The sequence below is a fragment of the Paraburkholderia sp. SG-MS1 genome (assembly GCF_012275575.1).
Lineage (GTDB): Bacteria > Pseudomonadota > Gammaproteobacteria > Burkholderiales > Burkholderiaceae > Paraburkholderia.
In genome coordinates, this window is sequence record NZ_NPIH01000230.1 from 1 (window position 1) to 104,361 (window position 104,361).

Here is a 104,361-nt window from a genome sequence, read left to right on the forward strand (position 1 = left end):
GCAAGATACAGATGTCGTGTTTCGCAGCGGATGTCATGCTGGGCGTTTCCGGTCGGACTGCGGGGCCCAGCATGCGTCAAGCCGAACTGGTGACACTGAACATGCGCGAACTCGACCGTTTGAAGGTGGTACAGGCCGTTTGCGAGCGGCGCCTGAAGCATGACCGGACCCTTCCCCCCCACACTCAAGGTCGCCAGCGTGTCCCTGCTAGAACTGGTCGCTGGAAAGATCCACGATCACATTCCACGCGGCCGGTGGCGTCTGCCCGAATATCAGCGCCCTTACCGCTGGAGCAGCGAACAGGTTGCACAGTTGGCGGATGACCTCGCCCCCCATCTCGAACGGGCATGGGGGCATGACTACTACCTCGGCAGTCTGATCCTGCACCAAAGCGACAACGGCTGGCTGAACATCATCGATGGGCTGCGGCGGCTAAAAACAATGAATGACAACAATCGACTACTGCTTGAATTTTGGTTCTTACTCGGTTCACGATGTCAGTGGACACCCTCACCATCCCTTTCACGAATGCGGCCGAGAAACGTCAGCGCAGGTGACCACAAGTTGATATGCCGCGACCATTGTCAAGAAGGATCAATCCAATCAAGCAGTCGCCTTTGTCCAGAAACGATCTCGCCTACGTAGTGCCCTGCCCGGCTATCCACCAGCCGATAGACGATTTGTCCACCCTGTGGAAATCAATCTGATTTAGTGAGGTCTAGGTGTTTATCCCAATGCGGATAACCCTTAGATTGATCTCATCGCTGCAAAGTTGATTTCGCGGCTAACAACGTTCCTGGAAGGCTCAACATGCAAACGCTCATCAACGCAATCCTCGTCATCGCTGCACTTGTCGCCCCTGCACTCGCACAGGCGCAATCGAACGCGCCCCAGCCCGTTACACGTGCTGAAGTTCATGCGAGCCTGGTGCAACTCGAGAAGGCCGGCTACAACCCCTACACGAATGAATCGCTCTATCCGATTACTCTGCAACGCGCGGAAGCCAAGATCGCACAGCAGCAGGCGGGTACAAGTACAGCGTATGGCCCGGCATCGAACGGTACGTTTGATGCCGGAAAGTGATGCGTACGGGCCAGACGCGCGACGCAAAATCTGAAGACGTGGAGCGCCGCCTCACATCACGAGTGAGGCAGCGCTCGGTCTTTCGTGACGCGCTATATGTCGTAGCGTGGTTTGCAAGCTAAGCAACCGCATCCAGCGATTTCGAAGGGGCATTCACCTCAGCATCTACAACACGCCAGAGTCCTAACGGAGCTGCCTCGTGCAGTACCTCCGGAAGCAACGAATCCGGCAAGTCCTGATAGCACACTGGCCGAATGAAGCGGTCGATCGCCGATGCGCCCACCCACGTGCACATCGAATTTGACGTTGAAGGGCCCCGAGAACCATCGCGTGACAGACTTCGACGCCGGTCGGGAAACCATTCACCCATATGCGCCCGGCTTTGCGTTCGAGTACCGCTAGCAGTCGCTGCGCATTACGATAAGCAACTGCGTCGATCTGCAGCATGACAGTAAGCTGTCACTCAACATGCTCAGCGACCTTCAGCATGTCATCAAAAATCACGCGCACGAACGACAATCGAAGCCGGGCCGAACATTTCATTCTGGAGATCCGGCGAAGCTAGCAAGCGCTGCCCACGGGTAACGTAGAGCACCGCCTCCCGAGCTCGGCTTTGCTCCAGCACTTTCGCCTTGCGCCACCGGGCCACGCCGACGCGAGTTAGCGCCAGCCCGCCTTGTCGGGAGCCGGTGAAGGCAACCGCATTGATGGCGCGATGTGATACCAGCGCTCCGCCCAATTGACGGCCAGTCCCAAACAAAAGCGAGAACACACCTTCCGGCAGTGACATCTCTCTGACTGCCGTCTGGATCGCGCGTCCGACGAGTTCCGATATTCCAAGATGCGCACTGTGTGCCTTCACGATCACGGGTGCGCCAGCCGCGAGTGCAGACGCCGTATCACAGCCTGCAACCGGAAATGCGAGTGCGAAGTTGCTTGCACCAAACACTGCGACGGGGCCAAGCGGCACTTTCGCCATGCGCAGGTCCACGCGCGGCATCGGTTGACGTTCGGGCTGGGCGTGATCGATCGCCGCGCTGAGAAACCTCCCGTCACGTACCACCTTGCCGAAGAGTCGCAACTGATCGACGGTTCCTCTACGCTCACCCTGCGGACGCTGTGTCGGCAAGGCGCTCTCCGCATGGGCCCGCTCGATGAGTTAATCACCAATCTGCACAATGTCGCTGGCAATGACTTCGAGGAACTCCGCACGCCTGGCAAGTGGAACGTACCTACAAATATCGAAGGCATCTCCGGCCAGTGACGCGGCGCGCTCCACTTCAACCGTGCCACCCAATCCGAAATCCGGTTCCGGTATTTTCATGTTCGCGGCTGGATTGAACGCGCGTTGTGAACGCTCGGTGCCGCGCACCGCAGCACCACCGATTAGCATTTGCCAGTAACAGGCATGAAGGTATCGTCCTTGCAGATCGCTCAAAGAACTCGATTGTGATGGCCACTCACGTAGGCATTTCGTCGTTGACCTTTGGAGCCCACTCGCGTCGCATCAGTCCGACGGCACTCACTGCCCCTAAAGCCAGGAACACGCAGACGGACAGCATCGGAAGCGTATAGCTCCCACCAATATGTAGCAGCCAACCACACAGGCTGGCGGACACGCCACCAGCCAGACTGGTGGAAACTGTCAACAGCCCGGTGTTCAGACCGATCGCGGGTTTCGGAATCAGCGTCAACTTCGACAGGGCCAGATTGTTTGCAGTGGTCAGCCCTACAAGCGACAGCGAAGCCACGTTCCAGAACAGAGCCATTTCCTGTGACTTCGCATATGCCCCGAACAGGATGGTCATCCCACCGATTGATCCCGCAACGATAAAAGTCTTGCGAACAACCAACGCATCTCGCCCTCGCGCAATGATGCGATCAGCAGCCCATCCTGCCGTTACCGCAACGAACGCAACACAGATAAAACTCGCAAATGTGTACAACCCCGACCTCATCAGCGTAAGCCCGCGTTGCTCCACCAGATACGACGGCATCCAGGTCGCGCAATAGAAAACGAAGTAGCTGTAGCTGAACGTCATGATGAATCCGCCCCACACCACCGGACTCACCAACAAATTACGCAGCGGAACGCTGAGCGCACGACGTTTTGCCGCAGCAAGTTGCTCGCGTGAAGGAAAATCGTTATTGACCATGATCAGCCAGGGAATGAGCCAGATCATGCCTACCATCCCCGTAATCACGAACATGGCTTTCCAGGAATAGGCGACGATCAACCAGGCTGCAGCAGCCGCGCCAATCGCTGGGCCAACTTTACCGCCCAGAGAAAAGATACCGGTTGCCGAGCCCTTGCGCGATTCATCGAAGTGGTTCGCAATGTAACGATAGCTCGCGGGAAGGACAATGGCTTCACTCGCACCGATGAGCAGACGCACAAGGATCAGCGATGTCAGGCTATTGGACAAGCCCGTGGCAGCTGCGGCCAGACACCAGAGTGAAAAGCAGATGGCATACGGCCATTTGACGCCATACCGATCGACAACCCATCCCATCGGTAGCTGCAACGCCGCATAGGACCAGAACACCGCGGAGCCCAGCCATCCTCGCTCAACACTCGTCAGCGCAAATTCGTGGACGAAGCTCTTGTCGGCCAGCGCCGACGACAGACTCGTGCGATCGATAAATGAGATCAACCAGCCTACGGTAAGCAAAGCAAGAATAGTCCAAGGTTTTTCCGCTGACGAACGGCTTAAGCCATTTGCTCCGGTCATCTCGATGTTCCTGTTCATACAAACTCCCGACTCAATGCAACGCTCTTCAATCTGCAAGTCAACACATCCACCTTTTGCATCCACGATTTTTTACGGCGTTGCAGGCGCTCAGAATGAGTGATTGATACCAACCGCTGCGCCGATCTGATGCGGGATTTTCTGGGTGTTCAACGATGCGTTGGTCACGTAGCTTCCTCTGTACTTGGTGTAATCGACTTCGGCGTAGAGCAAGGTCGCCTTGGACAACGCATAAGTAATGCTCCCGATCCCGATACTCCGCTTCCCACTCTGATTCGGCAAATCAGTAATGTAATATGCCGCACCCAGACGTACGCTCGGACCAAGGTCATAGGTAGCACCGCCCCAGTAGTTGAGCGTTCGGATATCGGCAATCGGTTGCGTCTGCACCTGGTTATCGTTCATGTATCCGCCAGCAAAACGCACTGGCCCGAACGTCAGTTCAGCACCCAACGTGTAATAGTTGTCCGGTTGATAAACTTTGGCCGCACCCACCTGAAGCGAACGGTACGCGTACGCGCCGCCCACTTTCAACCAGTTCCACTTGTACTGCAAACCCACGCTCCGCGCCGATGCATCGTTGAACTCCCCGGCGACTCCACCGAACGAGTTGTCTGCGCTAAACGTCAAGCCACCCACGCTGCCGACGTACTTAACGTCGTTGCTTACCCGAAACCCCGCGGACGCGCCCGACACCGGAATCAATGTCGGGTACAGAAGGTTAAAAGGATCGTAGTCGTATGTGACATCGTGCGCGATTGTAAATTGCCGACCAATGACGACCTTCCCATACGGGCCTCCAACGCCGATATAAGAAGCCCGGTTGAACAACTGGCTGGTTGTGTTGTCCAGCGCACCACTGGCAAGATAGAAGCCAGTTTCCAGTCTAAAAAAAGTAAACCAGCCCGCGCCCAACTGCTCCGAACCAGTGAAGACCACCCGGTTCGAGCTATACCACCCTCTGTTGTTCGTCGAATAAGTCGTGCCTGCGCTCGAATCGGTGTACCGGATACCGCCGTCAAGGACACCAGACAGAGTGACACTGCTCTGCGCGCGGGCGGCCCCGGCTATCGACCCCAACGCAGTCAGCAACAGAACTTTGCCGATCGTCTCCATACGCATCAACGTCTCCAATTTAAATTATATTTTGTAGTACACCTATATTTGATCGATGCCCGACCCTATCGGGTCAAGCGATCTTCACAAATATCGACGTCCGTCGCTCAACCAAGGCTTCCAGTCACATCATCGAACAGCTCTTCAACACTCAGCTTGTGAGGAATAATCTGCTGCTCGAAAGCCCAGTCGATGGCGAGTTGAAGGCCTTTCCGATTTGCTTCTAGCCCGATCGGTGGAAATAGGGCTGGCAAACCCTCCGCCTGCTCGCGGCTCTCGAGGATCATCCGGTAGATGTCCCGCACGATTTCCGGGTGCCGCTTCGAAAGATCCTGGTGCACGACGAACATATGGTTGATGGGCACCACATTCTCTCGCGCGAACCAGTCTTTGGCCGCGATCTGAGCATCTGGAATGAGCGTACGCACACGCGCATCCTTCGGCATGTCCGGTGCTCCGAGCAAAGCCGCAGCCAGTTCGCCGTCGAGCATCCGCTGAGCGATCGAAGTGCATCTGGGCAGACGTTCGCAAAACGGCGGATCGACGTACTCGGCGAGGTGTCCGTCTTCGAGCGTCGTCCACGTGACCTTGTCGAGATCCACACCGTATTCATGCCTCAGAATTCCGCGAACCCAGAGGCCAGTGGTCTGCGCGTACGAACGCACGCCAACCTTCTTGCCCTCGATATCCTTTGGAAGAAGTTCTCCAAACGCCGAGTTGTACACTGCGCAATGGTGCTGCAACCGACCGAGAATCGGTGCTGGTAGCAACACATAGGGCTTACCGAACGCCTTTGCCTGAAGGAAAGTCACGATCGCCAATTCACCGGCATTGAACGCGTTCTCACGCAACATCGCCTTGAAGCCGTTGTGCGCGGGTGACGGACCGCAATAATCCAGGTTGACGATATCCGAGATCACCCGGCCATCTCTCATCGCCCGTGTGATCGGATGATTGTCCAGATTCACCCGCAAGGTCGGCTTTTGGGTTTGAGTCGTCGACATATCAATAGCCAGCCATTTCGCGCGTTTCATTGACGATGCCATAACTACGCGACGGCGCCGACATCAGGAATCGATACCCTTCCTGCAGGACCCGCTGGTGATTCTTCGCCGTCACATGCGGATGCCCCACCACTACACCGTGTTTGCGGCAAGTCTCCACGATCTTGCCCATTGCGCCGAGCACTTCGGGATGCTCATACTGACGCGCATAGCCAAGCTGCTGGCTCAAGTCACCTTCACCGATCAGGATAAAGCCGATGCCAGGCACATTCGCAAGGATGTCGTCGAGATTTTCGATCGCCTCCACGCTTTCGCACATCAAGCCAACGAGAATCTCACCCTGCGGCGCCAGCGGCCATACGTCCGCCTTTGCGTAATAGTCAGCCATGCTCAAGCCCCAGTAGCGTGCGGCTGTGCCTGGGCCATCGCCCCTCACGCCCTTCGGTTCGTAAAGCGGCGCGTTCTTCGGCCTTGCATAACGGCACGATGCCACTGCGTTGTATGCTTGCTCGACGGTCGATACATGAGGCCACACCACACCATAACAGCCGCGATCGAGAACCTGCTTGGCGAATGCCTGGTTCATTTCAACGCCGTTAGAGGGAATCCGCGCGATCGGTGTCACACGTGGCGAAATAGATCCGGAAGCGGCAATCTCCTTCCGGTTCAACATGTATTGAAGCGCATCGCCGAGCGCCGACACATCATAGGGGTTGTGTTCCATCTCGAACACAATGCCGTCATAAGGCGCGTCGCTCATTTCAACGGCCGTTTGCTTGTCGAGTTTGGCGAAGGCCGTCAGTGCCGGCTTGCCCGATTCGAAAGCACGGATGATGCTGTTCAGGCGCGCATCACTCATAAAAGGTTCTCCTGATTATAGTTTCAGTCCAGGCGCGGGGCACACCACGTGACATGGCATCAAAGAAGTGTCGGGTACAGACGTTGTGCTGTTTTTCCGAGTATCCAATCCTGATCTTCGGCACTGAGACTTTCGAGGCTCGTGCGCATGACGCCGAGAATCTCGGCGAGCGTTCCAGGCGAGGTCGGAAAATTCGACCCCCATGCGAGCCGCTGCGCGCCAAATGTCTCCACGAGTGTCGGGAAGAACGTCTCCGGCGTAGCCAACCCGCTTCTCGCGTCTTCACAGTTTTTCGGCGTCAGCTTCAGATAGATGTTCCCGAACGACGCAAGCTCAAAAAAGCTCTCCGCCTTGCTGTACGGCGGACCTTCCTTGAGGTCGGGACGCGCCATGTGATCGATCACGATCGCAACGTCCGAAAAACGCTTCGCGAGCGCTTTGACCTGGGGCAGTCCGACAATGCCTGTGGTGATGCACATCGGCAACGTCAGTTCAGCACAGAGTTCCCAGGCAGGAAACGTGCGCGGATCTTCCAGAACACTGGGATCGAATGCTTTTGTGCTACCACCGGTGAATAGCCGCAAGCCGACAAGACCGCGCTCGATCCAACGGCGTATTGTTGCCGGCGCATCCGGTTGCAGAACATCGACAGAACCGACTGGCACGAGCCGCTCCGGATACTTCGCGCATCCCTCCACGACGTAGCGGTTGTCAAACCCGTAGGTTGTCGACGAGTGCACCACTGCGGCCTTCGCGATGCCCGCCTGATCCATCGCTTCTATCAGCGTCTCGACCGTAGTCGGGCGCTCCTTCGACCATTCAGAGCGCTTACCGAACAAAGGCGCCGGCGGGTAGCGGGTCTCGTCGTCGGAAATAATGTGCGGGTGAATATCTATAATTTGAGTCATGACACTTCCGTTTCATTTGCCTTGTGCCTTCAGGCGCTGATCCAGGCGCGGATAAACACGACGCACGTTCCCCTCGAAAATCTTGAAGCGATCGTCGTCGGTCAATGCCTCGCAAGCATCGAGATAGCGTTTCGTGTCGTCGAAGTACTGTCCTGTAGCCGGGTCTTTACCGCGCACCGCGCCGATCATTTCCGAGCCGAACAACACGTTGTCCGCCGGAATGACTTTGGTCAACAGTTCTACCCCCGGCTGGTGATACACGCAGGAGTCGAAGAAAATATTGTCGAGCAGCCCTTCCAGCGGGCGCTCCCGCATTTCGAGCGACATCCCCCGATAGCGGCCCCAGTGATAGGGGACCGCACCGCCGCCGTGCGGAATAACGAGGCGCAACGATGGGAAATCCGTGAACAGATCGGATTGCAGTATCTGCATGAACACTGAAGTATCGGCGTTCAGATAGTGCGCGCCTGTACCGTGAAAACAGGGATTGCATGACGCTGCCACGTGAATCATCGCTGGTACGTCGAGATCGACGAGCGCTTCGTAAAGCGGATACCACTCGCGATCGGTCACGGGCTTGCCGGTCCAGTAACCGCCGCTGGGATCGGGGTTCAGGTTACAACCGACGAAGCCAAGCTCCTCGACACATCGACGCAACTCCGTAACCGAATTGCCCGGCGCCACACCCGGCGATTGCGGCAACTGGCAAACCGGCGCGAAGTTGTCCGGATAGAGTTCCGTCACACGATGAACGAGATCGTTTGAGAGTTCGGCCCATTCGATGCTGGTGCGCTCGTTACCCAGATGATGGCTCATCAAACCCGCGATCGGCGAGAACAGCGTGAGGTCGCTGCCGCGCTCGCGTTGCAACTTAAGCTGACCATTGCCAATGGCCTCACGAATCTCGTCATCGCTAACAAAGGCGGCATCGCGCGACAGCGCGTTGGCCGGATCGTTCGCATGTTCGACCTGCTTCGCGCGCCAGTTCTTGAACGATGCAGGCACAGTCGTAAAGTGGCCGTGGCAATCGATGATCATGTTGTCTTCCTTGGTTCGCCCTGCGGGAACACTGGGCAAAAAATCTATCAGAACCCGAACAGTTCAGCGGGATTATCAACCAGCACGCGCTTCAGAATCGCCTCGTCAGGGATGTAGCGATAAAGCAATTCGAGCAGATCGGCATCGTTCGGCGGTTGTTTGGGCGACACCGGATGCGGCCAGTCCGTTCCATAGATGCATCGATGCGGGGCGGCTTCCACCAGTTTGTGCGCGATCGGCAGCACGTCGTCCCATGGACGGCCTGCCTTTGTGATCTTCTCGCCGAGTGAAAGCATCGTCCACGTGTTGCCCTCTGAGAGCATTTCGAGGACAACCTTGAGCGACGGATCAGCGTCACCGGCTTCCGGATTCGGGCGTCCCATGTGGTCGATCACGAGCGGAACGTCCAAGTGACGGAACGGCTCGATCGTCGATGCAATGCCGGCTGGTTCCGGCTGCACTTTCACATACCAGCCAAGTTCTTTCACACGTGCCAGGGCTCGTTCGATGTCTTCGGCATCCATCGCAGGCCCAAGTCCCGCGCGTGAGAAGCGCGCACCGCGCACCCCTGCGTCGTGCAGTTTGGCGATGTACGCGTCATCGCGCTCCTTCAGTACGACGGCATTCGCGCAGCCGCGATAGTTCGGGCCGGCCGCCGCGAGTCCGTCGAGCACGATCTGATGATCGGCGCCATACGTGGTCGCCTGCACGATCACACCGCGCGTAAAGCCAAGGATGGAATGGAGCCGCAGCGCCAGATCGATCGTCGCGTTCGGCATTTCGTACGCGGCGCCGGGCAGCACCGGATAGCGTTCGGCGGGACCGAATACATGGAACTGGCTGTCACACGCCAGAGGCGGCGGCATTTTCGACGGAGTGCGCGGGTTGGGATCGAACGGAAGGTAATCGGCCATGACAGGTGTTCCTGAGTCGTCCAGCTAAGTTATCGGGGCAATACGGCCGTCACATCGCATTGCACGAGCGACGGACCTTCCGCGGTCAACGGCAAGGCGTGGCGCGCGGGCCGATCGTCGTGGTCGGGGAAGAGCTTGAGCCATTCGTCATTCACAGGCTGGCGCTGCGAGGGATCGCGCAGCCAGACCGTCATCTTGATGATGTCGGCAGGCGTTCCGCCAGCCGCTTCGACGATCGCGCGCACGTGGTCGAACATATTCGCGCATTGCGCTTCGAGCGTGGCGGGCATATCACCCGTCGCCGGATCGACGCCGAGAACGACGCCCGACATCAGAAGTCCGTCGATTACGCACGCGTTCGGAATCGGATTCTTGTGTTTGAATCCGGCCAGATAAATGCTTTTACGGCAAGCCATTATTCTTCCCCTCATCAAACGAAGCGGCATGAGATCGAGCCGCATGGACCGTAGTCCGCGTGGATCACATCTCCCGCTGCCACATCGATCATTCGCGTGAACGAACCTGCGAGTACGATTTCGCCAGCAGCAAGACTTTCGCCATACCTGGAAAGGCGATTGGCGAGCCATGCCACGCCGAGCGCCGGATGGCCGAGTACACCGGCTGCAACACCGGTTTCCGTGATGCGCCCGTTGCAATACAACAGAGCGGAAATCCAGCGCAGATCGAAGTCGTGTACACGGAATGGGCGCGCCCCCAGCACGAGCGCTGCATTGGCAGCGTTATCGGAGATCGTGTCCATGACTTTCCGACCCTTGCCCGTTGCCGGATCGACGCGATGCAAGCGCGCATCGAGAATTTCCAGCGCCGGGACGACATATCGCGTGGCGTCGAGTACATCGAGCAACGTGCAGTCCGGACCGGACAGCGGCTTGCCGAGAATGAACGCCAGTTCGACTTCGATACGCGGTGAGCGAAAACGCGATGTATCGATCGAAGCGCCGTCGTACTCCACCATGTCGTCGAGCAGCACGCCAAAATCGGGCTCGTCGATGCCGACCGCGACCTGCATTGCTTTCGATGTGAGGCCAATCTTGTGGCCCACGACCTTCCGCCCGCTCTCGCGTTTGATGCGCATCCATTCGGCCTGAACGGCATACGCGTCTTCGATCGTGATGTCCGGATGCGCAATAGAGAAAATATCGACGGGTTGGCGACTACGCTCGCCGTCTTCGAGAGATTGCGCGAGACGATGGATCAGCTCGGGTGCGAACATGTCAGGCCTCCTGGGCAATGCCGTTGCGCAACGTGCCGATCGTTGGCGACTCGATTTCCACAATGTCGCCCGGCGCTAGCCATGCCGGCGGATTCTGACGCCATCCGGTGCCGGTCGGCGTGCCCGTCAGAATCATGTCGCCCGGCTTGAGCGTCGCAAACGTGCTGAGATATTCGATCAACGCATCGAACGGGAACATCAGGCGCGCGGTGGTATCTTCCTGACGCAGTTCGCCATTCACGCGCGTGCGAATGGTGTGTTCCGCGCCCGGATCGCATTCGTCGGCAGTCACGATCCACGGTCCGAGGCTCCCCGAGGAATCGAAGTTCTTGCCCTGCGTGACGTTGAATTTGCCGTGCTTGAGCCAGTCGCGCACCGAACCTTCGTTGGCGAGCGTCATGCCCGCAATGTGCTCGAACGCGCGCTCGCGCGGAATATGTCGCCCTGCCTTGCCGATCACAAGGACGAGTTCGCCTTCGTAATCGAGTTGTTCAGATACGCGCGGGCGAATCAGCGGCTGATCGTGGCCGACAAAAGAGCCAACGTTGCGCACGAAAAGACTCGGATAACGCGGCAAGTCGGAGTTGTCCTTGTACTCCTCGTTACGCTCTTTGTAGTTCACGCCAATGCACCAGATCTTTTCCGGCGCAGTGAGCGGCGTGAGCAGTTGAACATTGTTGAGCGACAGACGTACGGCCCCGGCTGCATCGATTTCGCGACGCGCAAGCACAAGCGCATCCGGCGCAGCAAGCAGGGCGTCGAGCGTAGAGATACCCTTCAGTTCAACGATACCGTCGTCGAGCAACACGCCGATACGAGGCGTGGCGTCGCCGGTGCGCAAGATGAAGCGAAGCAGTTTCATAAACAGTCCTGTGAGTCGAAGAAGTGAATAAGCGGTTCTAATGACCGTGGCCGATATGCGAAAGCGATCCGTCGTTCGCGATCGGCTTGCGGTTCGACGCCGCTGCATCTGCGCCGGTCGTAAGATGGCGTCCGCGCGTCTCGGGCAGGGCGAAAGACAAGATGAGGAAGACGGCGGCTGCCGGCAGCGCGACCAGCATTCCGCGCGGCAGGCTGTGGTCGAATAGGGTGGCAGCCACTGGCACGAGAATCGGTGCCAAACTGCCAGCAGCGCGCCCGAACATATAGATGGTCGATACCGCTGTAGCACGCACTTCGATTGGATACAGCTCGGAAAGCCATGCGCCGACCACGCCGAGCGCACTGCTACCCATCGCGAAGACGATCGGCAGCCAGAAGATAGGCCACTTCAGATATGAACCCGCATAGCGCGCGTCAGGCGCAACGAACAGAATGCCCAAGGCCGCCAGCCAGCACACACCCGGCACGATTGCGCCGAAGCGGCGGCCCAGCCGGTCGTTGAGCCAACCCATTGCGATGTAGCTAATGCTGCCGACAAATGCCGCCGTCACGGTCGCCGTACGCACTACGTCAGGCGGAGTGTCGAGTACCCTCAACATCAAGCTCGGCACGAAAATGACGATTGCGTAGTAGCAGAACATGTAGGCAGTGAGCCAAAGCGCAGCCGCGATCGAGATGAAGCGCAGGCGGCCGCTGAACATGCCAGCGAAAGTATTACCGCGCGGCTCCGACAAGCCCGCCCGTCTCGCGCGATCGTATTGCTGCCATGCACGCGACTCAGGCATACCAAATCGGATCAGCACGGCAAGAATGACCGGCGCGCCGCCGGTCAGCAGACCGATGCGCCAACCCCAGTCGACGCTGAAAGTGCCGACTGCCCAGAGCCCCACTATCGATGCGCCCGCTGCCGCGATCGTGGCCGACCCCTGGATGAGCGCCGTGCCCAAGCCGCGCCGTTGCGGATTCCATGTCTCGTTGAAGAGCACCATACCCGCGCCCCACTCGCCTCCCAGCCCGATCCCAACGATCAGTCGCAGGACGAGAAGCGAAAGGAAATTCCATGCAAACGCAGAACCGACCGAGGCGAGCGCGAAGACGACCAAAGTCCATTGCAGCGCAGATTTTCGGCCAATTCGATCACCGAACCAACCGAACACGCCACCGCCGATAACCGACCCGATGAGCGTCACAGTAGTGATGCTGGCGACTTCGCCGAGTTCGATATGCATCGAACGCTGGATCGACGGCATGAGGAACGGCATGATCAGCACGTCGTAGAGATCGAGTGCGAAGCCCAGCATGCAGGACACGATGATCGCCAGCCGTTGCGCAGGCGTATACGGGGCAGTGGCGGTGTCATTCATGCGGGTCTCCTCCGACGCAGCCGTGAATGTCGCGATAGCCCGCCCCTACGGCGGCTTGTCACGCTTCAACTTTGCTTTGCGTCAATCAATGTGACTTCATGATTCCACGGAGGGAAACCGTGAGCCACAACGAAACCGCTTGAATGTCCACCCTGTGGATTTTTTTGCGCCGAAGCGCGCACGCCCACTCCGTCCGTCGTTCGTCAGCGGGAGCGGGAGCGAGCCGGGCGTTGCATTTCCGTCAAACGCTTCGTGATGAGCGCGGCCTTGCTGCGCATCGCTTTGACGATGCGCGGCAATTCCGGCTCAGCGAGCCGCTCGGCCATTGCCGCGACGGCGATGACGGCGATCGCCTCACCGTCTGCATCGAACACTGGGATGGACAGTGCCCGGGTACCCTTCAGGACGCCGTCGTCTGAGTACGCATAGCCGTCACGCCGCGCGGCATCGATCCGCGCGCGGATTGTTTCCATGGGCGGCGCCTCGGCAGGCAAGCGCCCCGCATTCATATTGCAGATGTGGTCCGCCTCCTCGGGCGGCAGCGTCGCAAGCAGCATCACGCCTGCAATGCTCACGCCGAGCGGACGCCGCATGCCAACGTCGATTGCCAGCACCTTGATCGGATACGAGCCGGTCTTTCGATCGATGGCCACCGAATCCCAACCCGCGCGAATCGTGAGGAATGTCGTGTCGCCCAACTCATTCGCCAACTCCGTGAGGTAAGGATCGGCTGCAGTGCGCACTGGAAAATGCGCAGGCCGGCTCAACCCCAGCAGGCTGATTTCTGGCCCTACGCGATAGCGCCTTGTAGCGGGGTCCTGTTCGCCGACCCCCTCGGCAATCAACGTCTGCAAAATGCGATGCACAGTGGGGTGGCTCAGCCCCGAATAGGCGACGACGTCGGTGATTCGAACACCGTGTTCACCGCCTAGCGCAAGGATGCGTAACACCTGGAATGTGCGGGAAATCACGCGCACGCTGCCAGACTCTTCATCCGTTGTCTTTGCGTTGACGGAGGGGGCGTCGTTGTTGGTGGTTTGGCGCGATGCTCGCTTCAAGATTCGTGTCCGTCTGTTGATGGCAGTCGCACGACAGCATGACTTTGCCCTTGAACCCGGCAGGTCGCCAGGCGGGCTTTGCATGCTGCCGGACATATCAAAGAAATTTCCACAGGGTGGACATTATCGTGCGGAAAACTTCTTGGCAAGGCTCGTGTCGCGCTCACCGGGGGGCGAACACAAGATAATTGCGCTAGTACCCCCACGCTGTTTTGCGCTCTGTTTTGCGCCTGGAACGCGTCGGTCGCTGACACGTCTGGCTTACGAGGATGAGCATGAATCTCCCTACGAATACTTTTAAACGCGCCCTTGCAGAAGGCACACCGCAATTCGGTCTTTGGGCAGCATTTGCTGACCCATATGTCACGGAATCTCTGGCGGCAGTGGGCTTTGATTGGCTTCTGGTCGACAACGAGCACGCACCCAATGATCTGCGGAGCACTCTCGCGCAGTTGCAGGCGGTGGCACCATATCGCTCTCATCCCGTCGTGCGTCCAGTGCGCTGCGACACGGCCATCATCAAGCAGATGCTGGACATCGGCGCGCAGACCCTGCTGCTGCCAATGATCGATACGGTCGAGCAGGCGCGCGAGGCCGTTGCAGCCACACGCTACCCGCCACTCGGCGTGCGTGGCGTGGGAGCGGCGCTTGCTCGGGCGTCGCGCTGGAATCGCATTCCTGGCTATCTGGAACATGCTGCGGATGAACTTTGCGTGCTGGTTCAAGTAGAGACGGTCACTGGACTGAGTCATCTCGCCGCGATTGCGGACGTTGATGGTGTTGATGGTGTGTTTTTCGGTCCAGCGGACCTGAGTGCTTCTATGGGATTGTTAGGTAAAGGAGGTGCCGAACCAGTTCGAGAGGCGATTCGCAACGGCATCGATGCAGTCAGGCGAGCCGGCAAGGCGGCTGGCGTGCTCGCGCCTGACGAGGCCTATGCAAGGGAGTATCTGGCTGCCGGGGCAACGTTCGTCGCTGTGGGCACGGACGTTAGCCTCCTGAGCATGGCGGCGCACAAACTGCTGATGAGTTACAGCAGTAACGTCGACGAAACGAAGAAGAGCGGAACCGGCGGATACTAGTTGCCATCGGGGTGAGGAGGAAACCGCATGGTGTGCGAGCACCTGCACTGCGGCATTGATCAGGAGTCTGAGCAAACTCAAAGCGAGACCCTGCAGACTCTAAGGGATGCGCCGCGACAAATCACGGGCGCCAGCATTACCTGCGTCGACCAGACACGCGTGACCGTTTATGCGCGAGGTTTCCCGATCGAGACGGTGGATACACTGTTGCGCCTTTCAGGTCATCGCGGACTGAGCCCAAGGCGAGGGATCGGTGCAATCGTACTTTCCCGTCGCGCGTCAAATCACGGTGAGTCTTCCCAACGATTGTCTTTCTGTGGGCGATGTAGCCAAGGCGACGAAGTGATCAAGCGAATCGGGCAGAGTGGACACGACTCGAACCACCGCACGGCCCGCGCGAATAGCGAGGCCAATCACCTTCCCCTCACCCGAATCCGCTCGCGGAAGGGCGCCCCCCACTTGCTACAATCGACCGCTTCGCCATGATTGAGTCGCCATCGGTGCATCAACCGCCGACGCTCGTAACGCACAGCCATGAACTCAGACGATCTCGAACTGTTCGCGCGCGTCGCGAAATCCGGCAGCATCTCGCGCACCGCGTTGGATCTCGGCGCGAACCAGTCGACCGTAAGCCGGCGCATCGGTACGCTCGAGGCGGAACTCGGCGTGCGCCTGTTTCGCCGCAGCGGACGTGGTGTCGGGCTGACCGAGCACGGTGAGCAGCTGCTCGGCTATGCGCAAGCCATGGAGAAAACCCTCGACGAAGCGCGTATCGCGATGCAGGACGGCGGCAAGCGCGGACCCGCGACGCTCTCGATCGCCGCGCAGCCGACGATCGCCCGCGTGATGTTCGGGCGGCTCGGGCATCGGCTCAAGGCATGTTATCCGGCCACGCGGATCCGCTTTATCGAAGGCCTCGCGACGCATGTCCTCAGCTCGCTCAACGACGGCGCCGTCGATCTCGCCGTGATGTATGTGCCTGAGCATCCGGGCGCGAGCCATTTCGACAGGCTGCTATCCGAGCAGGTGTGCCTCGTCACGCCGTCCGACTCGCCTGTGCCGGACGGCCCGTTCCCCGTCAGCGGACTCGCGCAGGTGCCGCTGATCCTGCCGAGCACGCATCACGGCCTGCGCGTGCTGGTGGAATCGCTCGCGACACGGCACGGATTCACGCCGAACATCGCGCTCGAATGCGACGGCTCGATTTCGATCACGAAGCGCCTCGTCGTCGAGCGCTGCGGCGCGACCGTGTTGCCGGCCGCAGCGGTGATCGAAGAGGTGGCGGCGGGACGTGTGAAGTGCTTTCCACTCACCGGCCCCGTTGTGCAGCGCGAGGTGGCGATCGCGTGGCCGCAGCATCGCGCGAAGCCGGCGGGCGTCTGGAATGTCGCGCAAATAGTCCGCGAGGTCGCCGCCGAACTCGTCAACGACGGCGCATGGCCGAACACGCGCTTGCACGCTGCGCCGACGGCATAACTCACGCACACGCGAACGCATAAACTCGACACGGCCCGACCCGCAACAAGTCGGATCGGGCCGCGCACTGATCAAACGCAGCGAGGCCTGGTGCTATTACGCGCTCTGCTCGCGAGTCAGCTGTCCATCCACGAGCCGCCAGATCCCGCGCGGATTGTCCGACTGCAGCGCTTCGGGCAGCAGCGGATCGGGCACCGCCTGATAGCAGACCGGCCGCAGATAACGGTCGATCGCCGCTGCGCCGACCGAAGTCGTGCGGCTATCCGATGTCGACGGGAACGGTCCGCCATGCACCATCGCGTAGCTCACCTCGACACCCGTCGGGAAGCCGTTGAACAGCACGCGGCCGGCCTTGCGTTCGAGCGTCGGCAGCAGCCTGCGCGCGAGCGCGTGGTCGTCGTCGTCGAGTTGGACAGTCGCGGTCAGTTGTCCCGCCAGACGGCACAAGACGAGCTGCAACTCATCGAAGTCGCGGCACGCAACGACTAGCGAACTCGGTCCGAACACTTCGTCTTCAAGCGCTTCGTCGGCGAGGAAGCGTTGCGCGTCGGTGCGCAGCAACACCGCGACAGCTTCATTCGCGCCGCTCGCCGGCTTGCTCGCCGCCAGCTTCGTCACGCCGTCGCGCGCGCTCAATCGCTCGACGCCGCGACAGTACGCAGCGTGGATGTTCGGCGACAACATCGTCGTCGCGGCCTTTGCGCTCAGCGCTTCGGCGGCCGTCGCGCAGAACGCGTCGAGCGCCGGGCCTTCGAGCGCGAACACCAGACCGGGCTTCGTGCAGAACTGCCCTGCTCCGAGCGTCAGCGAGTCGACATACTCGCGCGCAATCGACTCACCGCGCGCGCCCAACGCGGCGGGCAACACCACCACCGGGTTGACGCTGCTCATTTCCGCGTAGACCGGCACTGGCTCGCGACGGCTCTGCGCGATCCGTTGCAGCGCGAGACCGCCTTGCCGCGAGCCGGTGAAGCCGACCGCCTGGATCGCCCGATGCCGCACCAGCGCCTCGCCGATCGCCACGCCGTCGCCGAGCACCATCGAGAACACGCCTTCGGGCATGCCCGTGTCCAGTGCGGCTTTCGCGATCGCCCGCGCCACCAGCTCGGACGTGCCGAGATGCGACGGATGCGCCTTCACGACGACAGGGCAGCCCGCCGCGAGCGCCGACGCGGTATCGCCGCCCGCGACCGAAAACGCCAGCGGGAAGTTGCTCGCGCCGAAGACCGCGACCGGGCCGAGCCCGATGCGCCGCAGCCGCAGATCGGGGCGCGGCAGCGGCGTGCGCTGCGGTTGCGCGCTGTCGATCACCGCGCCATGCCAGCGGCCGTCGCGCACGATGCTCGCGAACAGCTTGAGCTGGCCGACCGTACGCATGCGCTCGCCGTCCAGGCGCGCGAGCGGCAATCCAGTCTCCAGGTGTGCGCGCTCGGTCAGCGCCGTGCCAAGATCAACGATCTGCGCAGCTATCGCGTCGAGAAAGCTTGCGCGCTGCTCGTCAGGCAATTGCCGATAGGCGTCGAAGGCCTGTTCGGCAAGCCCGCAAGCCTGTTCGACATCGTCGTTCGTCGCCCCTCCGAAGGCGGGTTCGAGCCGCTCGCCCGAAGCCGCTGCGATTGCGTACACGTCGCCGCCGCGCGCCTTGAACGCACGCTGCCCAATGATCACTTCGCCGCGAATTTCCATCATAGACCTCGTCCGCTCATCAAGCGCTCAAACGGTTGGCCGGCGTGATCTGCCGTGGGTCGGTACGCAGTTCGATCAGCGCTGCCACGCCGGCCTTGCGCGCGCGCTCGAATGCAGCGGGGAAGTCCTCGGTGCGCTCCACTCGCTCCGCATACGCGCCGAACGACTTCGCGAAAGCGACGAAATCCGGATTCTCGAGCTTCGTCGCTGACACGCGGCCAGGGTACTCCCGCTCCTGATGCATGCGGATCGTACCGAGCATGCCGTTATTCACGACGATCACGACGAGCGGCGCGCCGAACTGCACGGCGGTCGCCAGCTCTTGTGGGTACATCATGAAACAACCGTCGCCGGCGAAGGCCACCACGCTGCGTTCGGGATCGCGCAACGACGCGGCGATCGCGGCAGGAAAGCCGTAGCCCATGGCGCCGTTGGTCGGCGCGAGTTCGGTGGCGGCCTGCCGGTAGCGGTAGTAGCGATGCACCCACACCGTGTAGTTGCCCGCGCCGTTCGCGATCACCGCATCATCGGGCAACACATCGCTCAGATGGCCGACCACTTGTGCGAGATCTACGCCGTCGATCTCAGCCGTGGGCGCGGGCGGCGTCGAATGCGCGACGTAGTCAGCGCGCGCGTCGGCCGTCCATTGTTGCCAGCGCGGCGAGGCCACGGGCTCGATGCCGTCGAGCGCCAAAGCGAACTCGCGCAGGCCGGCGTTGATCGGCAGGCGCGCCTGATAAACGCGACCGAGTTCTTCCGGGTCCGGATGAACGTGCACCATAGTCTGCTTCGGCGTCGGGCTTTCGAACAGCGTATAGCCCGACGACGTGCTTTCCGCGAGCCGCGAGCCGACCACGATCAGAAGATCGGCGTCGCGCGCTCGCTCCGCGAGCTTCGGCGACACGCCGAGTCCGAGTTGGCCGACGTAATGCGAGTCGCGGTTGTCGAAGAGGTCCTGGCGGCGAAACGAGGCCGCCACCGGCAGATCGTTCGCGGCGACGAAGCGCCTTAGCGCAGCGGTCGAATCCGGATCCCAGCCGGTGCCGCCGACGATCACCAGCGGCCGCATCGCGCCGTCCAGCAGTCCACGCAACTCGTCGAGCGAGTCGGCAGAAGGCGCCGCCTGCACACTGCGCGCGGTCGACGCATCGGCCACCGTCGCGGAACCGAACAGCACGTCTTCCGGCAGCGCGATCACCACCGGGCCGGGACGCCCCGACATCGCCACGCTGAACGCCTTCGCGATGATTTCCGGAATGCGCTCGATGCTGTCGATCTGCGTGACCCATTTGGCGATGCCGCCGAACATCTGACGGTAGTCGACTTCCTGGAACGCACCACGGCCGATGAATTCCTGCCCGACCTGGCCGACGAACAGGATCATCGGCGTCGAGTCTTCGCTCGCGGTGTGCACGCCGTTCGCGGCATGCGTGGCGCCGGGGCCGCGCGTCACGAAGCAGATGCCGGGGCGACCGGTCAGCTTGCCGTAGGCGTCGGCCATGTTCGACGCCGCGCCTTCGTGACGCGTCGTGATGGTACGAATGCCGTGCACATCGTAGAGCGCGTCGAGGGCGGGAAGATAGCTCTCGCCCGGCACGCAGTAGACGGTATCGACACCGTTGCCCACAAGCGCATCGACGAGAATGCGGCCGCCATTGCGCGCGAGTGCGTCGCTGCCCTGGTTATCAGACATGAAATTCAAGCTCCTTGTTACGGGTTTCCGGGAGGAACACGGCGACGATCAGAACGAGCATGTACGACAGCGCGGCCCACACGCCGATCGACTTCGCGAGGCCCACCGAGGCGCTCGTGATGCCGACCGCCGCCGGCACCATGGCGCCGATGCCCCGCCCGAAGTTGTACGAGAAACCGCCTGCCGACGCGCGAATCTCCGCCGGAAACAGTTCGGTGAAACAGGCGCCCATGCCGGAGACGATGCCCGACTGGAACAGTCCGAGCGGGAAGCCGAGGATCAGCAGCGTCGTCATCGGCAGTTGCAGGCGTGTGTAGACGAGCACCGTGAGCGTCGCGCCGAGCGCGGACAGCGCGAAGGTCCAGCGCCGGCCGATTGCGTCGCTCAGATACGCCATGCCGATGTAGCCGCAGAACGAACCGAAGATGTTCACGCCGAGGTACAGCGTCGTGAGATTGACGGTCAGGCTTTGCGTCTCGCGCAGGTAAGTGACGAGCCACGTGAGGATCGTATAGTTGCCGCCGAGCGCGCCCGCTGCCATCAGCGAAGCGAGCAGCGTGCGCGACAACACGTTCGGCGCGAACACGCGAGCAAAAGTGCCGAAGGTATTGCTCTTTTCGCGGAACGTCGCTGCGGACTTGAATGCATCTGATTCGCCGACGTTTCGACGCATCCATAGCACCAGCAAGCCCGGGAGCACCCCGATCAAAAATAGCGCGCGCCATGCCACATCCTCGGGCAACACGCCGAACAGTCCCCAGTATGCTAGCGCCGCGAGCGCATAACCGACCGGCCAGCCGCTTTGTACGGTACCGACGGCCCGGCCGCGAATGCGTTTGTCGACCACTTCGCCGATCAGGATCGCACCCGCCGCCCACTCTCCGCCGAAGCCGAGTCCTTGCAGGCTGCGCGTGATCAGCAGTTCATGGAAGCTGTTAGTGAAGGCGGACAGACCGGTGAATAGCGAGAACCAAAGGATCGCGAGCTTGAGCACCGCAACGCGGCCGATGCGATCGGCCAGCACTCCCGCAATCACCCCGCCGATCGCCGACGACACCAACGCGGACGTGCCGATCACGCCCGCCTGTGCCTTGGTCATGCTCCACGCCGTCAATAGCGTCGGAATGACGAACGCGAAGAACTGCACGTCCATCGCATCGAGAACCCATCCGAGAAAACATGCCCAAAAGGTGCGGCGCTGAGCGGGCGCCATCGTGCTATACCACGGTTGCATGTTTCTCATCTCCGTCAGGCGTCAAAGCCTGTCTTTCTTGTCGGCATCCGTTCGCGCGGCCGTTTCACCGTTTCCATCGATCCGGCCCGCGAGCGACGCACGCCTCATGGCGTCGACACATTATGCGGGTGCCAGTCTGCCTGCTCATTGCAGGCAGCGCATACCAGCTATGCGTCGCCGACGCGGATGCAAAAAAAAAGCGGCGCTCGCCGCTTTTCCGAAAGGGTCTACCGGTTGACCCGGAACACAGCCACCGTTTGGATATCGTTGTGGATGGTGCCGCTCAGTGCGTCGGCACAGACGCCGCTCTCCTCCGCCGCAACAATGAAAACAGCAAGCACCGGAAGCACGGCACCGTTCATCGTCATTGAAACCGACACCCGATCGAGCGGAATGCCTTCGAACAGCCGCACCATGTCTTCGACGGTATCGATTGCAACGCCCGCCATCCCGACATCCGCAAGCGCCTCGGCATCGGTCGAATCGTAGCCGCGTTGAGTCGGCAAATCGAACGCAGCCGACAAGCCTTGCGCGCCATTCTGCAACGCGGCGCGAAACGCCAGATTCGAATCCGCGGCGTCGCCATAGCCCGTGTATTGACGGATCGTCCACGGCTTGTGCGTGTACATGGACGACCAGTTTTATGCAGCAAGCGCTGCCGCGCGCACCGCATCAGTCGACAACGCGCGCGCCGTACAGATCGCATCGACAATGTATTGCGAATCACGAGCAATGCCCGAAAAGCGCCCGGAACCCCATGTGTACAGCCACGGCAGGCCGACGAAATAAAGCCCCGGCAGCGCAGTAATACCACGCGAGTGCGCCGGATAGCCCCGCCCGTTAAACACAGGTGCATCGAGCCACGCAAAGTCCGGCGTAAAGCCAATACACCAGATCACCGAAGTGATGCCGCTCGTCGCGAGATCGAGCGTCGTGCGTTCGCTGTGCGGTCGCCACACCGGTTCGTAGCGCGTACCGACGGGTGCCGTCATGCCGTTCCTTTCGATGTAGCTGTCGATACTTGCGTTAATGCGGTTATACGTATCGTCCGCATCGTCGAGATTCGCGCCAAGGTTCGGTGTGAAGCACAACTGGCCGTCGCGCAGATCTTCGAGACGGCCGTACAGTTCCATCCCGTCGGCGGCGAACTTCCGCAGGTCGATATCGCGTCCGCCGTCACGGCCTGTTACGTAGTGGTTGGTATTGTCGCGCACGCCTTCGCGCAACGGATGCTGATCGACGGGCATATCGTAGTAGCCCATGTCCGCGAGCCAGTCCACCACATCGCGGCCGCGATGGAAGCGCGCGCAACGGGGCGCTTCGCCCACTGCCAGCACCACCTTCTTCCCGGCAAGATGAAGGTCTTCCGCAATCTGCGCGCCCGATTGTCCCGAGCCGACGACCAGCACCGCGCCATCCGGCAACGCCTGCGGATTGCGATATTCGGACGACTGAAGCTGCACGATGCCAGCCGGCAGACGCTCTGCCATGCGCGGCACGATCGGCGTGTGATAGCCGCCCGATGCGACGACCACATGATCCGCCGTGAACGGGCCCGCCGACGTGTTCACCGTGTAGCGTCCGTCGACCCCACGCGCCACGCGTTGCACAGCAGTATGTTCGAGCACGGGAGCATCGAGCTTCGCAACGAACTCGTCAAGGTACGCGATGATCTCGTCCTTCTTCATGAACCCGTGCGGATCGTCGCCTTCATACGGATGTCCCGGCAACGCGCATTGCCAGTTCGGCGTGACGAGACAGAATGCGTCCCAGCGCTGATTGCGCCACGTATGCGTGACGGTGTTTTTTTCGAACACCAGGTGATCGATACCGGCTTGCTTCAGGTAATAGCTGATCGACAATCCTGCCTGACCGCCGCCGATCACCAGCACGCTGTAATGGCCGCTTTCGACGTTTCGTTGCTGCGGGATTGCTGTGCTCGACATGACGTGCTCCTCAAGAAAATGTCGATGAGTGATTGAGCGGTTGAGTGAACGCGACGCAACGTCAGCCGAGCGCGAGCACGGTCACCGTCGCATCCGGCTGCGCGGAGAAGCGCGCGGCGTCCGCTTCGATTTGCGCGAGCTGGTCCATCGCGGCAGAACAGGCGAAGCCGAATTTTTCACGTACTCGTTCAGAGCCGATATTCAGGGCTTCGCGCGAGCGCCGCAGGAAATCGTCGACGGGATACTGCGTGCCGGGCGTGAAAAACTCGCCGACGACTGTCGACGGCGAATAGCAATTTGCTTCGGTGCCGTCGGGCCATTGAATCCGGAAATGCATGACTGGCATCACAGGTCCTCGGTAGTGTTGCACGGCTGCTTCGCAAGCCAGTGCCGGTAAATGTCGAGATGACGGCGCGCGCTCGCCCGCCAACTGAACCGGCTGAGCAATACGGGCACCGCATGAACGAAGTCGGTTGCGTCAGGTCGATCCAGCGCATCGCGCAATGCGTATGCAATCGACGCGGCGTCGCGTGGATCGGCCCACCGGCACAGTGTGTCGTCCAGATACTCGGTAAACGGCGCGATGCGCGACACGACTACGGGCTTGCGCGATGCCAAAGCTTCCAGCACGACAAGGCCGAAGCCTTCGCGCAGTGACACCATGGCGACGGCATTGGCACAGCGGAATAGCGCGGGCATGAGCGCGTCGTCGAGCGGCCCGGTGACGACAACCGGTTCGCGGGCGCCTATCGCAAGACCCAGCGGCGCCGCCCGCACAAAAAATTCACGCGTGTACGCGTCGTGATCGAGCAAACTCGCGCCGCCTGCGATCACGAGTTGCGCATGGGGGTGCGTCGCACGCAGTCGTGCAAATGCATCGAGCAACATCATCGTATTCTTGCGAGCCTCGATACCGCCGACCGCCAGCACGACCGGCGCGCCGACGATGCCGAGCTTCTCGCGCAACGCCGCTGATTCACCTGGCGTCGCGGCGCTCGCGCTAAAACGCCGTACGTCCACGCCGTTTATTACCGGCAGTGCATCGATGCCGTAGACGTCGCGCATATGATGCGTCCACATATCGCTCACACAAAGCACGGCGTCCGCATCGCGCCACGCTCGCGTTTGCCACTGCGCGAGCTTCGGGTCCATGAAGTGGTCGAGATGATGGACCGTTCGCAAGAAGCCGTGAATGGCGCCTTCCTCCTTCAGCTCGGCCAGTGCGTTGCCGCTGATGCTGTCCTGCGCGTGCAGCACGTCGAATGTGTCTGAATCATGCAGCTGACGCGTTTGCGCGAAAGCAAGCTTCAACGCTTGAATCCGGGCGCTAACCATGCCGACGGTATTCGTTTCCGGTTCGGTCACCGACGCGAGCACAACCCTGCATGGAGATTCTCGAAACATGACGTCGCCGTCGGCGGCAGGCGCAAAGATCGTCACGTCATGGCCGCTTAGGTGCAGCGCCTGCGCCAGTTCAAGCGTATGCATGACGCCGCCGCGCGGATTGACCGAATGCGTGAATAGCGCGACGCGCAATGGGGTGGCATTCATGATGCGGTGTCTATTGCAGACGCTTGCTCAGTTGCATCCGCCGTTGCGCCTGCGTTTGCAGTCGCGTCTGCCGCTGCGCAAATGAACGGATCGTCGTTGAAGTCCCACAACAATGCGGACATATCGCGCTGGTGAAGCACGACTTTACGCGATGCATCGGCGACGCCGATTTCGGCGCACGCGAGCGAACGCACCGCAAAGCGCGCGATCACCTGCTCGACATTCGCCTCCCTTACGGAGAGTAAAAATCCGTAGCTTGGAAAAGCGCCGAGCCAGCGCTCGAAGTCGACGCCAGCAGGACGCGGAATCGCATCGAGGTCGATACGCGCGCCGACTTTCGAGCATTCCAGCAACATCAATGCGGTGCCGAGCGTGCCCGCCATGCTGATGTCTTTGGCCGCATCGCACAGACCGTCTTCCGCGAGCGACGGCAGCAATTCGAGGTCGGCGCGCAAGCGTTCGGCAGGCGAGTTCACCGACGCATTCCAGAACGGATGGGGATCTTCGAAACGCCCACGCAGATCGACCGCCATCAACAGACGATCTCCAGGACGGGCATGAAAGCTCGACAACAAAGCCTGCGCCCGGCCAACGATCGACACCGCGAGTTGCGACGTCGCGCTGCGCGTATTCGTATGTCCCCCGACCACCGGCACGCGATAAGCGAGCGATGCCGCCGCCATGCCCGCGAGGATCTGATCGGCTGAGTCGATGCCGTCGCTCCACAACGCGTCGACGACTGCGAGCGGACGGCCGCCCATCGCGTAGATATCGCTGACGTTGACCATCACGCTGCTATAGCCTGCAAACCATGGCATCGCCGCGACGAAGTCCGCGACCATGCCTTCGATTGCGAAGAGCAGGTAGCCGTCGCCATCGCGAATCGCCGCGCAATCGTCGCCTACGCCCACCGCCTGCGCGAGATTGTCGGTGCCGCGCGGCAGGCGGCTTGCCAGCGACGCCATCACCCCCGCGATATCCGTCTTGTGCTGGAAACCACGGCTTGCACGCAATCGTTCGACGAGGCGCCGCACGTCAATCGCGTTCGCACGGCTCATGACGCCCTCCGATACGGCACCACGAAGCCGCTCTCGGGCGTCGCGCACGGCGGATACGCGTCGAGTTGCGCCTGCATCAGATGATGCGAACGCCCGAACAACGTCTCTTCCTCGATCGTGTCCCATCGCAACCGCTTGAACAGCGGCACATTCTGGCTCTGCACATGCGCGAAAAACCTCTCGCATCCCAGTGCATGCGCGCTGCTCACTGCTAGCCGGATCAGTGAGGAGCCGATCTTGCCGTACGAGCGGAACGCGGCATGGACGGCCAACCGCGAACCGACCCACACGCCAGGCGCGCTCTCGTGAATGCGCACGGTGCCCACCACCTGTTCCGGCATCCCGGCGACGCAACTCGACGCGACGAGCAGATGTGCATGCGCGTCGATCCCGTCGTAATCGTCGTCGGCGAAAATGCCCTGCTCGAGGCAAAACACCGCACGACGAAGCTTGTACGCTTCGTCCGCTTCCCACGGCAGCGTCGCCCACTTGATGCGAAACTCACTCGGCGTGTAGACGGCGTCAAGCTTCAAGGTATCGGTTGCGTCGCAGAACACGGCTCACTCCTCGTACGACGACAGCGACGAACACGCGCCGCACTTGCCACAGCCGGCCTTGATATCCGCCGAACGCATCGCAGCCGCTCCGAGCATCGCGCCGATCGGCGCGAGGACCGAACGCATGAATTCGGGCGTCGGCGCCGGATGGTCTTCAAGCGGCGTGCCGCTGATCGGCACGAACGGCACGACGAACGGATACACGCCGAGGTCGATCAGTTCGCGCGCCATCGCGACGATCGCGTCGGCCGTATCGCCGAGACCCGCGAGTATGTAGGTGCTGACCTGGCCGCGTCCGAACACTGCCACCGCCGCCTTGAACGCTTCCATGTAGCGCGACAGCGGCACGCTCGCCTTGCCGGGCATCACACGCTCGCGCACCTCGGGCGTGACCACCTCGAGATGCATGCCGAGCGTATCGATACCGCTCGCTTTCATGCGCTCGAACCAACGGTCGTCATCAGGCGGCTCGCATTGCGCCTGGATCGGCAGATGGACCGCGGCCTTGATCGCGAAGGCGCTGTCGCACAGAAGCTGCGCGCCGCGATCCGAAGTCGGCGGCGTGCCGGTCGTCAGCACCATATGCTTGACGCCATCGAGCAGGACCGCGGCACGCGCGACTTCTGCGAGTTGCTCGGGCGTCTTGCGCGCAATCGTGCGACCCGCCGCGAGCGACTGGCCGATTGCGCAGAACTTGCATGTCTTGCGACGGCTTTCGTAACGGATGCAGGTTTGCAGCACCGTGGTCGCAAGCACGTCCTTGCTATGCAGCGTGGCGATGTGCGAATACGGCACGCCGTCGAAAGTCTGCAGCGCATAGAAGCGCGGCGGCTTTGGAAAGCTGATGTTCGCAATCGGAATCGCGCCGCGCAGCAGCGCGCTCATGCCGTTGATATCCGGTTGCGACGCGACGAACGGCGAATTCCACGCGGTACTGGTATGCACCGGCACCATGATCGTCACGCCGTCGACAGTGACCGCCTTGTGATCCGACGGACCCGCGCCGCCGCGCCGGCTCGCGGCGCCCGCATGCGGATCGACGAGACGCAGTCCCGTTGACTGCAATTCAGTCATCAATTGCCGGCTCGCTGCCGACAGATTCTCGCGTGCGCTCATGGAAGGCTCCTGAAATGGCGTTGGGGGCGTCGTCGGCGGAGCCCATCGACGTGACGGGCATCGCGGGCGAATCGTTGATCGCGAGACGTAGTAATTCAGGCCGCGCATAGTGGCCGACCGAATCCATCATGCGTTTGCGCTTCGTGATCAACGACATGTCAAGATCGGCGATCACCATGCCCTCGCCTTCGCGCAACGGCTCGCAGAGATGCTGACCTTCGGGCGACACGATCGCGCTCAGGCAGCCGCCGCGCAGCGCATTTTTCAGCTTCGGATCGCTCGTGACGGAGTCGATTTGCACATCGGTCAGCCAGCCCGTCGAGTTGACAACGAAGCAGCCGGACTCAAGCGCATGATGGCGGATCGTCACTTCGATCTGCTCGGCAAAAACCGGCCCCACCAGCGAGCCCGGGAATTGCGCGCAATGAATCTCTTCGTGCTGCGTCATCAATGCATAACGGGCAAGCGGGTTGTAGTGTTCCCAGCACGCGAGCGCGCCGACCCGTGCAATGCCCGTTTGCGCGACCTTGAGACCGGCCGCATCGCCCTGCCCCCAGATCATGCGTTCATGAAACGTGGGCGTGATCTTGCGGCGCTTCAGCACGAGCCGCCCGTCCACGTCGAAGATCAGTTGCGTGTTATACAGGCTGCCGTGATCGCGCTCGTTGACGCCGAGCACTACCACCATTCCGTGCATTCTCGCGCGCTCCGCGACCGTATGCGTGACCGGCCCCGGCACGGCGACCGCTTCTTCGTAGAGCCGCATATGATCCGCACCCGACGCAACCGGCGGCCGCACGAAAGAAAAGTACGGGTAGTACGGCACGAACGTCTCGGGAAAGACGATCAGCTGCACGCCTTGAGCGGCGGCTTCGTCGATGGCCGCGCAGACCTTGTCGAGCGTGCCGGCGCCACGTTCGAGGTCGGGCGCGATCTGAACCGCAGCGGCGCGAATGACGCGTTTATCGGACATGATGATGGGCTTCCCGTGACTCGGTCAGACGGTCCAGGTGTGGATGACCAGCGCGTTTTCCTTACGATGGAGCAGCTGAATGTCGAGTACGTCGAGCGGACTGATCGGACGGATGCCCTCGATCAGCGATGCTTCGCCATGGCCGTACAGCGCCTGCAACGCGAAGCGGCATGCATAGACCTTGCCGCCTTCTTCCATGAACTTGATCAGTTGCTTGTTGAAGTTCAGGTGCCCGGGGAAAGCTTCGTCGCCAAGCGTCGGGAAGCCGCGTTGCAGACCCAGTGTGACGCCTGGTCCATAGAGCAGCACCGACGTATCGAAACCCTTGCGCTTCAGACGCGTGGCCTGAAGCAGATTCACAAAGCCGATCGAGCCTTCGAACGCAACCGTATGGAAGGTCACGAGCGCTTTCTCCCCCGGCTCGGCCTTCACGTCTTCGAAGACTTTCTCCTCGTAGTCCACCAGATAATCGCCGCTCTTATGAAGGGGTTGATTGACTGCAGGCATGGCACGCTCCGCTTTATCGCATTAGTTGAAATGAACTCCGATCAATGGATGCATCGGTGATGTCATTCATGCAACGGCCATGCCAATCAGCGGCCCGGAAAATGCGATCATTCTCCGATCAATCAAACGGAAATTATCAGAGACGCCTCAAAAAATTTTGCGGACGGCGGCCCGGCAGGCGCTTAGGCGAACAACGAGAGTTCGGTAACGCGTTGATCCAGCACGTTATCCGAGCATTTTTCGCATCTTGGTAGTGCATGCACTACCGAAAGCGTGCACTGCTTCGATCAATGCGATCAACGAATGGGTTTGATGCGATCTTGATCACCTTTTGCAAATACAGCGTGGTACTGTGAATTAAGAAATTCGAATGGGCACGCCATCATGAATACGCTGATGCATCACTGGCTCAAACGGCTCGAAGAAAGCCGCAAACCGGCCTATCTGGTAATACCGGATCTGATCGAAGAAGACGTCGCGAGTGGCCGGCTGCGTCCGCGCGACCGTTTGCCCGGTCTGCGCGATCTCGCGGGCGCGCTGCAACTCAACTACACGACCGTCGCGCGCGCGTATGCGGAAGCGCGCAAGCGTGGCCTGCTCGACGCTCGCGCGGGGAGCGGCACATTCGTGCGAGGCCGCACGCCGAGCTTGCCGCTCACAGCGGGCGGCAGCGTCGAGATGTCCATGAACATGCCGCCCGAACCGCCCGAGCTCGCCGCGCGGCTGCGCGAGTCCACCGCGAAGTTGATGCTGAGCGCGGACCCGTATCGTCTGTTGCGCTATCAGGACTTCGGCGGCACGGCGGCGGATCGCGCAGCGGGCCGCAACTGGCTTCGGCAACGCGTGCCCGATTGTGAGGATGACCGAACGTTGGTGTGCCCCGGCATTCATAGCGTGCTGGTCGCACTGGTGTCGCAGCTGGCGCGCCCCGGAGAGACCATCTGTCTCGACTCGCTCGCGTATCCCGGCATCAAGGCGATTGCTTCGCAACTCGGCGTGCGTTTGCAGGCTTTGCCGCGGGACGACGAAGGGCCGTTGCCACATGCGCTCGAAGCGCTCTGCAAAGCGGAAACGCCTCGCGCGTTCTACTGCAACCCGACACTGCAAAACCCAAGCACGCTGACGCTTTCCGCGCAGCGTCGCGAAGCGCTTGCGGACGTCGCGTTGCGCTATAGCGTGCCGATCATCGAAGACGACGCCTACGCGATGCTCCCGCAAGACGCGCCGATGTCGCTTGCTTCGCTTGCGCCGGAGTTGACGTTCTACGTTACGGGCATGTCCAAGAGTTTTGGTGCGGGTTTGCGGGTGGCGTATCTGTACGCGCCGACCGTACGGCAGACGCAGCGGATTGCAGGCGCGTTGCGTGCGACGACCGTGATGCCGAACCCCTATACGATGCTACTCGCGACACAATGGATCAACGACGGCACCGCAACCGACATGCTGCGCGCGATCCGCGCCGAAGCCCATGCGCGGCAGGAGATGGCAGCGCAAGTGCTCGCGGACTGGAAGTACGACGCGCACCCGGACGGCTTCCATCTGTGGCTGCCGATTCCGACGCAATGCAGCTGGAGCGCGTCCGAACTCGCATTGCAGCTGCGCAATCAGGGCATCGGGGCAGTCGCGGGTGCGGCGTTTTCCACCGATGGCAATCCGCCGAATGCGATCCGCCTCTGCATTGGCGGGCCGCAGAATCGCGACGATTGTCGCGACGGGCTGCAACGGGTTGCCGACACGCTAGAAGACCCGCATCATCTGCACATGCCGATGATGTGATTCAAAGACATTCGAGTTAGCGGATACAGACTGAATCAGTACGCGGCGCATCTAGACCCTGGCATGGTCAAGTTGGTTATCGGTGGCGGCAATGGCGGTGTCGGTCCGGGCCGCCGGCAGGTTAAATTTCCGTTGACGGGGAGCCGCTCGATCTTTTAAGCGCCCTCTGCAGTCGGCCGTTGCGGGAACTCAGGCTGATGGCACGTTTTCGCGTATGTCTGGGGGTATGTATACAAGCGAACCCCTGTTGCTCCAATGGCATCCAAATTCCTGAATCCGAGCCGCGGAACCCGCGGGCTGGGCGAGCTGACCGCCGAGAGTCTGAATGCCTCTCTGGACACGCGGTGCGGCGGCTCTGTCACGTTCGCGAGGTGGCCACGTACCGGCGGCGGACGTGCGGGTCATCCACGCCGTCGGCCGGCTCCCGCCATGGTTGCGCGCACGAGGGACAGTCGAACGGCGACCTGAATACGTCTGCCCGAAGGCGATAGCCCCCGCAGCGCCCACAACACTCGCGTAGCGAAATCCCCTGGATGGGGCACATATCGGACGCACCGATACTGGAACGCGGTTAGGTGCGCGCGTTCCCGTGCGCACCTGAGACACCATCGGAGCGATCGAGACGCGACACTCTGCAGCGCAACGGACGGCATGACGAACGCCACAGCCAGATCCACGAGCGGCAGATGCAGGGCTCCATCATGCATGGCAGATCAAAGCGCCGTGCATCGCGTAGATCGAGGTCCACGGGTGCGCCGTCCTACCCTCGCGACAGGCGCTCCGTGGCTTGCTCTACGAGTCTGGCGTGATACTCCCGCAGGGTCGACGCGCATCCATAGAAGCCGCCAGGGTCGCACTGACTTCACTGGCTGAGCAGTTACCCGCCATGCTGGCAGACAGCCTGCAAGATCAGGTTTCGCGACTGCGGGAACTCGACGAGCAGATTGTGCGGATCGAACATCGCATTCTCGAATGGCGAGGGTAGGGAGATGCATGCAGACGCATCTCGGAGATACCCGGCGTTGGCGTACTCACCGCGACAGCAGCGGTCTCCGTGATCGGACAGGCAAGTACGCCCCAAGCCCATGTTCTCACCATCCACGAGACCTGCGGGTATCGCCCTAGGCGCCTGATTGCTCCACGCGACACATGTCTTCGCGGCCGTTCACCGCTCCTCCATCCCGATCGTCGCGAGCATTTGCGCGATTTCCGCAAGCTAAGTGTGCGCACCGCCCGCTTTTTCCCGCCCGACCCGGCCGGTACCATCGCTTCGAGCGTGTCAGCCACAGCGCTGTTCGCCGATGAACCATCGCCATCGCTATCGAGACAACGAACCCGACATAGGAAATCATCAAATGACAGCTTCACCCTCGGAAAGCCTGGAACTAGCGATTCAGCGCGCCGGCAACGCCGTCGACCTTTTGCGTGACAGCCAGCGTCGGGCTTTTTCGCACGGCACCGTGTCCGGCCAGTTCACCAACTGGCAAAGCGAAGTCAATTCCTGGCGACAGACCTGCGGGTTCATGGACCAGTCGCATCACATGGTCGATCACTACGTGAAAGGTCCCGGTGCGTTCGACCTGCTGTCGAGCCTCGCCGTGAACAGTTTCAAGAACTTCAGGCCCGGCATGGCGAAGCAGTTCGTTGCCACCACGCCCGACGGCTATTACCTCGGCGACTGCGTGCTGTTCTATCTCGAGGAGGAAGTGTTCAATCTGGTCGGGCGTCCGACGGCGCTCGACTGGGTGCAGTTTCACGTCGAATCGGGCAAGTGGGACGTCACGACCGAGCGAGACCCGCAGTCGATGGATCGCGGCGGACGCCCGCCGCTCGTGTACCGCTATGAACTTCAGGGCCCGCACGCCGGTCCGCTCGTCGAGAAGCTGACCGGCCAGCCCTTACCGGATGTGAAGTTCTTCGGCATGACGGACTTCAATATTGCCGGACATCGGGTCCGCGCTCTGCGTCATGGGATGGCCGGCGCGGTTGGCTTCGAAATGTTCGGACCGTGGGCCGAAGGCGATGCAGTGCGCGACGCGATTCTGTCGGCCGGTCAGGAATTCGGATTGCTGCGGGTCGGCTCGATCGCCTATTCGACAGCGAATCTCGAATCGGGCTGGATCCCGGGCCCGCTGCCCGCAATCTTCAGCCAGAACGAATTGAAGACCTATCGCGAATGGCTGCCTGCCAAGGCCGCCGGCAGTCTCGCGGGCAGTCTCTATTCGAAGGACATCACCGACTACTACGTGACGCCCCTCGACCTCGGCTATGAACGCCTCGTCGCTTTCGATCACGACTTCGTCGGCGCCGAAGCATTGAAGCGGCACGCGAAAGGCCCGCGCCGGAAAAAGGTGACGCTCGTCTGGGACCCGCAGGACATGGCGCGCGTCGCCGCGTCGGCGTGGAGCGACGGTCCGAAGTACAAGCACTTCAATATGCCCAAGGCGCGCTACGGCCTCTATCAGATGGACGAAGTGCAAGTCGGCGGCAAGCGGGTGGGCATCTCGATGGACTGCGGCTACCTCGCCAACGAGCGTTGCATCGTGTCGCTCGCGGTTGTGGACGAGGCGTTCGCCGAAATCGGTACTGAAGTGACCGTGCTGTGGGGCGAGAATCCGAATTCCCGCAAGCCGCAAGTCGAGCCGCACGAGCAAACCGCGATCAAGGCGATCGTCGCTCCCGCACCCTTCGGCACGCACGCGCGCACCGCGTATCGCGAGTAACGCGTGCGCGGGCCCGCTGCATCGGGGCCCGCGCGACTCGGCGTCATTGAGCGTCATCTATCGACAGGCAGGCAACTGCCATCCATCCCTCTCGAATGAAAGAGTCCGATGTGGCTGAAACTTGCATCCTGACCCTCCAGTGTGACGATCGTCCCGGGCTCGTCGCCGCCGTCACCACCTGCCTTGCGTCGCACGGCGGCAATATTGCCGCCGCCGCGCAATTCAACGATCGCGAAGCCGGGCGTTTTTTCATGCGTATGGAGATCGACCTCCCTGGCGGCGAAGCGCTCGATGCGTTCAAGCGGGACTTCGGCAGTCTCGCAAGATCGGCCGACATGCGCTGGAAAATCCGCCACCGCGCGGCGCCGACCAAGGTGCTGTTTCTGGTCAGCAAGCTCGATCATTGCCTCGGCGATCTGCTCTATCGCCGCCGCGTCGGCGAACTGGCGATGGATGTCGTCGGCATCGTCGGCAATCATCCGAGAGAGGCGGTCACGATCTCGCTGAGCAGCGGCATCCCTTACCACCATCTTCCGGTCACGAGCGAAACGAAAGCGGATCAGGAGGCGCGCATACGCGCGATCGTCGAGGAAACTGGCGCGGAACTGGTGGTGCTTGCGCGGTACATGCAGATCCTGTCGGACCGGATGGCCGCCTTTCTGACGGGCCGCTGCATCAACATCCATCACTCGTTTCTGCCCGGCTTCAAGGGCGCGAGGCCTTATCACCAGGCACATACGCGCGGCGTCAAGATGATCGGCGCAACGGCGCACTACGTGAGCGCCGATCTCGACGAAGGACCGATCATTCACCAGGACGTCGAAACGATCTCGCACGTCGACATGCCCGACGATCTGGTGCGCAAGGGCCGCGATATCGAGCGGCGCGTGTTGTCGGAAGCGGTCCGGCTGCATGTCGAAGACCGGGTGCTGCTCTCGGGCGGCAAGACCATCGTGTTCCGCGACTGAGGTGACAGTGCCCAAACTCATCGACGGCAAACGGATTGCGAGCGAGTTGTGCGACCGGGTAGCCGGCGACGCCGATACCTTCCGGCAACAGTACGGCTTGCAGCCCACCCTTGCGGTGGTGCTGGTCGGCGCTGATCCGGCCAGCGAGATTTACGTCAGGCAAAAGGTCATTCAATGCAGGAAGGCCGGGATTCGTTCGACGCAACATCGCTTATCCGAGCTGACGCCCGAAGCGGCTCTGTTCAAACTGATCGGGGCGCTGAACGGCGACCCGACCGTTCACGGCATCCTCGTCCAGTTGCCGCTGCCGGTGCACATCGACGCCGCCAGGGTGCTCGATGCGATCGATCCCGCCAAGGACGTCGACGGCTTTCATCCGGTGAACGTCGGGCGTCTGTCGACGGGTACCGCCGCGCTCGTACCGTGCACGCCGCTTGGCTGCATGCTGCTTCTCGACACCGTCATCGACCCACTGCGCGGCAAGCATGCGGTAGTGATCGGCAAGTCGAATATCGTCGGTAAGCCGGTCGCGCTGCTGTTGCTCGAACGCGAATGCACGGTGACGGTCACTCACATTGCAACGCAGGGACTACCCGGCATCGCGCGCAACGCGGACATCGTGATCGCAGCAGCCGGCGCGCCTCGCCTTGTGCGAGGCGACTGGATCAAACCAGGCGCAGTCGTGATCGATGTCGGGATCACGCGCGTGCCCGGCATCGGCGGCAAGGCTTCGATCGTCGGCGATTGTGCGGCGGATGAGATGGAACATGCGGCGGCCGTCACGCCGGTGCCGGGCGGCGTCGGTCCGATGACGATCGCGTGCCTGCTTGCCAATACTTTGAAGGCGGCGAGGAACTTGCATCATGGATAAATTCGCGTTTGCTTCACACGCGCCAGCGTCCACAACGGTCGTGTCGGCGTCGTGTCAGGTGCTATTGACCGATCTCGAAGTGATGGCCGACATCGGTGCGCTCGACAGCGAAAAAGGCGTGCCGCAGCCGTTGCGGATCGACGTCGCAGTGAGTGTCGTGCCGCCGGCGCGAGACGAACTTGCGCAGACCTTCGACTACTCGCTGATCCGCGACTTCGCGCTAGAACTCGCGAGCGAGCGCACTGTCCTGGTCGAAAGTTTTGCGTTGAAGCTTGCGCACCGGTGTCTCGCGCACGACACAGTGCTGAAGGCCGAGGTGCGCATCGGCAAGCCGTGTGCGATTCCCGGTGCGCTCGCCGGCACTTGCTTGACAGCGAGCAAGTACCCGCCCCCATAACCGGCCAGCGTCGGCGAGAGGCGGTTCAAAGACAACAGAAGAAATGGAGACGATACGTATGGAGACGGTTGAAATGCAGGCCAGGGCCGCGGCACGCTCCAGGTCGACAAGTCGTTGGGCCATCCTCGCGCTGCTGGCGCTCGGCGTGCTGATTTCTTTCGTCGACCGCACAAGCATGTCGTCCGCGCTCGCCGACCGCGGACTGGTCGAAGAATTCGCGCTGTCGAACCTGGATCGCGGCTGGATCAACTCAGCGTTCTTCTGGTCCTACGGCGTCTTCCAGATCCCGATGGGCTGGGCGGCTGACCGTTACGGCGTGAAATGGCCATACGCAATCTGCTTCGCGCTATGGTGCGTTGCGACTGCGGCAATGGGCGCGGTGACGGCGCTCGGTGGTCTGGTAATGGCACGTCTGATCATCGGCATGGCGGAGGCGATCGTCATCCCCGCGAGCTATCGGTGGATCCGGCACAACTTCGACGAGAGCCAGAACGGTCTCGCGGTCGGCATCTTCACGATGGGCAACAAGTTCGGGCCCGCGGTCGGGGCGCCGATCGGCGCGTGGCTCATCGTCAATTACTCATGGAAAGCGATGTTCGTTGCAACCGGCGCGATCGGCGTGCTTTGGCTGATCCCGTGGTTGCTGTGCGTGCGCAACGACCTTCCGTCGAAAGCGGAATTGAGCGCGCAAAAGCGCAGAGGCACGACGGTTTCTCTTCGCAGCATTCTGTCGAGCCCGGTCGTGTGGGGCGGCATGATCGCCAGTTTTTGCTACGGCTACTTCACGTTCTATTGCGCGAGCTGGATGCCCGCGTATCTGGTCGAACAGCGCGGGCTGTCGTTGCGCGAGTCCGGGCTGTTCACGTTCTTCAGCTTCGCCGGCATCGCGATCGTCGCGGCTCTCTCGGGATGGGTCGCCGACGTGATCATTGCGCGCGGACATAACGCGGTCTTTGTGCGCAAGGCATTCGTGATTGCCGGCTTCGTCGGCGGATGCAGCGTTCTGCTCGGCGCTTACGCCGACTCGGTGCAGACGGCGCTCTTCTGGAACGTGTTTTCACTCTCCTCGCTCGGCCTCGCCACAGCGAATGCGCTGGCCTTATCGCGCCTCACATTGATTCCCAAACAGGCGATCGGTCTCGTTACCGGCGTGCAGCAGGTAGCGACGAGTTTCTCGGGCGGAGTCGCCGCGAGTTTGTCCGGCTGGCTGCTGCACGTTGGCGGCAACTACACGCTGCCGATGCTCGTGATCTTCGTTTTTCTCCTGATCGGCGCAGCGGCGACCGCGGTTCTGCTTCGCCCCGAGTGGTCGCCGAAAGTGAGCGTCCTCGATTGACCCTCGCGGCGAGCCGCAGTCCTCTGCCCTTTTCCACTCACTCACGAAAGCACTGAAGCACATGGCGAAAATCACATTTGGCATGGCGGTCCCCCACAGCGGTATGCTCGGCCAAGCGCCGGAAGACTGGCTGAAGAACGGCGAGCGCGACCGTAACAACCCGGAACTGTGGTTTCGCAACCGGACGTGGACCTATCCTGAACTGGAAGCCCATCGCGAGGCCGCCTTCGCACCGTTTCTGACGCTCGAAGAACGCACTGCACGCGCCGCGCGCTGCCGTGCCGCGCTCGACCGCATGGCCGCTGCCTATCGCGTCGCCGACATCGACGTGGCGATCATCCTCGGCAAGGATCAAAAGGAAATCTTCACCGACTCCTCGCCGTCGATCGCCATTTATACCGGCGCAGAGGTTCATAACGGACCGCCGCAGCGCGCGGTCTACGCACCCGACCGGCACGTCACACATCAATGCCATCCGCAACTGGCCGCTTATCTGATCGACGCCTTCAAACGCGAGAAGTTCGATCTGACCGATCTGTTCGCATGGCCGGACAACGTGTGGATGAAACCGCTGCCCAACTATCCCGTGGTCCCGCATGCATACAGCTTCGTCTACCACCAGATCATGGGAGACGAGCCGCCGCCGCACGTGCCCGTCATCATGAATTGCTTCTATCCGCCGACGCAGCCGTCGATGGCGCGCTGCATCGAGTTCGGCCGGGTGCTGCGCGATGCGCTGACGGCCTGGCCCGAGCACATCCGGGTTGGCATCATCGCATCGGGCGGCCTGTCGCACTTCGTCAACGACGAGGAGTTCGACCATCGCATCCTGCAGATGCTCGCCGCTTACGACTACGAAGGCCTCGCCGCCGTCGACGAGCGGTCCTATCAGTCGGGCACATCGGAAATCAAGCTCTATGTAAGCGTGATGAAGGCACTGCAGGATACGGGCGCCGAGATGACGCTGGTCGACTACGTACCTTGCTGGCGCACGCCCGCGGGCACCGGCGAGGGGATGGGCTTCATGTACTGGAACGCCGCGGGTTGATTTTTTTTCGGCGCGGGTGCGAACGCGTTCACTGCATTCTGGTACAACAGTGCGAGTCTCATCGGCTGACATACGCCGTTGGGAGCCGCCTAAAGCAAGGTACCCATCATGAACAGCAATGGCCTGAATCTTCAGGATGTAATCGAGATCTTCGGCATGGAGCGGCATCACGCGGCGGGATGGTATTCCCCGCATTACGGCGATAGCGAGGTCGGCGGGCGTCCGAAGCTATCGTCGATGTATTACCTGTTGGCGGGTGACGAGCCGCTGCTTCTGCACAAGCTCGATGGCATCGAGGTGTGGCACTACTACACCGGAGCACCCGCCGAAATGGTCGTCACCAACGGCGGCCATATGCGCGAAGTCAGCCTGCTCGGCTCGGATCTGCGAGCCAGCCAAAGGCCCCAGCTTGCGGTGCCCGCGCACTTCTGGCACGCCGCCCACAGCCTCGGTGAATGGACGCTGCTCGGCTGCACGATGTCGCCGGGTTACTCGCCGCGCAGTTCTTTCGTCGTCAACACGAGCGACTGAGCGCGCGCGATCACAGTTCGTTCCTGGCGAACCACTCGACAACGAAATCCATCAGCAGTTTGACTCTCACGGGCACCCCGGTGCCCGGCGCGATCGCGACATAAAGCGTTTGCCCGCTCGGGGTCCACGCGGGGAGCGCCGCTTTGAGCTGGCCGTTTGCCAGTACTTCACGCACCAAAGGAACGGGCAGCAGCGCGAGACCAAGGCCGCCGAGGGCTGCGTCGCGCAACGCGAAAAACGTATTGGCGGAAAAGCCCGGAACAGGCTGATAGCGCTCCTCTTTTCCATTCTGCTCGAACTGCCACGTGTGATAGTTGAAATGAACGAGCGCGTGATGGTTCGCGATGTCGGCGGGATGGTTTAGCGGCGACGCCGACTCCAGGTAATCGGGGCTCGCGCACAGGCAATATGGAATGTCCGAAATCTTTCGCGCGAGGATTCGGCTGTCGGGAATGGGGCGGGTATGCAGTGCGATGTCGCAACCCTGTTCGAGGAATCCGTACGCGGTCTGCGCGATGCCGCCCAGTATCAGCCGAGGCCGGATGTCGGGGTGGCGTTTGGCAAATGCGGTAAGCAGCGCGGTGGCGGGCGTATGCAGCCATTTGGGACCGAGCACTGAGATCTCGCCGCGCGCCTCGGCCGCTTCGGACGACACCTGCCTGTCCATTTCATTCACGCGCGTCAGAATCTCATCGCAGAAGTGGAAATAGCGCTGCCCTGCTTCAGTTAATGACAAGGACCGCGTGGTGCGATTCATCAGGCGCACGCCGAGTTCGTCTTCGAGCGTCTGGATCTGACGGCTCACCAGCGTGCGAGAGATCCCAAGATGTTCTGCCGCGGCGCCCAGACTGCGCTGCTTGACCGCTTCGACAAACGCCTGCATCCCGCTCATTCGGTCCAATGTCGTCTCCTGAATACTTGCTGGCTTATCGCGCCGCGAGAACCGCGACCGACGTCCGCGGTCGTTGCGCGCCAGCGCCAACATGATAGCGGCATTGGAGTTGCGCGAATCGGCTCATGGCCAATTGCCTGAACGAACAGACGAGGATACTTCCGCCGCACGGCTTCGTCTTTGCATAAAACGTCGATTCGCTGGCACATTTTCGAGTCCGTCACGTCAGTTGCTCAGTGCGTTGAGCGGCCACGCGTACGCGAATCGATTTGAGCGATTTCCGCAAGCTAAGTGTGCGGCGCACGCGCTTTTTCCTCTCACACCGGCGAAGTAAGATCAGCCCAACCCTTGCGCGAACGCATCAATTCGCTGCCGTGTCTTTGTAAACAAAGACGAATTCTCATCCGACAGAAAAGATCATCCATGACGACTCCACAAGATGACCGGCAGCCACGATTGACGTGCGTCTCTGCCAAAACCGCTTCACTACTCCGCCGTACGACCGAGGGTGCGCGATGAAGGCGCTGCGCCGCTGGTCGATCAACCACGCGCGCGGCCTGAGCAGCGTGTACCGCACCTTCGAACGCCTTGCCCCGCATCTCGCTCCGCTTTCGAAATGGCTCGGCTCGAACACGCTGGAGGCGATCGTGTTGCCGGTCGAACGCGCCGCCAAGCAGGCCTTCTTCAATTGCCAGATGTGCGGGCAATGCGGGCTGTCGGTGACCGGCATGGCGTGCCCGACCGGATGCGCGAAGGGCATGCGTAACGGACCATGCGGCGGAGTTCGCGCGAACGGTCACTGCGAGGTCCAACCCGAGCGTCGCTGCACCTGGGTCGATGCGACCGAAGGCGACGCTCGCATGCTCGCCGGTCACACCGCCACCTGGTCGCAACGCGCCGCGCCACGCGACTATCGGCTGTCCGGCAAGTCGACATGGATGCCGATCATTGCGCCGATGCTGCCGAAGGGACCGCCTCCGCTTCCGGTTGCCGCGCGCGCCGCGTCTTCCTCGCCAGCATCGGCGCCGGCATATGCGAATGAACCGGCCAATCGCTTCGAGACGCTGTGCCGCGAGCGCAGCCGTTTCATCGTCACGGTCGAAATAGCCCCGCCCGACTCGGCAGACCCGCTGTCGCTTCTGAAGCGCGCCGCTGTCTTCCGGGGCCTGGCCGACGCGATCAACATCACTGACGGCGCGGGCGCCAACTGTCATATGTCGAGCACGGCGGCGAGCGCGGTATTGCTGTCGGCCGGCTATATGCCGATCAGCCAGTTCAGTTGCCGGGACCGCAACCGTATCGCGCTGCAAGGCGACGTGCTCGGGGCAGCCGCGCTGGGGATTCGTAACGTGTTGTGCCTGACGGGCGACGACGTCTCTCAAGGCGATCATGCAGGTGCCAAACCGGTTTTCGATCTGGATTCGGTGAACCTGCTCCACACGCTGCGCGGCATGCGCGAGCGTGGCGAATACGCGTCGGGCCGCAAGCTCGAACACGCGCCACGGCTTTTTCTCGGTGCGAGCGCCAATCCATTCGTGCCGCCTTTCGCCGAGCGCATCGGCAATCTGCAACGCAAGGTGGACGCCGGTGCGCAATTCATCCAGACGCAATTCTGCTTCGATCTGGATCTGCTCGAGCAGTTCATGCACGAGGTGCGAGCGCGCGAGCTGCACAAGCGCGCGGCGATCATCGTCGGGGTCGGCGTGCTGTCGACAGCCAAAGCATTGCGATGGATGGCCGACCATGTGCCCGGGGTCAACGTACCCGCTTCGGTGACCGAGCGCATTGGCGCGGCTAGCGATCAGCGTCTCGAAGGCAAGCGCTTCTGTATCGAGACGATTCGACGTATTCGCGACATTGAAGGCGTCGCAGGTGTCCATCTGATGGGTTACAAAAACGAGGAGGTGCTCGCCGAGATCATCGTCGAGTCGGGCTTGTGCGCCCCGATTCGAGAGCCCGCGCCGGTGGCGTGAGTTCATTTGACACCGCCGTTCATACGCGCGCAAACGACATAGACCGGCCTTAGGCCGGCACAGAAGCTCAAACGACCAGCTTCGATATAAAAACACTGGAGACAAATGAAAGCGACTCTTCTCGCGATAGCGTCCGTCGTCTCGGCGTGCGTCTGTCAGAGCGCTCAGGCGCAAACGTCGGTCACCCTTTACGGCGTCATCGATAACGGCATTGAATATCAAAACGGCGGCTCAGGCGGCGTGGTGCGCGCGTCGTCGGGCGGCATGTTCGCGACCGTCTATGGACTCCTCGGTCATGAAGACATTGGTGGTGGCGTCCACGTCAACTTTCAGTTGGAACAGGGCTTCTCCGCTGTGAACGGCGCGGCGCAAGTCGCCGGCTACGCGTTCAATCGCCTCGCATGGGTCGGCATGTCGGGCGGCTTCGGCGAATTTCGGATCGGTCGGCAGAAGAAGCCGCAGTATCTGTTTATCGACGGCGAACTCGATCCGCTCGCGGGCAAATCGATCGCTTCATCGTTCAGCGATCTCTCGGACGTCAGCGTGCGCTCGAACAATGCAATCGCCTATTTCACGCCGGCCTATCGCGGGCTTACCGTGCAGTTCATGGTCGGCATGCGCGACGCGACCACCAGGCCTTCCAACGGTCTGCAGTTCTATAACGCGGTGTTCAAATACATCAACGGACCCTGGCATCTTGCGGCAGGTTACGAGCAACAGGACAATGCGGCGGGCACGTCGACGCAGAAGGTATTCACGGTCGCGACGTCGTTGCGGTTGAGCGCTGCGCGTTTCTATCTCGTCTACCACACGGAAACGCAGTCCGACCATAGCCAGAACGTCGCGATGTACACGGCGTCGGCCTCGTATCTGTTCAATCCGGCCAATGAAATCGCGGTGATGTACGGCTATTTGCATGACCGTACCGGCAACGGCAATAACGCGCAGCAGATCGGCCTCGCCTATTCGTATTTCCTGTCGAAGCGTTCGAGCATTTATGTGGCGGCCGGTCTGGTCGACAACCGCAATCAGGCCGACTTCACGCTGAACGGCGCGCAATATTCCGGGGTTCCGGTCACGCCTGGTGCGACCGCTCGCGGCATCATCATCGGGATGACGCAGAAGTTTTAAGGGGGTGCGTTTCGGCGTTTCGACGCCTCCTGCGACGGAGGCAAGCCAACCGGCTTCGGGGCGGGCTGCAATGACATGCACACAGACGCCACCAGGCTATCAGTTTCTGTACGAAGGCGCGGTCAAAGGCGATTTCAATGAACGGGCTCGATGCCGAATTGCCGACCATGCTGCGCTCGACCGCGATTCTCGCGTGTGTGTTGCCGCTCACGCCGCAAACCACCGGGCTGCTGAACGGCGGGACGCCCGCTTGCCGCTGGTGATTGATGCCCAAGACGACAAGCAGGACTGCGTGGATTGGTGGCGGTACTTTCAGCAGCAGGTTGAAGCAATCGTCGCGGTAGCCGATCCGATGGCACGCAACCGTCGCATCAATGCCGCCTAGGCAACCTTATGGCTGGATGATCGGCGCTTCCAATGGGCGGGGCTCGCGGCCTTTGCCTCGAATGAAGACACTGAGGCCACGCGCAATTGCGGTGACGAAACGTTGAAGTTTTTCGACTGGGCGCTCACGAACGGTCAACAGGCTGCAGAAAAGCTGGACTACGTTACACTGCCTGCGGCTGTCCTCGATGAAGTCCGCACGCAATTGCGCAGCAGGATGAAAAGCTCGTCGGGCAAGGCCATTACTACGCAGTGACCTGCGAAGAGAGCACAGACGCACGGCCATCGAACTACATGATGGCTTTTTGCGGCCAATCGTTGTCCGGAGCAAATCCGCGCGGTGGCCTTTAGATTCAATTTTCTGCGGACAACCCGGAACTAGCGAAGGCGCACCGAGCCAACTGGTCGCACGCAATGTCACGTTCCTTAGAAGTCGCCATGGACCGGTCACACGAGGCTTCTTGCGCGATCCCACGGCGGCGCCAACTTCTGATCGATATAGCGCATGCCCCACTCGATTCCATCGCGCACCGCTTCCTCTTGCGTCAGCCATTCCGGCTGAACCGTTTCAGGGCGAAATTCCTTCACCGTATCTCCCGCACGGCGCACGCCCACCTTCGCTAGCCACGCGCCGTAGCCGTTCTGATCGGGCTGCACCTCAATCTCGTAGCCTCGATGACAAACTATCTGTGTTTTCATCAGTTGCCCATGGACCTGTTCAGGTTACGGCGTCGTTCCGCAGAACGAACTCGGTGCGCACGTCTTCGACGATGCGCCGGATCTCGTCGGCAAAGTCGGTGCCGTCCTTGTTGAGCGGCAACCTATCCCAGTTCCTGCCCGCGGCATCGGGCGGATGCCGCTCGGGCGTTGGTATGTGCACGTGCAAATGCGTCCGGCACGTCCGCGCTTACTATTGCCACGCGACCTTGCGTTTCGTCACGGATCCGCTCGGCGGAGCAGACGGTCTTCTCCGCCATGGGCGTCTTCATCGCGACGGGCTGCGTGGCTTTATGTTCGAGCGCACACAGCCGGCCCTCAAGCCGGCATGGGCGGAATGTTTGCGCGGCATATTTGCACCATGCGCGCGTTCGAGTGCTCGATGGCGCCGCCGCAGATTCGGCAACCGTAGATCCATTCCGCGTCGCGCGCACGATAAGCTTCCTCTCCATCGCCCCCGGTCTGGCAAGCGCTCCCGCGTCGAAGGCGCCTCGAGTGCAGAGCGCCGGAAGCAGACGCTCTGCACCGTTTCGGGCCGAATCCCCGTCTCGGCAAAACGTAAGGCCGCTTTGATGGCGCTACTCACCCGGCGGCCGTAGTGGTGCCGCTCAGGTTCTCGAGCGCCTTTCTCAGGCGTTCCTCCTGTTCGTTCGTCAGCGACGTCCTGAGTATCTTCGCATTAAAGGGCTTCAGCTCCGGCAGAACCTTGTCGAAATTCACGCGGCGAACGAGGACAAATAGCGCGGACGAACCTGCCTCGATCGCTTCGCTCATCGAACGCATGAAATCGTCGTCGATCCCATAGTCTGAAAGTGCGCCCGACAGCGCGCCCGTGCCGGCGCCGACGGCCACACCTGCCGCCAGCCCAACCAGCGGATTGAGCATCAGCAGGCCAACCAGCGCACCAAACAGGACACCCCAGGTCGCGCCGCTGAGCGCGCCGAACTTGACGAGATCGACGGCTTGCTTGAGGTGTATCTTGCCCTTCTTGTCCCGGACCACCACGCAGGCGTCTTCGAGGTCGATCAGATGCTCCTTTTGCATTTGCTGGAGCTTGTTCAATACCTGGTCAGCCACTTCTTCGCCCTTAAAACTTGCAACGACTAGGTCACTCATGGATTCCTCCTATCTATCTTAGGACCCCCAACTTGCCGCGCAACATCAAATCGACGCGCCGGCTTGTCTGGGGTCGCTCGGCTTTGGGGCGATACCGCGTAGGCGACATCGCCGTCAACACCTCGATTGTCACGCGTGCACTGGCTCCTTTGCCGCCTCGCCTGCTGCTCGAGCGTCGGGCGGCTGCTTCTGCACATGGACGGCATTCATACTCGCATCGTAGGTCATGAGAACCTGGTCGCCCGCGCGAACGTCGCCTCGAAGGAGAGCGTCGGCGAGTTCCGATTCCACGTCCAGCCGGATCTTGCGCTTCAACATCCGCGCACCGAACTCGGGGTCATAGCCGACCGCGGCGAGGTGGTCGCGCAACGAATCGTCGAACGTCAGCTCGAGGTTCTGTGCTGCAGCCGTGCGCTGCACGCGCGCGAGTTGCAGATCGACGATACGGCGGATCTGTTCCTTGCCAAGCGAGCGGAACACGACTACTTCATCGACGCGGTTCAGGAACTCCGGCCTGAAGTGATGCCGCAGGATTTCCATCAGCCGGCCGCGCAACGCGGGATAGTCGAGTTGTTTGGAGTCGGCCTTCATGTTGTCCTGAATCATCTGCGAGCCAATATTGCTGGTGGCGATGATGACGGTGTTGGTAAAGTCCACGAGCCGGCCCTTGCCGTCGGTCAAGCGTCCTTCATCGAACAGCTGCAGCAGGATGTTGTGGACTTCCGCATGCGCCTTCTCGATCTCGTCGAGCAGCACGACGCTATACGGGCGACGCCGCACGCGTTCGGTCAGCTGGCCGCCTTCCTCGTAGCCGACATAACCCGGAGGCGCGCCGACGAGGCGTGCCACGGTATGGCGTTCTGAGTATTCACTCATGTCGATGCGCACGAGCGCGTTCTCGTCGCCGAACACGGCGGCGGCCAGCGCCTTGGCGAGTTCGGTCTTTCCCACGCCGGTCGGCCCGAGGAAGAGGAACGCGGCGATCGGCTTGCCAGCCTCCGTCAGTCCCGCGCGCGAAAGGCGTACCGCCTTCGCCACGACGTTCACCGCTTCGTCCTGGCCAACGACGCGTTCCCTCAACCGGTCTTCCAGACGCAGCAGCTTCTCGCGGTCTTCGGCCGTGAGTTCGGAGACGGGCACACCGGTTAGCGACGACACGATCTGGGCGATGTCTTCCGCGGTGACTTCCTGCGAAATGGTGCCGCGCTCCTTCTTCCAGGCTTCGGTCGATTCTTTCAACCGCGCTTCCTCGGCCCTGATTTTTTCCTCGAGCTCCTTCGCCTTGTCAAACTGCTTGCTGGCGCTCGCCGAATCCTGCTCCTGACGCAAGCGACGAATAGCGGCTTCAATGTCGTGCAAGGTCTGCGGCCGCGAGTTCGACGAAATGCGCACGCGGGCCGCGGCCTGGTCGAGCAGATCGATCGCCTTGTCCGGCAGGAAGCGGGCGGCAATGTAGCGATCCGACAATTTTGCCGCGGCCGTGATCGCCTCTTCGGTGATCTTCACCTTGTGATGCGCTTCAAGCCGGTCACGCAGGCCGCGCAGGATGTCGATCGTGTCCTCGACGCTCGGCTCGGGCACCGTCACCGGCTGGAACCGGCGCTCGAGCGCCGAATCCCTCTCGATGTACTTCTGGTATTCGTTGAGCGTGGTCGCGCCGATCAGATGCAGTTCGCCGCGCGCGAGTGCCGGCTTGAACACGTTGCCAATATCGAGGCCGCCTTCGCCGCCCCCCTGGCCTGCCCCGACGATCGTATGAAGCTCGTCGATGAAAATGATCAGCCGGTCCTGGTTCGCCACGATCTCGTCGAGCACCTGCTTGACGCGCTCCTCGAATTCGCCGCGATATTTCGCCCCAGCGACGACGCTGTTGATATTCAGTTCGACCACACGCTTGCCGCGCAGCACTTCGGGAATCTGATCCTGCACGATTCGTTGCGCGAGGCCTTCGACGATCGCTGTCTTGCCGACCCCCGGTTCGCCGATCAGCACCGGGTTGTTCTTGCGCCGCCGTGCGAGCACTTCGATGGTGGTTTCGATTTCCTTGTCGCGTCCGATCACCGGATCGAGCTTGCCGCGCCGTGCCAGTTCGCTGAGATCGCGCGCATATTTATCGAGCGTGGGCGTGGTGGACCGACCTTCGACGCTGCCCCCTTCCGCGCCCTGCCCGACTACTTTCACCGTCTTTTGGCGCAGTGCCTGCGACGTCAGCCCGAGCTTGCGCAGCAACTCGCCCGCGAAGCCGTCTTCTTCCTCGACGAGGCCAATCAGGATGTGTTCCGGACCGACATAGCTATGATCGAGTTCGCGCGAAGCAACGAGGGCGTTTTCGAGTGCGCTTTTCGCACGCGGCGATACGCCGATCTGGCGGCCCTCGTCGTTTTCACTGCTGCGTGTGCCGCGCGGCGCATCCTGTTCGACGGAGCGTTTGATTTCGGCTGCATCGAGCTTGAACTCGCGCAGGATTTCCTCAACGACATTGTTGTCCGCCAGCGCGAGCAGCAGATGTTCAGTGTCCACTTCGTTCTTGCCGAACTCGGCCGCTTTCTGTGCGGCGGCCTGCAGGCGATCGAGCCCGCTCTCGCTCAGAAACGTCTGCAGATCGACGGCTTCGCGCGCGCGCCGGCGCCGGCGCGGACGGGCGTTACCGCTGCCCGCTTCGTCGGCTGAGCCCGCCGTGCCGGCCGAACCGGGCGCGGCCGTGCGGCCCGTCACGGAGCGGCCGGGCCGCTGCCAGTCCGTCTCGCTGCTTTCGAAGGGTGACCACGCTTCGTCGAACAGGCGGTCGAAGAGCCCCCCGTGAAAAAGCGATTCAAGCGGCGACAGACTGCGCTGGTGACGTGCCATGAACTCCATGTGATGCTCGTCACACAGCATCAACTGCCGGCGCTGGCCATTTTCGGTGATCGTAATCTGCGTAGTCGCCGGTTTGCCGCAAACACTGCACTTGGCCATGATGTTCCTCTTCGGGTTCTGGCCGCCCACTGCGCACCGCGATGCGGGCGGCTGTCGATTCCTGGGTAACTGCCGAACGGGTGCGGGCTCGCGGAAAAACCGCGAGGTCCGCGTCGCCGACCTCACTTGATCTCGATCTGCTTCGTGCTTTGCTGAACCTGCTGCGCCTTGGGCATGCGCACCGTCAGCACGCCGTTCTCGAAGCGCGCCTCGGCGCGATCGGGATCGACGCCGGCTGGCAGCGGAATCGCCCGCTGAAATTGCCCGAACGCGCGTTCTACCCGGTAACAGCCTTTTTCTTCCTCTTTGGACTCGATCTGCTTGTTGCCGCTCAGCAGGAGCATGTTCTCGACTATTTCGAGTTTCACCTCGTCGCGGCTCAGGCCGGGCAGCTCGGCAACGATACGCAGCGCGTCGCCGTCGTCGACCACGTCGAGGCGCGGCTGGAACCGGCTAGGGCTGAAATCGCCGAACCACTGTTCCAGCGGGCCGAGGCCACCGAACGGATCGCGGACCAGGTCAGTGAACAGTCGGAAAGGATCGGCCAGCGGCCAGCGCGCCGGGTCGGCGCCCCATAACGACGGCAATGCGGCGGCGCCTGAATGCGACGCATCGGCTGTTCGCGGGGAGCCCTGCTGCTGTGGCTGCTGTGGCACGCCGGACGAAGCCTGCCGCTGTTTCTCATCGGCGGAGTGACGTAGAAACCTGAACGGGTTCCACTTGTCGAGATCGAGTGACATGACTAACTCCTTTCATGAAATGAGTTGCACGAGGGGCGCCCGTCGGCCCGTCGCGGAGCCCGCCCCGGGAATGAAGCCGAGCGCTGGCAGCAATGCGCCGGTGAAATGGCATGCGCTCGAATCGCCCAGACGAGCGCGGTCGCGTCGGCCCCGGACCAGGCGAGCACCAGCACGCTGAACACCAGGGAAAAGATGCCGCTCAGGTACAGCGGCCAGGTGCCTCGAGCATGACCGCAGCCGGGAGGCGGTGATAAATTCGAATACGCCCGTCGCGATGGCATGGACGCCCGTAACGAGGACCAGCACGAGAGCCGTCATCGCCGGCACGAAGATCGGGATCACACCAGCGGCGAGGCTACCCAGTCCCGGCAGCAGCGACGCCGACCAGCCCCCTGTGTATCACGGCGATGACGGGCAGCCCCACTGATCGCTCCAACGCCACCAACGATGCATACGAGGCATATAACGCAGCCTGAAAGGTGAGTGTCAGATCGGGCGGAGTCGGCGCCGACACGCCGAAGATGGAACCGGCCGGGCGGCGCACCGCCAGCATCAGCATCCACCACGCGTGTCCGCGCAGATAGTGCGTCGTGGGCCTCGCGAAGCAATGAACCGATGCCCATTCAGCGCGTATCGCGCCGCTGACGAGCCATTGAAGCAATGTATTTCCACAGTACGCGCCGAAAGCCGACGCTTCTTTCTCATTCCTGCGAAGATGTGTCGGATTTCTGCGCTCTTAGGGTGTCATTCGCTGGCGCAGCGTGCGCGTCATGGGCAGCAAGGCGGAACACGCGCGGTGTCACGCCCGTGTAGCGATGAAATACCTCGGTGAAGTGCTGCTGGGTCCGGAAACCTGTGCGGGCCGCGACCTCGATCAGCGGCAATCTGCTCGAAGACAGCATCGTTTTGGCAAGCGTTACGCGCTCGGCGGTGAGATGAAAATGAGGCGAGGAGCCGGTCGCTTTCTTGAAGGCGCGTGCAAAATGCGAGGGGCTCATATGCACCCGCGCGGCGAGCTGTTCAACCTGAATGTTTTCGGCAATGTGCTCGCTGATGAACGCGCTGATCAGCACCAATTTGTGCTGGCTGAGCGGCGTGTCACCAGCGCGCGCGTGAACATCGCGGCTGTAATGATATGAGACATGAACGGCGATGGCATCGGTGAAAGCATCGAGACAGCCGGCCTCCACGACGGCTGTTTGAGCGAGCGACATCAACGTGCTCGCGGCCTCGCGCAGAAACGGATCCCACGCCTGAATCCACAGTGCCAATTCGCGGCTCGATGAGCCGAAAACCTGACGTGACCTGGTTTCGAGTATGTGCGAGTCGAGCGCGACGACGAGCCCTTCGGGATCGTCATCGGCGGCAGTCAGCTTTGCGTCGAGCGGAACCAGGCCGATACACGGCGCCCGAATCCTGACATGACGTCGCGTGCCGGCATTGTTCCGTCCACTTGCTTCCACAGCTGTCTTGTCGGCCGGGACGAGCAGGCAGACATCCGCATGGGTTCCGCCGCGCAGGCCGGCATAGCCTGTCGTGGGCGGGAAGTGACGCAATCGCTGATGGGGCGCTGCCAAATTGGCGTGTTCCATATTGCGCAATCGTCGGGCTGCAGTGCATGAACCTGCTGCTTGAAGCTTAGTACATCTTCGCGCACATCAAACGCACGTGGCATCAGAAGCGGAAAATAGTTCGAGCTCTGTTATCAATAGGTACATACCGCGTTTTCTGCGTGGGCGGCTGTCCGCAAGAACCCACGCAAACGCGAAAAGACCGTAGCATATGCATGACATGGATCATTGAACGACCTGTGCACGGCGCATCTGCAGTCCATACACGCGCTGTGCATTCGCGGCGCAGCGGCGGCCAGGGAGGGAAATCGTGGAACGAAAGAAAAGCTCGCTGCGCAGGGATCTCAATGCATTGCGTCTGCAGTGGGACATGCTCAGCTTTTATGAACGCTTCGAGCAGCTTGTCGCCCATGTGTTGAGCGTGGTGATTTCCGTCATCATCCTCGTGTCGCTCTGGCAATTGATTCGTGCGGTGATTTCATTGCTGGTGTCCGATGCGCTTAATCCGCTGGATCACGCGGTGTTTCAGACGATCTTCGGCATGGTCATGACGCTGCTAATCGCGATGGAGTTCAAGCATTCGATTACGCGCGTGATGGCGCGGCGTGATCACATCGTACAGGTCAAAACCGTGCTTCTCGTTGCGCTGCTCGCCATTGCCCGAAAATTTATCATTCTGGATCTGACCAGCACGCCCGCTCAGATCGCGGCCCTTGCGCTTGCATTGGTGGCCTTGGGGTGCGTCTACTGGCTGATGCGACAGCGCGATGATCCGGTCGACGCGACGGCGGCCGCGCGAGTGGAGGACGATCGCATAGCGCACGCGCAGCAACGGGATTCGGTACGGTCCGGTGAAGGCAGGCAGCGCGACAATTAAGCCGACTGCAGATGGACGTGACGAGACGGCGGAAGCCAACTTCCCTGAAGCGCTCAAGAATCAACTCGACGATCCCGTCGCCGAATATCGTCGCGCAGACGCGGGACATGGACCTTTTTGTGGCTTCGTCTGTTACGCAGGCAGAAGTCCGGCTGCTCGATAAGTGTCGATCAAGGTATCGAAGAGCTTGATGTCGGCGCGACCGCGCGCCATCAGTTGTGCGCCCGAGACGGCGGCGAAGATTGCGCGAGCGCGGGTCCGGGCGTCTTTCGCGCCGACGATTTCCGCCGCGACGAGCATCTTCGCGAGCCATGCCACGTTGACATCGACGAAGGCCAGCACTTCGGTCTTCACGACGTCGGGAAGATCGTCGTATTCGGCGGTCATGAAGCTCGCGAGGCACATACGGTTGTCGTTCTCCAGCGACGCGCGGAACGTTGCCGGGTACTTGCGCAGACAGGTGAGTGCATTCGGTGTTTTTGTCGATATCGCCTCCAGCGCGCCTGCCGCATCTTCCCAGTAACGCCTGGCGACGGCGGCGGCGAGATCGGCTTTGCTCGGAAAATGATGGTAAAGGCTCGCGGCCTTGATACCGACCTCCTCGGCGAGCGCGCGAAGGTTCAATCCGCCGTAGCCGTGCGCCTGCGCGATCTTTGTCGCGGCAGCCAGGATTCTGTCACTGGAATTGATGCTCGTACTTGCCTGGTTTGCCACGAGTCTTCCCTCGATGAAGATGAGCAGCCTCGAACGTCATCGAGGCTGATTAGTTGCGCGCTTCCCCAGAACGGCGGTGAAATCGCTGAGCACCTGATTGTAATGCGTGTGCGCTTTCACGGCTGTGCTCGCCGCGTTAATAAATCCACACGGTTCGAATGGTGTTGACGACGTCGGGCAGACTGCGTATCGTGCATCCTAACAAGCGTTAGGTAGCTAGTGCAGATTACCTTGGTTTTATCTTCAATCCACCCCAGGAGTCATCGTTATGAGCACCGAACTCGTCTCACTCGACGCAAGCAAACTCGCCGAATTGATTCGCACGAGGGAAGTTTCGCCGGTTGAAGTCGTGCAGGCGCATCTCGATCGGATCGATGCCGTCGACCGCAAGATCAACGCCATCGTCACGGTCGCCGACGACGCGATCAAAGCCGCAAAAGCCGCTGAAGCAGCGGTGATGGCCGGTCGCGAACTTGGGCCGCTGCACGGCGTTCCTTTCACGGCGAAAGATGCCATCGACACCGCCGGCGTCATGACTCAACGCGGCTCACCGATCTTCAAGGGCCGCGTGCCCGAGATCGACGCGACCACCGTCGTTCGTATGAAAAAAGCGGGCGGCATCCTGCTCGCAAAGACCAATCATCCCGAGTTCTCTTTCTGGTTCGAAACCGACAACCTGCTTTCGGGACGCACGCTGAATCCGTGGAATCTGGATCGCACGCCGGGCGGATCGAGCGGTGGTGAGTCCGCCGCCATTGCAGCGGGCATGTCGCCGATCGGCCTCGCCACCGACGTTGCGATTTCGATCCGAGGTCCTGCGGCCCTGACTGGGGTCGTCGGGCTCAAGGCGACCCACGGACGCATTCCGATGACGGGCATCTGGCCACGCGTGCCGCGCCGTTTCTGGCATGTCGGCCCGATCGCGCGTTCGGTGCGCGACGTCGCGCTCGCGTACTCGCTCCTCGCGGGCCCTGACGGTGCCGATGGTTTTTCGACCGCGCCCCTTCACCTGGATACGGCGTGGGATCGTCGCCGGGCCGCCCGCTTCGCGTGGGTTGGCTCGTCGATGCGTTCGCGCCAGTCGATGCCGACGTCGCCGCGACTGTGCGCGCGTCGGCCGAGGTCCTAACCAGTCTTGGCATCGCCGTTGAGCCGGTGCGTATTCCGGTGCTGGAAGAGATCAACGCGCTTGAGCTGCTATGGAAACTCCAGGTGATGGAAACGAAGCCCGCGTTTAAAAAAGTGACGGCTGGCCACGAAGACAAGATTTTCAAGCACGTGCAAGGCGTCTACGACACGCCGGACACGTCGATCGCCGATTTCGTCGACGCGGAGCAGAAGGCGGAACAACTGCGCGACGGATTCGCCGCGTACTTCCAGCACTACGACGCGCTGATCTGCCCGGTGACGACCGTGCCGGCGCACAAACACGACGCGACGGAATTCGACATCGACGGACAAAAGGTGTCGTCGTTGCACGTGATGAGCGCCACTGCGCCGTTGAGCGTGACCGGGCTGCCGGGGCTGTCACTGCGTTTCGGCACGAGCCGCGAAGGACTGCCGATCGGCGTGCAGCTCGTATCGCCGTGGATGGCGGAATCGACGATCCTGCACCTGGCTTCGCTGCTCGAGGCCGTAAGTCCAGTCCGCGGTCTTCATCCCGACATGTCCCGCATCTGAACTTCCTGAGGAGAAAAGTCATGCGCCTCGTTCGCTTCGATCTGTTGAAAGGCGAGCGTGCCGCGTATCGTCAGCAAGGCGGCAACGCTGCGTATGAAGCGATGCCCGATGCGGATGTGCCGCTGACCGACCGCTTCGTGATCGTCAGTGAACACGAAGCGGACAACTTTCAGTTCGGCAAAACCTGTCTCGGCGTGGAGCGCAACGGCGATCCATGCGCAGCGCGTGGCCCGGTTCGATCTCTCCAAGAACCCCCGACATTGAGACGCGCAAACTCGCACCTTACCTGCTCGACGTGCGACCCACCCATGTCGGTGAGGTATTCCTCGCGGCGTTCGACCGGATCTTCGGCGCATACTGAGCGATAATAGGGTGGCTTTGCGCGAACGGGGCGACCCTCGTATCCGCAAATCAACCTCAAATCTGTGACCATTCACTTCGCTGTTGCGCTTCACCCTTGAAACCGCCACAGGGAACCTCGGCTGGAGATGCGATGCAATTCGACAAGCAACAGGAGAGGCTCAGGCGCAGTGGCGCAGCCGTGCGTCCTGGTCCGCCGAGCTTATTGGCGAAGGTACTAGCCGTGGTGATAGGCGCAGCGCTGCTCGTCGTGGGGTTTGCCGTTTCGCTTGTGATGTTGGCAGTGGCGCTTGGCGCAGGCATTGCGATCGGCGGTTTCGTCTGGTGGAAGACACGTGATCTGCGCAAGCGGCTTCGTGAGCAGGCGATGCAGGCGCAGCAGATGCGCGAGCGCGCGGGCCAGCGCATGGATATTGGCGACGTGATCGAGGACGTCGAGTTCCGCGACGAGACTCGACAGAAATAAGCGCTGCACCGCGACTGCGCACGCGCCGCGGCGTTACCGGCCGCGGGGGGCCGGAAATTGGCTGTGGATCAAATAATCGACTCGGAGTCGAGCGAGTTGTTTTCAATCTATGCGATGCATGCGGCGAGCACGGCACTCCAGATTGCAGACAGATCCCGGTCTTTGACACGCAGATGGCCGAGGGCGAACTAGCTCTTGCAAACTCGCCGTGGCGGTTGATCGGAATGGTAACAGTGCGCCGGTCTCTTCGCCGTGTTCAGGAGAGCAGTGACCCATAGCGGGCGGCGTTCCCACCGAAGAAGCACACTGCGGGGTGGCGATCTGAAGCAATGTGCGGGGCTCGACGCGTTCGGCAGCCCAGCTCGGCTACCGGCTTACGACTGCAGAGCCGCCAACCGCCCGAACCACAGACCTTCAGGCACGTTCCGCTCGAGGAATATGTTGCTGGCGAAGTCCGGATTGCGCTCAGGAAAATCTTCGCGGTAGTGACCGCCGCGACTCTCACGCCTCGCAATCGATGCCGAAGCCATCAATTCACCGACCTGGATCAAATTCGCCAATTCGATGCCCCGCATGAGCTCAGCGGCCGTGCCGATCACCGTGTCCTGAAACAACTGGTCTCGCGTCTCTCTGCAGACCCGTCTGAAGGTCTGAAGCCCGACTTCCTCGCGCACGATCAGCAAATACCGGTTTGCACTCTGCTGAATCCGTGCCTTCAATTCGTCCACCGTGTGCCTGCCCCTTCGGCGGAATTGCGTGGCGACCGTGCGATTGTCGTCCAAGGCTCCGGTCGTCGCGCAGTGCGTTATCTTTTTTGCGCGTTCGGCCGCAGCGATCCCCGCGCGGCGGCCGAAGACCTGACACGTCAAGGCCATATTGCCGCCGAGACGGTCGGCGCCATGTGGACCCGCTGCCACCTCACCCGCAGCGAACAGACCCTTCAGATTGGACTGAGCGTTTTCGTCGATGTATAAACCGCCGTTGATCGCATGCGCGGAACAGGTGATCTGCACTCTGTCGCGATAAAGGTCGACGCCGTGCCCCTTATACCATTGGCAGGTTAGCGGCCACATCCTTGCAATGCTGCGGCTCTTGTCGGCCAGTATCGATTCGAGATCACATCCGACGAAGTCGAGAAACACGCCGCCTTCAGCGGTGCCGCGGCCATCGTTGAGTGCCTTCTGAATCGAAATCTCGACGTAGCGTGAGATGTCGCTTGAGCTGAATGGAAAATGCCGCTCTTTTTGCCGAATAACATCAGCCTGAGCGAGCCCCGCCGGCAGATAGTCAGGGACGAACGCCCTGCCATCGCGGTCGGTGAGATTCGGATGCGCGTCCCACAGGTAATTGCCGAACAGGTTGACGAAAGGCGTCAGCACGCTGACACCGGCCTGCATGAACTCCATGTTGACCAGTCTCGCGCCCGCGCGATAAGCCATTGCATAGCCGTCGCCGGTAATGTCCGATGGGTAGAGGTTCTGGGCGAACAGCTGACTCGCTCCGCCGGTGGTAAGAATCGTCGACTTGGCACGGATCAGCACCGGGTTCCCATCCGAATCGATCGCGTAAGCGCCGAGACATTCGCCGTCCTGCGAAAGCAGGTCGACGAGCATCAACCGGTCCATGACCTTGATACCTCGCCGGGACGCTTCAGTCCCCAGTGATTTCACGATTGGTTTGAAGTGCTCATGAATCACATGCGAGCGCGGCTTGGAAGAAAAGCATGCGCGGAAAACCAGGTAGTGGTCATCCTCGCGCTCAAACTTTACGCCGTACTGTTCGAGATAGCGCAGGGAGTCCTGCGCTTCGTTCGCGAGAATCGCGCCCAGGCGCGGGTCGGCCATGCCCTGAGCGGCATGCAGGATATCGGCGAGAAAAACATCAGGATTATCGCTGGGATCCCCTGCTCCGTCCGGCACATTGAAGGCCCCTACTTCGGCTACGCTATGAAACGTAGCGCCGCTTTTGCGAAATTCGCCTTTGATCACGACCAGCACGTCAGCGCCGCTGGAGTCTGCCTCGAGCGCAGCCCGCAACGCGGCGCCGCCGCTGCCAACAACGAGCACATCCGTACTGACTTCCCTGTACCTGTCACTCATGCCTGCTTCTCCTGTTTTGATCGACACGCGCGGCACGCTCGCCGCAAGGACGGCTTCATACTCGCCTCACGCAACTCCGCCTTTTGCCGCGTCCGCGGCAACGGCCTCGTTGGCAACGCCGATTACGCCGTCCGCCAGCAACGAGTCGATCATCGGCCGGTTCATTCCCAACCCTGACAGGATGTCGATCGTGTGCGCGCCCAGTCGCGGCGGCGGCGTGCGGATAACCGGGGCGCTGCCGTTGTAGCGCACCGGGTGATTGACGAGCGTCACCGGGCTGCCGGTTGCACCTTCGACTGTCTCGAAGCTCTTCAAGTGGCGCACCTGCGGATCGGCGACCACCTGGGCATAATCGTTGACGCGTGTGTGCCAGACATGATGCTGCTCGAAAAGTGGCAACCAGTGCGCCGTCGTGTCCTGCGCAAGCCGGCGCGCAAGCTGGTCGGAGATTTCCTGCTGCGCGTCGAACGCACGCTTCGCGGGAATCCGTTCCTTTTCCGGGATCTCGAGGACCTGATAGATGATGTCGAGAGGACTCAGCGACAATGCGATGAAACCGTCCGCAGTTGCGTATATGCCGTATGGCGCGGGAAAGTACCAACCTGCTAGCCGCCCCGCCTGTCGCACGTCGTCATGGCCGTCACCGTTCAGGAAGCATGTGAGAGACTCCTGTTGCAGATCGAGCGCAGCCGCCAGCAAGCTGACGTCGACCCGGCAGCCCTCGCCCGTACGCTCACGGTTGAGAAGTGCCGTCAGGATGCCGTTCGCATACAGCGCAGCGCCGTGATGATCGACGACGGACACGCCCACCGCGCGCGGACCGTCCTGCCGCGTCCCGGTAATTGTCGCGATTCCCGACATGGCCTGAATGATCAGGTCCTGCCCCGGCCGGCCGACATAGGGTCCGTCAGGACCGAATCCCGAGCCGGACGCATAGATGATGTCCGGCTTGATTGTTTTGAGTACCTCATAGCCCAATCCCAGCTGTTCCATCACACCGGGACGGTAGTTCTCGGCGACAACGTCGACTTGAGGCAGCAAGCTCATGACGATATCGATCGCCCGCGGGTCCTTGAGATTCAGCGCCAGACTGCGCTTATTGCGATTACCCATCAGAAGCAGCATCGTCTGTCCATCGATGGCGCGGTTCGCCCCGCCCCACTTGCGCTGAAATGCGCCGTCGACTGGTTCGACCGATATGACTTCGGCCCCGCAATCGGCGAGGTGCTGCACGCCTAAAGGTCCCATCAGAAAATGATTGAAGCTGAGAATGCGGATACCGTTCAGCGCGTTCATGCAATCTCCGTTACGTCGTGAGTCCGGCTATCTGGCGAGGTGGACCGAGGCCCTGCTGAACCCCGCGCCGCCCTGAACACTCGAAAGGCCCCCCATGGATACCTGCTTCGATGCCGGTCAGAACTCAAGGCAAGCGTTGCCAATCGCCATCGAAAAGCGCATGCGCGACGCACCAGCGATCAGCGACCCTTGAAGTGCGGCAGCCGCTTTTCGACGAATGCGCGGTGGCCTTCGGCGCGATCCTCGGTCTTGAACACGTCGAGATTTGCCTGATGCTCGCGCTCCAGGCCTCGTTGAAGGCTGGTCTCGAACGAATCGAGCACCGCGCGCTTGGCCAGTCGGATCGCGAGCGGCGCGCGGGCAGCGATCAGCGAAGCGATCTCGATAGCGCGCGCGATGCTGCGTGCCGGCGCGACGACCTCGGTCACCAGTCCGTGGCGCTCGGCCTCGGCTGCCGTCAGCGGCTCGCCGGTAAGCACGAGTTTCATCGCCAGTGTCTTGCCGAGCGCCCGCGGCAGGCGCTGGGTGGCGCCATCGCCCGGGAGCGCGCCGATGGCGATTTCTCGCTGCGAGAAGGTCGCGTCGGCCGCCGCGACGACGATATCGGCCAGCATCACCAACTCGTGGCCGCCACCAATGGCGAAGCCGTTGACTGCCGCGATCAGCGGTTTCGGAAAGGTTTCGATCGCCTTCCAGCTCGCGAGGCGCACCGGGTCTGCATACGCTGCGACCCCGCGTGCCGCCATGTCGGCAATATCCGCCCCGGCGCTGAAGAAACGCTCGCCGCCGGTGAGCACGACAGCCCTGACGTCGCCGCTGACTTCGGCTGCCGCGAGCACGCGCGCCAGTTCCGCCAGCAGCGGCACACACAACGCATTGCGCTTATCGTGATGATTCAACGTGATCAACCAGACAAACTCAACCGGTTGTTCCAGCTTCAGGTACTGCAGGTCCTCGCAGGCGGCCAGCGGGACCGGCGCCGCGCCGCTTCGCTCGATGTGAGCCGTGTTCATGATGAGCCTCCCGGTAATTCGATCGCTTTACGCGTGCGAACAGTCGCCGCATACGGGGTCGTGGAGATTCGGCCGGCGGCGTGCAGCCGACGGCCCATCGTCGTCGTGTTATTTGATTGCCAGCAGGTTCGGCAGGAAGCGTGGGATATGCGGGAAGACAATGATCAGCAGCAGGTCGACCGCCAGCGCGAAGATGAACGGCAGGATCGCCCGAGTCGCTTTTTCGACAGACACACCGCCGATCGATGCAGCCGTAAAGAGGCAAAAGCCAATTGGTGGCAGGTTGATGCCGATGGCCGAGTTGACCAGTACGATGACGCCGAACACCACTGGGTCGATATGCATCTGCACGACGAGCGGCAGGAACACGGGGATCACCACCGCGATACTCGAGATCGTTTCCAGTACCGTATGGGCTGCCAGCAGGAAGAGATTGATGAGGATCAGCAACACGAACGCGCTGGTCGTCACGGCCAGGAAGCTGTTGGCGACGTGCAACGGGATTTGCGCCTCGATCAGATAGCGGCCGAGCACGAACGCGAGCCCGAGAAGAAACGATACCCGCGTGGTATTGATGGCCGTGCGCGTGAGTATTTCCCTGAAGTGCGACAGCTTGAGCGACTTGAAGATGAAGGCGCTCACCAGCGTCACATAGAGCGCCGCGACGACGCCTGCCTCAACCGGCGTGAAGACGCCGCCGAGGATGCCGCCCAGAATGATCACAGGAGTCAGCAACGCCCAGATCGCCTGTCTGAACGTGGTCCACAGCCGCGCGGCGGAAAACGGTTCGACCGCCGTATAGTTCTGGCGCACGGCAGTCACGTAGTTCACGAGCATGAAGGATACGACCACCAGCAGCATCGGCACGATCCCCGCGACGAACATCGTTCCGACCGAAACGTTGGCGGTGTACGCATACACCAGCATGCTCATCGACACGGGCGACAGTAGTCCGAGCGAGCCCGCTGCCGACTGCAGCGCCACTGCGAACGCGCGCGAATAGCCCTGCTTGACCATTCCCGGAATCATGACCGAGCCGATCGCTGCGGTATCCGCAGTCGCCGAACCGGAGAGGTCGGCGAAGAACATGCTTGCAACGATCGTCACCTGCCCGATGCCCCCGCGCATGAACCCGACAAGCGCCTGCGAAAAGTCGATGATCCGGCGCGAGACGCCGCCCGCATCCATGATGGCGCCTGTCAACATGAAGAACGGGATGGCGAGCAGGCCGACGTTATTCAAGTTCGAAAACAGCTGCTGCGGAATCACCAGCAGCGGAGTTCCATTCAGCGTCAATGCAATCGTCGCCGCAATGCCGATGCAAATGGCCACCGGTACACCCAAGCCGAGAAATCCGGCGCCTAGAGCGAGTGCCCACATGTTGATTCACCTCAGATATGTTCGGAGACGCCCTGCAACAGAGAGGGCCTCGTTTGCGCGCCGGGCGCGAGATGGGAAACCGCGATGCGCACCGCGGAATGAAAGACCAGCAACGCGCCGCAGACGGGAATCGAGAGATAGGGGTACACCATCGAGATCGGCAGAGAGGTCGCCGTTTCGGTGCCCATCAGCTCCAGCATGTCGCCACCATACATGACGAACACCACGCCGAGCCCAAGGACGACACAGTCGGTCAGGTCCGCCAGTGTCTGCGCGAAGGCGGGCGGACAACGATCGGCCAGTATCCGCACTTCCGGATGAACCCGCAGCTTGGCGCCTGCCGCCGCACCGAGACACGTGAGCCACACGAACAGATAAGCCGCGAGCTCGTCGGACCACGACAGCGAGTTGTGCAGGATGAAGCGAAAGACCACCCCGAGGCCAGCGACGAGCACCATCATGAGAAGCAGTCCACCGCATAGGAACAGCGTGATCTTCAGGACCAGGTCGTCGATCAACAGGAGATTACGGGCAAGCTTTTCCATCGCACTCTCCCCTCATTTCGAAGCGACAGCGGACTTGTCGGCCGCCTTGATTTCCTGATAAAGCGCCTGGCCATCGGGAATGTCGCTGAGCAGGCTCTGGCGCGCCCTTTCGGTCGCGGAGGCCCATGACGCTGTGTCGATCCCGGTCACCTGGGTGCCGTTCTTCTTCATCGTGGCGAGCGCGTCGTCGTACTCATGCTTGTATTCCTTCACGTCATACTCCGCGGCGATGGCGGCAGCTGCCTGAAACGCCTTCCGTTCGTCAGGCGAAAGACGCGTCCAGGCGCTCTTGCTCATTGCCAGCACCACGGGCAAGTAGTTTACGTGGGTCAGGTAGTAGTGCTTCGCGACATCGGAAAATTTGTCCTGAATGAACTGCTCGGGGGAGGTGTCGCCGCCGTCGACCAGGCCTTGCGACAGCGCCAGAAATAACTGGTTATAAGGCAGCGGCGTCGGGTTTGCGCCCAGTGCCTTATAGCCTGCGATGTAGCCGCGACTCTGCATCACTCGCACTTTCATATCCTTCATGTCACCGAGCGAGCCGACGGGCTTTTTCGCCGTGAACAGATTGCGTTCGCCTACCGACAGCCACGTCAGGCCGATCATGTTGACCGCCGGCATCATGTCGAGGAACTTGCGGCCGACCGGCCCTTGCAGAACCCGGTTGGCGTCGTCGATGCTGCTAAAGAGATAAGGCGTATCGAAAATCTGCCACTGCTTGATCGTGTTTCCGATCGGCGCCTGTGCGGAAATCATGAGCTCCTGGGTACCGGTGCGCAGCGCTTGCGCCATCTGCACTTCGCCGCCGAGCTGTGACTGCGGGAAGATCTCGATCTTGACCTTGCCGTGGGTTCGCTGCGCGACCTCCTTCGCGAACACCTGGGCAGTCAACTGATAGTGGTTGTCCGGAGCGAGGGTGTGGCCCAGCTTCATGACGATCGGCTCGTCCGCACAGGCAATGCTTGCGACGAGGACGCCTGCTGCGAGCAGCGTACCTACCGTCATGGCGCGTCCTGCGCGACGCGCGCTAAAGAATGATTTCATTTCGTCTCCTTCCGTACTGGAATGTAATTTTCGCGCCGCATCAGGTCGATCCATCTGCAGGCGCTTCAAGTATTCGTGAGTGCACGCAACGGGCGTTAGGACCGCTCGCCAGATTTCTGGTACTTTTTTACGGCGTATTCGATAGCAAGCTCTTCCCGGACTGTCTGGCGATTTATTCGGCGCACATGAGGGGGGGGGAAACCCTTGGCGATACTGACGAATCGCTGACCGGGGGCTATCCGCGGGCTCCTTGCGGAGCAGACGAAGACTGATATCACTGCGTGCATCCAGTCAAAAAAATCCAAGCATTTGCCCAAACCGTCCTAACGGTCAGCAACCCGCACTGATTAGATTTGAGTCACGCCCGCCGGCCCCAATCAACAAGGAACAGGCCGGCTCCTCAACCGACTCTCACTTTCAGAACCGCCATGGCCAAACGCCCGCACATGGATTGTTACGCGGTCGGCGACACTGCCGATTTCGCCAAGACCGTCACTGAATTCGATATCTACGGCTTCGCCGGCATCGTCGGCGATTTCTATGCCGTGCATTTGAACGAGGAATTCGCCAAAACCACGCGCTTCGAGAAGCGCATCGCGCAAGGATGTCTATCGGTCGGTTTCTTATCGACTGTGATGGGCTATATGGCGCAAAAGGCGCCGAGCCCCGGTGCGGTTTCTTACCGCTACGACATTACGTTCAACGCGCCGGTATTTATCGGCGACACCGTCACTGCCCGGCTCACGCTGCGCGAGAAGGACGACGATCGCAACGTATGCGTGTTCAGAGCTGAGGTCACGCGCCAGGACGGCACAGTGGTCGCATCTGGCGATACCTATCTGAAGGTGCTGTAACACAGCGCCCTGCCTTTAACCCCTCTCCCGCTTTTCACAGAGTCGAACATGCCGCATTGGTTAAACGAACAACACACCGCGATACGTGACGCCGTGCGCCGTTTCGCGGAAAACGAAATCGCTCCTGTCTCGGAAGAGCTTTGGGAAGCGGAAGCCTTTCCTTACGACATCTGGAAGCGTGCCGGCGAGCTCGGCTTCGCCGGCCTGCCCTATCCGGAGAGTTGGGGTGGCGGCGGTGGCGAATGGCTTTCCTATGTGATCGTGTTGGAGGAACTCGCACGGATAGATTGCGCAATCGCCAACTCGCTCATGGCCAATTCGACGGTCGCGAGCCTGCTCTCCAACTATGGCACCGATGAGCAAAAGGACCGCTATTTGCGCCCTATCCTCGACGGCCGCAAGGTCGGCGCGATCGGATTATCGGAGCCCAACGCGGGTTCCGACGCGGCCAACATCGCGACGCGTGCTACGCTGGAAGGCGACCAATGCGTCATCGATGGATCAAAGACCTTCATTAGCAACTCCGGCACGGAAGTGACCGGACCGGTCGTCATCGCCGCGGTAACGGGCACGCGCCCTGACGGCCGCAAGGAAATTTCCAACTTCATCGTGCCCAACGGCACCCCCGGTTTCAGCTATGGGCGCAAGCTGCGCAAGATCGGCTGGCGCGCATCGAGCACCTACGAGTTGTACTTCGAGCGCTGCGCGATCCCGGCCGCCAACCTGCTCGGCGAACGCGGCGCGGGCTTGCGACAGACGCTCGCCCAGATCAGCACGGGCCGAATCCTGATCGGCGCGCTCGCGCTAGGCCTCCTGCAGGGTTCACTAGATCGGTCGATCGCGTATATGAAGGAGCGGCGCGCATTCGGCAAGCCGATCGCCGAGTTCCAGGCACTGCAGTTCAAGATTGCCGACATGGCGGCCCATGCGCACGCCGCGCGGCTGATGCTCTACGATGCCGCCGCGCGGAAAGATGCGGGCGTTCGCTTCGATCAGCAGGCGTCGATGGCCAAGCTTTTCGCCACCGAGCGGGCGATGGAGGCGGCTCATCAGGCGTTGCAGATACACGGCGGGTACGGCGTGATGAGCGAGTACCCGGTCTCGCGCGCATTCGGCGACGCCAAGGTGCTGGAGATCGTCGAGGGCACCTCGGAGATTCAAAGAATGATCATTTCGCGAAACCTGCTTGCCTGAGCCATCAGTCAAACAGATACGGACACGCGCTCAGGAGACAAGTCATGCTGGAAGGCATCAAGGTGTTAAGTTTTACTCACTTCTTGCAGGGCCCCGCCGCCGTGCAGATGTTGGCCGACGTCGGCGCGGACGTGATCAAGATCGAACCGCCGGGCGGCGCGTTCGAGCGCAGTTGGACCGGCTTCGACGCGTATGTCGAAGGGGTGAGCATGTTCTTCCTGCTCGGCAATCGCAATCAGCGCAGCATCTCGCTGGATCTGCGTGACGAGCGCGCGAGAGAGATCGTCTGGCGGCTGATCAAGGAAGCCGATGTCCTGATCGAAAACTACCGCCCAGGCGTCCTGCAGCGCATGGGCTTCGGTTACGACGATGTCCGCGAGATCAATCCGCGCCTTGTGTACTGTTCGTGCACCGGCTACGGGTCATCGGGGCCATATCTCAAGCGGCCAGGGCAGGACCTGCTGCTGCAGGCCATAAGTGGCATGACGATGCTCTCCGGCGAAGCCGATTCCCCGCCCACGCCGGTCGGTTCCGCGATCGTCGACCAACACGCGGCGGCGTTGGCGGCCTTCGGCGTCGTCGCGGCCTTGCAGGCGCGTGAACGTACCGGCAAAGGCACGCTGGTCGAAAGCAATCTGCTCAACGCGGCGCTCGATCTTCAGATCGAGCCGTTCACCTACTACCTGAACAAGGGCCCACTCTGGCCGCGCACAAACCCGCCGACCGGTAGCCGGTTCCATCCTGCACCCTACGGGATTTACCGGACGCTCGACAGCTGGATCGCCGTTTCGCTGACGCCCACCGAGAAGCTGGCGGCGGCGTTGTCTCAGCCCATGCTCGCCGGCTTCTCGCACCCAAAGGACAATGTGCGCCGCCGCGAAGAATTGAACCGCATCGTGTACGAGGCGCTGACCACGCGCACGACGGCCGACTGGATGACGACTTTCGACGAGCACGACATCTGGTACGCGCCCGTGAACGATTACGATCAGGTCGAAGCCGACCCGCAAGTGGCGCACAACCGCATCATCATGGACGTTGACCATCCGCAAGCCGGGCCGGTTCGTTTGCTCGCGCATCCGGTTCGATACGACGGCGCAGCACCACCGCTCACCCGACAGCCGCCGCGCCAAGGCGAGCACACCCGCGAGGTGCTCGCCGAACTGGGCTACGAGCCGCACGAAATCACTACGCTGGTCGAAGCCGGCACAGTGCTGACCGAGCGGAGAACCGCATGAACACTCATCTGAATCAGAGCCACGAGATGCTGCGCTTCGACGATATCCCGATTGGCCGCTGCCGGATCCTCGTGCGTACCATTGCGGAAAGTGACGTCAACGCTTTCGGCCATCTGTCGGGCGACCTGAATCCGTTGCACATGGATCAGCAGTTCGCGGCACGCACGCCGTTCGGCCAGCGCGTGGCGCACGGTCTGCTGACCGCGGCATTGGTGTCGACGACGCATACCGGGTTGACCGGTCCCGGCTTCGTCTACGTTGGGCAGGAGTTGCGCTTTCTCGGACCGGTCTTCATCGACGATACGATCAAAATCCATGTGACCGTAGTCGAGAAGAAACCCGCCAAGCGCATCCTCGTGATGGACACGATGGTTCGCAATCAGGACGGCAAGCCGGTGCTGAGCGGACTGTCGGCGCTGAAGGAATTGCGTTTCCAATGAGCTGAGGATCAGCACGCGAGGCCGACCTGTGCGGGTTTTCGACAACAGCCGTCACGCCGCTTTGCTATTTACAATTACACTACTTTCGATGCCGAACCGGCGAAGGAGAAACAGCACGCTTGACTTGGCCGGGGGGTCAGCAGGCTAAGCGAGCCAGATAAGTGCGCTGGATGCAGGAGACAAATCAGATGCCAAGCGGTTGTGGTTGTGAGTTGCCGGTCTTCAAGATCGCCCACTACGAGTATGGGTCGCGAATCAAGTCGATCGATTTTCATCTCGCGCCTCTCGAAGATATGAAATCGACGTTGCCGTATCCTCATCGGCACGAGTTCTATCACATTGTCTGGGTCGAGTCGGGCAGCGGTCACCACATCATCGACTCGATTCGCTACGAGGTGCGGCCCAATACGCTGTTTTTCATGGCCCCCGGCCAGATCCACGATTTCGCGTTGTCCGAAGACACCGTCGGGCACGCGATCAGTTTTTCGTCGGAATTTTTCGCCTTCAAGGTGCAGAACCGCCATTCGCAGACCGAGATTCCCGTCTACGATTTCGAGCGAATTCCGAACACGGTTTATATGAGCGACGCACAGGCTCAGGACCTTCGTCGTGTGCTGGATGGAATCAATGCGGAATATCAGGGTGAAGAGGCAGGCTACGAGGACGTGATCTGGTCATATCTGCGGGTTCTGCTAATCAAGTCCGCGCGCCTGGGCGGCGACGCCGTCACCGAGGTCAATTCGTCGCGTAGCGTGCTGTTGTCGCGACGCTTCAAAAGTCTGCTGGAAAAACACTTCACCACGATCCACGACGTCGCTCGCTACGCATGCCTGCTGAACGTCACGGAACGCGCGCTGAACGATGCAACGCGCCAGGCACTCGGCAGCACCGCGGCCAAGCTGATTCGTGAACGCGTGATGCTGGAAGCGAAGCGTCTGTTGCTGCATTCCGAGATCAATGTGGCGGAGATCGCAACACAGCTTGCCTTCGACGACCCGGCCTACTTCAGCCGATGTTTTCGCAAGCATACGGGCCGCTCGCCAATCGACTTCCGCCGAAGCCTGGAAAAATTGAGCATCTGAAGCAGTGGCACGACAGACGTCCGGTGCGAGTAGAAAAGTCCAACATAAGCCGCACTTCGTCCTAACTGCCAGAACCGCCGCACTCCTAGAATTTGCCTGTCCCCGTCGCTCGGGAAACGTGAAAGTAATCAGGAGAGAAAGGCGTGAATGCTTTGCACCAGGATCAAGGGCTGTCCTCTGAGCGGTCCGCTTTGTTCACCGGCATCCTCGACCGCATGGCGGCCAAAGTTGCAGAGGACGAGCCGACGCTCGGCGTCGAATTCCCTCAGATCACGGCGCCCGATGGAAAGTGGGTGCTGCTTCCGGCGTCGCTGTCCGCAGGCTATAGCGGTTCAGCGTGGAGCCACGGCAACTGGTTTTGCGGGTTCTGGGTCGGACTTCTGCTGACGTCGTATTTGCACACCGGCGAAGACCAATACCTCTCGTGGGCCCGCGAGCGCATGCGCCTCGTCGCGCAACGCGCGCAGGATCCCAACACGCACGACATTGGCTTCATCTTCGACAGCAGCGCCGTCCCCGGTTATGAAATCACCCGCGACCCGTGGTACGCGCAAATTGCACTGGAAGCCGCGGACAAATTGCGCGCGCGTCTTGTCACCACGCGCAGCGGCGCCTATCTCGCTTCCTGGGGCCCGCTCGACGATCCGCGCGGACGCAGCGCCTCAGCGATCGACACGATGGCTAATCTATCGTTGCTTTACTGGGCGGCGAACCATTCCGGGGACGGCAGTTATCGCCTCGCCGCCGAAGCGCACTCCGTCATGACCGCGAAGGCGTTTATCCGTCCCGACGATTCGACTTACCACGCGGTCGAGTACGACGTGACAACCGGTGTGCGGCGGCGCGGCTACACGTTTCAGGGCGCATTCGACGAATCGGCGTGGAGCCGGGGCCAGGCGTGGGCCGTCTATGGCTACGTGAACACGGCGCGTGAAACCGGCAAGCGCGTCTGGCTGGATCTTGCAGGGCGGCTGGCGGCGTACTATCTGCGCCGGCTCGATGGACGTCCGGTGCCACCGTGGGATTTCGACGCCACTGGCGCGGACGCGCAAATCAAGGACACTGCCGCAGCAGCGGTAATGGCGTCAGCGCTGATCGAGATGGGCCGTCTGCATCCCGATCCTGCCGAGGCGGTTCGCTGGCGCGAACACGGACTTGCGATGCTCGAAGCGCTATGTCGAGACGAGTTTGCCTACGAACCTGCGCAGCGCGGACTCCTGAGGAATTCCTGCTATTCGAAGCCGCACAATGAAGGCGTCGACGGCGCTACGATGTTCGGCGATTTCTTCTTCGCCGAAGCGCTGAGTCGCGTGATGCTGCCAGGCAGGCTTCGGCCCGACACGCAACGCGTATCGCTCGCCTGAAGCGTACCTCCTTCGCGGTTCCCCCACTCTCGCTAGCCAGTCCATCCATGATATCGAACGATCTTCCGCATTTCGTACCTGCTGACCTACCCGATGCCCTGCTGGTCGGACGCATCTGGCGAAACGCGCCGATAGACGGGCCATCGGTCGTCGTTGTTCGTGACGGTCAGGTCTTCGACATCACGGCGTCGGCGCCGACGACCTCCGATCTGTTCGAACGCGTGGACCTGTTGGAGTTTGCGCGTCACGTCGAGGGCGAGGCGCTCGGTCCCGTCGAGAACATCGGCCAGGTATTGCTCGCGCCATGCGATCTTCAGGCCATCAAGGCATGCGGCGTGACCTTTGCCGTGAGCCTGCTCGAACGAGTCATTGAAGAACAGGCTGCTGGCGACGCGACGCAAGCCGACACTGTGCGCGCGACGATCGCGCAACTGATCGGCACTGATCTCTCCAGGATTCGCCCCGGCACGCCAGCTGCCGACAGTCTGAAGCGGGAACTGGAACGGCGCGGCGCATGGTCGCAATATATGGAGGTCGGCATTGGGCCTGACGCAGAGGTGTTCACCAAGTCTCAACCGATGTCCGCAGTCGGCTACGGCGCGGATGTCGGGCTTCACCCTGCCTCCCACTGGAACAATCCGGAGCCAGAAATCGTTCTGGCGGTAAACAGCCGCGGAACGATCGTCGGTGCAACCCTTGGCAACGACGTCAATCTGCGCGACATCGAGGGACGCAGTGCGTTGCTGCTCGGCAAAGCGAAAGACAACAACGGCTCATGCGCGATCGGTCCTTTTATCCGCTTGTTCGATGATCGCTTCACGATGGACTCGGTGCGCGCAGCCAGCGTGTCGCTCAGAATAGAAGGCGCGGACGACGGATTCATTCTCGAAGGCGTGAGCCACATGCGCGAGATCAGCCGTGACCCGGAGGAACTCGTCGCCCAGACTGCCGGGCCGCATCACCAGTATCCCGACGGCTTCATGCTGTTCCTCGGCACGATGTTCTCTCCGATTGAAGACCGGCATGCTCCGGGCAGCGGCTTCACGCATCACCTCGGCGACAAGGTGACGATTGCAACGCCGGAACTCGGCGCACTTGTCAACGCCGTGCAGTCGTCAACTGAGATCGCGCCCTGGCGATTCGGCGTACGCGCTCTTTACGAGGCCCTTGCAAAACGGCGGGCACTTGCCCGTGCCATGGGGCAGGTAAGCGACGCGTAAATCGGCGCTGAGCGTGACAAGAAAGTTTCCGCGAGATCGGTGACGGTCGGTCAAAGGCGCGTGCCAGGCTGGTGTGCTGAAGTGCCGGGCAAGATCGTGACCGACCAGCTGAGCAGCTATCCAGCTGCGAAGCTCAAAATATCCGAACTCGCCACAGTCAAACACGTCTTCGTCAGGCCGAGGCTTCCGTGATCCCGATCACGCAGATCGCTTCCCAAACGCCCGGCGGAATGAAATGGTCAGAACACGGCGACATGGTTGTCAGCGACGTGGTGTCTTTGACGGCGGTTCACACGTTGCGTTCGCTCCGCGCGCACAACGCACCGAGGCGAGGCGAGGATCAACGGCTATAGCCGGAACACGGCTACGGTTTCCTTGAGTTGCCTCGCCTGTTCCTCGAGCGACTGCGCCGCGGCGGCAGCCTGCTCGACCAGCGCGGCATTCTGCTGCGTCACCGAGTCCATCTGCGCGACGGCAAGTGCGACCTGTTCAATACCGGCGCTTTGTTCCGACGAGGCCGCGGAGATCTCGCCAATGATGCTAGCCACTCGCTCAACGTCGGTGACGATGGCCTGCATGCGACCTCCCGCGTCGCACACCAGTGTGCCGCCCGCCTGCACTTTTTCGCTCGACGTCTCGATCAGTTCCTTGATCTCCCTGGCCGCCGCCGACGAACGCTGCGCAAGCGTCCTGACTTCGGAGGCCACCACCGCGAATCCGCGTCCCTGTTCGCCTGCTCGCGCGGCTTCGACTGCCGCATTGAGGGCAAGAATGTTGGTCTGGAACGCGATCCCTTCGATGATTGCAATGATGTCGCCGATCCGCACCGAACTCTCATCGATCTCGGCCATCGTCGCGACCACACCGTCGACCGCACTGCTCCCACGCCGGGCCGTGTCCGTGGCGCTTGTCGCGAGGCTCAGCGCGTGGCTCGAGTTTTGGGCGTTATGCCTTACCGTACCCGTGAGCTCCTCCATGCTGGCCGCGGTTTCCTGCAAGGACGCCGCCTGCTGTTCCGTGCGCGAGGACAGATCAAGGTTGCCCGAGGCGATCTGCTGCGCGGCCGTTGCGATCGCATCGCTTGCGCGGCGGACTGCGGTCACCGTGGTTGCCAGACCGTCGCGCATTTGCGAAAGACCGAGCAGCAGCGCGCCCATTTCATCGTGGGAGCGGACTTCGATTCGTCGCGAGAGATCACCCGCCGCGATCCGGTCAAAGTGTCCCAGCGCCTCGTCAAGCGGACCGCTGATCGCGCGGCGCAGCGACACGAAGGTCAATGCGCCGGCGAGCAGGCCGAGCACGGCGGTTCCAACCGTTATGGCGCGAAAACGCCGGAAGCCGGCTTCCGCGTCAGCGTACCGTGCCTTTGCCTGATCCCGCTGAAGCTGCTTGAGCTCTGCACTGGCAGTGACATAGTCGGTATTGGCCACGGCGATGGCCTTCAGCGCTACCTTGACCGCAGCGCCGTCCATCCCCTTGACCGAATCCGTGAACGCATCGAGGTCATCCTGCACGCGGCTGCGCTTTGCATTGACCACGGCGGCAAGACGGCTCTCACTCGACGTGGCGGGCAAAGCAAGGTACTGCGCCCACGCCTCCATGCCCTGCCCTTTGAGCATGCGGTAAGTGGCCACGTCTTTGTCGACCGTCGGCGCTACCGGATCGAAGGCGATCCGGTCGACGGTCGTGCGCTCGCGGCTGATCGAAAGTTCGGCGTCGCCGATCAGCCGTGTGCTGACGAGCCGGTTTTCGTAGGTCTCGCGATTGGCATCGTTACTGCGCGCCATACCCGTCACGCCGAGCGCGCCGATGGCGCTCAGCAGCGCGGATAACAGAAGTATCGCGGCACCAAGTCGTGCGCGTATCGACAGTTTTGGCATCGTGTCTATCCTCGACGGGCGCTCGAACCGTCGAGCGGAAGCTGCGTCATTGCACCATCGACGAGCCGCATCAGCTTGAGCGGATTGGCGTTTTTCAGCGCATCGGGCAGCAGTTCGTCCGGGTAGTTCTGGTAGCACACGGGCCGCAGGAAGCGGTCGATCGCGAGCGTGCCAACCGAGGTGCCGCGCGCATCGGATGTCGCGGGCCAAGGTCCGCCGTGGACAATCGCATCCGACACTTCGACGCCGGTCGGATAGCCGTTCACGAGCAAGCGGCCTGCCTTTTCCTCGAGCCGCTCGATCAGCGCGCGATGCAACAACAGATCATCGGGCGACGCAATCAGCGTGGCCGTCAGTTGACCGCGCATTGCGGATGCGAAGCGCAATAGCTGGTCGGCGCTATCGAGTTCGACGACGATCGTCGCCGGTCCGAAGATTTCTTCTTCGAGCGGCCGGCTTGGATCGAACAGGAGGCTCGCGTCGGCAATGAACAGTTGCGGCGCGGCTTGCCGGGCGTCGCCCTCGGCAGACGCGTGCAAGCGGATGCCCGACTGGCCGGCGGCGCGCTCGAGCGCCGCGTTGAAGTTCGCGAAGATGCCCGGGTTCAGCATGGTTTGCGGAGCCTGCTGTTCGATCGCACGGCTCAAATGGTCGATAAATGCGCTGAAGCGAGCCGAGCGCACGCCGAGCACGAGACCTGGGCTCGTGCAAAGCTGCCCGCAACCCGTCGCCACTGAGGCTGCCAGTTCGTTGGCGATCGCCGCGCCCCGCTCCTCCAATGCGCGATCCAGCACGAACACCGGATTGACGCTCGACATCTCCGCGAACACCGGAATCGGCTGTTCGCGAGCCGCCGCGAGATCGCATAGCGCGCGCCCGCCACGCAGTGAACCGGTGAAGCCTACCGCCTGAATGCCGGGCGCCTGCACGAGACGCGCGCCGACGCGCTCGCCGTAGATCATGTTGAAGGTACCCGCCGGCATGCCGGTGCGCTGCACAGCCCGTTCGATCGCGTTCGCCATGTACTCGGCTGTGACGAGATGGCCGGAATGGGCCTTGACCACCACGGGGCAGCCGGCCGCCAGCGCGGACGCGGTATCGCCGCCCGCGACGGAGAACGCCAACGGAAAATTACTCGCGCCGAACACTGCGACCGGGCCGACACCGATCCGGTACTGGCGCAGATCGGGGCGTGGAATCGGCTGCCGTCCCGGCAACGCGCGATCGATGCGCGCGCCGTAAAAATCGCCGCGGCGCAGGACCTTGGCGAACAGGCGCATCTGATTGCTGGTGCGCGCGCGCTCGCCGACAATGCGGCCGTTGGGCAATGCCGTTTCGCGCATCACTTCGGCGATGAAATCGTCGCCGAGCGCATCGATCTCCTCGGCAATCGCGTCGAGAAAGTCGGCGCGCTTGCTCGCCGGCACCGCACGATAGCGAGGAAACGCAACAGCCGCAGCTTCCGCTGCGGCGTCGATTTCTTCATTGGTCGCCTGCGCGAAGGCGACCGGATAGGCCTCACTAGTCGATGCCGACAGACTATGCAAGGCCAGGTCGCCTCGCGCGCTGCGCTGGCCGCCGATGTAGTTGTGACCGAGAACGGTTGCTGTCATTGATTTTTTCTTGGGGATTGATTGGGACCGACGCGCGCCTGCCGCACGATGGCCAGGCGGCGCCGGAAACAGGGTGAAAGTGAAGGTCGCGTGAAACGCTCCCGCGTTAAATGGTCAGCAGGAACGGCGCCCCCGCCGCCTGCGCGACTTCGCGGATCTTTTCGCGCAACGAATCGGGCATCGGTATGCCCTCCACGCTGCGCTCCACGCGCGTGAGACGTTCAGGATCCCCTGGGATCAACACCGGCTGCGTCGGGTCGGCCGGCTGGCTGCCGCGCAATGCGTCGATCACCGCGTCGAGATCGGCATGGTATTCGTCGATGGGACGGAATGCCGCCGGATTCATCGCGAGAAAAAAGTGGCCGATATTGTCGGGTTCGTCGCTCTTTTGCGTACGGTTGCGGATCGGCGAGAACGAACCGCCGCCCAGCGTGCTGCCGAGGATCTGCGCAAACAGGCCGAGGCCATATCCCTTGTGGCCGCCAAGTGTCTTGCCGTCGCCGCCGAGTGGTGCGAGACCTCCGCCCAGTCGCTCGAACAGCAACCGGTAGGCTTCGGCGGAATCGGTCAGCGTGTTGCCGCGCGCGTCGAGCGCCCAGCCCGGAGGCAATGGCTTGCCCTGCAACGCGTAGACCTTGACCTTGTTGGACGCGACCACACTGGTCGACATGTCGAGGATGACAGGCGGATGCCGTCCCGCAGGCGTCGCGAAGGCAAACGGATTGGTGCCGAGCATCGGCTCTGCGCCGAAAGTCGGCACCACCGTCGCAAGACGTGTCGAGCACGACACCATCGAGATCAGACCGCGTTTTGCGGCCATCTCGGCGTAGTAGCCGGCCGCGCCGAAATGCTGCGAATTGAATACGGACACCGCGCCGATATCGCACGCCAGCGCCTTTTCAATCGCTAGTTCCATCGCCATGCGCGAGGTGGGATGACCCATCGCCGCATTGCCGTCGATCAATGCGGTAGTCGCCGTCTCGCGCACGATCCGTGCGCTCGCCTTCATATCGATCTGTCCCGCCCGATACAACTCGTCGTAAAACATCAGCATCGAGATGCCGTGCGAGTCGATGCCCTTCAGATCGGAGTCGATCAGGATCCCGGCCGACGCCTCGACCTGCTCGGGCGACATGCCCCATGCCTGCAAGATGACCTCGATTTGCTGCTGTGCGATTGCGGCCCCGACGCGGGGCATAGTGTCTGCCATGAGTGACCTGATAAACGAAAGAATTGAATCGATAATAGGGGCCTGCGTACCGTGCGGCCTGTCCGTCACGTCAACGCTATTGCGTGGCGGACGCGGGCACCGGTCCGTTGCGTCCGGCGAGGCCGAGCCGCAACCAGACCACCAGCGCGCCAATGCCGAGCAACAACAGGCTGACGGCCGGCACCAGCATCGGTGCGGACGTGCTGCCCGTCACCTTGCCGACCCAAGGCATGATGTTTTGCGCGAGAAACCCGCCGACGCTCGAGCCCGCGGCGATCACCGCGAGCGCCGCCGCGCCGCCCGCGCCCTTCATGAACGACGCCGGCAAGAGCCGCGGCGGCAGCGCCCAGAAACACGGAATCATCAGATACAGACACGGCGCGCCGAGCGAGAGCGCCGCGAAACGGAGCGCATTGCTGAATGGCCCCACGCTCGCGACAAAACACAGAATGCCGAGCAAGGCCGCGCAGAATGCCGCGATCAGCACGCGGCGCGGCGTTTTGAGCCGGCGCGGCAACCAGAGCAGCATCAGCGACGTGACGAACCACGGAATCATGTTGAGCAGGCCGTTGACGCCGCTCGTCACGCCAAAGCCTTTGACGAGCGTCGGCAGCCAATAGGCGATACCGTAGATCGCGATGGCGATGGTTCCGTAACCGACACTGAACAGCGCCACCGTGAAGAGCGCGGCCAACGACCAGCCCGTGCCGCCGGCAAGACGCGCAGCCGGCGGGTCGGCGCGCAACCGGCTCTCGACGACGTCTTTCTCGCGGGCGCTGAGAAACGCCGCGGATCGCGGGCCATCTGGCAGACGGTACAGCGTGAGAAAGGTCAGCAGCACCGCCGGCGTACCCGTCGTCAGGAAAACCCATTGCCAGCCCGCTAGATCCGCCACGCCGTGCAGTTCGAGTGAGAAGCCGCCGATCAGCGAACCGAGCATATTGCCCATGCTGCTGCCAAGCGTCAGCAAGCCGACGATACCTGTGCGCTGCCGTTCCGGAAACCACATGCCGAGATAGAGAATGATCCCGGGATAAAGTCCAGCTTCGGCCGCACCGAGCAGAAAACGCAGAACCTGGAACGCGAGAACCGACGGCGTCCAGGCCAGCAACAACGTGGCGACACCCCACGTGAACATGATCCGCGAGATCCAGCGTCGCGCGCCGAAGCGATGCATCATCAGGTTACTCGGCACCTCAAACACCAGGTACCCAATGAAGAACAGCGAGGACGCAAAGCCGTACGACGCTTCGCTCATCTTAAGGCTGCCCAGCATCTGCAATTTGGCGAAGCCAATGTTGGCGCGGTCGATATAAGCGACCAGGAAAATCGCAATCAGCAGTGGCACGAGGCGCCACGCTATGCGCGTAAAAAGTCGTTCTTCGCTGCTTCGGTCGGTCACTGTCGCCTCCATGGCGGGCCGCTGTCGCGCGGCCCATCGTCAATACGGATGAGTGTGGTCTCGTGCGGCAAGCCGCACGGACTCATTGTTGTGAACAGACACCGTTGCGCGGAATCGTGCGTTTCCACGGCCCGGATGTCGATTTACCTGCTTACAGGCCTGAGCCGCTGCGGGCCCGGCTTTCGTTCCATGCGTCGAATTCGGCGCGCGTTGCGTCGTCCGGCGGGTACAACCCGAAGGTGGCGCGGCCGGCGCGCACCTGCGCGTCCACCCAGTCTTCGAACACGGTCATGGCGGCGGCTTCTTCGGCGATCTCGTTGGCCAGATGCGCCGGAATAACCACCACGCCTTCCGCATCGCCGACAATGATGTCGCCGGGATACACCGCTACATCGCCGCACGCGATCGGCACGTTCAGGTCGACAGCATGGTGATGAATCAGGTTGGTCGGTGCCGACGGCCGCGCCGCATAGCACGGAAAGTCGAGCTTCTGCATATCGGGAGTATCGCGAAAGCCGCCGTCGGTGACGACGCCCGCGACACCGCGCATCATCATTCGCGTGACCAGAATGCCGCCCGCGGACGCCGCGCGCGCGTCCTTGCGCGAATCGACCACCATCACGTGCCCCGGCGGAATTTCCTCCACGCCGCGCCGTTGCGGATGGCTGCGATCCGAAAACACGCCGATGTGATCGAGATCCTCGCGGGCCGGAATATAGCGCAGCGTGTACGCCTCCCCCACCATGTGCGCGGCCGCCGGGTTGACCGGCAGCACGCCTTGCACGCAGACGTTGTGAAAGCCGCGCTTGAAGAGCGCGGTGGTCAGGGTTGCCGTGCTGACATTGCGCAGGCGGGCGCGGTTCTCGTCGGACAGCGGGCTCGCGAGAGTCTCAGAGGTCACAGATTTGCTCCTGGTTTCGGTGAAGTGGTGGCTTGGCGCGGGTCAGAACTTGTGGCGGATCGCGAAACGCACCGTCGCCTGCTGATTACCCGACGAAGGGGTCAGGCCATTGAGCGACGCGCGCGCCGCATGGCCCGTCGAATCGGTGCCGGACGCATGTTGCAGGACGCCGATCAGATAGAAGTCGGTGCGCTTCGATACGACATAGTCGGCGCTCAGCGCGCCCTGCTGATATTTCGCATCGTTCGCCGCGCCGCCGTCCGTATAGTTGTAGGCTGCGCCAACCGACAAGGCCGGCGTCAGTTGATACTGAATGCTGAGTTCCGCGCTATTGAATGTCGCGGTGCCGCTCATGCCGGCCGGATTGAGCACCGACGCCACGCCGCTCAGATGCTTGTACTTCGTGTTCGAATAGATCGCGCCGACGGTCGTCGCGCCGATGACATAGGTGGCGCCCACGCCGATGATCTCCTGGCTTTGAGCCGACGCATACCCGCTGATAACCGGCGAGCTGCCGAAATTGTTCGTGGCCGCGGTCGCGCCAACCGCCGTACCGAAGAACGATGCATTCGGATTGCGCGCGTTCAGGTAGCCGACGCCGACATTCAGCGGGCCGTGCGCATAGCCGGCACCGATCGAATAAATCTGGTTGCCCGCCATGCTGCCCGGCACGCCGCCGAAGCTGTACATGCCTTCGGCCGTGAAGCCCGCGTAACTGGCCGTGCGGTACTTGACCGCGTTGTTCACGCGATTGGTGTTGTTGAGGTTGTCCAGGTCGCCCGGATGCGCGCCGATGCTGCCCGAGAACATCGCGCTCGGCATGAGTGGATGGACGTAGTCGACGACCGGGTCGTACTGTCGGCCGAGCGTCACCGTGCCAAGCTTGCCTGACAGTCCCACGTACGCCTGGCGACCGAACAGCAACGAGCCCTGTCCCAGTTTGCCGCTGTTCACGTCGAAGCCGTTCTCGAGCACGAACAGCGCCTTCAGGCCGCCGCCCAGGTCCTCGACGCCTCTCAGACCCCAGCGGCTGCCGCTCAGAATGCCGCTCGAAAGGCTGTACAGGTTGTGGCCATGGCCCGGGCTGGTTTGTACGTTGCTCGTGTAGTTGATGCCCTCATCGATGATGCCGTATAGCGTTACGCTGCTTTGCGCGTGGGCCGGCGCGGATGCCGCCGCGGCAAGCGCCGCGAATGCAAGGGCCGCACGCGCGGACAATGGCTTCGATGATGTTGTTGTAATAGGCTTATGCACTGCGGGGTCTCCAGTCACTTTTGTTGTCAAGACAGAAAGGGATTGCGCTTTGCCGGCGCCCGGCGCGCGCAACAGAAATCCGACGAGGCGATACCCTGCCTCGTCAGCGGGAATTTTTATTCAGTTATCCTGTTCGTCACGCCTGCTTCAGGATGCGATCGGCGATCATCATGCCGATCGGTATCGCGGAGGTCGCCGCCGGCGAAGGTGCATTGCATACGTGCACCATGCGCGGCGTGTCGGCGAACAGGAAATCGTGCAACAGCGTGCCGTCGCGCATCACGGCTTGCGCGCGAATGCCGGCTTCGCAAGGCAGCAAATCATCGACGCTCAGCGAGGGACAGTATTTGCGGCACTGCTCGAGATAGCCCCGCTTGAACAGCGAGTTCTTCATCTCGCCCATGCCCGAAGCGAGATTGCGCCCGATGGTTTTCCAGAAGCCCGGGAAGGTTGCGTATTGCGCGACGTCCCGCAGATTGACCGAGAACTTCGGATAGTTTTCGCGGCCGAAACCGAGTACCGCGTTCGGTCCGACCGTGACGCTCCCGTCGATCATTCGCGTCAGATGCACGCCCAGAAACGGCAGATCAGGATCGGGAATTGGATAGATCAAATGCCGCACCACATCGTTTTTCGAGGCAGGCAGGCGGTAATATTCGCCACGGAACGGCACGATCTGGTGGTCGATTTTCACGCCCGCGAGCCTCGCCAGGCGGTCTGATTGCAGCCCACCGCAGACCACCAGCTTTTTCGCTCGCCAGTGCGTATCGTCTGCGCCGATCGTGACGTAATCGCCGCTTTCCACAATCGACGTAACGCGCGTGCCGAGCCGCACTTCGCCCCCCGTCGTCGCGATGACTCTCGCCATCGCTTCGCATACCTGACGATAGTCGACGATTCCCGTCGCATCGACAAAGAGCCCGCCCATACCAACGATATTCGGCTCACGCCGCTGCAGTTCTGCGGCATCGAGCCGCTCGACGCGCAAACCATTCTGCCGCGACCGGGCGTACAGTGCCGCCATACGGGACAGTTCGAGCGGATTCGACGCGACCAGCAGCTTGCCGCACACCTCGAAAGGAATGCCGTGCTCGATACAGAACATCTTGGTCGCCTCGGCGCCCCGCTTGCACAGTTCGGCCTTCAGGCTGCCCGGCTGGTAGTAGATGCCCGCGTGAATCACGCCGCTATTGTGTCCGGTCTGATGTTTCGCGAGCGTCGTCTCTTTCTCAAGCAGCAGCAGCGAGGCCGAGGGTTCGCGCTGCAGCAGTTCCATGGCCGTCGCGAGTCCGACGATGCCGCCACCGATGATGCAAAAGTCGTAGGTCATATTCTTTTTTGCGAACGAAGGCTTGTGAAGGCTCCTCGTCCGCTTATCAGGTTGTCAGACTAATCATGGCAAAAAACGCGCGCTGCTTTCCAGGCACGAGCCCGAAGGCCCGGCACGAAAGCGACTGTCAATTCAATCGGCGGGAGGTAACTCGATTTTCTGGCGTTTTGCCGCAGCACGCAGGTGCCGATCCGCTGATTCTGCAGCGGCCCGATAATCGCCACGCTCGATCGCGTCGTACAGTTCACCATGTTCCTGACGCGCATAATCGCCAGCGTGACTTGCAGTGTTGGCCCACTGCGCGCGACGCACCGCGACCAGTTGGCCGCGCAGGAAATCGTGGAACGCGACGAAATACTCGTTCTTGGTGGCCGCCGCGATGGCGCGGTGAAACGCAACGTCGGCTGCCGAGGCGGCGTCTAGATCGTTTCGCTTCTTTTCCATCTCGCGAATCGCGTCGCTCATACGCTTCAGATCTTCCGCCGTGCGCCGCCGTGCTGCGGTCGTTGCGGCTTGGGTTTCGATCCACAATCGCATTTCAAACAGCTGGGCCAGATCCAGCTTCTGATTGCCGCCGCCAGGCAGTCGGAAAACGGTGCCGGACGGTGTCTGCGAAATGAACGACCCGGCCCCTCGCCGCGCCACCAGCACGCCATCCGATTTCAACTGGGCGATCGCTTCGCGCACCACTGAGCGGCTCACGTTGAGCCGTTCAGACAATTGCTGCTCGGTGGGCAGACGTGACTCGGCGGGGAAATGACCTGCGTCGATTTCCGCGCGGAGTGCGCCCACCACACGTTGCACGAGCGAATCGGGGCGTTCCAGTTCAAGCATCGACAGCATCTCGTTTAATCAGGTTGTCGGACAATATCGCCATCTTTGAGGCATGTCAAGCAGACGGGCGTGGGTTCGCCCGGAATCAACGGCTTCGGCGCCGCAAACGGCTACGTCATACACCGCCATCCCGGGGAATAAAACGCGTCCGACGGCAGACTCGACACGACGTTGAACCCCGCGGTCGAAAGCATCCGTCCAAGCGGCACGCCCAATTGCTTCGCGCCTGACGCCGGCCTAACTGATCATCTTGTCCAGCGTGATGGGAAGATCCCGAATTCGCTTGCCCGTCGCATTGAAGACCGCGTTCGCGACAGCTGCGCCGACCCCCGTAATTCCGATCTCGCCAATACCTCGCGCGCCCATCGGCGTATGTGGATCCGCCTCCTCGTTCCAGATGATGTCAATCTTTGGCACGTCAAGGTGAACCGGTATGTGATAGTCGGCAAGCGATGGGTTCATCACGCGGCCAGTCCTCTCATCGAACTGGGTTTCCTCCATCAACGCCAGACCAAGGCCCATGATGATGCCGCCGCGAAACTGGCTGGCGGCGGTCTTGGCATTGATGATCCGACCGCAATCGAACGAGCCGAGGACCCGGCTCACACGAATTTCGCCAGTGACAGCGTTCACTCTGACCTCGCAGAAGAGCGCGCTATGGCTATGCATGGACCAGTGTTGCAGCTCGAAGGGCATCGGCGCCTCTGCCTCGACACTGACTTCCGTCAGCTTGGCACGGGCCAGTATGGCAGCATAGGTCTCAAATCGGCTCTCATCTTCCAACGCGCAAAGTCCGCCGTCGCGACCGCCCACCTCGTCCGATAACAGGCCAGACAGCGGCGAGCTATTGCCGGCGAACTGAAGCATTTTCCTCACGAGCTTGTGATGCGCGGCAATCACGGCAGCGCCAACCGCGGCCGTCTGCTGCGAACCGCCCGCGAGCACCATGCCCGGCAGAGTGGAGTCGGCGTATTCAAAGTCGACGTCGTCCATGCTCAGCCCGAGGCGCTCGGCAATGACCTGGGTCTGAGCAGTCGATGTGCCCATCCCCATTTCGTGCGCAGCGACGCTAACCGTGGCGCGGCCTCTGTCGGTCAGGGTGATCCTCGCCGCGCCGCCAGGCATCCGGTAGTAAGGATACGTGCCTGTGGCACAACCTATACCGACCAGCCAGTCGCCATCGCGCCGTGCACCCGGCTCGCCACGCGCAACCCAACCAAATCGCTCGCGGCCGACCTTCCAGGCGTCGACGATACCGCGCTGCGAGAATGGCAACCCCGTTGTTGGATCCTTGTCGGGTTCGTTGGCAATGCGCAGTTCGATGGGGTCGATGCCCATGGCATGGGCGAGCTCATCAATGCCGCACTCCAGTCCGAATGTGCCGACGGCTTCACCGGGCGCGCGCATGAAAGTGTTGGCCGTCATATTCATTTTGACGGTTTCGACGTCGAGCAGAAAGCTGCGGGAAGCGTAGGCGCTCCTCGCCGGCAGAATGAACGGCTCCGGCATGTTGTTGTGCGCCGTCATCGCGACCGTGCCTGTGTGAATCAAAGCGTCCAGCGTGCCATCGTCCTGCGCACCGAGTGCCACACGCTGTTCGGTGAGCGTGCGGCCGCCGACAATGCGGTACACACCTTCCCGGGACAGCATGATCCGCACGGGACGTTGCGCCAGCTTTGCTGCCGCAGCCGCCAGCAGCTGGTGCTGCCACACCGTTTTCGAACCGAAGCCGCCGCCGACATACGGAGACGTGACGCGCACATTTTTCTCATCGATGCCGAACATGTAAGCGATAGTCCATGCTTCGTGGGCGACCGCCTGCACCGTGTCGTGGATCCGCAGCGTATCGCCGTCCCAGGCGAGCGTCGCCGCATGCAGTTCGATAGCATTGTGGTTCTGGCGAGGCGTCGTGTAACGCACGTCGATCTTGTGGGGTGCCGCAGCTAGCATGGCTTGCGCGTCGTTGATCTCGAGCTTCAGCGGCTCGCCCATGAAAACACCTGGCTCCGAACCTTTCGCTTTGGCTGCATCGAGCGAGGTTACCGCGTCGCTGCTCCGCTCATACGTGACGTAAATCAGGGACTGGGCGTGGTCCGCCTGCTCCTGGGTTTCGGCCAGCACCAGCGCGACCGGCTGGCCGTTCCAGTGGACCTGGTCGTCCTGCATGACCGGCAGATTGTCGCCGCCCACGGCTTTGGCCTGGGTCATGAAAGCCGGCATGGGTTTGAGACGCGGCGCGTTGCGGTAGGTCATCACCAGCGCAACACCTGGCGCGGACTCGGCCGCGGCGGTGTCCATGTCGACGATTCGCCCTCGGGGAATGGACGAATATTTGAGCGCCGCGTAGGTCATTCCGTCCTTCGGGAACTCCGCAGCGAAGGTGGCCCTACCAGAAACCTTCAACGGCCCATCGATCCGGCTGACCGGCGCGCCAATCAGGCCATGCTTGTGCCTGATCAGCGGATCGGGCTCGCCGCCGGGGATAAAGCTGTCGGGGGCGAGGGCTATGGCCTTTTTCATCACCGCCTGCATGGTGTCCTTGAGGATAGACATCAGCGTGTCTCCTGAAAAGCAGTCAACTTCATCAGCGTGTCCGTGATCAGACGCTGGCCCAGCTCGATCTTGAAGGCGTTGTCGCGAAGGCTTCGAGCGGCGGCGAACTCCGCCTGCGCCGCCGCTCGGAACGCCGCCTCAGTCGCCGGACCGCCCTTCAGGGCAGCCGCGGCCGCGTTGGCACGCCACGGTTTGTGCGCGACGCCGCCCAAGGCGATCCGCACCTCCCTCACGATACCGCCCTGCACTTCCAGAGCCGCGGCAACCGAGATCAGCGCAAAGGCGTAGGAAGCGCGGTCGCGTACCTTGCGATAGACGGAACGGCCCGCGATGCCGGCCGGCACGGTCACGGCGGTGATTAGTTCACCCGCCTCCAGCACCGTTTCGACGTGCGGCGTTTCCCCGGGCAGCACGTGAAAATCGACCAATGGAATGTCGCGGGCGCCGTTGCGGCCTTCCACTGTCACCACCGCATTCAGCGCGGCCAGCGCCACGGCCATATCCGACGGGTGGGTGGCAACGCAGGCAGTCGAGGCGCCGAAGATCGCGTGCATGCGGTTGAAGCCCTCGATGGCGTCGCAGCCCGTCCCGGGTTCGCGCTTGTTGCAATGCGCGGCGTCGTCGTAGAAGTAAGCGCAGCGCGTGCGCTGCAGCAGGTTGCCGCCCACCGTCGCCATGTTGCGGATCTGGGCCGACGCCCCTGCCAGAATGGCCTGTGACAACATCGGATAGCGCTCACGCACGCGGCGGTCGGCCGCCACGGCGGTGTTCCTGACGCCGGCGCCGATCCGCAGGCCGCCGTCGCCGGTCTCTTCTATCGCGCACGAGAGGGCTGTCACGTCGACGAGCACCGTCGGATGCTCGATGGTTTCGCGCATCAGGTCGACGAGGTTGGTGCCCCCTCCCAGGTATTTGGCGCCCGACCGGGCGCCAAGCGTCAACGCCGTCTGCGGGTCGGACGCGCGTTCATAGGTAAAGGGGTTCATTACGCGGCCTCGCGCTTGCTGGACCCGGCCTTGCCGGTGCCGAAGGTGTCTTGGATCGCGTCGACGATGCCGTTGTAGGCGCCGCAGCGGCAAAGGTTGCCACTCATCCGCTCGCGCAACTCGCTATCAGTCAGTTCAAAGCCCTCGGCGGCCACGTCCTCGCTCACATAGCTCGGCACACCACAATTCAACTCTTGCGCCATGCCGACAGCTGAGCAGATCTGGCCCGGCGTACAGTAGCCGCACTGGAAGCCGTCGTGTTCGACGAAGGCCGCCTGCAGCGGATGAAGCTCGCCGGGCGAACCAAGCCCTTCGATGGTGGTGATCTCGCAATCCTGATACTGCGCGGCAAGCGCGAGGCAACTATTGATACGTATTCCGTTGACCAGCACCGTGCAGGCGCCACATGCCCCTTGATTACAGCCTTTTTTGGCACCGAACAGGTGACGCTTCTCGCGCAGTAGATCGAGCAGCGACGTCCTTGGGTCAAAGTCCAGTTCGACTTCGTTGCCGTTAATAACGAAATGCATGATCGCACTCCCCATTAGATTGGGCTACCGCAAATGCCGCCGTTTCTGTAGCCGATAAATTGCCATGCTGCGACAGATTGGCAAGATTGCAAGTGTTTCAACTTGAGCCAGCTGTAAAAATCGGAAGCAAGAAAGTCTCTCCTGCCGTGGCGTCCGGATTTAAGGCAATTCGGTGACTGGCTTGCGAGGAACCGCATCTGTTGCCGCCCGAATGCCGGCCGATTTGCGATATTCCGAGGAGCAAGGGTCGAAGAGGGATAGTGCGCTCTTTCGTGAGGAGGTGGCAAGGGAAATGCCTGCACCAAATCGACGTTCAGCACCGTCCTGTGAAAGCACAGGCTTACTATTTCCTCTCGATCCCTTGCTTATCTGACAAGCAGCCGGGAGATACCGGGCAATTGGGCTTGACGCTGATGTTGCGCGAAGCGCTTCCGCGGTCACCGGCCATTGCCGCGCTCGTGGCTAATGCTTGCGACCTGATTAGACACGATCGGCAATCGGACTCACGAGGAGCGTTTCGATGCCGATGCCGACTGGCGTGGCACCTGTGTCCCGCTGGCAAGCGCGCGATTCTCTACTTGGAGTGACGCGGACGGTGAAGGCCATAAGCATCGCAGGGGTTGAGGCCAGAGGGGCCCTCTCGCCACCCACGATGTTGGATATTCGCCGGATCCACAAAAATGCCCTCGGCCGAATCAGGGAGATTCGCCTCAGCGTAAAAAAATGGTTTCAACAGGTTCGGCCGGATGTGTTCACGGAATCGACCGATCCTAGAAGCGGTGTCGCACGCCTAACATGGCTCCCGTCTGGAATGCCCCTTCCGTCACGGTGTTGTAGCCCGCGAGGCCCAGGCTGCTATTCGCATGGTTCGCAACCACACCTAGTTGAACATAGATGTCCGTACGCTTGGAGAGCAGGTAGCTGCCAAGGAAAGACACCAGTAGCGGATTTCCATGACCTGTATTGCGGTCGGCTTCATAGAAAACGTCCCAGTTGAGCGACAGGAATGGCGTCGCATCATAACGCGCCGCCACCCAATAGAGCGCTTCCGACGTATTCTTCGCTGCCCGCTGCGTATAGAGACGATAGGCGGCGATGAGTTGAACCGGTTGGAAATCGTATGTGAACGCCACGCCGTAACGCGAGGTTCTGGTATTTCTCGCTGCGACCGTATTGCCGTTCTGTACGTCGTACAGCAAACCGATATTCGCCGCCCGGTAATCGTAGGTCAGAAGCAAGCTTTCTTCCTTGCCGATCTTGTAATCGCCGGCGACTGGCCCGGCGCCCGTGACCGAGTCGTACCCGAAGCTATACAGATTCTTGATCCGCAACGTGCCGCCGCCAATGCCAAACTTCTTCACGTAGGTAACGGAGTTATCGGCACGGCTCGTCATTGCCGAATCCAGCAGAATTGCCGACCAGGTAGCGGGGCCAACCGCGTCGTACAGCACGCCGAAGTCGTAAATCGCCGTGGTTTGCCGGCCGAGTGTCAACGTACCGTATTTCGAGGATGACAGGCCGACATATGCGGAGCGGCCAAACAGGCGGCCCGAATTATTCATCGTGCCGTTCATTGCATTGAAACCGTTTTCGAGCCGTGCCACCGCTGCCAGACCCCCGCCCAGATCCTCATTGATACGAAGGCCCCAACGAGACGTCTGCGCGCCACCTGATTGCGCCGCGAACGTCGATGCGCCGCCGCCCGTACTCGTGAGATTGTGATTCGTCCATTGCACGCCGGCGTCCACGATGCCATACAGCGTTACACTGGTCTGCGCCATCGCAGCGGTACATGCAAAGGATGCAAGCGAAAGAGTAATTAGTGTCTTATTCATTGTCAGTCTCCAATATTGCCTTTATTAGAAAAACGTGAAAGTGCTGCGCCTCAACTGCAACACTTCTTTGAACACTCCCCCTTAGTGTCCAGGCGCCGCGTCATCCAGCGACCTCTGCCGACTGTCACCCTTGATAACGAACAGCAGGATGATTGCTGCAACCAGCAATGGCATCGAGAAGTAGTAGATGATCTGATGGATTTCCGTGCCCAGCGTGAGCAACCAGCCGAGAACGAGTGGTCCTGTAATTGATCCACAACGGGCGCCTGCGAGGATCAGTGCTGCCGATAGAGCGCGAATCCGCGTGTCGTACAACTCGTTACTCAGCGTAAAGAAGACCGGCATCACGGCACCCGAGAAGAACGAGTAGCCGATGTCAAAGCCCAGAATGACCGGGACGGGTGCCCGATATTCGAACGACAGGCCAAAACCCACGAAGCACATCGCGCTCAGCGCCGAGAACAACAGGATGGCCCAATTACGCGGCATCTTGTCCTGAAGCCACATGCCGAGGATCTGACCGATCGGCGTTGCGACCAACACGATCAGCGTGAATCTGAAACTCGTGGTCAGAGTGAAACCTTGCTTGACGAAAATCGACGGTAGCCAGTGTCCAACGCCAGTGACCTGGACGTTGTTGGCAAGCTGGAAGAACGCCAGCGCCGCAATGGTGACTGCAGAAAGACGCAGTAGCGAAAACCGCTTGCGCCAGGTTAATTTCCCGGCCTTGGCCTTGCTTTCGCTCGACGGCGGCACGAGTTCGATATTGCGATAACCTGATTTATCGGCGAGTTGGCGGACGATCTTCCCGGCCTCTTCCGTGCGACCTTGCGAGAGCAGGAAACGCACCGATTCCGGGATATAGCGACGAACATAGACGATCATCAATGCCGGCAGAACGCCGACCCACAGAAGTGCACGCCAGCCAAATGTCGGAATGATCAGCGTTGCAACGATCGCACACACCGTCCAACCGGATGCATAGGCAATCGATCCCGCACCAACAAAAATATGGCGGAGCCGCCTCGGTGCCATCTCCGACAGCAGCGCGAATGCAGCCGGAAATTCGGCTGCCATGCCAAGACCTGCAACGAAGCGGGCACACAGCAGCGTGTTATACGTTGGAGCAAGCGCGGCCAGCAAGGTGCCGAACGCGTAGAAAAAAATGGCCCATTGCAAAATCGGTTTGCGGCCGATCTTGTCTGCCCACGGGGCGACCAGCAGTGCCCCGCAAAACAGTCCTAAATTCTGTACCGAGCCAAGCGCGCCCGCCTGCAAATGGTTAATCGCAAATTCCCTGGAAAGTAGCGGAAGCGCGAATGAAATAGTTTGATTTTCGAAACCGTCGAGAACCTGCGCGACCATACAACCGACGAGTAAAATCCAAAGCCCGGGATTCATCGGCGATTCGTCGATGAACTCGATGTAGGTCATACGCCTCACCCCGATCGAAGGTGAAACGCTGCCTTTCTCGACCGATATACTTTCCATCTATGTCTCCTGTTTGTCTTTATTTGGTTTCCGATGGTGGCTTGGAGCGAAGCGGACTATTACCTGACGACTCAACACCACTTTTCTGCGACATTGCTCCTCGCTTTCAGACGCGATATAACAAGCGACTGAACGCGAAATTTGGGCATTTGTACCGTTGACTGCACGCCAACACCTGTCAGGAATGGCGCCAAGCGTTGTTGCGAAACAGGAGTGGTAACCGCAATACCCAGCTTAGGCAGCAGGCCGCCCCATTGCCGGGCTCACCACCGCCTACTCGCAGGCGATTCGGACGAGATTCATCAGCAACACCGCATATTGGATAGACTGCGTGATGGGTACTTGCCGCATGCGAGCGCAGACTGGACCATCAGGCTGCTGCTATCTGACGTAGTCCCCAGTCGGTTAATGATCCGGACGGGTTCAGCAGGCGTCGCACTGATCGTTGTGCGATAGGCGTTTTCCATGTGCGGAACCCTTTGTTTGAAAGACTTTTTTATTGACCGATCTGGGCGAGCCGGGCCAGCAACTCATTTGGCGTACCACAAGCCACAGAACTTCGAATCTGCTTCCAGCGACCCGGATTAAGCCGATTGATAAGCGGCAGTGAACGAGCGTTCCGTCGTCTTGTCTGCGATAGGCTCCAGTGACCCAGCCATGTCGATCGCCGCAATCATCAGATCCCAAAACGCGGCTGCGTCCATTGGGGACTGCGACTGCGTACCGGAGAGCAACAGCGAATGCAGACGACTATGGTGTCGCAGACCGTGCGACTGTCCAATCCTCCCGCCGGTCGACCAGCCAACGAAATGAATGCGCTCGATTCGGGTTTCGTCGAGCAACTCGACGACGTCATACGCCAACATGTCGATCGTATAAGGCGCCCGAGGCGCGGAACTGCCACCATGTCTGCGCGGATCCGTGCGCAGGACGCGTTAGCTGGCATCAACGACGTCGAGTTCCATCGTTCCGATTGCGGTAATCGTGCCCTTCAGCTTGTCGCCATGAAAGAGCTGCGACACGCCGGCGGACGTTCCAGTCGTGAGCACCGTGCCTGCCTTCAAAGTGCGATCCATGCTCAAGAAGCGGATCAGGTCACGGACACCGTTAATCATGTCGGCCGTATGCGCATGCATCACCTGTTTGCCGTTCTGATCCACGTCGACGAACAGATTCTGTGGCTCGCCCACTTCATCCTTGGTGACGAACCAGGGCCCGAGGCCGCAGAACGTATCGAAACCCTTGCGGATGTTGCGGGTGTTGTGAACGCCATGCCCCCACGGGTCGCGCGTGCTGATGTCCCAACAGATCGTGTAGGCGAACACGTAGTCGAGCGCATCGTCCGCACTGACGTTCTTCGCATCGCGGCCGATGACGAGAGCGAGCTCGCATTCGTAATCGACGTGCTTCGCGACTTTCGGCAATATCACCGTGCCTCCGGGGCCCACCAGTGACGACGCCGGCTTCAGAAACACTTCTGCCATCAGTTCGTCCGCCGTCAGCCGGGACCGGTCATAGGCCTGCACGCGGCCGGTCATTTCCGTCTGGTGCGAGCGATAGTTCGCCGCTGCCGCCCATATGGCCGGCGGATTATCGGTCGGCGCGAGCAGCTTCACGGATGACAGCGGCACGGCTTGCCTTTGATGGGCGAGGCCGATTGCCCCCTCCGCTTCCGGGTCGTTGGCGAGTGCGTCGATGACCTCGGTCATCGACGCGCCCTTGCGCGTGACACCGGCAATTGCGAGCGCTTCGCCCAACGGATAAACGACGTCACCTTCGATCAGGCCTGCTTGGCCATCGTTATAACGGCAGATCTTCATAGTTGCTGGTCAGTGTCGGGTTAGAGTCAGACTTTCCATTCCGTTTCGGCATTCGGGCCGTCGGCGTACGACTCGTCGACGAACGGTGTTTGATCCCATTGTGTCAACGGGTCGAAGCCATACAGCCAGTCGTTCTTGCCGTATTGGTGCGAGGAACCGTGTTGATCGACCTGAGCCTTCTGCGCCTGCGTGTCCTTCATGTGCTTGAAGCGCAGGTTCGTCAGCGAGAAACGCTGTACTCCGTGCACACGCGGAATGCGAACGCGACGGAAGTTCTCGAATGCCTCCTCGACCGAACAACCCGAAGACAGCCAGCGGCCAAGAATGTAGGCATCTTCGAATGCCTGGCAGGCGCCTTGGCCCGCGTTTGGAACCATTGCATGCGCCGCATCGCCGATCAGCTGGACGCGGCCGAAACCCCAGTTGTCATTGATCGGACGTGCGAACAGGCCCCACTTCATGCAGTCCCTCACGAGATCGAGCAGACGCTTCAGGCGGGGCTCCGGATTCGGAAAGCTCGCACGCATATCGTCTGGATCGCCCTTGCCGTTCCACGTTTCTTCGACCCATTCGCCGGTATCCTGCTGCGTGACGATGTTGACCAGCGTCTTGTTGCGAATGTAGTACGCACGAATGTGAGCACCCGGCCCGACCCATTCGACGTGGCCGTTCGGAGCCAGGATGTCTTCCGGCACGGTGCTCGCGTCGAGCAACGCGCGCCACGCCATCTGGCCGGTGTAGGTCGGCCGGTCGTCGCCATACAGCGTTTGGCGAAGCACCGATTTCACGCCGTCTGCCCCGATCACATATTCCGCTTCCACCACGTCGCCGTTTTCGAACTTGAGCGCTACACAGTCTTCACGCACGTCGGCGCTCACCAGACGGTGCCCGAGATGGATATGCGACTTGTCGACGGTCGATGCGAGCGCATCGAGCAGATCCGCACGGTGAAACGAGTAATAAGGCGCACCCCACTTTTCGGCGAGCTTGAAGCGGTCGCGCGATTGAATGAACTCGCCCGTTTGCATCTGGAGCATGTACTCGCCCGGCGACCGGTGACCCACCGCATCCACCGCTTCTCTTGCGCCCAGACCCCACAGGGCCTTCACCGCCTGGGGGCTGCAGCTCACTGCTGCGCCGATCTCTCCCAGTGCAGGCGCTGCTTCGAACAGTTCGGCATCGATACCGAAGGTTTTCAGCGCGTTTGCAGTTGCTGTCCCCGCGAGCCCGCCCCCAACGATCGCGATGCGGCATTTCGTTATCATTGCTCTTCCTTCTAAGACGTCATTAAGAATGTGAACTGACTATATGGAGTTAGCGACCCCGTAACAAGTCAACAATTCATGCGAAATCATTAGCGACATTGATGGTTCCATATAAGACGTGGAGAAGAGAAACATCACACGTCTTCTGCATCGGTGTAAGTACCTATTTCGATCGGCATGTTCTGTTAGATTTCCAGTCGTTGATGTTGCGGCATTCAGCTGGAGCAAGGTAAAGTCAGGCACGATTCACTGCTTCCTTAACCATCATGTCAACACAACTCGACCGGTATCTTCACCTCAACCTGAAGACGCGCCAACTCAGGTTGTTGGTCATGCTCGAGGATCTTGGAAGTTTGAAGAAGGTAGCTGAAGCAACGCACGTCACATTACCCGCCGTATCGCGAGCGCTCGCGGAGCTTGAAAGAGGCTTGGGTCTCGATCTGTTTACCCGGACACCCCAGGGTATCCGCCCGACAGTGTACGGGGAATGTCTGATTCGACACGCTCGCAACATACTTACCGACGTACAGCAAGTACGCGACGAACTCAATTCGCTGTATAACGGATCGGGCGGAAAAATCAATATCGGCGTGTATCCGGCATCCAGTTCCGTATTAACCCCGAAGGCCTTGCTTCTGCTGAAGCAACGCTCGCCGAACACGAATGCGCAGGTTATTGAAGGCACTCGTCCGCTTCTGCTGCCGCAGTTATGGGAAGGGAAAATCGATCTGATAGTCGGCCGCTTGCCGGCAGTTCCACCTTCGAGTGGTTTCGATGAAAAACCTCTACTGGAGGAAAGACTGGTTGTCGTAACCGGCCCTCAACATCCGCTAGCGAAGCGCAAGCGCCTTCAATGGGCCGATCTGGAACCGTATCCGTGGGTATTGCCTCCCCACGCTTCGCAGATACGCGAACCTTTTGAACGCATTCTTGGAAAACAGGGACTCGAATTTCAAAGGAATTATATTGAGACCATGTCGGTTCAAGTCGCGCGTTCGTACCTCTATTGCAGCGATGCGATCTCCATACTGGCAACTACTGCGGCACGCGACAAATTTCAACCGCTCGCTATCCTGCCTTTGGCGCTTCCTCCGATGTTGCGCGCGACCGGCATGATGTGGAACCGGAACCGGCCTTTTAGCGCGGCAACAAAATTAATGATGGACTGTCTTGAAGACGCAGCCAGAGAGATACGCGAGAAGGAAATATCGCAGCCGAACGCTACTTTTTAGTCGGCCACTCTGGTTCCGCGCAAAGGCCGATCCATTCCGCAGATCCGGCCGAAAATCAGTGCAAGGCACTGACTGAACCTCAACAGGTGCCCGGCGCGCATTACTTGCCGAACAGTGCCGTTGAGAACGGCACGCTTGTTTCCGGGGCATGAAACGCCGGCGTGGGCCGCGCAAGGCCCCATTGATCACGCCGTCCCTTCGGAAAGCCCCATTCATCCGGACCCTTGAACTTGTAGGTTTCGTCTACCTGTTGGACTTCGGCCGTGTATTCGACGATAAAACCGCCCGGTCCGACGAAATAGCAGAAGACGTTGTCGCAGGGGCCATGACGCCCGACGCCCCAACCGATCGGATAACCGGCCTCCGTCATGCTGCCGGCGGCGGACATCACCGAATCGATATCCTGCATTTCGAAAGCCAGGTGGTTATACGAGCTCGACTTCGAAATGAACAGTGCGAGGCTGTGATGGTCCGAATTGCAGTTCAGGAACGTGATGGTTTTGCTTTGGTCAATGACGCGAAAGCCGAGCTGATCGACAAAGAATTTTGCCTCGCGATCGGGACTATTCAACACGATGTGAGAGATCTTGCCCGGAAGATCGCGCTGGCTTCCGTAGTCCGAATGTTGCTTCGGCTCCGCCACGACGCGGAAAACACGGCCTTCACTCGGGTCGCGGAAGGAAAAACCATAACCACCGCCAATGTCATCAAGAGGACCGTTCGTAGGTGTGGTTTCCACTCCCGAATTCCGGAGCGATGCGAAGAGAGTATCCGCCTGCTGCCGGGACTCGATCGAAAGATCGATGTGGAACAGTCTGGGCTCCTTAAAACGATGAAGCGCCAATGCATAGAAGTCGCGCCCCGTACCTCGCAGATAAACGCTATCAGGCGAAGTCGAGACCGCCTTGAGCCCCCAGTTTTCTTCGTAGAAACGCGTCGCTTCTTCAAGGTTCGGCAGCCCGAAGTGGACACTACGAACGCCGTTGATGCCAGTTCTCGTCGTCATAAACTTACCTTCAAAGTAAAGTCGCGAGTCTGCCCCGCAATTTATTGTTGCCTTGGCGTTGAACGTCACAACCCGCAGACCGACCTTCCGTTCAATGCATCAAGGGGGGCCTACCCCGGCCCAGGACGGAACGTTAAACGGCTTCCCGAACTTTCTTGAGCCAGTTCAGAAACACTTGATTAAACGCCTCGGGCTGTTCCACGTTCGGGATATGCTTGGCGCCGGCGAATTCTTCGAAATGGCCGTTGACGAACAGCGACGCAATCTTGCGACTGGCCTCCGGGGTCGCGCTGGGATCATCGCTGCCGCAACCGACCAGCACCGGCAACTTCACTTCGCCGAGCCGCCCGGTATAGCTGAAGTTGGCGAGCGCCTGCGCACAACCGATATAGCCTTCCACGGTGCATCCCGCTACGGTAGCGCGAATCTGGTTCCAGCGCAGCGGGTTCCTGGCACGATACTCCGCTGTCAGCCAGCGACCCATCGTGTCCTCGGCAAGCCCTTCCACGTTGCCGGCCTGCTTGAGCTTTTCGATCCGATCCCCCCAATGTGTCGCTGCATTGGGGAAGCTTTGGCTTTGCGTGTCACAGAGAAATGCCGAATACAGACGATCCGCGTAGCGCAATGCCAACGACTGACCAATCGCGCCGCCGATCGACAAACCAACGAAATGAAATCGGCCGACGCCCAATGCGTCCGCCACTGCGATCACATCATCCGCCAGTGCATCGATGGTATAAGGCCCTTCTGCTGCACGGCTACCGCCGTGACCTCGCAAGTCGGTACGAAGCACCCGGTAACCTGCGGACAACAAAGCCGGCACCTGTTCTGCCCACAGCCCCATGTCTGCGGCCAACGAATGCATGAGCATCACAGCCTGGCCGTCTTCTGGACCGACGAAATCGTAGCTGATGGTGCGATCAGCAAGCGGGAGCAGCATTGCAATTCTCTCCTTGATCTGACTTTGGCGGGCGTCTCCCGCCAACAAACTCTTGCTCAACAATCGCGAATCCATCTAATAATTGACGACGGACTTCCGCAATATCGATCTGTGTTTTACGGCAAAGCTAGCGGTAACTTGGACCAACTGTGTCCTGCATCTACAGATCCTTATCTGGTGGCGAGCAGATCCGGCAGTTCAGCCACGCTCGACTGTTGCTCCAGATTCAGAATGAAATCCACGAGACGACTTGCCTGTTCTTCCGGAATGGCCTGCTTCGAAAGCTTCATGAACTTGCCAATCACTTCGTCTTCGCTCGCGAAATCCTTTTCGTTACCGCGGCCTGCTTCGACCGTGCGCTTGAGACTCGTTCCGTTCTTCAGTTGCACTTCGACATGAACCATATGACGGGACTTCGAGCCGCGTGACGTGATTTCCGCGTCATGGTGTACTTCGACCTTTGCGGCGATACGCATACGATCGGGGTCGGCCACCTTGTCTTCGGTGAACTGCGCAACGAAAACGTCCCCGTCGAGCAGCAGCGTCGCAACGCAGTACGGCAGGTTGAGCTGCGCCGACGTAAGACCCTGCGGCACATATTTCCAGCCGACGTGATCCATCGTCACTTGCGAACCGTACACGATCACCTTTTCGACGTCTTCTGCGCCGAACGGATGTTCCGCTTGCATCAGGCGAATTGCATCCAGCGTGGTGTGGTTACTGGCCACGCACGAATAGAATTTCAGCGCAATGCCCATTGTCTGCCACACTTGACCGAGACCCGCAGTGAGTTGCTCCTTGTCGAAACGATCTGTCGAGCGCGAGAGCGTTGTGCAGAAACCACCATATTCGCTTTCGAGAACATTGATGATCCCGGTAAAACCCCTCTCTGCAAACAGCGCCCCGTAGAGACCGCTTTGCGACGCACGGCCAGCGTGCATCCGCTTGACCATTGCACCGTACTGCGCGGCCATCAGGCCGGATGCCTGCGTGCCGGCGATACCCAGCGCGTGGACCGTTTGCTCGGCGCTCAGGCCGAGCGCCCGTGCGGCACCCGAAGTAGACGAGAACACGCCAACGGTAGCGCCCGAGTGCCAGCCTTGGGCGATGTGTTCGGGTCCCATGCAGATGCCGACGCGCGGGCCAATTTCGTAACCGGCAACCGCAGCAGCCAGAAAGTCACGGCCCGTAATGCCCGACTTGCCCTCGACAACCGCGATCAATGCCGGCAGAACAACGGCGCCCACGTGCAGCACGCCTTGACGATGCACGTCGTCCAACTCGAATCCTTGCACCTGCGAACCATTCACGAGCGCAGCATGCGGAGCGGACAGCCGTTGATTCGTACCCCATACGCGGCTTCCCTTTGACGTATCGACGGCGGCCAGGCTGTCCTGAAGAATGCGGCTCCACGGCAGCGACGCCCCATAGAGCGCACAACCCACAGAGTCCAGAATCAGCAGCTTGATGCGCCGGATGACTTCAGCGGGAATCTGCTCGTACTGAAGCGAAGAGACAAATTCTGCTATCTGGCGCGTTTGCGGATTGTCGTAGGTGGTATCAGCCATTCTGGTATCGAATTCCTGGAGTGCCTTCGAGCACGGGGTCTAATGAAAGAGCGACGGTGCAATCGTGCCAGCAATCATCCGGTAAGGCTATTGAGTATTGCGGTACCGGGACTAAATCACTCTGTTAATTGGCTCTTCAAATCGACGTCCTGTGTATGACATGCCGTCCCCGGTTAACCAAATCGTGTACCTCGGTTCGTTATTCCTCAATCGACATCTCGCAGCCACGGAAGGCATCATAAAAAAGAGATCACTTCTCCAATAGTCAACGAATCGGGCACTCCGACATGACCGTAAAAATTCTCCTGACCGGCGATATCAACCTCATGAATGTCGCCGACCCCTCGGTTCCCTTTCGTCGGGTCGCTGCCGAACTCAAGGCAGCAAATTTCGTTTTCAGCAATCTCGAATGCTGCCTTTATGCGCCAGATCACGGCGTTTCCGTTGACCTCAATCGCACCACTGAAGGCTTTTTTGCCGATCCCGCTGCAGGTGTCGCTCTGCGCGAAGGAGGTATTCAGGCCGTAGGTATCGCGAACAACGTCAATTACGGCGCGCAAGCGATTCTCTCCTCGATCGACAATCTTGCGAAACTCGGCATTCCTCGCACAGGTGCCGGCCGGAATGCAGAGGATGCATGCATGCCTGTCATCGTTGAACGCGACGGTCAACGGATCGGCGTCATTCAACGTACTGCCGTTTATTGGACGACGAACCACGAAGCCTCGGCGGTAACTCCGGGCGTCGCGGCCCTGAAAGGCCATACGTCATATCAGATCGCGTTCCATCGTCTTGGACCGGATCAACCGACACCTAATCGTCCCGGCGTGCCCCCGGTCATTCACACGTGGACCGATCCGAAATATCTGAAGGTCCTCAAGGATCAGGTCGCCGAACTGCGCAAGCGGGTTGATATCGTGATCGTCTCGCTTCACTGGGGTCTGGATAAGGAGGTGCTGGAATACATGACCGAATTGGCTCACGCATCCATCGATGCGGGTGCCGATCTCGTGATCGGGCACGGTCCTCATTATGCGCTGCCGGTGGAAATCTACCAGGAGCGGCCGATTTTTTACGGGCTTGGAAGCTTTTCGTTCCACATGGGTCACGCGGGCAAGAAGCACGGTGATTGGGTTGGGATGATGGTCAGCTTCACGGTGGACAAGCAAAAAGGTCCGCGATCGAGTTTCCGCTTTGTGCGCCACAACGACGACAACGAGACTTACCTGTGTGATCCGAAGGCTGAAACCGAAGTCCTCGAGGAATTGCGTGCTCGCAGCGTGAAGCTTGGCGCTGGCCTCGAAATAGAAGGTCAGGAGGTCGTGCTGAACCACCTTGTGCAAGAATCCTGATCGGCCATCATGATGACACTCACTGCTTCACAGAAACTCGCTTCGTTCGTGGTGGATTTTCTGGATCGACCTATTCCCGCTCATGTGTTGACCTATGCAAAGTACTGTCTGATCGATACTGTCGCCGCTGCCACCTACGGGGCAGAATTCCCGTGGAGCAAGGCAGTGCTCGCATACGCCGCGCGCTACGGTGCTGGTGGAACGAGTACGGTGCTTGGAACCTCGTCGATGCGAGTGCATGCCCCCATGGCTGCTCTGGCAAATGGAGCGTTGGCCCATGCGTTCGAGATGGATGGCATTCGCGAGCCGAGCGCCGGTGTTCATGCAGGGGCGACCATTGCGCCGGCCGCGTTCGCCGTGGGCGAAGAATGCGACGCAGACGGTCTCTCTGTCCTGAAAGCGTTCATTTTGGGCACGGAAGTCGCGTCGCGTATTGGGGTGGCCAGCCATCACAGCCCCGAAAAGATCGGCTTCCACGCACCTGGCATGACCGGTCCCTTCGGTGCGGCCATTGCCGCTGGCGTGTTGATGGAACTGGACGCCGAAAGACTCACCAATGCGCTGGGGCTGGCGGGTTCGCTGACGTCCGGCCTGATGACATTCAGCACGTCCAGGCACGGTTCGATGGTCAAACGTCTGCATCCCGGTCGAGCCGCGGAATCCGGCGTTCTGGCCGCACGTCTGGCCGCTTCCGGATTCGAGGGGCCCGAGACCATCCTGGATGGTAGATTCGGGTTCCTTGACGCCTACTGCCGGGATCTTCCCCAAGAAACCAGTTTATTGACCGCCAATCTCGGCGAAGACTGGGAAACATTACGGACCGGCTTGAAGCGCTACGCGTGTCACGCGAATGCTCAGACCGCGACTCAATCGGCGATCACTCTTCAAAGGCGGCATCAGTTCCTGCCCGAGGAAATTGATCACATCATGATTGAAGGCAATGAACGTCTGATCGGCCGGCATGACAATCCCGAACCGCTCGATATCATGCAGGGGCAGTACAGCCTCCCCTTCTGCGTCGCACTGGCACTGTATCGCGATCCAAACGATCCGCGCTCATTTAGCAGCGAATCGGTGAATGATCCAGACATCCGTTCGCTAGCCCGTAAGGTTCGGGTCACGACAATGGCGACCAGGTCGGTTCGCCATACTCGCATGACGATTTGTCTTCTCGACGGAACGGTATTGGTCGAAGATTGCGAGATATACAAAGGCATGCCGTCCGATCCGGTCACGGTCGACGATCTCAGTATCAAATTCAAGAGCCTGACGCGCTCACTCGATGAACGGCATGCGGATGTTCTGTTCGACCGTCTTATCACACTGGAAAAGCAGAATCGCCTGCCGTTTGCATGAGCAATCATCCTTTCCTCGGCAAGCGCACGCGTTCTTCACCGGGCGACTGTACGTCATGTGCATTGCACGCACAGCCAGTCAAAGACCTGAGTGAGATGCCTGAGAGCAGTCGCGACACCGGGGTGTTGACTAGTTTGAGTCATTAGAAAGTCTATGAATTTCGTCACGTCTCGTTCACTGGGGAGTAGATTCCAATTAATTCCCATGATTATCGCCATTCCGATGTTTCTTCAGGCGGTCGATACCTCGGTATTGGGAACGGCGCTGCCTTCAATGGCCCTATCTTTGCACACCGAGATTCTTCACCTCAACATGGCCGTCACCTCCTATTTGTTGAGCCTGGCCGTTTTCTTGCCGGCTAGCGGATGGATGGCAGATCGATGGGGCGCCCGGTGCTTATTCTGCTGGGCAATCGGCATCTTTTCTCTGGCGAGCGCTTTGTGCGGATTGGCGACATCTCTCGATCAAATCGTCGCTTTCAGGATCTTGCAAGGACTGGGGGGCGCCATGACGATGCCCGTAGGCCGCCTGATTCTCCTTCGATGCGTCCCTCCGGCTCAAATGGTCGCGGCGATGGCCTGGTTCACGATTCCCGGTGCTGCTGGTCGCGTCTGCGGACCGCTGATTGGCGGCCTATTCGCCACCTTCACCTCCTGGCGATGGATTTTCTATCTCAACCTCCCCTTTGGCGCATTGGGCATTTTTCTGTCGCTCAAATACGTTCCGCCAATCAAGAAGCACGCCGAAGAAAAATTCCACCTTTCCGGATTCGTGTTGATGGCATTGTCTTTGGCCGGAATCGTCTGCGGACTCGAAACAGTCGGTCGAAATTTCGTTCCAGTGTCTGTTACGTGGGCGATGGTCGTCGGAGGTGTCTTTTCTTTCGCCGCTTATTGGGTACATGACCGCCGCAACGAGGCCAAGGCAATCATTCCGCTCGGCATCTTCAGGATCAAAACTTTTTCCCTGATGACCTTGGGAGGAATGCCGGTCAGAATCGCGGTAGGTTCTGCTCCGATTCTGATTCCGTTGTGGATGCAAATTGGCTGCGGGATGTCCGCGGTCGAGTCTGGCCTGATGAGCGCTGGCCTGTCGTTCGGCCTGTTCGAGGTCAGGATGGTGATAGAACTGTCCGCGGCGGCTGTTGGGTTCCGCTCGATCATGCTGGCTTCAACCATGCTGATGGCGAGCATGTTTGCCGGTTACGGCTTGTTCACGAATCAGACGTCGCATTGGGTCATGTTCATCGTCTTTTGCGTTAGCGGCATTTTCCAGTCCATGACGATGATCTCGCTCAATACGCTCACCTTTACCGATGTTCCAAAGCATTTCTCCAGCAAGGCCACAGCGCTTTCGACGATGCTACAACAAATATCAGTGAGCTTCGGTGTGGCATTTGCGTCGCTGTGCATGACCTTCACCGCGCGTTATCACGGCCATTCGGCGCAGAATCTGGCGACCGCCGACTTCCCGCCCACCTTCTTCATCATGGGCGCATTCACTCTCGTCTCATTGTTAAGTTTTAGCCGCATCGATTGCAAAAATGGGCGAGACTTCACGCAAACGAAACATGAGCCGCAGATCGAAGAACAGTTGTGAGCAGATCATCATCGCCCTCATCCCGAGATCTGGGCGCATGCTTCGGCAAAGATTCATTAGAACATGCCGGATGTGCGGCGCCGTCGCCTGTCTGAATCACATCAGCGCGCTCGGCGTGCTATTTGCAGCGCAGCGTCGCGGGCTGCCGGTGTTTTCCCTTCCCTTCCCTTCTCTTCCAACCACCTTCCCGTCACTGGATCAGTGCATGCGACTACAGCGCGCAACCGGCAGATGCATTAGCATGCCTTATGCATCCAGCCACTGTCTGGGTGCGATAGTCGGTGCGACCGGCTGACCATTGAAAAAATACCCGACTGGGGAGACAAGATTAATGAGCGTCGTCAATCTCGACCTGGAGTTGCTGCGCACGTTCGTGGCGATCGTCGAACGCGAGTCCTTTGCCGCAGCTGCCGACTCGGTACATCGAACCCAATCCGCTGTCACGCAGCAGATGCAGCGCCTCGAATCGCAACTGGAAAAACCGTTGTTCCTGAAACGGGGGCGCGAGAAGCGGCTGACCGAAGATGGATTGAAATTGCTCGAATATTCGCGCCGTCTGCTCGCACTCAACGACGAAGCCTGTTCGGCAATCGCTGGCGCAACCTTGACCGGCGAGGTCAGAATAGGCGCGCCGGCGGACGTCGCCGACTCGATGCTACCCAACCTGTTGCAACGCTTCTCGAAGGCTTTCCCGAGTTTGCGCATGACGATCGACACTGGTCGAACCGCATTCCTGATCCAGGCGATGAAGCGCGGCGAGATTGACATGACTATCTCCGCGCGAGCGCATCCCGAGTTTCGCCACCTGACGCTACGTACTTCGCCGACCGTATGGATCTGCGCAGCCGACTACCACTACGACCGGTCGCAACCGCTCGACCTCATCACGTCCGACGAGCCCAGTCTGTTCCGCACGATGGCACTCGAACATCTGGATCGCGCCGGTATTGGCTGGCGCATCCGCTATGTTGCGCCGACCTTGCCGGGCATACGCGCCGCACTTCGCGCGGGGCTCGGTGTGACGGCCCGCTCGGTCGAAGTGATGGGTCCGGATTTCCGGGTGCTGAGCGCAACCGACGGACTGCCGCGCCTTCCCGATGTCACTTACAGCCTGTATCTGGGGCTCTCGCCGAATCCCGCTGCGCGCCGGCTATTCGATTCGCTCGGCGCGCCGCGAATCTGAGCGCTTGCAGCGAAAACTGTCTACTCGGGAAACACCTATAATTGAAAGGTCCGCTCTCTTTTTTCCTACAAACGCCTTTCATTCAGGGTGTCGAGCCATGAAGTCATCCATACAAGCGGTCGTTGCCGCTGTCGCAGTATGCGTGTGCGGCATCGCGCACGCGCAAGCAAGCCAACCCGTTACCCGCGCACAGGTCCGCTCGGAAGTGGTCGCGTTGGTGAAGCACGGCTATAAGCCCAATCGCGACGATTACCCGGAAACGCTGCTCGCTGCGCAGCAACGGCTTGCTGAGCAGCGCGATTCGAGTTCAGGTCGCGATCGCAACGTGAACGTGACGGCGCAATAACGCAGTAACGGCGGTATTGAACCGTTACGTGCGCTTTCAACGTATCTTTGACGTATCAGGCGCATTGACCGATACGGTTTTCCGCTTCAACTTTCCGCTGAACAAAGCATCGTTAGCGGACGCAGCCATGCGACAAATCGCGCGGCCAACGAACGCCGAGTCGGCTTGCGCAATACACCCGGTTCCAGATCCGGCGGTGCAATGTCGTGAGTACACGACGTTGCAAAGCTGCAGCCGAGCCGGGTGGAATCGTCGGCACTCGTGCCATGCGTATAGATCGTGAGCAGCACGATCGGCGCACATTGTTCAAAGTGCAGATAGCCGGACACGCGGCCTCCGAAAAGCGCGAGCGTTGGCTGAAAATCGAAGCGCGGTTCAGCGTACCGCGTGACTCCTCTACTGCTTCTTCTGCGTCTGTTCGAGCCCAAACTGCGAATGATCGATAGCGGCTTTCTGCTCCGCTGTCATCGTCTTTGACAACATGTACTCGTAGGGCCGATTGATATCGAACTCCTTTTCACCGAACAGTTCGGCAGAATCCATCGTGACGATGTCGTGCGATAGAAGCATTGCCTGAGTTTGCATCCGCGCATCCACGTCGACATATACGGCGAACACCACCGCCTGTTTGACGGAATGGCCGACTACCGTGTCGCCATGACCGCGCATCAGGATCGCCGGCGCACTCCCCAAAGATCTCGCCAACGCTGCGCCACGGGTCTCATCAGTGACCTGCATGCCGCGCTCTTCCTTGCCGCGCGCGTCGCGGATTTCGAAGGTCGGCGTGATCAGCGGCAGAAAGCCGGCCTGCGCGACAACCGGTTTCAGCGGAACGTGCGTAAGACTCAGCGGAATGACCGACTGCGAATGCGAGTGAATCACTGCCATCACGTCCGGCCGCGCTTTGTAGATCTCTCCGTGGATGTAGCGCTCGCCGTTCACCTTGCGTCCTTGCGGATCGATGGGCTGACTGTCGGAAACGCGTAGCGCAAGAATGTCGCCGCGCGTCACGAGCGAGGGCGGCATCGCTCGGGGCATATAGAAAATGCCCGGATCTTTTTTCGAGCGAGCGCTGACGTGACCGAAGCCATCGAGTACACCCTCGTTGGTCAGGATTTTGTATGCCTGAACGAGTTGGTCTTTCACGGCATCGTCCGGGTCGGCTGGTTGCTGTGCATGCGCGCCGATCGCCACGCCGAACAATACGAGCGTCGCAAGTATCCAGTTTCTAATCATTCTTTCTCCGTTCAATTCATATGTGGCTGCCAAAGCGGGTATGACTCGTCAGAAGCGAGTCCGGATTCCGACCATTGCGCCCGTCTGCACCGCGCCCGTGGTGACTGTGTTGAATCCGGCGAACCCGAGATTGGTATGTGCCTTATTCAGAATCGTTCCAACCTGCATGTAGACGTCGGTACGTTTTGACAGCAGGTAACTCGCGAGAACTGAAAGCATCAGCGGATTGCCCTGGCCCGTATTGCGATCTTCCTGATAGAACAGGTCGGAGCTGATATTCAGGAATGGTGTGACCTGGTATTTCGCCGCGATCCAGTAGAGCGATGAATAGAGATTTTGAGCCGGTTGCTTGAGCGCGTAGAGCCGGTATGCGGCATACAAGGTGACCGGGTTGAGATCGATCGATGCGCCCACGCCATAGCGCTGCGTCTTGATGCCTTGCGTGGCGACCGTATTGCCGTTCTGCTGGTCGAACAACAGACCCAGCGTGGCAATGCCGTGGTTGTAGGTGGTGAAGAAACTTTCCTGTTTGCCGACCCGGAATGCGCCTGCTACCGGACCCGAACCGGTTACGCTGTCGTAGCCGAAGCTATAGAGTTGTTCGACCATCAGCTTGCCGCCCAGTACATTGAAGTTGCCGAGATAGCGGGCCGAATTGTCCGCGCGCCCCACAAATGCAAGGTCGTAGACCACGGCCGAATAGATGGCCGGTCCCACCGGGTCGAACCAGACGCCGAAGTCGTACACGCCCGTCACGTGACGCCCAAGGGTCAATTGTCCATACGGCGAGGCGATCCCGACGTACGACGAGCGCCCGAACAAACGTCCCGAATTGTTGGCGGTGCCCTTTGCCGCATCGAAGCCATTTTCGAGCACAGCCACAGCCGCATAACCGTTGCCGAGATCTTCACGAATGCGCAGGCCCCAACGCGAGGTTTGCGCACCGCCCGAAATCACCGAAAAGGTCGAGCCGCTTTTCCCGCCGGACGCGAGATTGTGGTTCGTGTACTGCACACCGACATCGACGATGCCGTACAGCGTCACCGAAGACTGTGCCGCGGCCGTCGATGACGCTAAGGCCGCCCCGAGATAGACGCCTAACCATGCTTTTTTCACTTTCTGTCTCCGAGTTGCTTTTTTCTATGTTCGAGTGCGATTGATGATTGCCTCTCCCCGCTTTTTCAGCGAAGTCATTCACCCGACGCATGATTGACTTCCTCAAGCGTCTTCTGCCGCGAATCGACCTTGACGGTAAACACCAGAATGACCGCGGCGCCCACGAGCGGCAGCGTGAAGTAGTAGATGATCTGATGAATCATTGTGCCCAGCGTCAGCAGCCAGCCCAGCACGAACGGCCCCGTAATCGATCCAATCCGCGCACACGCGACCACCAGCCCCGATGCGAGCGCTCGCACCCGCGTCGGAAACAGCTCGCTGCTCAGCGTGTAGAAGATCGGCACCACCCCGCCCGAGAAGAACTGGTAACCCACGTTGCACGCCACGATGATCGCGATCGGATAGCGGTATTCGAACGCCAGACCGAAGCCGAAAAAGCACAGTGCACTGAGCCCCGAGAGCAGCAGCATCGCCCACTTGCGCGGCATCCGCTCCTGCAGCCACATACCGAAGATCTGCCCAAGCGGCGTGGTCGCCAGCACGATCATCGTGAACGTGAAGCTGCGCGTGAGCGTGAAGCCCTGGCGGATGAAGATCGACGGCAGCCACGTGCCGAAGCCGACCACCTGGATGTTGTTGGCGAGCTGGAACAGCCCGAGTACCGCAATCGTCAGCGCCGAGAAGCGCAGCACGGAGAATTGCTGCCCCATCGACGGCCGCGCAGTGTTCGCCGGCTGCGCGTTCGAGTCCGGCGCAACCAGTTCGAGCGACCGGTATCCCGCGCGGTCGGCGAGCCGCCGCACGATCTGCCCCGCTTCCTCGACGCGCCCCTGCTGCAGCAGGAACCGCACCGACTCCGGCATGAAACGGCGTACGTAGATGATCATCAACGCCGGACTCACGCCAACCCAGAACAGCGCACGCCAGCCGAAGCTCGGCACGATCAGCGTGGCCGCGACCGCACACACGAACCAGCCCGTCGAATAGCCGATCGCGCCCGAGCCGATGAAGATGTGCCGCAGGCGCTTCGGCGAATACTCCGCCAGCAGCGAGAACGCCACCGGAAACTCAGCCGCGATGCCCATTCCCGCGATAAAACGCGCAATCAGCAGCACTTCGTAGCTCGGCGCAATCGCGCTCAGAAAAGTGCCGAACGCGTACGCGAACAGCGCGCACTGAAAGATCGGCCTGCGCCCGATCCGGTCGGCAAGCGGTGCAAACAGCAGCGCGCCGAGAAGAAGACCAATATTGGTCACCGAGCCGATCGCGCCCGCCTGCGTCGCGCTGATGTGGAATTCCTTGATGATCAAAGGCAATGCAAACGAGGTCGTCTGGAAATCGAACCCGTCCAGCACCTGCGCGACGATGCAGCCCAGCAGCAGCGTCCATAGAAAACCGTTCATCGGACAATGGTCGAGAAAGTCCGTGTAACTCATCTT

At 60.8% G+C, this 104,361-nt stretch carries 94 protein-coding genes and 4 pseudogenes; 37 read left to right on the forward strand and 61 right to left on the reverse strand.

Annotated elements, in window-relative coordinates; genetic code table 11:
* Window positions 1-159: 159 nt before the first annotated feature.
* Both CIC12_RS21215 and CIC12_RS21220 read left to right on the forward strand, forming a co-directional pair.
* Window positions 160-645, forward strand: a complete 486-nt coding sequence (locus CIC12_RS21215) for a DUF262 domain-containing protein (RefSeq protein WP_168666676.1) — start codon at window positions 160-162, stop codon at window positions 643-645.
* A gap of 165 nt (window positions 646-810) precedes the next feature.
* Window positions 811-1,083, forward strand: a complete 273-nt coding sequence (locus tag CIC12_RS21220) for a DUF4148 domain-containing protein (protein WP_168666678.1) — start codon at window positions 811-813, stop codon at window positions 1,081-1,083.
* Between the two features lie 118 nt (window positions 1,084-1,201).
* On the opposite strand, the pseudogene CIC12_RS21225 reads toward CIC12_RS21220, so the two are convergent.
* From CIC12_RS21225 to CIC12_RS21285, 13 genes and pseudogenes are all read right to left on the reverse strand, one after another.
* Window positions 1,202-2,476, reverse strand: a pseudogene (locus tag CIC12_RS21225) (aldehyde dehydrogenase family protein).
* Window positions 2,477-2,543: 67 nt separating this feature from the next.
* Window positions 2,544-3,833, reverse strand: a complete 1,290-nt coding sequence (locus CIC12_RS21230) for an MFS transporter (RefSeq protein WP_238812769.1) — start codon at window positions 3,831-3,833, stop codon at window positions 2,544-2,546.
* A gap of 90 nt (window positions 3,834-3,923) precedes the next feature.
* Window positions 3,924-4,949, reverse strand: coding sequence for a porin (locus tag CIC12_RS21235; RefSeq protein ID WP_238812771.1), 1,026 nt, complete (start codon window positions 4,947-4,949; stop codon window positions 3,924-3,926).
* Window positions 4,950-5,056: 107 nt separating this feature from the next.
* Window positions 5,057-5,983, reverse strand: coding sequence for a phosphate ABC transporter substrate-binding protein (locus CIC12_RS21240; RefSeq protein WP_238812773.1), 927 nt, complete (start codon window positions 5,981-5,983; stop codon window positions 5,057-5,059).
* The gene (locus tag CIC12_RS21245; protein WP_168666682.1) at window positions 5,955-6,812 is read right to left on the reverse strand and encodes an HpcH/HpaI aldolase family protein; all 858 of its coding nucleotides are present in this window, start codon (window positions 6,810-6,812) and stop codon (window positions 5,955-5,957) included. Before CIC12_RS21245 ends, CIC12_RS21240 begins: the two co-directional genes overlap by 29 nt.
* Window positions 6,813-6,871: 59 nt before the next feature.
* Complete coding sequence (locus CIC12_RS21250; RefSeq protein ID WP_168666684.1) at window positions 6,872-7,720, reverse strand: amidohydrolase family protein; 849 nt, start codon at window positions 7,718-7,720, stop codon at window positions 6,872-6,874.
* 12 nt (window positions 7,721-7,732) lie between these two features.
* A complete protein-coding gene (locus tag CIC12_RS21255; protein WP_168666686.1) occupies window positions 7,733-8,758 on the reverse strand; it encodes an amidohydrolase family protein in 1,026 nt (341 codons plus the stop codon).
* A 47-nt stretch (window positions 8,759-8,805) separates the two neighbouring features.
* Window positions 8,806-9,672, reverse strand: a complete 867-nt coding sequence (locus CIC12_RS21260; RefSeq protein ID WP_168666688.1) for an amidohydrolase family protein — start codon at window positions 9,670-9,672, stop codon at window positions 8,806-8,808.
* 29 nt (window positions 9,673-9,701) lie between these two features.
* Window positions 9,702-10,088, reverse strand: a complete 387-nt coding sequence (locus tag CIC12_RS21265) for a RidA family protein (protein ID WP_174772130.1) — start codon at window positions 10,086-10,088, stop codon at window positions 9,702-9,704.
* Window positions 10,089-10,102: 14 nt separating this feature from the next.
* The gene (gene hpaH / locus CIC12_RS21270; RefSeq protein ID WP_168666692.1) at window positions 10,103-10,906 is read right to left on the reverse strand and encodes a 2-oxo-hept-4-ene-1,7-dioate hydratase; all 804 of its coding nucleotides are present in this window, start codon (window positions 10,904-10,906) and stop codon (window positions 10,103-10,105) included.
* Window position 10,907: 1 nt separating this feature from the next.
* On the reverse strand, window positions 10,908-11,768 hold the full coding sequence (locus CIC12_RS21275) for a fumarylacetoacetate hydrolase family protein (RefSeq protein ID WP_168666694.1): 861 nt from the start codon (window positions 11,766-11,768) through the stop codon (window positions 10,908-10,910).
* A 37-nt stretch (window positions 11,769-11,805) separates the two neighbouring features.
* Entirely contained in the window at window positions 11,806-13,152 is a 1,347-nt protein-coding gene (locus CIC12_RS21280) for an MFS transporter (RefSeq protein WP_168666696.1), read from the reverse strand.
* Between the two features lie 203 nt (window positions 13,153-13,355).
* On the reverse strand, window positions 13,356-14,306 hold the full coding sequence (locus CIC12_RS21285) for an IclR family transcriptional regulator (protein WP_168666698.1): 951 nt from the start codon (window positions 14,304-14,306) through the stop codon (window positions 13,356-13,358).
* A gap of 179 nt (window positions 14,307-14,485) precedes the next feature.
* Between CIC12_RS21285 and CIC12_RS21290 the strand changes: the two genes are divergently transcribed.
* A complete protein-coding gene (locus CIC12_RS21290) occupies window positions 14,486-15,292 on the forward strand; it encodes an aldolase/citrate lyase family protein (RefSeq protein ID WP_168666700.1) in 807 nt (268 codons plus the stop codon).
* A 534-nt stretch (window positions 15,293-15,826) separates the two neighbouring features.
* Complete coding sequence (locus tag CIC12_RS21295; RefSeq protein WP_168666702.1) at window positions 15,827-16,768, forward strand: LysR family transcriptional regulator; 942 nt, start codon at window positions 15,827-15,829, stop codon at window positions 16,766-16,768.
* Window positions 16,769-16,864: 96 nt separating this feature from the next.
* Here the strand turns inward: CIC12_RS21295 and CIC12_RS21300 are convergent, their stop codons facing one another.
* The 12 genes and pseudogenes from CIC12_RS21300 to CIC12_RS21355 form a co-directional block, all read right to left on the reverse strand.
* Window positions 16,865-18,454 carry an aldehyde dehydrogenase (NADP(+)) gene (locus CIC12_RS21300; RefSeq protein WP_168666831.1) on the reverse strand — a complete coding sequence of 530 codons (1,590 nt, stop codon included), beginning with the start codon at window positions 18,452-18,454 and terminating at the stop codon, window positions 16,865-16,867.
* A 19-nt stretch (window positions 18,455-18,473) separates the two neighbouring features.
* Window positions 18,474-20,147, reverse strand: coding sequence for a thiamine pyrophosphate-binding protein (locus CIC12_RS21305; RefSeq protein WP_168666704.1), 1,674 nt, complete (start codon window positions 20,145-20,147; stop codon window positions 18,474-18,476).
* Window positions 20,140-21,381: an MFS transporter gene (locus CIC12_RS21310; protein ID WP_168666706.1), complete on the reverse strand. Its 1,242-nt coding sequence runs from the start codon at window positions 21,379-21,381 to the stop codon at window positions 20,140-20,142. The genes CIC12_RS21305 and CIC12_RS21310 overlap by 8 nt, the downstream gene beginning before the upstream one ends.
* A gap of 260 nt (window positions 21,382-21,641) precedes the next feature.
* Window positions 21,642-22,010: pseudogene (locus CIC12_RS21315) on the reverse strand (methylmalonyl-CoA mutase family protein); the annotation flags it as partial.
* Window positions 22,011-22,022: 12 nt separating this feature from the next.
* Window positions 22,023-23,327, reverse strand: a complete 1,305-nt coding sequence (locus CIC12_RS21320; RefSeq protein ID WP_168666709.1) for an MSMEG_0569 family flavin-dependent oxidoreductase — start codon at window positions 23,325-23,327, stop codon at window positions 22,023-22,025.
* Window positions 23,328-23,388: 61 nt separating this feature from the next.
* The gene (locus CIC12_RS21325) at window positions 23,389-23,673 is read right to left on the reverse strand and encodes an MSMEG_0570 family nitrogen starvation response protein (RefSeq protein WP_168666711.1); all 285 of its coding nucleotides are present in this window, start codon (window positions 23,671-23,673) and stop codon (window positions 23,389-23,391) included.
* A complete protein-coding gene (locus CIC12_RS21330; RefSeq protein WP_168666713.1) occupies window positions 23,673-24,878 on the reverse strand; it encodes an MSMEG_0565 family glycosyltransferase in 1,206 nt (401 codons plus the stop codon). Before CIC12_RS21330 ends, CIC12_RS21325 begins: the two co-directional genes overlap by 1 nt.
* Entirely contained in the window at window positions 24,875-25,936 is a 1,062-nt protein-coding gene (locus tag CIC12_RS21335; RefSeq protein WP_174772131.1) for a sll0787 family AIR synthase-like protein, read from the reverse strand. The genes CIC12_RS21330 and CIC12_RS21335 overlap by 4 nt, the downstream gene beginning before the upstream one ends.
* Entirely contained in the window at window positions 25,933-26,493 is a 561-nt protein-coding gene (locus tag CIC12_RS21340; protein ID WP_168666715.1) for an MSMEG_0567/Sll0786 family nitrogen starvation N-acetyltransferase, read from the reverse strand. Before CIC12_RS21340 ends, CIC12_RS21335 begins: the two co-directional genes overlap by 4 nt.
* 3 nt (window positions 26,494-26,496) lie before the next feature.
* Window positions 26,497-27,567 (reverse strand): MSMEG_0568 family radical SAM protein, encoded by a 1,071-nt coding sequence (locus CIC12_RS21345; RefSeq protein WP_168666835.1) that lies wholly within the window; start codon window positions 27,565-27,567, stop codon window positions 26,497-26,499.
* Complete coding sequence (locus CIC12_RS21350) at window positions 27,560-28,582, reverse strand: Nit6803 family nitrilase (protein WP_168666717.1); 1,023 nt, start codon at window positions 28,580-28,582, stop codon at window positions 27,560-27,562. Before CIC12_RS21350 ends, CIC12_RS21345 begins: the two co-directional genes overlap by 8 nt.
* Before the next feature lie 24 nt (window positions 28,583-28,606).
* Window positions 28,607-29,089 (reverse strand): MSMEG_0572/Sll0783 family nitrogen starvation response protein, encoded by a 483-nt coding sequence (locus CIC12_RS21355; RefSeq protein WP_018420671.1) that lies wholly within the window; start codon window positions 29,087-29,089, stop codon window positions 28,607-28,609.
* 384 nt (window positions 29,090-29,473) lie between these two features.
* Between CIC12_RS21355 and CIC12_RS21360 the strand changes: the two genes are divergently transcribed.
* From CIC12_RS21360 to CIC12_RS21395, 9 genes and pseudogenes are all read left to right on the forward strand, one after another.
* On the forward strand, window positions 29,474-30,865 hold the full coding sequence (locus tag CIC12_RS21360; RefSeq protein ID WP_168666719.1) for an aminotransferase-like domain-containing protein: 1,392 nt from the start codon (window positions 29,474-29,476) through the stop codon (window positions 30,863-30,865).
* A gap of 778 nt (window positions 30,866-31,643) precedes the next feature.
* A pseudogene (locus CIC12_RS33890) lies at window positions 31,644-31,940 on the forward strand (IS110 family transposase); the annotation flags it as partial.
* Window positions 31,941-32,220: 280 nt separating this feature from the next.
* Window positions 32,221-33,588, forward strand: a complete 1,368-nt coding sequence (locus CIC12_RS21365; protein ID WP_168666721.1) for an aminomethyl transferase family protein — start codon at window positions 32,221-32,223, stop codon at window positions 33,586-33,588.
* Between the two features lie 110 nt (window positions 33,589-33,698).
* Complete coding sequence (purU, locus tag CIC12_RS21370; protein WP_168666722.1) at window positions 33,699-34,556, forward strand: formyltetrahydrofolate deformylase; 858 nt, start codon at window positions 33,699-33,701, stop codon at window positions 34,554-34,556.
* A 1-nt stretch (window position 34,557) separates the two neighbouring features.
* Entirely contained in the window at window positions 34,558-35,427 is an 870-nt protein-coding gene (locus CIC12_RS21375; RefSeq protein ID WP_342030554.1) for a bifunctional 5,10-methylenetetrahydrofolate dehydrogenase/5,10-methenyltetrahydrofolate cyclohydrolase, read from the forward strand.
* The gene (locus tag CIC12_RS21380) at window positions 35,420-35,824 is read left to right on the forward strand and encodes a dihydroneopterin aldolase (protein WP_168666726.1); all 405 of its coding nucleotides are present in this window, start codon (window positions 35,420-35,422) and stop codon (window positions 35,822-35,824) included. Before CIC12_RS21375 ends, CIC12_RS21380 begins: the two co-directional genes overlap by 8 nt.
* Before the next feature lie 58 nt (window positions 35,825-35,882).
* Window positions 35,883-37,160: an MFS transporter gene (locus CIC12_RS21385; protein WP_238812775.1), complete on the forward strand. Its 1,278-nt coding sequence runs from the start codon at window positions 35,883-35,885 to the stop codon at window positions 37,158-37,160.
* Between the two features lie 61 nt (window positions 37,161-37,221).
* Entirely contained in the window at window positions 37,222-38,208 is a 987-nt protein-coding gene (locus CIC12_RS21390; RefSeq protein ID WP_168666727.1) for a DODA-type extradiol aromatic ring-opening family dioxygenase, read from the forward strand.
* Between the two features lie 108 nt (window positions 38,209-38,316).
* Window positions 38,317-38,739 carry a cupin domain-containing protein gene (locus CIC12_RS21395; RefSeq protein ID WP_168666729.1) on the forward strand — a complete coding sequence of 141 codons (423 nt, stop codon included), beginning with the start codon at window positions 38,317-38,319 and terminating at the stop codon, window positions 38,737-38,739.
* Between the two features lie 10 nt (window positions 38,740-38,749).
* Here CIC12_RS21395 and CIC12_RS21400 read toward each other — a convergent pair whose 3' ends face one another.
* A complete protein-coding gene (locus CIC12_RS21400) occupies window positions 38,750-39,631 on the reverse strand; it encodes a LysR family transcriptional regulator (protein WP_238812784.1) in 882 nt (293 codons plus the stop codon).
* Between the two features lie 515 nt (window positions 39,632-40,146).
* On the opposite strand from CIC12_RS21400, the gene CIC12_RS21405 reads away from it, so the two are divergent.
* The 5 genes from CIC12_RS21405 (at window position 40,147) to CIC12_RS21420 (ending at window position 43,375) form a co-directional block, all read left to right on the forward strand.
* Window positions 40,147-41,604, forward strand: a complete 1,458-nt coding sequence (locus tag CIC12_RS21405; protein WP_168666733.1) for a methylenetetrahydrofolate reductase C-terminal domain-containing protein — start codon at window positions 40,147-40,149, stop codon at window positions 41,602-41,604.
* 105 nt (window positions 41,605-41,709) lie between these two features.
* Window positions 41,710-42,735, forward strand: a complete 1,026-nt coding sequence (locus CIC12_RS21410; protein WP_168666735.1) for a porin — start codon at window positions 41,710-41,712, stop codon at window positions 42,733-42,735.
* A 137-nt stretch (window positions 42,736-42,872) separates the two neighbouring features.
* Window positions 42,873-42,998: a hypothetical protein gene (locus CIC12_RS33660; protein ID WP_274597563.1), complete on the forward strand. Its 126-nt coding sequence runs from the start codon at window positions 42,873-42,875 to the stop codon at window positions 42,996-42,998.
* On the forward strand, window positions 42,986-43,120 hold the full coding sequence (locus CIC12_RS33665; protein WP_274597564.1) for a hypothetical protein: 135 nt from the start codon (window positions 42,986-42,988) through the stop codon (window positions 43,118-43,120). The genes CIC12_RS33660 and CIC12_RS33665 overlap by 13 nt, the downstream gene beginning before the upstream one ends.
* Before the next feature lie 102 nt (window positions 43,121-43,222).
* The gene (locus CIC12_RS21420) at window positions 43,223-43,375 is read left to right on the forward strand and encodes a hypothetical protein (RefSeq protein ID WP_168666674.1); all 153 of its coding nucleotides are present in this window, start codon (window positions 43,223-43,225) and stop codon (window positions 43,373-43,375) included.
* Window positions 43,376-43,566: 191 nt separating this feature from the next.
* Here CIC12_RS21420 and CIC12_RS21425 read toward each other — a convergent pair whose 3' ends face one another.
* From CIC12_RS21425 to CIC12_RS21455, 6 genes are all read right to left on the reverse strand, one after another.
* Entirely contained in the window at window positions 43,567-43,818 is a 252-nt protein-coding gene (locus tag CIC12_RS21425) for a DUF6566 family protein (RefSeq protein ID WP_168666737.1), read from the reverse strand.
* A gap of 600 nt (window positions 43,819-44,418) precedes the next feature.
* Window positions 44,419-44,952, reverse strand: coding sequence for a DUF1269 domain-containing protein (locus CIC12_RS21435; protein ID WP_168666739.1), 534 nt, complete (start codon window positions 44,950-44,952; stop codon window positions 44,419-44,421).
* Window positions 44,953-45,081: 129 nt separating this feature from the next.
* Complete coding sequence (locus CIC12_RS21440; RefSeq protein WP_168666741.1) at window positions 45,082-47,907, reverse strand: ATP-dependent Clp protease ATP-binding subunit; 2,826 nt, start codon at window positions 47,905-47,907, stop codon at window positions 45,082-45,084.
* A gap of 122 nt (window positions 47,908-48,029) precedes the next feature.
* Window positions 48,030-48,647, reverse strand: a complete 618-nt coding sequence (locus tag CIC12_RS21445) for an Hsp20/alpha crystallin family protein (protein WP_168666743.1) — start codon at window positions 48,645-48,647, stop codon at window positions 48,030-48,032.
* Window positions 48,648-48,659: 12 nt separating this feature from the next.
* On the reverse strand, window positions 48,660-49,022 hold the full coding sequence (locus CIC12_RS33895; RefSeq protein WP_446728027.1) for a DUF308 domain-containing protein: 363 nt from the start codon (window positions 49,020-49,022) through the stop codon (window positions 48,660-48,662).
* A 326-nt stretch (window positions 49,023-49,348) separates the two neighbouring features.
* On the reverse strand, window positions 49,349-50,239 hold the full coding sequence (locus tag CIC12_RS21455) for a helix-turn-helix domain-containing protein (protein ID WP_168666747.1): 891 nt from the start codon (window positions 50,237-50,239) through the stop codon (window positions 49,349-49,351).
* A 289-nt stretch (window positions 50,240-50,528) separates the two neighbouring features.
* Between CIC12_RS21455 and CIC12_RS21460 the strand changes: the two genes are divergently transcribed.
* Window positions 50,529-51,095 carry a phosphate-starvation-inducible PsiE family protein gene (locus CIC12_RS21460; RefSeq protein WP_446728026.1) on the forward strand — a complete coding sequence of 189 codons (567 nt, stop codon included), beginning with the start codon at window positions 50,529-50,531 and terminating at the stop codon, window positions 51,093-51,095.
* 132 nt (window positions 51,096-51,227) lie between these two features.
* Here CIC12_RS21460 and CIC12_RS21465 read toward each other — a convergent pair whose 3' ends face one another.
* Complete coding sequence (locus tag CIC12_RS21465; protein WP_168666749.1) at window positions 51,228-51,809, reverse strand: TetR family transcriptional regulator; 582 nt, start codon at window positions 51,807-51,809, stop codon at window positions 51,228-51,230.
* A 268-nt stretch (window positions 51,810-52,077) separates the two neighbouring features.
* On the opposite strand from CIC12_RS21465, the gene CIC12_RS33670 reads away from it, so the two are divergent.
* The 4 genes from CIC12_RS33670 to CIC12_RS21480 all read left to right on the forward strand — a co-directional run bounded on the left by CIC12_RS33670 (window position 52,078) and on the right by CIC12_RS21480 (window position 54,315).
* Window positions 52,078-52,938, forward strand: a complete 861-nt coding sequence (locus CIC12_RS33670; protein ID WP_274597565.1) for an amidase — start codon at window positions 52,078-52,080, stop codon at window positions 52,936-52,938.
* Complete coding sequence (locus CIC12_RS33675) at window positions 52,860-53,489, forward strand: amidase family protein (protein ID WP_342030555.1); 630 nt, start codon at window positions 52,860-52,862, stop codon at window positions 53,487-53,489. Before CIC12_RS33670 ends, CIC12_RS33675 begins: the two co-directional genes overlap by 79 nt.
* 20 nt (window positions 53,490-53,509) lie before the next feature.
* Window positions 53,510-53,857, forward strand: a complete 348-nt coding sequence (locus CIC12_RS21475) for a tautomerase family protein (protein ID WP_168666750.1) — start codon at window positions 53,510-53,512, stop codon at window positions 53,855-53,857.
* A gap of 125 nt (window positions 53,858-53,982) precedes the next feature.
* Window positions 53,983-54,315 carry a hypothetical protein gene (locus CIC12_RS21480; protein ID WP_168666752.1) on the forward strand — a complete coding sequence of 111 codons (333 nt, stop codon included), beginning with the start codon at window positions 53,983-53,985 and terminating at the stop codon, window positions 54,313-54,315.
* 374 nt (window positions 54,316-54,689) lie between these two features.
* On the opposite strand, the gene CIC12_RS21485 is transcribed toward CIC12_RS21480, so the two are convergent.
* The 6 genes from CIC12_RS21485 to CIC12_RS21510 form a co-directional block, all read right to left on the reverse strand.
* Window positions 54,690-56,414: an FAD-binding protein gene (locus tag CIC12_RS21485; RefSeq protein WP_168666754.1), complete on the reverse strand. Its 1,725-nt coding sequence runs from the start codon at window positions 56,412-56,414 to the stop codon at window positions 54,690-54,692.
* 66 nt (window positions 56,415-56,480) lie between these two features.
* Complete coding sequence (locus tag CIC12_RS21490) at window positions 56,481-57,710, reverse strand: CaiB/BaiF CoA transferase family protein (protein ID WP_168666756.1); 1,230 nt, start codon at window positions 57,708-57,710, stop codon at window positions 56,481-56,483.
* 179 nt (window positions 57,711-57,889) lie between these two features.
* Entirely contained in the window at window positions 57,890-58,723 is an 834-nt protein-coding gene (locus CIC12_RS21495; RefSeq protein ID WP_168666758.1) for an enoyl-CoA hydratase-related protein, read from the reverse strand.
* 108 nt (window positions 58,724-58,831) lie between these two features.
* Window positions 58,832-60,103 carry a TRAP transporter large permease gene (locus tag CIC12_RS21500; protein ID WP_168666760.1) on the reverse strand — a complete coding sequence of 424 codons (1,272 nt, stop codon included), beginning with the start codon at window positions 60,101-60,103 and terminating at the stop codon, window positions 58,832-58,834.
* A gap of 11 nt (window positions 60,104-60,114) precedes the next feature.
* Complete coding sequence (locus tag CIC12_RS21505; RefSeq protein ID WP_168666762.1) at window positions 60,115-60,648, reverse strand: TRAP transporter small permease; 534 nt, start codon at window positions 60,646-60,648, stop codon at window positions 60,115-60,117.
* Between the two features lie 12 nt (window positions 60,649-60,660).
* Window positions 60,661-61,746, reverse strand: coding sequence for a TRAP transporter substrate-binding protein (locus tag CIC12_RS21510; RefSeq protein ID WP_238812777.1), 1,086 nt, complete (start codon window positions 61,744-61,746; stop codon window positions 60,661-60,663).
* A gap of 299 nt (window positions 61,747-62,045) precedes the next feature.
* Between CIC12_RS21510 and CIC12_RS21515 the strand changes: the two genes are divergently transcribed.
* The 8 genes and pseudogenes from CIC12_RS21515 to CIC12_RS21550 all read left to right on the forward strand — a co-directional run.
* Complete coding sequence (locus tag CIC12_RS21515) at window positions 62,046-62,546, forward strand: MaoC family dehydratase (protein WP_238812779.1); 501 nt, start codon at window positions 62,046-62,048, stop codon at window positions 62,544-62,546.
* Window positions 62,547-62,594: 48 nt separating this feature from the next.
* On the forward strand, window positions 62,595-63,740 hold the full coding sequence (locus tag CIC12_RS21520; protein WP_168666767.1) for an acyl-CoA dehydrogenase family protein: 1,146 nt from the start codon (window positions 62,595-62,597) through the stop codon (window positions 63,738-63,740).
* Between the two features lie 44 nt (window positions 63,741-63,784).
* A complete protein-coding gene (locus CIC12_RS21525) occupies window positions 63,785-64,978 on the forward strand; it encodes a CaiB/BaiF CoA transferase family protein (RefSeq protein WP_168666769.1) in 1,194 nt (397 codons plus the stop codon).
* A complete protein-coding gene (locus CIC12_RS21530; RefSeq protein ID WP_168666771.1) occupies window positions 64,975-65,418 on the forward strand; it encodes a MaoC family dehydratase in 444 nt (147 codons plus the stop codon). Before CIC12_RS21525 ends, CIC12_RS21530 begins: the two co-directional genes overlap by 4 nt.
* Window positions 65,419-65,606: 188 nt before the next feature.
* Entirely contained in the window at window positions 65,607-66,500 is an 894-nt protein-coding gene (locus CIC12_RS21535; RefSeq protein WP_168666773.1) for a helix-turn-helix domain-containing protein, read from the forward strand.
* 143 nt (window positions 66,501-66,643) lie between these two features.
* Complete coding sequence (locus CIC12_RS21540; RefSeq protein WP_168666775.1) at window positions 66,644-67,864, forward strand: glycoside hydrolase family 88 protein; 1,221 nt, start codon at window positions 66,644-66,646, stop codon at window positions 67,862-67,864.
* Between the two features lie 47 nt (window positions 67,865-67,911).
* On the forward strand, window positions 67,912-69,084 hold the full coding sequence (locus tag CIC12_RS21545) for a fumarylacetoacetate hydrolase family protein (protein ID WP_168666777.1): 1,173 nt from the start codon (window positions 67,912-67,914) through the stop codon (window positions 69,082-69,084).
* Between the two features lie 81 nt (window positions 69,085-69,165).
* Window positions 69,166-69,261 (forward strand): annotated as a pseudogene (locus tag CIC12_RS21550) (IS6 family transposase); the annotation flags it as partial.
* 170 nt (window positions 69,262-69,431) lie between these two features.
* Here CIC12_RS21550 and CIC12_RS33680 read toward each other — a convergent pair.
* The 16 genes from CIC12_RS33680 to CIC12_RS21630 form a co-directional block, all read right to left on the reverse strand.
* Window positions 69,432-70,964, reverse strand: coding sequence for a methyl-accepting chemotaxis protein (locus CIC12_RS33680; RefSeq protein ID WP_168666843.1), 1,533 nt, complete (start codon window positions 70,962-70,964; stop codon window positions 69,432-69,434).
* A gap of 5 nt (window positions 70,965-70,969) precedes the next feature.
* Entirely contained in the window at window positions 70,970-72,577 is a 1,608-nt protein-coding gene (locus CIC12_RS21560) for an aldehyde dehydrogenase (NADP(+)) (RefSeq protein ID WP_168666779.1), read from the reverse strand.
* A 106-nt stretch (window positions 72,578-72,683) separates the two neighbouring features.
* Window positions 72,684-73,787 carry an Ldh family oxidoreductase gene (locus CIC12_RS21565; protein WP_168666781.1) on the reverse strand — a complete coding sequence of 368 codons (1,104 nt, stop codon included), beginning with the start codon at window positions 73,785-73,787 and terminating at the stop codon, window positions 72,684-72,686.
* Between the two features lie 76 nt (window positions 73,788-73,863).
* Complete coding sequence (locus CIC12_RS21570) at window positions 73,864-75,201, reverse strand: MFS transporter (protein WP_168666783.1); 1,338 nt, start codon at window positions 75,199-75,201, stop codon at window positions 73,864-73,866.
* Between the two features lie 139 nt (window positions 75,202-75,340).
* Complete coding sequence (locus CIC12_RS21575; protein ID WP_168666845.1) at window positions 75,341-76,063, reverse strand: ribonuclease activity regulator RraA; 723 nt, start codon at window positions 76,061-76,063, stop codon at window positions 75,341-75,343.
* A gap of 69 nt (window positions 76,064-76,132) precedes the next feature.
* The gene (locus CIC12_RS21580) at window positions 76,133-77,344 is read right to left on the reverse strand and encodes a porin (RefSeq protein WP_168666785.1); all 1,212 of its coding nucleotides are present in this window, start codon (window positions 77,342-77,344) and stop codon (window positions 76,133-76,135) included.
* Window positions 77,345-77,480: 136 nt separating this feature from the next.
* Complete coding sequence (lhgO, locus tag CIC12_RS21585; protein ID WP_168666787.1) at window positions 77,481-78,674, reverse strand: L-2-hydroxyglutarate oxidase; 1,194 nt, start codon at window positions 78,672-78,674, stop codon at window positions 77,481-77,483.
* A 132-nt stretch (window positions 78,675-78,806) separates the two neighbouring features.
* Window positions 78,807-79,517, reverse strand: coding sequence for a FadR/GntR family transcriptional regulator (locus tag CIC12_RS21590; RefSeq protein WP_342030557.1), 711 nt, complete (start codon window positions 79,515-79,517; stop codon window positions 78,807-78,809).
* Window positions 79,518-79,745: 228 nt separating this feature from the next.
* Window positions 79,746-82,061 carry a xanthine dehydrogenase family protein molybdopterin-binding subunit gene (locus tag CIC12_RS21595; RefSeq protein WP_168666791.1) on the reverse strand — a complete coding sequence of 772 codons (2,316 nt, stop codon included), beginning with the start codon at window positions 82,059-82,061 and terminating at the stop codon, window positions 79,746-79,748.
* Entirely contained in the window at window positions 82,061-83,047 is a 987-nt protein-coding gene (locus tag CIC12_RS21600; RefSeq protein WP_168666793.1) for an FAD binding domain-containing protein, read from the reverse strand. Before CIC12_RS21600 ends, CIC12_RS21595 begins: the two co-directional genes overlap by 1 nt.
* Entirely contained in the window at window positions 83,047-83,592 is a 546-nt protein-coding gene (locus CIC12_RS21605) for a 2Fe-2S iron-sulfur cluster-binding protein (protein ID WP_202984881.1), read from the reverse strand. The genes CIC12_RS21600 and CIC12_RS21605 overlap by 1 nt, the downstream gene beginning before the upstream one ends.
* A gap of 755 nt (window positions 83,593-84,347) precedes the next feature.
* Entirely contained in the window at window positions 84,348-85,412 is a 1,065-nt protein-coding gene (locus tag CIC12_RS21610) for a porin (RefSeq protein ID WP_168666797.1), read from the reverse strand.
* A gap of 81 nt (window positions 85,413-85,493) precedes the next feature.
* Window positions 85,494-86,903 (reverse strand): MFS transporter, encoded by a 1,410-nt coding sequence (locus CIC12_RS21615; protein ID WP_168666800.1) that lies wholly within the window; start codon window positions 86,901-86,903, stop codon window positions 85,494-85,496.
* 584 nt (window positions 86,904-87,487) lie between these two features.
* Window positions 87,488-87,832 (reverse strand): alpha/beta fold hydrolase, encoded by a 345-nt coding sequence (locus CIC12_RS21620; RefSeq protein ID WP_168666847.1) that lies wholly within the window; start codon window positions 87,830-87,832, stop codon window positions 87,488-87,490.
* A 6-nt stretch (window positions 87,833-87,838) separates the two neighbouring features.
* Complete coding sequence (locus CIC12_RS21625) at window positions 87,839-88,723, reverse strand: fumarylacetoacetate hydrolase family protein (RefSeq protein WP_168666802.1); 885 nt, start codon at window positions 88,721-88,723, stop codon at window positions 87,839-87,841.
* Between the two features lie 26 nt (window positions 88,724-88,749).
* Complete coding sequence (locus CIC12_RS21630; RefSeq protein ID WP_168666804.1) at window positions 88,750-89,988, reverse strand: FAD-dependent monooxygenase; 1,239 nt, start codon at window positions 89,986-89,988, stop codon at window positions 88,750-88,752.
* 332 nt (window positions 89,989-90,320) lie between these two features.
* Here CIC12_RS21630 and CIC12_RS21635 point away from each other — a divergent pair, with 332 nt between their 5' ends.
* Window positions 90,321-91,220 carry a LysR substrate-binding domain-containing protein gene (locus CIC12_RS21635; RefSeq protein WP_238812782.1) on the forward strand — a complete coding sequence of 300 codons (900 nt, stop codon included), beginning with the start codon at window positions 90,321-90,323 and terminating at the stop codon, window positions 91,218-91,220.
* A 100-nt stretch (window positions 91,221-91,320) separates the two neighbouring features.
* Here the strand turns inward: CIC12_RS21635 and CIC12_RS21640 are convergent, their stop codons facing one another.
* The 3 genes from CIC12_RS21640 to CIC12_RS21650 form a co-directional block, all read right to left on the reverse strand.
* Window positions 91,321-92,226 carry a VOC family protein gene (locus CIC12_RS21640; RefSeq protein ID WP_168666808.1) on the reverse strand — a complete coding sequence of 302 codons (906 nt, stop codon included), beginning with the start codon at window positions 92,224-92,226 and terminating at the stop codon, window positions 91,321-91,323.
* Between the two features lie 133 nt (window positions 92,227-92,359).
* Window positions 92,360-93,166 (reverse strand): alpha/beta fold hydrolase, encoded by an 807-nt coding sequence (locus CIC12_RS21645; protein WP_168666810.1) that lies wholly within the window; start codon window positions 93,164-93,166, stop codon window positions 92,360-92,362.
* Window positions 93,167-93,336: 170 nt separating this feature from the next.
* Window positions 93,337-94,734, reverse strand: coding sequence for an MmgE/PrpD family protein (locus tag CIC12_RS21650; protein ID WP_168666811.1), 1,398 nt, complete (start codon window positions 94,732-94,734; stop codon window positions 93,337-93,339).
* Window positions 94,735-95,021: 287 nt separating this feature from the next.
* Between CIC12_RS21650 and CIC12_RS21655 the strand changes: the two genes are divergently transcribed.
* The 5 genes from CIC12_RS21655 (at window position 95,022) to CIC12_RS21675 (ending at window position 100,570) form a co-directional block, all read left to right on the forward strand.
* The gene (locus CIC12_RS21655) at window positions 95,022-96,086 is read left to right on the forward strand and encodes a CapA family protein (RefSeq protein ID WP_168666813.1); all 1,065 of its coding nucleotides are present in this window, start codon (window positions 95,022-95,024) and stop codon (window positions 96,084-96,086) included.
* 9 nt (window positions 96,087-96,095) lie between these two features.
* Window positions 96,096-97,442 carry an MmgE/PrpD family protein gene (locus tag CIC12_RS21660; protein WP_168666815.1) on the forward strand — a complete coding sequence of 449 codons (1,347 nt, stop codon included), beginning with the start codon at window positions 96,096-96,098 and terminating at the stop codon, window positions 97,440-97,442.
* A 204-nt stretch (window positions 97,443-97,646) separates the two neighbouring features.
* Window positions 97,647-99,041, forward strand: coding sequence for an MFS transporter (locus tag CIC12_RS21665; protein WP_174772133.1), 1,395 nt, complete (start codon window positions 97,647-97,649; stop codon window positions 99,039-99,041).
* A 331-nt stretch (window positions 99,042-99,372) separates the two neighbouring features.
* The gene (locus CIC12_RS21670) at window positions 99,373-100,224 is read left to right on the forward strand and encodes a LysR substrate-binding domain-containing protein (protein WP_168666817.1); all 852 of its coding nucleotides are present in this window, start codon (window positions 99,373-99,375) and stop codon (window positions 100,222-100,224) included.
* Window positions 100,225-100,321: 97 nt separating this feature from the next.
* Window positions 100,322-100,570 carry a DUF4148 domain-containing protein gene (locus tag CIC12_RS21675; RefSeq protein WP_168666819.1) on the forward strand — a complete coding sequence of 83 codons (249 nt, stop codon included), beginning with the start codon at window positions 100,322-100,324 and terminating at the stop codon, window positions 100,568-100,570.
* Window positions 100,571-100,966: 396 nt separating this feature from the next.
* Here CIC12_RS21675 and CIC12_RS21680 read toward each other — a convergent pair whose 3' ends face one another.
* The 3 genes from CIC12_RS21680 to CIC12_RS21690 all read right to left on the reverse strand — a co-directional run.
* Window positions 100,967-101,806, reverse strand: coding sequence for a class II aldolase/adducin family protein (locus tag CIC12_RS21680; protein ID WP_168666821.1), 840 nt, complete (start codon window positions 101,804-101,806; stop codon window positions 100,967-100,969).
* Between the two features lie 48 nt (window positions 101,807-101,854).
* The gene (locus CIC12_RS21685; protein ID WP_168666823.1) at window positions 101,855-102,922 is read right to left on the reverse strand and encodes a porin; all 1,068 of its coding nucleotides are present in this window, start codon (window positions 102,920-102,922) and stop codon (window positions 101,855-101,857) included.
* 74 nt (window positions 102,923-102,996) lie between these two features.
* On the reverse strand, window positions 102,997-104,361 hold a 1,365-nt coding region (locus CIC12_RS21690; RefSeq protein WP_168666825.1), incomplete at its 5' end, for an MFS transporter.

Coding starts and splice junctions, on each gene's coding strand:
- CIC12_RS21215 (WP_168666676.1), top strand. CDS start 160: ATGACCGGACCCTTCCCCCCCACACTCAAGGTCGCCAGCGTGTCCCTG.
- CIC12_RS21220 (WP_168666678.1), top strand. CDS start 811: ATGCAAACGCTCATCAACGCAATCCTCGTCATCGCTGCACTTGTCGCC.
- CIC12_RS21230 (WP_238812769.1), bottom strand. CDS start 3,833: ATGAACAGGAACATCGAGATGACCGGAGCAAATGGCTTAAGCCGTTCG.
- CIC12_RS21235 (WP_238812771.1), bottom strand. CDS start 4,949: ATGGAGACGATCGGCAAAGTTCTGTTGCTGACTGCGTTGGGGTCGATA.
- CIC12_RS21240 (WP_238812773.1), bottom strand. CDS start 5,983: ATGAAACGCGCGAAATGGCTGGCTATTGATATGTCGACGACTCAAACC.
- CIC12_RS21245 (WP_168666682.1), bottom strand. CDS start 6,812: ATGAGTGATGCGCGCCTGAACAGCATCATCCGTGCTTTCGAATCGGGC.
- CIC12_RS21250 (WP_168666684.1), bottom strand. CDS start 7,720: ATGACTCAAATTATAGATATTCACCCGCACATTATTTCCGACGACGAG.
- CIC12_RS21255 (WP_168666686.1), bottom strand. CDS start 8,758: ATGATCATCGATTGCCACGGCCACTTTACGACTGTGCCTGCATCGTTC.
- CIC12_RS21260 (WP_168666688.1), bottom strand. CDS start 9,672: ATGGCCGATTACCTTCCGTTCGATCCCAACCCGCGCACTCCGTCGAAA.
- CIC12_RS21265 (WP_174772130.1), bottom strand. CDS start 10,088: ATGGCTTGCCGTAAAAGCATTTATCTGGCCGGATTCAAACACAAGAAT.
- hpaH (WP_168666692.1), bottom strand. CDS start 10,906: ATGTTCGCACCCGAGCTGATCCATCGTCTCGCGCAATCTCTCGAAGAC.
- CIC12_RS21275 (WP_168666694.1), bottom strand. CDS start 11,768: ATGAAACTGCTTCGCTTCATCTTGCGCACCGGCGACGCCACGCCTCGT.
- CIC12_RS21280 (WP_168666696.1), bottom strand. CDS start 13,152: ATGAATGACACCGCCACTGCCCCGTATACGCCTGCGCAACGGCTGGCG.
- CIC12_RS21285 (WP_168666698.1), bottom strand. CDS start 14,306: ATGTCCGGCAGCATGCAAAGCCCGCCTGGCGACCTGCCGGGTTCAAGG.
- CIC12_RS21290 (WP_168666700.1), top strand. CDS start 14,486: ATGAATCTCCCTACGAATACTTTTAAACGCGCCCTTGCAGAAGGCACA.
- CIC12_RS21295 (WP_168666702.1), top strand. CDS start 15,827: ATGAACTCAGACGATCTCGAACTGTTCGCGCGCGTCGCGAAATCCGGC.
- CIC12_RS21300 (WP_168666831.1), bottom strand. CDS start 18,454: ATGGAAATTCGCGGCGAAGTGATCATTGGGCAGCGTGCGTTCAAGGCG.
- CIC12_RS21305 (WP_168666704.1), bottom strand. CDS start 20,147: ATGTCTGATAACCAGGGCAGCGACGCACTCGCGCGCAATGGCGGCCGC.
- CIC12_RS21310 (WP_168666706.1), bottom strand. CDS start 21,381: ATGCAACCGTGGTATAGCACGATGGCGCCCGCTCAGCGCCGCACCTTT.
- CIC12_RS21320 (WP_168666709.1), bottom strand. CDS start 23,327: ATGTCGAGCACAGCAATCCCGCAGCAACGAAACGTCGAAAGCGGCCAT.
- CIC12_RS21325 (WP_168666711.1), bottom strand. CDS start 23,673: ATGCCAGTCATGCATTTCCGGATTCAATGGCCCGACGGCACCGAAGCA.
- CIC12_RS21330 (WP_168666713.1), bottom strand. CDS start 24,878: ATGAATGCCACCCCATTGCGCGTCGCGCTATTCACGCATTCGGTCAAT.
- CIC12_RS21335 (WP_174772131.1), bottom strand. CDS start 25,936: ATGAGCCGTGCGAACGCGATTGACGTGCGGCGCCTCGTCGAACGATTG.
- CIC12_RS21345 (WP_168666835.1), bottom strand. CDS start 27,567: ATGACTGAATTGCAGTCAACGGGACTGCGTCTCGTCGATCCGCATGCG.
- CIC12_RS21350 (WP_168666717.1), bottom strand. CDS start 28,582: ATGTCCGATAAACGCGTCATTCGCGCCGCTGCGGTTCAGATCGCGCCC.
- CIC12_RS21355 (WP_018420671.1), bottom strand. CDS start 29,089: ATGCCTGCAGTCAATCAACCCCTTCATAAGAGCGGCGATTATCTGGTG.
- CIC12_RS21360 (WP_168666719.1), top strand. CDS start 29,474: ATGAATACGCTGATGCATCACTGGCTCAAACGGCTCGAAGAAAGCCGC.
- CIC12_RS21365 (WP_168666721.1), top strand. CDS start 32,221: ATGACAGCTTCACCCTCGGAAAGCCTGGAACTAGCGATTCAGCGCGCC.
- CIC12_RS21380 (WP_168666726.1), top strand. CDS start 35,420: ATGGATAAATTCGCGTTTGCTTCACACGCGCCAGCGTCCACAACGGTC.
- CIC12_RS21385 (WP_238812775.1), top strand. CDS start 35,883: ATGGAGACGGTTGAAATGCAGGCCAGGGCCGCGGCACGCTCCAGGTCG.
- CIC12_RS21390 (WP_168666727.1), top strand. CDS start 37,222: ATGGCGAAAATCACATTTGGCATGGCGGTCCCCCACAGCGGTATGCTC.
- CIC12_RS21395 (WP_168666729.1), top strand. CDS start 38,317: ATGAACAGCAATGGCCTGAATCTTCAGGATGTAATCGAGATCTTCGGC.
- CIC12_RS21400 (WP_238812784.1), bottom strand. CDS start 39,631: ATGAGCGGGATGCAGGCGTTTGTCGAAGCGGTCAAGCAGCGCAGTCTG.
- CIC12_RS21405 (WP_168666733.1), top strand. CDS start 40,147: ATGAAGGCGCTGCGCCGCTGGTCGATCAACCACGCGCGCGGCCTGAGC.
- CIC12_RS21410 (WP_168666735.1), top strand. CDS start 41,710: ATGAAAGCGACTCTTCTCGCGATAGCGTCCGTCGTCTCGGCGTGCGTC.
- CIC12_RS33660 (WP_274597563.1), top strand. CDS start 42,873: ATGAACGGGCTCGATGCCGAATTGCCGACCATGCTGCGCTCGACCGCG.
- CIC12_RS21425 (WP_168666737.1), bottom strand. CDS start 43,818: ATGAAAACACAGATAGTTTGTCATCGAGGCTACGAGATTGAGGTGCAG.
- CIC12_RS21435 (WP_168666739.1), bottom strand. CDS start 44,952: ATGAGTGACCTAGTCGTTGCAAGTTTTAAGGGCGAAGAAGTGGCTGAC.
- CIC12_RS21440 (WP_168666741.1), bottom strand. CDS start 47,907: ATGGCCAAGTGCAGTGTTTGCGGCAAACCGGCGACTACGCAGATTACG.
- CIC12_RS21445 (WP_168666743.1), bottom strand. CDS start 48,647: ATGTCACTCGATCTCGACAAGTGGAACCCGTTCAGGTTTCTACGTCAC.
- CIC12_RS21455 (WP_168666747.1), bottom strand. CDS start 50,239: ATGGAACACGCCAATTTGGCAGCGCCCCATCAGCGATTGCGTCACTTC.
- CIC12_RS33670 (WP_274597565.1), top strand. CDS start 52,078: ATGAGCACCGAACTCGTCTCACTCGACGCAAGCAAACTCGCCGAATTG.
- CIC12_RS21475 (WP_168666750.1), top strand. CDS start 53,510: ATGCGCCTCGTTCGCTTCGATCTGTTGAAAGGCGAGCGTGCCGCGTAT.
- CIC12_RS21480 (WP_168666752.1), top strand. CDS start 53,983: ATGCAATTCGACAAGCAACAGGAGAGGCTCAGGCGCAGTGGCGCAGCC.
- CIC12_RS21485 (WP_168666754.1), bottom strand. CDS start 56,414: ATGAGTGACAGGTACAGGGAAGTCAGTACGGATGTGCTCGTTGTTGGC.
- CIC12_RS21490 (WP_168666756.1), bottom strand. CDS start 57,710: ATGAACGCGCTGAACGGTATCCGCATTCTCAGCTTCAATCATTTTCTG.
- CIC12_RS21495 (WP_168666758.1), bottom strand. CDS start 58,723: ATGAACACGGCTCACATCGAGCGAAGCGGCGCGGCGCCGGTCCCGCTG.
- CIC12_RS21500 (WP_168666760.1), bottom strand. CDS start 60,103: ATGTGGGCACTCGCTCTAGGCGCCGGATTTCTCGGCTTGGGTGTACCG.
- CIC12_RS21505 (WP_168666762.1), bottom strand. CDS start 60,648: ATGGAAAAGCTTGCCCGTAATCTCCTGTTGATCGACGACCTGGTCCTG.
- CIC12_RS21510 (WP_238812777.1), bottom strand. CDS start 61,746: ATGGATCGACCTGATGCGGCGCGAAAATTACATTCCAGTACGGAAGGA.
- CIC12_RS21520 (WP_168666767.1), top strand. CDS start 62,595: ATGCCGCATTGGTTAAACGAACAACACACCGCGATACGTGACGCCGTG.
- CIC12_RS21525 (WP_168666769.1), top strand. CDS start 63,785: ATGCTGGAAGGCATCAAGGTGTTAAGTTTTACTCACTTCTTGCAGGGC.
- CIC12_RS21530 (WP_168666771.1), top strand. CDS start 64,975: ATGAACACTCATCTGAATCAGAGCCACGAGATGCTGCGCTTCGACGAT.
- CIC12_RS21535 (WP_168666773.1), top strand. CDS start 65,607: ATGCCAAGCGGTTGTGGTTGTGAGTTGCCGGTCTTCAAGATCGCCCAC.
- CIC12_RS21545 (WP_168666777.1), top strand. CDS start 67,912: ATGATATCGAACGATCTTCCGCATTTCGTACCTGCTGACCTACCCGAT.
- CIC12_RS33680 (WP_168666843.1), bottom strand. CDS start 70,964: ATGCCAAAACTGTCGATACGCGCACGACTTGGTGCCGCGATACTTCTG.
- CIC12_RS21560 (WP_168666779.1), bottom strand. CDS start 72,577: ATGACAGCAACCGTTCTCGGTCACAACTACATCGGCGGCCAGCGCAGC.
- CIC12_RS21565 (WP_168666781.1), bottom strand. CDS start 73,787: ATGGCAGACACTATGCCCCGCGTCGGGGCCGCAATCGCACAGCAGCAA.
- CIC12_RS21570 (WP_168666783.1), bottom strand. CDS start 75,201: ATGGAGGCGACAGTGACCGACCGAAGCAGCGAAGAACGACTTTTTACG.
- lhgO (WP_168666787.1), bottom strand. CDS start 78,674: ATGACCTACGACTTTTGCATCATCGGTGGCGGCATCGTCGGACTCGCG.
- CIC12_RS21590 (WP_342030557.1), bottom strand. CDS start 79,517: ATGCTGTCGATGCTTGAACTGGAACGCCCCGATTCGCTCGTGCAACGT.
- CIC12_RS21595 (WP_168666791.1), bottom strand. CDS start 82,061: ATGTCTATCCTCAAGGACACCATGCAGGCGGTGATGAAAAAGGCCATA.
- CIC12_RS21600 (WP_168666793.1), bottom strand. CDS start 83,047: ATGAACCCCTTTACCTATGAACGCGCGTCCGACCCGCAGACGGCGTTG.
- CIC12_RS21605 (WP_202984881.1), bottom strand. CDS start 83,592: ATGGGGAGTGCGATCATGCATTTCGTTATTAACGGCAACGAAGTCGAA.
- CIC12_RS21610 (WP_168666797.1), bottom strand. CDS start 85,412: ATGAATAAGACACTAATTACTCTTTCGCTTGCATCCTTTGCATGTACC.
- CIC12_RS21615 (WP_168666800.1), bottom strand. CDS start 86,903: ATGGAAAGTATATCGGTCGAGAAAGGCAGCGTTTCACCTTCGATCGGG.
- CIC12_RS21625 (WP_168666802.1), bottom strand. CDS start 88,723: ATGAAGATCTGCCGTTATAACGATGGCCAAGCAGGCCTGATCGAAGGT.
- CIC12_RS21630 (WP_168666804.1), bottom strand. CDS start 89,988: ATGATAACGAAATGCCGCATCGCGATCGTTGGGGGCGGGCTCGCGGGG.
- CIC12_RS21635 (WP_238812782.1), top strand. CDS start 90,321: ATGCTCGAGGATCTTGGAAGTTTGAAGAAGGTAGCTGAAGCAACGCAC.
- CIC12_RS21640 (WP_168666808.1), bottom strand. CDS start 92,226: ATGACGACGAGAACTGGCATCAACGGCGTTCGTAGTGTCCACTTCGGG.
- CIC12_RS21645 (WP_168666810.1), bottom strand. CDS start 93,166: ATGCTGCTCCCGCTTGCTGATCGCACCATCAGCTACGATTTCGTCGGT.
- CIC12_RS21650 (WP_168666811.1), bottom strand. CDS start 94,734: ATGGCTGATACCACCTACGACAATCCGCAAACGCGCCAGATAGCAGAA.
- CIC12_RS21655 (WP_168666813.1), top strand. CDS start 95,022: ATGACCGTAAAAATTCTCCTGACCGGCGATATCAACCTCATGAATGTC.
- CIC12_RS21660 (WP_168666815.1), top strand. CDS start 96,096: ATGATGACACTCACTGCTTCACAGAAACTCGCTTCGTTCGTGGTGGAT.
- CIC12_RS21665 (WP_174772133.1), top strand. CDS start 97,647: ATGATTATCGCCATTCCGATGTTTCTTCAGGCGGTCGATACCTCGGTA.
- CIC12_RS21670 (WP_168666817.1), top strand. CDS start 99,373: ATGAGCGTCGTCAATCTCGACCTGGAGTTGCTGCGCACGTTCGTGGCG.
- CIC12_RS21675 (WP_168666819.1), top strand. CDS start 100,322: ATGAAGTCATCCATACAAGCGGTCGTTGCCGCTGTCGCAGTATGCGTG.
- CIC12_RS21680 (WP_168666821.1), bottom strand. CDS start 101,806: ATGATTAGAAACTGGATACTTGCGACGCTCGTATTGTTCGGCGTGGCG.